The following is a 112427-nucleotide window of genomic DNA, read 5'->3' as shown; positions in this document are numbered from 1 at the left end:
GTGCAAGGGCATCGAATTCGGGCAGGGACCGTTCACCGGCATGGCGACTTTGGTCGCCGAAGAACTCGACGCGGACTGGGCGCAGATGCGTGCCGATCACGCGCCGTCAAATCCGCAGCTCTACAAGAATCTGGCGTTCGGCATGCAGGGCACCGGTGGCTCGACCGCCATCGCCAATTCCTACATCCAGATGCGCCAGGTCGGTGCCGCCGCGCGCCAGATGCTGGTCGCGGCTGCTGCCGATGCGTGGCAAGTGCCGGCAGGCGAAATCACTGTCGATAACGGTGTGATCAAACATGCGTCTGGCCATGAAGGTCGCTTCGGTGAATTCGCCGACAAGGCGATGGCCATGCCGGTGCCTGCCGATCCGAAGCTGAAGGACCCGTCGCAGTTCAGGTTGATCGGCAAGGAAGGCGTCGTGAAACGCCTCGACAGCGCCGACAAGACCAATGGCAAGGCGTTCTACACGCTCGATATCAACGAGCCGGACATGCTCACGGTGGTCGTGGCGCGTTCGCCGAAATTCGGCGGCAAGGTCGCGTCCTTCGATGCGACGGCTGCGAAAGCCGTAGCTGGTGTTGTCGACGTCAAGCAGGTGTCGAATGGGGTCGCTGTCTACGCCAAGGGTTTCTGGCCCGCGAAGATGGGCCGCGAAGCGCTGAAGATCACCTGGGACGACAGCAAGGCGGAGAAGCGTGGCAGTGCGGAACTGCTGCAGCAATTCCGCGGGCTGTCGAAGACGGCCGGCAAACTCGTGAAGGCCGAGGGCAAGTTCGAAGAGTCGATGGCCAAAGGTGGCCGCGTGATCGAGGTTGAATACGTCTTCCCGTATCTGGCCCATGCCGCGATGGAGCCGCTCAACGCCTATCTGAAATGGGACGGCGACACCGCCTATGCGCGCTACGGCTGCCAGTTTCCGACGCCTGACCATATGGCGATCTCCAAGGTGCTCGGGCTGCCGATCGAGAAGGTGAAGATCGACGTTCTTCTGGCCGGCGGCAGCTTCGGCCGCCGCGCCCAGCAGAGCACGCATCAGGCCATCGAGCTCGCCGAAGTCGCGAAAGCGATCGGACCGGGCAAGCCGGTCAAGCTGGTGTGGACGCGCGAGGACGATATGCGCGGTGGCTATTATCGGCCGTATTGCATCCACCGCATGCGCGGTGCGGTGCGCGACGGCAAGATTGAAGCCTGGAGCGACACCATCGTCAGCCAGTCGATCATGAAGGGCTCCTTCTTCGAGTCCATGATGTTCAAGGACGGCCTCGACCCGACGTCCTATGAAGGCTCGAACGAAATCCCGTACGACGTCGAGAACTTCCGCTGCGACATGCATCAGGTTGACGTCGGCGTGCCCGTGTTGTGGTGGCGCTCCGTGGGCCACACCCACACCGGTTATGTCGTCGAAGCCTTTGTCGATGAACTGCTCGAGGCCGCCGGCAAGGATCCGATCGAAGGTCGGCTTGAACTCCTGAGCAAGAAGCCGCGCCACGCAGGGGCTCTCAAGGCCGTCGCCGAACTCGCCGACTGGAAGAACTACAAGGTGCCGGCAGGCCGCGCGCGCGGCGTTGCGGTGGTCGAGAGCTTCAACACCTTCGTCGCGCAGGTCGTCGAACTGTCTATGACCGACGACGGTCCGAAGGTGCACAAGGTATGGTGCGCGGTGGATTGCGGCGTCGCCGTGAACCCCGACATCATCCGCGCACAGATGGAAGGTGGCATCGGCTTCGGCCTCGGTCACATCCTCTATGCGGAACAAACGCTGGATGCCGGCGCGCCGGTGTCCGGCAATTTCGATACCTATCGTTCGCTGCGCATCAACGAGATGCCGGAGATCGAGGTGGTCATCGTGAAATCGACCGAGAAGCCATCAGGCGTCGGCGAACCCGGCGTGCCTCCGCTCGGGCCTGCCGTTGCCAACGCGCTGGCGAAACTCGGAGTGGGAAGACCGCGGCAGTTGCCGATCGTGCCAGGAGCCTCAGCATGAGCTTGTTTAAGAACTCGATGTTGGCGCTGGTCGCCGGCGGCCTCGCGGCGGGTCTCCTCGCATTCGCGGAGCCGAGCTTCCAGGAGGCCGATGCGGCGGTCAGCAATCCGACCAAGCTGCAGTCGGTCTCGGCCTTCGCCAAGATCAAGAACAAGAACGAGCGTGCCGTGGCGCTGTTCACGGAAGCCGGCAAGGTCATCCAGTCGCCGCGCTGCATGAACTGCCATCCGGCCACCGAACGCCCGACCCAGACCGACCGCATGCGGCCGCATATCCCGCTGGTCGTGCGCGGCGAGGGCGGTGTCGGCGCAGCCGGTGGTCTCGCTTGCGCCACCTGCCACCACGAGAACAACTTCGATGCCGCCAACGTCCCGGGCAATCCGAAGTGGGCGCTGGCGCCCATCGAGATGGCCTGGCAGGGCAAGACGCTTGGCCAGATCTGCACCCAGATCAAGGACAAGGAGCGCAATGGCGGCAAGGACATGGCCGCGCTTGTGAAGCACATGGCCGAAGACGAGTTGGTCGGCTGGGGCTGGCATCCCGGTGGCAACCGGACCCCGGCGCCGGGTACCCAGAAGCAGTTCGGTGAACTGATCAAGGCCTGGGCCGATGCGGGAGCGGCCTGCCCGAAGGGGTGATGCAATCAAAAGTGGAGCCGGTTCAGCCGGTTCCACTTTTGCGCTCTGAGCGCCCTAAACGGCTCCCTTGCAGAAAAGATGCCACATCGGCATTTCGCGCTTGGCAACACGAAAAAGACTCGTTAAACAACCGTTTCCGGGCGTGCTGGCTGGTAGCTGGCGCGTCTGTGTTCGCACTCCGACAACCCACATCGCAGGAGACTTTTCCTTTCAGGCTGTCCATACGGATCGCTCGACGGGGATGGGACGCGCGACGCGGATTTGAGGAAGGCGGGCAGGGGTCACCAATAGGCCGCATGATGGCTTATCGATGATCCTGAATCCTGTCCGAGACTGCTGGCGCCTTAGATAAACGCAAGTTTCATCAACGGCTTAATCGTAAAACTTGATGCAGCCAGCATAGACGGGTGAAGACTGGATTTCGCCAATGTCGTTTTGTGCGACATGACGCGTATTTGGTTCGAACCTCGACACCCCGCGCCAACGCTGGTTCGCCAGGACGGTTCGGGAGGGCAGGCTATCATATCGTCTCGCCCGACGTGTCTTTAGACCATGTGTTTTAACGAGCATGGGTCTTGAGGTCAGGTTCAGGTGGGGCGGTGGGTGTAACCCGGCGGTCCTATCTCGATAGAGGCCGCCAACCGGAGAGAGCTTGCTGTGGAAAGAGCGGCTAAAAAGGACGCGGTCGACGCGCTGAACGGGGTCTTCAAGACCACCAGCGTTGCGGTCGTCGCCCATTATTCCGGCCTCACCGTTGCCCAGATGCAGAACCTGCGTTCGCAGATGAAGCTGGCTGGCGCCTCGGTGAAGGTCTCGAAGAACCGTCTCGCCAAAATTGCTCTTGAAGGCACGGATGTTGCTGCCATCGGTTCCCTGTTGAAGGGCCCGACTGTGATCGCCACTTCGGACGATCCGGTAGCTGCACCGAAGGTTGCCGTCGAATTTGCCAAGGCGAACGAGAAGTTCGTCATCCTTGGCGGCTCGATGGGTAAAACCGTCCTGAACGTCGACAGCGTCAAGGCCTTGGCCGCGCTGCCCTCGCTCGACGAACTGCGCGCGAAGATCCTCGGCCTCCTTGTGGCGCCGGCGACCAAGATCGCTCAGCTCTCGACAGCTCCCGCGGCGAAGCTCGCGCGTGTTGTTCAGGCCTATGCCTCAAAGAGCGAAGCGGCCTGACGCCCTTCGCATTCAAACCCTGGTTCGAACCAAATACGCTTAAGGAAATAGACAATGGCTGACCTACAGAAAATCGTTGACGATCTCTCGAGCCTGACCGTGCTCGAAGCTGCCGACCTCGCCAAGATGCTCGAAGAAAAGTGGGGCGTTTCGGCTGCTGCTGCTGTTGCAGTTGCTGGTCCGGCTGCTGGCGGCGGCGGTGCTGCTGCTGCTGAAGAAAAGACCGAGTTCACTGTCGTCCTGGCTTCGGCCGGCGACAAGAAGATCGAAGTCATCAAGGAAGTCCGTGCGATCACGGGTCTTGGCCTCAAGGAAGCCAAGGACCTGGTCGAAGGCGCTCCGAAGCCCGTCAAGGAAGGCGTTGCTAAGGACGAAGCCGAGAAGATCAAGGGTCAGCTCGAGAAGGCTGGCGCGAAGGTCGAACTCAAGTAAGACCCTTTATGGGTTCCATCTGGAGGGCGGCCATTTGGTCGCCCTCTGGGCCGGAACTCGATGGACTACACAGGAATGTGTGGGGATGCGCTGGGAACCACCCTCGAATCTCCATGATTGCCATCCCATATCGGGACGGCAGCACGAAAAACACGGTCTGACAGCGGAAACGGCGACGTTTCCGGTTAAGCCGTTGGGAGATGGGCAATTTTCGGGCTTTTCGGTCCGTAGCTAGACGGTTTGGACGGGCGAGGTGCAGTCGGGCATCGCGCACGTCGTTTTGCGTTCTGCGATTCAAATGCTCGGGAGAGGGATTTTGTTCCTCACATTGGGCGTCGAATTCGGAACGTTCTTGGAAATTCAACCCGGAGGCGATGGCAGTCGCGCTCTGGAAGGTTCGCCCCTTTCGGGCGACGCAATGAGAGGCCACGATGGGTCAGCAGACGTTCACAGGTCGCAAGCGCGTTCGCAAGTTCTTCGGTCATATTAAAGAAGTCGCAGAGATGCCGAACCTCATCGAGGTTCAGAAGGCGTCCTACGACCAGTTCCTGATGGTCGATGAGCCGACCGGCGGTCGCCTCGACGAAGGTCTGCAGGCTGTTTTCCGTTCGGTGTTTCCGATCTCGGATTTCTCGGGCACCTCGATGCTGGAATTCGTGCGCTACGAATTCGAGCCGCCGAAGTATGACGTCGATGAGTGCCGCCAGCGCGGCATGACCTATGCTGCGCCGCTGAAGGTGACGCTGCGCCTGATCGTGTTCGATATTGACGAAGAAACCGGCGCCAAGTCCGTCAAGGACATCAAGGAGCAGGACGTCTACATGGGCGACATCCCGCTCATGACCATGAACGGCACCTTCGTCGTCAACGGCACCGAGCGCGTCATCGTCTCGCAGATGCATCGTTCGCCGGGCGTGTTCTTTGACCACGACAAGGGCAAGACCCATTCGTCGGGCAAGCTGCTGTTCGCTGCCCGCGTGATCCCGTATCGCGGTTCCTGGCTGGACATCGAGTTCGACGCCAAGGACATCGTGTTCGCGCGTATCGACCGTCGCCGCAAGATTCCGGTGACGTCGCTGATGTTCGCGCTGGGTCTGGATGGCGAAGAGATTCTCTCGACGTTCTACAAGAAGATCCAGTTCAAGAAGATCAAGGAAGGCTGGCGCGTTCCGTTCGACGCCACCCGTTTCCGTGGCTACTCCACCGTCAACGACCTGATCGATGCCGACACCGGCAAGGTCGTGCTCGAAGCCGGCAAGAAGCTCACCGTGCGCGCTGCCCGTCAGCTTGCCGAGAAGGGCCTCAAGGCGCTGCGTCTGACCGACGAAGAGTTGGTCGGCAACTATCTCGCCGAGGACCTCGTCAACGTGAAGACCGGTGAAATCTACGCCGAAGCCGGCGAGGAAATCACCGAGAAGTCGCTGAAGGCGCTGAACGAGGAGGGTTACAAGGAACTCCCGCTGCTCGACATCGACCACGTCAATATCGGTGCCTATATCCGCAACACGCTCTCGGCAGACAAGAACCTGACGCGTGAAGACGCGCTGTTCGACATCTACCGCGTGATGCGTCCGGGCGAGCCGCCGACGCTCGAATCCGCGCAGAACATGTTCCAGTCGCTGTTCTTCGACTCGGAGCGTTACGACCTCTCGGCCGTGGGCCGCGTGAAGATGAACATGCGCCTCGAACTCGACGCGCCGGACACTCATCGCACGCTGCGCAAAGAAGACATCCTCGCCGTCATCAAGACGCTGGTGGACCTGCGCGACGGCAAGGGCGAAATCGACGACATCGACCATCTCGGCAACCGCCGTGTGCGTTCGGTCGGCGAGCTGATGGAAAATCAGTATCGCGTCGGCCTGCTGCGCATGGAGCGCGCCATCAAGGAACGTATGTCGTCCGTCGACATCGACACCGTGATGCCGCAGGACCTGATCAACGCGAAGCCCGCGGCTGCCGCGGTGCGCGAGTTCTTCGGTTCGTCGCAGCTGTCGCAGTTCATGGACCAGACCAACCCGCTCTCAGAAATCACCCACAAGCGTCGTCTTTCGGCGCTTGGCCCGGGCGGTCTGACCCGCGAGCGCGCCGGCTTCGAAGTCCGCGACGTGCATCCGACCCACTACGGCCGTATCTGCCCGATTGAGACGCCGGAAGGCCCGAACATCGGTCTGATCAACTCGCTCGCCACCTTCGCGCGCGTCAACAAGTACGGCTTCGTCGAGACCCCTTACCGCAAGGTCAAGGACGGTCGCGTCACCGATGAGGTCGTGTACCTCAGCGCGATGGAAGAGGGCCGCTACTCGGTCGCGCAGGCGAACGTGTCGCTCGACGCCAAGGGCAAGTTCACCGAAGACATGATCATCTGCCGTCACGCCGGCGACGTGTTGCCGCTGCCGGCCGACAAGGTCGACTACATGGACGTGTCGCCGAAGCAGCTCGTTTCGGTCGCTGCGGCGCTGATCCCGTTCCTCGAGAACGACGACGCCAACCGCGCGCTGATGGGCTCGAACATGCAGCGTCAGGCCGTGCCTCTGGTGCGCGCTGAAGCGCCGTTCGTCGGTACCGGCATGGAAGCCGTCGTGGCCCGCGACTCCGGTGCTGCGATCGCTGCCCGCCGTTCGGGTGTCATCGACCAGATCGACGCAACCCGCGTGGTTATCCGCGCGACCGAAGATCTCGATCCGACTAAGTCGGGCGTCGATATCTATCGCCTGATGAAGTACCAGCGTTCGAACCAGTCGACCTGTATCAACCAGCGTCCGCTGGTGAAGGTTGGCGACGTCATTCGCAAGGGCGACATCATTGCCGATGGTCCGTCGACCGATCTCGGTGAACTCGCACTCGGCCGCAACGTGCTCGTCGCGTTCATGCCGTGGAATGGCTACAACTTCGAAGACTCGATCCTCCTCTCGGAGCGGATCGTGAAGGAAGACGTCTTCACCTCGATCCACATCGAGGAATTCGAAGTCATGGCCCGCGACACCAAGCTCGGCCCTGAGGAAATCACCCGCGACATTCCGAACGTGTCGGAAGAAGCGCTGAAGAACCTCGACGAAGCCGGTATCGTCTATATCGGCGCCGAAGTTCGCGCCGGCGATATCCTGGTCGGCAAGATCACGCCGAAGGGCGAAAGCCCGATGACGCCGGAAGAAAAGCTTCTGCGCGCCATCTTCGGTGAAAAGGCGTCGGACGTTCGCGACACCTCGCTCCGCGTGCCTCCGGGCGTGCAGGGCACGATCGTCGAAGTCCGCGTGTTCAACCGGCACGGCGTCGACAAGGACGAACGTGCTCTGGCGATCGAGCGGGAAGAAATCGAACGTCTCGCCAAGGACCGTGACGACGAACAGGCCATCCTGGATCGTAACGTCTACGGCCGTCTGGCTGATCTTCTGGAGAACAAGGTCGGCATCGCCGGTCCGAAGGGCTTCAAGAAGGACGGCAAGATCACGCGCGCCGTGCTCGACGAAAATCCGCGGTCGCAGTGGTGGATGTTCGCCACCGCGAACGACAAGCTGATGACCGAAATCGAAGCGATGCGGAAGCAGTACGACGAGTCGAAGAAGGGCCTTGAACAGCGCTTCCTCGACAAGGTCGAGAAGCTGCAGCGTGGCGACGAATTGCCGCCAGGCGTGATGAAGATGGTCAAGGTCTTCGTCGCGGTGAAGCGCAAGATTCAGCCCGGCGACAAGATGGCCGGACGTCACGGCAACAAGGGCGTGGTGTCGAAGATCGTTCCGATCGAAGACATGCCGTTCCTTGAAGACGGTACGCATGCGGACATCGTGCTGAACCCACTCGGCGTGCCTTCGCGCATGAACGTCGGTCAGATCTTGGAGACGCATCTTGGCTGGGCCTGCGCAGGCATGGGCAAGAAGATCGGTCAGACCATCGACGCCTATTACCAGAAGCAGGATCTGAAGCCGCTGCGCGACACCCTGAAGAAGGTTTACGGCGAAGACGAAGTCATCAAGTCGCTGAACGACACCGAGCTGCTTGAGTTGGCGCGTAACCTGAAGCCCGGCGTGCCGATTGCGACGCCGGTGTTCGACGGTGCGAAGGAAGCCGACATCGAAGAGATGTTGAAGATGGCTGGCTTCGACGCGTCCGGTCAGTCCACCGTCTATGACGGCCGGACCGGCGACCAGTTCGATCGCAAGGTGACTGTGGGCTACATCTACATGCTCAAGCTTCACCATCTCGTGGACGACAAGATCCACGCGCGTTCGATCGGTCCGTACTCGCTCGTCACGCAGCAGCCGCTGGGTGGTAAGGCGCAGTTCGGCGGTCAGCGCTTCGGTGAAATGGAAGTGTGGGCGCTCGAGGCTTACGGCGCGGCGTACACGCTCCAGGAAATGCTGACGGTGAAGTCGGACGACGTCGCGGGCCGTACCAAGGTCTACGAGGCGATCGTGCGCGGCGACGACACGTTCGAGGCCGGTATTCCGGAATCGTTCAACGTGCTGGTCAAGGAAATGCGCTCGCTCGGCCTCAACGTCGACCTGCACAATTCCAAGCTGCCGGGGCCGACCTCCGAAGCTGCCGAGTAAGAACAAGCGTTACGCCCGGCCTGATGGCCGGGCGTCCGCACCCAGCCGGGACGTGGGGCAGGGTGTGTGGCTCTAAAGAATTTCGAATTTGCTGCTGATGGCGATCGGCACGCGAGGAGAAGACGATGAACCAAGAAATTATGAATCTCTTCAATCCGACGACTCCGGCTCAGGTCTTCGACCAGATCCGGATCTCGATTGCGTCCCCGGAGAAGATTCTGTCGTGGTCCTACGGCGAGATCAAGAAGCCGGAAACCATCAATTACCGTACCTTCAAGCCCGAGCGCGACGGCCTGTTCTGCGCCCGCATCTTCGGGCCCATCAAGGATTACGAGTGCTTGTGCGGCAAGTACAAGCGCATGAAGTACAAGGGCATCATCTGCGAGAAGTGCTCGGTCGAAGTGACCCTGTCGCGCGTCAGACGCGAGCGCATGGGTCACATCGAACTAGCCGCTCCGGTTGCGCATATCTGGTTCTTGAAGTCGCTGCCGTCGCGCATCGGCCAGTTGCTGGACATGACGCTCAAGGATCTCGAGCGCATCCTGTATTTTGAATACTACGTCGTTCTCGAGCCGGGTCTCACCGCGCTCAAGGACCGTCAGCTGCTGTCTGAAGAAGAATATCTGAAGGCGCAGGACGAATACGGCCAGGACTCGTTCACCGCGATGATCGGTGCCGAGGCGATCCGTGAACTGTTGAAGGGTCTGGAGCTCGAGAAGCTCGACGAGCAGCTGCGCGTCGAGATGAAGGAGACCGAATCCGACATCAAGCACAAGAAGCTCGCCAAGCGCCTGAAGATCGTCGAGGCCTTCCGCTATTCCGGTAACAAGCCGGAATGGATGATCCTCACGGTGGTGCCGGTGATCCCGCCGGATCTGCGTCCGCTGGTGCCGCTGGATGGCGGCCGCTTCGCGACGTCGGATCTGAACGATCTGTATCGCCGCGTCATCAATCGTAACAACCGCTTGAAGCGTCTGATGGAGCTCCGCGCGCCGGACATCATCATCCGCAACGAAAAGCGCATGCTGCAGGAGGCCGTCGACGCACTGTTCGACAACGGCCGCCGTGGCCGTGTCATCACCGGCGCCAACAAGCGTCCGCTGAAGTCGCTGGCTGACATGCTGAAGGGCAAGCAGGGTCGTTTCCGTCAGAACCTGCTCGGTAAGCGCGTCGACTATTCGGGCCGTTCGGTCATCGTCGTCGGTCCCGAGCTGCGTCTGCATCAGTGCGGCCTGCCGAAGAAGATGGCGCTCGAACTGTTCAAGCCGTTCATCTATTCGCGTCTCGACGCCAAGGGTCTGTCCACCACGGTGAAGCAGGCGAAGAAGCTCGTTGAAAAAGAACGTCCCGAGGTCTGGGACATCCTTGACGAGGTCATTCGCGAGCATCCCGTGCTGCTGAACCGCGCGCCGACGCTGCATCGTCTGGGCATCCAGGCGTTCGAGCCGGTGCTGATCGAAGGCAAGGCGATCCAGCTGCATCCGCTGGTCTGCTCGGCCTTCAACGCCGACTTCGACGGCGACCAGATGGCCGTGCACGTTCCGCTGTCGCTCGAAGCGCAGCTGGAAGCGCGCGTCCTGATGATGTCGACCAACAACATCCTGCATCCGGCGAACGGTCAGCCGATCATCGTGCCGTCGCAGGACATCGTGCTGGGTCTGTACTACCTGTCGACCATGCGTGCGGGTCTCCCGGGCGAAAACAAGCTGTATCGTGAGATGGCGGAGATCGAGCATGCGCTGCATGCGAAGGTCATCCACCTCCACACCAAGATCAAATACAGCTGGTCCGGTCTCGATGCGGACGGCAAGCCGGTCACGCGCATGGTGGAAACCACTGCCGGTCGTGCGATGCTCGGTCAGGTTCTGCCGAAGTCGCCGAAGATGCCTTTCGACGTCATCAACAAGCTGATGACCAAGAAGGAAATCTCGGGCGTCATCGATCAGGTCTACCGTCACTGCGGTCAGAAAGAGACCGTGATCTTCTGCGATCGCATCATGGCGCTCGGCTTCTACAACGCGTTCAAGGCCGGCATCTCGTTCGGCAAGGACGATATGGTCGTGCCGGGTTCGAAGTGGAAGATCGTCGACGCCACCCGTGCGTTCGCGAAGGACTTCGAACAGCAGTATAATGACGGTCTGATCACCCACGGTGAGAAGTACAACAAGGTCGTCGACGCCTGGTCGAAGGCGGGTGAAGAAGTCGCCAAGGAGATGATGAAAGAAATCTCCTCGGTGAAGAGGAATGCGGCGGGTGAAGAAGCCCAGATCAACTCGATCTACATGATGGCGCATTCCGGTGCCCGTGGTTCGCCGGCCCAGATGCGTCAGCTCGGTGGTATGCGCGGCCTGATGGCCAAGCCGTCGGGCGAGATCATCGAAACGCCGATCATCTCGAACTTCAAGGAAGGTCTGTCGGTTCTCGAATACTTCAACTCGACCCACGGCGCTCGTAAGGGCCTCGCGGACACCGCGCTGAAGACCGCGAACTCGGGCTATCTGACCCGCCGTCTCGTCGACGTGGCGCAGGACTGCATCATCACGCAGACCGATTGCGGCACCAATCTCGGCATCAAGATGCGCGCCATCATCGACTCCGGTTCGGTGGTCGCATCGCTGGCGTCGCGTATCCTCGGTCGTTCGGCCTGCGAAGACATTCGCGATCCCGCGACCAACAAGGTGCTGATCAAGCGCAACACGCTGATGGAAGAGAAGGACGTCGATCTGCTCCAGCAGGCCGGCATCCAGGAAGTGAAGATCCGTTCGGCTCTCACTTGCGAACTGGTCAACGGCATCTGCGGCACCTGCTACGGCCGCGATCTGGCCCGCGGCACGCCCGTCAACCACGGTGAGGCCGTCGGCGTCATCGCGGCGCAGTCGATCGGCGAGCCCGGCACGCAGCTGACGATGCGTACGTTCCACATCGGCGGCGCGGCGCAGCTCAACGAGCAGTCGGTGATCGAGTCGAACTTCGACGGCAAGATCACGATCAAGAACGAGAACATCGCCAAGAACGGCGAAGGCCACATGGTTGCAATGGTGCGCAACATGGTCATCGCCATCTCTGACGCCGATGGCACCGAGCGTGCGACGTACCGTATCCAGTACGGTGCTCGCGTTCACGTGGCCAACGGCGACATGATCAAGCGTGGCCAGCGTATCGCGGAATGGGATCCGTATTCCCGTCCGCTGCTGACCGAAGTCGACGGCACGATCGGGTTTGAAGACCTGATCGACGGCCAGTCGATTACGGAAACGCTCGACGAGTCCACCGGTATCGCCAAGCGCGTCGTTACCGACTGGCGTTCGTCGCGTGGTGGTGCGGACTTGCGTCCGGCCATCGTCATCAAGGGCAAGGACGGCAAGGTCCTCAAGCTCGCACGTGGCGGCGACGCCCGTTACATGCTGTCGCCCGACGCCATTCTGTCGGTCGACGTCGATGCCAAGGTGACCTCGGGCGACATTCTTGCCCGTGTCTCGATGGAAAGCGCGAAGACGCGTGACATCACCGGCGGTCTGCCGCGGGTGGCCGAATTGTTCGAGGCGCGCAAGCCGAAGGACGCGGCGATCATCGCGGAAATCGGCGGCACCATCCGCTTTGGACGCGACTACAAGAACAAGCGTCGCATCTCGATCGAGCCGCTCGACAAGAACGAGGAGACCCGCGAGTACCTCATTCCGAAGGGCAAGCAGATCCATCTGCAGGACGGCGACATCGTCGAAAAGGGCGATTACATCGTCGAAGGCAATCCGGCGCCGCACGACATTCTGGCGATCAAGGGCATCGAGGAACTCGCTGCCTATCTGGTCAACGAAATCCAGGAAGTTTACCGGTTGCAGGGCGTGCTCATCAACGACAAGCACATCGAAGTGATTGTCCGTCAGATGCTGCAGAAGGTCGAGATTACCGATCAGGGCGAGACCGACATGATCTCGGGCGAGCAGATCGACAAGATCGAGTTCGACGCGCTGAACCTGAAGGCGAAGGAAGAAGGCAAGAAGATCGCGACCGGAAACCCTGTGCTGCTGGGCATCACCAAGGCCAGCTTGCAGACCCGTTCGTTCTTCTCGGCAGCGTCGTTCCAGGAGACCACGCGCGTGCTCACCGAAGCTGCCGTCAATGGCAAGGTGGACCCGCTCGAAGGCCTCAAGGAAAACGTCATTGTCGGCCGCCTGATCCCGGCCGGTACTGGCGCCTCGATGGCGAAGATCCGCGAAGTCGCAATGAAGCGCGACAAGATGATCCTCGACGAGCGCGAGAAGCAGGCGGCGATCGTGCCGTCGGCTCCGGAGCCCGAGCCGCTGATGCTGCCGTCGGCCGAGTAATCGGGCCGGGCAGACTTAAGAAACGAAAGGGCCGGCGCAAGCTGGCCCTTTCTCGTTTTGATCTGTTCATTCGGTTGGCAACGGAGAGCGGTCAGATGACATGCGATATTCGGCCGGCTCAAGCCGGCGATGCAGCAGGTATCAGCCGCGTCATCATCCGCGCGCTGCGCGAAACCAATGCGAAGGATTACACGCCCGATATCATCGCGCGCGTTGAGCTCAGTTTCAGCTCCGCGGTCGTCGAACGATTGATCGACCAGCGCGAGGTGTTCGTTGCCGAGATGGACAATCGTGTTGTCGGCACGGCGAGCCTGGATGGGCACGCCCTGCGGACCATGTTCGTCTTGCCGGATGTGCAAGGGCGCGGCATCGGCCGTTTGCTGGTGCAGCGGATCGAGAGGGTCGCCCGTGAACGACAGCTTGCGATTCTGACGGTTCCGGCGACGGTCACCGCAGAGGCTTTTTACGCGAGACTGGGCTTCACGGCCGTTCGCGAGGCCTATCACGGTGAGGAGCGGACCATCGTCATGGAGCGTGTCTTGTCGCCGACCAACTGACCTGCCATTGCAGATCACATCAATGCCATGGAAAAGGCCGGCGAAAGCCGGCCTTTTTCGCGTGTGACGTGTATTGCGGCGCACCACATGCTTTTGTTCATCTTTCCTTCAGCTGAAAAATGTTTTCACTTGGAGGGGGTTAGCGCGAGTCGACGGGGTCGACGGGCCAGCCTTGCAGCGTCAGCGGATTCCGCTTTGGCTGGGAATACGTTACATCGACCGTTGCCGGATATTGCCGCCGGCAAACACGACGCGTGAAAGAAACCTATGCTTGATCTTGCAATTGTTGGTGGTGGTCCAGGCGGCCTGATGAGCGCCTGGTATCTCAAGAAGAAGCTCGGCGATCTCTGTCGTGTCACCATCTACGAGGCGTCCGACCGCGTCGGCGGCAAGATTCTCACGCGCAAGTTCGATAGCGCGCCAGCCATGTACGAAGCTGGCGTTGCGGAAATCTACGATTACTCGATGACAGGGCCGGATCCGCTGCGCGAGCTGATCCAGCATTTCGGCCTTCAGACCATTCCGATGGATGCCGAGCAGGTGCAGCTCGACGGCGAGCTGCTCAACGACGTGCCGGGCATGCGCAAGAAATACGGCCCGAAGACCGCAGCCGCCATTGAAGCCTTCCGCAAGAAGTGCGCGAGCATGGTGTCGCCGATCGAATATTACGAAGGCGTCGGTTCGCACGACAACGAACACCCCTGGGCATGGATAAATGCCGAGGAGCTGCTCGACAAGGAAGTCAGCGATCCCATTGCCAAGCGCTTCCTGAAGGTGATGGCGCGCTCCGACATCGCGACCGAGACGCACAACACCAACGGCCTCAATGCGCTGAAGAACTTCGTGATGGATGTCGATGGCTATATCGGCCTCTATTCGATCCAGAACGGCAACGAGCAGCTGATCTCCTGCCTGCAGTCAGAAGTCGATGCCGACATCCGGCTCAATCACCGTGTGCTCAAGGTCGGCAAGACCGAGCAGGGCCGCTATCAGCTCGACATGATGAACGGCAAGGGGCCGGACACCCGCGATTTCGATCTCGTGGTGATGTGCCTGCCGCATTCATGGCTGGCGACCATGCGCTGGGACGGCGAGCAGCTGCGCAAGTCGATGGTCAAGCATGTCTCTTACTTCGACCGCCCGGCGCATTATCTGCGGATCTCGCTGCTGTTCGATACGCCGTTCTGGGGCGAGCAGATTCCCGGCGCCTGGTTCATGTCGGAAGCCTTCGGCGGCTGCTGTGTCTATAACGAGGGCGCGCGCCACGATGTCGGCAAGCACGGCGTGCTGAACTGGCTGGTGCCAGGCTCCGACGCGCTGGCCTTTGCCAATCTCACAGATGATGAGTTGATCGATGCCGCGCTGAAGTCGTTGCCGGCCTCGTTTGGCGATGCGCGTGAGCATCTGCTGGAAGGCAAGATTCATCGCTGGCTGTCGTCGGTCAACGCGATCCCCGGCGGCATGCCGGTGCGCGATGTCATGACCAATCACCGGCCGGAGCCGAAGGATCATCCGGGCCTCGTCGTGGTCGGCGACTATCTGTTCGACTCGACGCTGAACGGTCTGCTCGACTCCTCCGATGCCGCCACCGACATTATCCTCACCGAGATGATGCGCCTGCGCCGTGCGCAGGGTCAGAATGGCACGACGATCTCCGACAAGATCGATCGCGACTATTTCCAGAACTATCGCGGTGTCGGTCCCTACAGCGAGGTCTGGAGCCAGTTTACCGACCCGGCTTATCTGACAAATCTCATCAAGATCGTCTGGGGCCGCGCCAAGGGCTACAAGCTGCTGGTCGCCGGCTCGGCATCAGGCGAACTGGTCGGCGCGCTGCGTGCCAGGGGTATCGACGCCTGGGGTGTCGAGAACAACAAGGCGATCCACGCCAGGACGCCAAAGGCGCTGCAGAAGTTCAACAAGCTCGGCTCGATCACCGATCTGCCGTTCAAGGCCGGGCAGTTCGATTTCGTGTTCGAGACCAGCCTGTGCCATGTCGGCGACAAGCAGGTGGTGACGGCCGTGCAGGAGCTCAACCGCGTCGTGAAGACCGGCCTCGTGTTCGGTTCGGTCACGTCCGACATGGCGCCGGCGGTGATCGATCGCTATGACCTGCTGCGCGGCGTCAAGAAGCTCGGCACCTGGTGGGAGTGGTCGGAACTGTTCTTCGGTAATGGCTTCGACCTGTCGATGCATCGCCGCGACTGCACCGAGGCGGTGTGGGAAGCGACATTGGCCGCCGGCAAGGGACCGGGCCACTGGTATGCCGACGCGGACAGCCTGCGTTACTCGTTCTTCGACAAGGTCGATGCCGAGGACTGATCTTTGGCATCGGCCTTCGGTTGCTTTGCCGAGGACATTCTGATCGCATAGGATCATTGCCGTGGCTGTCCGGGCCGCTTCATTGATTCTTGCGGTCGAAGGACCGTGCAGCAACGGTTCGTTCCATGGCGTCGAAGCCACCTCCAAAGCCTCCATCTGACGATAAGAACGCGGCCGAGCCGGCCACGCCGCTCGATGACAAGTTTGCGCTCCCAGTTGGCGCTGCCGCCGCTTCGGTTCCCAGCACGAAACCGCCGGCTGTCGAGAAGACGGCAAAAGCCAAGCCTGCCGTCGATGATGATGACGAGGATGAAGACGACGAGCTCGATGACGATGATGACGAGGAACTGGTCGTCTTCACCGCGCGCGAGGCCGCCGGCGCATTCGGAACGGTGTATCGTTTCACGAGGCCGTTGCTCGGCAAGTACCGCAAGCTGCTTGGCTTCGTTGGCTTCGGCGTTCTGGTCGAGACGCTGTTCAACGTCATCATGCCGCTCAGCCTCAAATATCTGATCGACGATGCGCTCGGCGAGGAGGATTTCGACGCACTGTTCAAGATCCTGTCGGTGCTGGCCGTCGCCGGCATTGTCACGTCGATCGTTGCGATCTGGTACGAGCGCTGGGACGCCAAACTGGCAGCCTCGATCATCACGGACGTCCGCTCGCGTCTGTTCGATCATGTGCAGGATCTGCCGTCGGCCTATTTCGCCCGCACCAAGCGCGGCGAGATACTGTCCCGCTTCTCGATCGATCTGTCGTCTTTCGAGACGGCCATCAAGAGTTTCGCCAACAGCGCATTGCTGCCGTTCCTCGAACTGATCGCCGGCATCGGGCTGATGCTGTATCTGAACTGGCAGCTGGCCGCCGTCGCGCTATTGATTTTCCCGATCACGCTGATCGGCCCGCGCATTCTGACGCCGAAGGCCGTGCAGGCCAATTACGACCAGAAGCTCAGCGAAGCGTCAGTGCTCGGCATGGTGCAGGAAAACATCGCGGCACAGGCGGTAATCAAGGCCTTCAGCCTGCAGCGGCGTACCATGGGCTGGTTCCGGCTACGTAATAACGAAACGCGCGACAGGATTGCGGCGGCGACCTTCCTGTCGACCATGGTCGAGCGCTCGGTCACCGTCTCCGTATTGCTGTTGCATTTGGTGGTGCTGGCGATCGGCGCCTATCTCGCCACCAAGGGGCAGATCACGGTTGGTACGTTCGTTACGTTTGAAAGCGCGTTCTGGGAGGTGTCCTACAACATCGCCCATGTGATGCACTTTATCCCGGTGTCGATCCAGGCAGCGGCCGCCGTGCGGCACATGGAGGAGATGCTCGACGAGCCGACACGTGGCTCCGACAAGCCGGGCTCACCGGAGCTGCCGCGCATCGTCAACGACATCACGTTCGATCGCGTCTCGTTCAAGTATGAGAACAGCCAGCAGCCGGTGCTGGACAATCTCAGCCTCAAGATCAATGTCGGCAAGACCGTCGCCATTGTCGGCCCATCCGGTTCCGGCAAGAGCACGTTGCTGAACCTGATCCTGCGGCTCTATATGCCGGACGAGGGCAGGGTGACCATTGACGGCGTCGATATCCGAAAGATCACGCGCGAGTCCCTGCGCGGCCACATGGCCGTGGTGTTCCAGGAGAACATGCTGTTCAACATGTCGATCCGCGAGAACATCCGGCTCGGCAAGGAAGGCGCCACCGACGAGGAAGTCGAGCAGGCGGCGCGCAAGGCCGAGATCCATCGCTACATCATGAGCCTGCCGGACAAATACGATACGCAGGTCGGTGAACGCGGCGATACGCTATCGGGCGGCCAACGCCAGCGCATTGCGATCGCGCGGGCCGTCGTCCGCAATCCGTCGGTGCTCCTGCTGGATGAGGCGACATCCGCCCTCGACCAGACAACCGAGGCGGCGCTCAACAAGACGCTGTTCAAACTCGCCAAGGGCCGCACCCTGATTTCGTCGACGCACCGGCTGGCCGCCGTGGTGGATATGGACGAAATCATCGTCATCAATGGCGGCAAGGCGATCGAGCGCGGCTCGCACAAGGAGCTGCTGGCGCTGAACGGTACCTATCGCCAGCTCTGGGACGACCAGCAGCACAGGTCATCTGCCAGCGACGATGATGATGACGAGGATGACGACGACGACGACGACGAGTGAGCGCATCTGAAGATGTGTGAGGCGGTCATCCCGCCGTTCGCAGCAAGCCCGCAGCGAGCTGGCGGAACGCCTCGACAGCTTTCGTAAGGACCGCGTGGGGATCGTCGGCGGCAGCGATCCAGAGGGCGGCATTGAGCGCCGCGCCATTGATCAGACGGGCCGCCGCTTCGGCATCGACAGGCTTGACCGTTCCATCGTCGATCAACCGTTGAATCGTCTGTGTTGTCGTGCGCAGACACGCCGTCTGGTTCGGCCATTGCGAGGGATCGCCGAGTACGGCGGGGCCGTCCAGCAGCATGATGCGCTGGATCTCCGGCTCGAGGGACATTTCGATATAGGCGACGCCTTCGTTGAGAAACCCGTCCCATGCGGTGTCCGCCTGACCGCGGGCAGCGCGCATGCGCGCCAACATTTCCGCGTCGATCTGATCGATGACGGCCTGCAGCAAACCCTTCTTGTCGCCGAAGTTGTGATAGAGCGCGCCGCGCGTCAGGCCGGCTTCGGCGGTCAGATCGTCCATCGACGCGGCCGCATAGCCTTTGGCGGCGAAAGCCGTCCGGGCCGCCCGGATGAGCTTGGCCCGGGTTTCCTCCACCATTTCTGCACGCCGTCTCGCGACCACTGTCATCTCCGGAAAGCAACATACGCGCTGTATGCGTATTGACATACGAGGCGTATGTCGGATTATGCTGACATACGGGGCGTATATAATCTCTGAACAGGACTGACACCATGACCAAACGCGACGCGATTTTCCCGGCCGGCCGGCAGGCGCTTTACGAGATCAACCGGTATTCGGCGGCGATACGCTCGGGCGACCTCCTGTTTGTCTCCGGCCAGGTCGGCAGCCGAGAAGACGGGTCGCCGGAACCGGTTTTCGAACAGCAGGTCCAGCTGGCATGCGATAACCTCGCGGCCGTGCTGAAGGCGGCAGGTTGCACATTCGACGACGTGGTCGACGTGACCACCTTCCACACCGACCCGGCCACGCAGTTCGCGGCGGTCAACGCCGTCCGATTGGCCGTGATTGGCGAGCCGCCGTACCCGAACTGGACCGCGGTCGGGGTCAACTGGCTGGCGGGCTTCGATTTCGAGATCAAGGTTATAGCGCGGCTCCCTGCGTCGACTTGATTGGCAGGTCGTGAGTGTCGGGTGGGGTGGGCTGTGTCCCTCTCCATTCGGACCCCTGGTAATATTTGCTGCTGATCGATGCTGGCCCGGTGTGCCGATTCGGGACGCGATACGACTCGCATCGGATGCGCGTCGGCGGGGCAGGGCGCAAAAAATCCGCAACCCAGGCGATTCTCTTTCATCAAACTGCAACGAATCCGAGTCGCGGATTCTTTCGTGGATGACATGTCGGGCGTCGAAATCGCGTATGTTCTGTCATGATCCACATGCTAGAAGATGCAGTGCGAGAAGCGTTTCTTTCATCGCGCTTTGTTGTTGACTTGGGTATCCCCTGCGGATACAACCCGGCCATTCAACGACAGGCGGTGAGCTTCGCCAGTGTCGGAACGGATCACCCAGTCGGCTTTTCGGAGCTAATCGGGCACCAACCTCGACCAAGAAGCTCAAACGCTGTCGCTATATCAAGGCAATGCCAAAACGACGTTTGTCTCCTGAGAGACTTCTCTCTTGAGATTAAATTCGAATGCATGACCTCGGTGCAGATCTAAAGACGCAAGTCTGGCGGTCATGATCGCGGTCCTCTGTGGCGTTAAGCGCTTTCCGTTCAGCAATGAATGGTTGGCGTGATTTCGTTTTGCGTGAAGCTTTTCACGTGATGCGAACCGTGGGGCAGGTTGCTCCGATGTGATTTTGAGGAAGCCGTTACGGCTTCGAGCGAACTAAAGGGTGAAGGCTGACATGCCGACGATCAACCAGCTGATCGCTACTCCGCGCGCAATTCAGAAGTCGCGCAAGAAGGTTCCTGCGCTGCAGCAGTCGCCGCAGAAGCGCGGCGTTTGCACGCGCGTCTACACGACGACTCCGAAGAAGCCGAACTCGGCGCTTCGTAAGGTTGCCAAGGTGCGTCTGACCAATGGCTTCGAAGTCATCGGTTACATTCCGGGTGAAGGTCATAACCTTCAGGAGCACTCCGTGGTCATGATCCGCGGCGGTCGCGTCAAGGATTTGCCCGGCGTGCGTTACCACATTCTCCGCGGCGTGCTGGATACCCAGGGCGTCAAGAACCGTAAGCAGCGTCGTTCGAAGTACGGCGCGAAGCGTCCGAAGTAAGCCGGGGTCTGATCGATGTCTCGTCGCCATTCTGCTGAAAAGCGTGAAGTTAACCCGGATCCGAAGTTCGGGAACGTCATCGTCACCAAGTTCATGAATTCGATCATGTATGACGGCAAGAAGTCTGCCGCCGAAACCATCGTTTACGGTGCTTTCGAAATGATCGAAGCGAAGACCAAGCAGGGTCCGCTCGGCGTGTTCGAGCAGGCTCTGGAAAATGTGATGCCGACGATCGAAGTTCGTTCGCGTCGCGTCGGCGGCGCTACCTACCAGGTGCCGGTTGAAGTCCGCAGCATTCGGCGCCAGGCGCTGGGTATTCGCTGGCTGATCACCGCTGCACGCGCTCGCAACGAGAAGACCATGACCGAGCGTCTCTCGGCTGAGCTGCTCGATGCGTCGAACAACCGTGGTAACGCCGTGAAGAAGCGAGAAGACGTGCACAAGATGGCGGAAGCCAATCGCGCATTCTCGCATTATCGCTGGTAACGGCGAAACTCCGGAATTTAAGGAACATCCCATGCCTCGCGTACATGCCATTGAGGACTACCGTAACTTCGGTATCATGGCGCATATCGATGCCGGTAAGACGACAACGACCGAGCGCATCCTCTATTACACCGGCAAGAGCCACAAAATCGGCGAAGTGCACGAAGGTGCCGCGACGATGGATTGGATGGAGCAGGAGCAGGAGCGTGGCATCACCATCACGTCCGCCGCTACCACTGCATTCTGGAACGGCCATCGCCTGAACATCATCGACACCCCCGGCCACGTCGACTTCACGATTGAAGTCGAGCGTTCGCTGCGCGTGCTCGACGGCGCCGTGTGCGTTCTCGACTCCAACCAGGGCGTCGAGCCGCAGACCGAAACCGTCTGGCGTCAGGGCGACAAGTACAAGGTTCCGCGGATCGTTTTCGCGAACAAGATGGATAAGACCGGCGCTGACTTCTACAAGTGCCTGCAGGACATCATCGATCGTCTCGGTGCGAAGCCCGTTGCTATCCAGCTGCCGATCGGCGCGGAGAACGACTTCGTCGGCATGGTCGATCTCGTGATCATGAAGGCCTATATCTGGAACAACGAGGCCCTCGGCGCGAAGTACGAAACCGTCGACATTCCGGCTGACCTGGTCGAGAAGGCCAAGGAATATCGCGAGAAGCTGCTCGAAGCCGCCGTCGAACTCGACGATGAGGCGATGACTGCTTACCTCGATGGCACCGAGCCGGACGAGGCAACCCTCAAGCGTCTGATCCGCAAGGCCGTGCTGACTGGCGCGTTCTACCCGGTTCTCTGCGGCTCGGCCTTCAAGAACAAGGGCGTGCAGCCTTTGCTCGACGCGGTTGTCGATTATCTGCCGTCGCCGGTTGACGTTCCTGCCATCAAGGGCACGGACGAAGACGGCAACGAGATCCTCCGCAAGGCGGACGACAAGGAGCCGCTGGCTCTGCTCGCATTCAAGATTATGGACGATCCGTTCGTCGGCACCATCACCTTCTGCCGCATCTATTCGGGTGTTCTGCAGAGCGGCACCGGTGTCGTGAACTCGACCCGTGAGAAGAAAGAACGTATCGGCCGCATGCTGCTGATGCATGCGAACAACCGCGAAGACATCAAGGAAGCCTTTGCCGGCGACATCGTCGCTCTGGCTGGCCTCAAGGAAGCCCGCACCGGTGACACGCTTTGCGATCCGGACAAGCAGGTCATTCTCGAGCGCATGGAATTCCCGGAACCGGTGATCGAAATCGCGATCGAGCCGAAGTCCAAGGCCGACCAGGAAAAGCTGGGGGTCGCTCTGGCGAAGCTCGCCGCGGAAGATCCGTCGTTCCGCGTGTCGACCGACCACGAGTCCGGCCAGACCATTCTGAAGGGCATGGGCGAACTCCATCTCGACATCAAGGTCGACATTCTGCGCCGTACCTACAAGGTCGACGCGAATATCGGCGCACCGCAGGTGGCGTTCCGTGAGAAGATCACGAAGCGCGCTGAAGTCGACTATACCCACAAGAAGCAGACCGGTGGTACCGGCCAGTTCGCCCGCGTCAAGTTCGTGGTCGAGCCGGGCGAGCCGGGTTCGGGCTTCGTGTTTGAATCCAAGGTTGTCGGTGGTTCGGTTCCGAAGGAATACATCCCCGGCGTCGAAAAGGGTCTCAACAGCGTCATGACCTCGGGCGTGGTCGCGGGCTTCCCCGTGGTCGACGTTCATGTCCAGCTGGTTGACGGCGCCTATCACGACGTCGACTCGTCGGCACTGGCCTTCGAAATTGCTTCGCGCGCGGCACTCCGCGACGCGCTGCAGAAGGGCAAGTCCGTTCTGCTCGAGCCGATCATGAAGGTCGAATGCGTGACCCCGGAAGACTACACCGGTTCGGTCATCGGCGACTTGAACTCGCGGCGCGGTCAGATCCAGGGTCAGGACATGCGCGGCAACGCCAACGTCATCAACGCGATGGTGCCGCTCATGAACATGTTCGGTTACGTGAACACGCTGCGCTCGATGAGCCAGGGTCGTGCAACGTTCTCGATGTCATTCGATCACTACGCGGAAGCGCCGGCCAATGTGTCGGCAGAAGTCCAGAAGAAGTTTGCCTGATTGTCGTTAGCGACAGTTGACGACTAAACGGAGAGAGTCATGGCCAAAGCAAAATTTGAACGTAACAAGCCGCACTGCAATATTGGTACGATCGGTCACGTTGACCACGGCAAGACGTCGCTGACGGCGGCGATCACGAAGGTGCTGGCAGAGACGGGCGGTGCCACGTTCACCGCTTACGACCAGATCGACAAGGCGCCCGAGGAAAAGGCCCGCGGCATCACCATTTCGACCGCTCACGTCGAATACGAGACCGCCAACCGCCACTACGCCCACGTCGACTGCCCCGGCCACGCCGACTATGTGAAGAACATGATCACCGGCGCCGCGCAGATGGACGGTGGCATCCTGGTCGTGTCGGCCGCCGACGGCCCGATGCCGCAGACCCGCGAGCACATCCTGCTCGCCCGCCAGGTCGGCGTTCCCGCGCTGGTCGTGTTCCTGAACAAGTGCGACATGGTCGACGATCCGGAGCTGCTCGAGCTCGTGGAAATGGAAGTCCGCGAATTGCTCTCGAAGTACGACTTCCCGGGCGACGACATTCCGATCATCAAGGGTTCGGCGCTGGCCGCTCTCGAAAACTCGGACCAGAAGCTCGGTCACGACGCGATCCTCGAACTGATGAAGAACGTCGACAGCTACATCCCGCAGCCGGAGCGTCCGGTTGACCAGCCGTTCCTGATGCCGGTGGAAGACGTGTTCTCGATCTCGGGCCGCGGTACGGTCGTGACCGGCCGCGTCGAGCGCGGCATCGTCAAGGTCGGCGAGGAAATCGAAATCGTCGGCATCCGCGCCACGCAGAAGACGATCTGCACCGGCGTTGAAATGTTCCGCAAGCTGCTCGATCAGGGCCAGGCCGGCGACAACATCGGCGCGCTGCTGCGCGGCACCAAGCGTGAAGACGTCGAGCGCGGCCAGGTGCTGTGCAAGCCGGGTTCGGTGAAGCCGCACACCAAGTTCAAGGCCGAGGCCTACATCCTGACCAAGGAAGAGGGTGGCCGTCACACGCCGTTCTTCACCAACTACCGTCCGCAGTTCTACTTCCGCACCACCGACGTGACCGGTGTTGTGCATCTGCCGGAAGGCACCGAAATGGTGATGCCGGGCGACAACATCGCCATGGAAGTGCACCTGATCGTGCCGATCGCGATGGAAGAGAAGCTGCGCTTCGCCATCCGTGAAGGCGGCCGCACCGTTGGTGCAGGCGTCGTCGCTAGCATCATCGAGTAAGGACGCGAACAGGAAGTCGTGAGTAGCGGGTCTCGCTACTCGCTACTCGCAACAACCATTCGCTTTCAAAGAAAGACACGGCAATGAACGGCCAGAATATCCGCATTCGTCTCAAGGCGTTCGATCATCGTATCCTCGATGCATCGACCCGTGAGATCGTAAGCACCGCGAAGCGCACGGGTGCACAGGTCCGTGGACCCATCCCGCTGCCGACGCGCATCGAGAAGTTCACGGTCAACCGTTCGCCGCACGTCGACAAGAAGAGCCGCGAGCAGTTCGAGATGCGCACCCATAAGCGTCTTCTCGATATCGTCGATCCGACCCCGCAGACAGTCGATGCTTTGATGAAGCTCGACCTGGCCGCCGGTGTCGACGTCGAGATCAAGCTCTAAGTATTTAGGTCCCGTCCGGTCAAACGGACAGAAAGAACAGGAAGCACGCCGATGCGCTCCGGAGTGATCGCACAAAAGGTCGGGATGACCCGGGTCTTCACAGACGCCGGTGAACATATCCCTGTGACCGTGCTCAAGCTGGGTAACTGCCAGGTGGTTGGCCACCTCACCAGCGAGAAGAACGGTTACGTCGCGCTGCAGCTCGGATCGGGCTCGCGCAAGACCGTGTATTTGCCCAAGGCTGAACGCGGCCAGTTCGCGGTCGCCAAGGTTGAACCCAAGCGGAAGGTCGCGGAATTCCGCGTGTCGGAAGACGCGCTGATCCCGGTCGGCGCCGAGATTCAGGCAGACCACTTCGTGGTTGGCCAGTTCGTCGACGTCACCGGCACCTCGGTCGGTAAGGGCTTCGCCGGTGGTATGAAGCGCTGGAATTTCGGCGGTCTTCGCGCCACGCACGGTGTGTCGGTTTCGCATCGTTCGATCGGTTCGACCGGTGGTCGTCAGGATCCCGGCAAGACCTTCAAGAACAAGAAGATGCCCGGTCACATGGGTGTCGATCGTATCACCACGCTCAACCTGCGCGTCGTGCAGCTTGATGTCGAGCGCGGTCTGATCCTCGTCGAAGGCGCCGTTCCCGGCTCCAAGGGCGGCTGGATTTCGGTTCGCGATGCGGTGAAGAAGGCTCTGCCGAAGGACGCGCCGAAGCCCGGCAAGTTCAAGCTGGCAGGAGAGGGTGCGACCGTTGAAGCACCTGCGGCTGAGCAGGAAGGAGCGTGAGATGAAACTGAACGTCACCACGCTTGAGGGCAAGGACGCCGGCTCGATCGAGCTGTCGGATGCCATCTTCGGTCTCGATCCGCGCGCCGACATCATCCAGCGTTGCGTCAACTGGCAGCTCGCAAAGCGCCAGTCGGGCAACCACAAGGCCAAGGGCCGCGCCGAAATCTGGCGCACCGGCAAGAAGATGTACAAGCAGAAGGGCACCGGCGGTGCTCGTCACGGTTCGGCTCGCGTTCCGCAGTTCCGCGGCGGCGGTCGTGCCTTCGGTCCGGTCGTTCGCTCCCATGCGTTCGATCTGCCGAAGAAGGTCCGTGCACTCGCGCTGAAGCATGCTCTGTCGGCGAAGGCCAAGGACGGCGGCCTGATCGTGATCGAGAACGCCAACCTGGAAGCCGCCAAGACCAAGGCTCTGCTCGGTCACTTCACGGGTCTCGGCCTGACCAACGCGCTGATCATCGATGGCGCCGAGGTTCATGTCGGTTTCGCTCAGGCGGCCCGTAACATTCCGAACATCGACGTGCTGCCGATCCAGGGCATCAACGTCTATGACATTCTGCGTCGTCAGAAGCTGGTTCTGACCAAGGCGGCGCTTGATGCGTTGGAGGCGCGCTTCAAATGAAGAATATCGACCCGCGCCATTACGACGTGATCGTCGCCCCTGTGGTGACGGAAAAGGCCACTGTCGCTTCTGAATTCAACAAGGTTGTTTTCAAGGTCGACGGCAAGGCCACCAAGCCGCAGATCAAGGAAGCCGTCGAAAAGCTGTTCGACGTCAAGGTAAAGAGCGTGAACACGCTGGTTCGCAAGGGCAAGACAAAGATCTTCCGTGGCAACCTCGGTTCACAGTCGAACGTCAAGCGTGCGATCGTGACCCTCGAAGAGGGCCACCGCATCGACGTTACGACCGGACTGTAAGGGCGATCAACGATGGCACTTAAGACATTCAACCCAACGACACCCGGCCAGCGTCAGCTGGTCATGGTGGATCGTTCCGCGCTGTACAAGGGCAAGCCTGTCAAGGCTCTGACCGAAGGCAAGCACTCGGCTGGCGGTCGTAACAACACCGGTCGCATCACGGTGCGCTTCCGTGGCGGTGGCCACAAGAAGTCCTATCGTATCGTCGACTTCAAGCGTTCCAAGGTCGACGTTCCGGCCGTGGTCGAGCGCCTGGAATACGATCCGAACCGCACCGCGTTCATCGCGCTGATCAAGTATACCGATGGCGAGCAGGCTTATATCCTGGCGCCGCAGCGTCTGGCCGTTGGCGATACCGTCATCGCCGGCAGCTATGTCGACGTGAAGCCGGGCAATGTCATGCCGCTCGGCAACATGCCGATCGGCACGATCATCCACAACGTCGAGATGAAGATCGGGAAGGGCGGCCAGATCGCTCGTTCCGCTGGCACCTATGCCCAGCTCGTCGGTCGTGACCATGATTACGTGATCATCCGTCTGAATTCGGGCGAACAGCGCCTGGTTCACGGTCGTTGCACCGCCACCATCGGCGCTGTGTCGAACCCGGATCACATGAACATCTCGATCGGCAAGGCCGGTCGTACCCGCTGGCTCGGCTGGCGTCCGCATAACCGCGGCGTCGTCATGAACCCGATCGACCATCCGCACGGTGGTGGTGAAGGTCGTACCTCGGGTGGTCGTCACCCGGTTACGCCCTGGGGCAAGCCGACCAAGGGCAAGAAGACCCGGTCGAACAAGTCGACCAACAAGTTCATTCTCATCAGCCGCCACAAGCGGAAGAAGTAAGGATCGCCGGACATGGTTCGTTCAGTCTGGAAAGGCCCGTTCGTCGAGGGTTCGCTGCTCAAGAAGGCAGATGCCGCTCGTTCGTCTGGTCGTCATGATGTGATCAAGATCTGGAGCCGTCGCTCGACGATCTTGCCGCAGTTCGTGGGTCTCACCTTCGGCGTTTACAACGGCCAGAAGCATGTACCTGTCGCTGTGAACGAGGAAATGGTTGGTCACAAGTTCGGCGAGTTCTCGCCGACCCGTACCTTCCATGGCCACGCCGGCGACAAGAAAGCCAAGAAGGGCTGAGGACTAAGTCATGAGCAAGCCAAAGCGCGAACGGAGCCTCCCGGATAACGAGGCCAAGGCGATCGCCCGCATGTTGCGCGTGAGCCCGCAGAAGCTGAACCTGGTTGCGCAGATGATCCGCGGCCGCAAGGCTTCGGCTGCACTCGCCGACCTGCAGTTCTCGCGCAAGCGGATCGCGGTCGACGTGAAGAAGTGCCTGGAATCGGCGATCGCTAACGCCGAGAACAACCATGACCTCGACGTTGACGCACTGATCGTCTCCGAGGCGCATGTCGGCAAGGGCATCGTGATGAAGCGTTTCAGTCCGCGCGGCCGTGGCCGTTCGGGCCGTATCTTTAAACCGTTTGCGCAGCTGACGATTGTCGTTCGTCAGGTCGAAGCAGAAGCAGCAGCGTAAGCAGGCGCAGGAGAATAAGATGGGTCAGAAGATCAATCCAATCGGTCTGCGTCTTGGCATCAACCGTACGTGGGATTCACGTTGGTATGCCGGCAAGAACGAATACGGCAAGTTGTTGCACGAAGACGTCAAGATCCGCGAGATCCTGCACAAGGAGCTCAAGCAGGCTGCCGTCGCCAAGATCATCATTGAGCGCCCGCATAAGAAGTGCCGCGTGACCATTCAGTCGGCTCGTCCGGGTGTTGTCATCGGCAAGAAGGGCGCTGACATCGACAAGCTTCGCAAGAAGGTTGCCGACATCACTTCGTCGGACGTGGTGATCAACATCGTCGAAATCCGCAAGCCGGAGCTCGATGCGACCCTGGTCGCCGAGTCGATCGCACAGCAGCTCGAGCGCCGCGTTGCGTTCCGCCGTGCGATGAAGCGGGCAGTGCAGTCGGCCATGCGTCTCGGCGCCGAAGGCATTCGTATCAACTGCTCGGGTCGTCTGGGCGGTGCGGAAATCGCGCGTATGGAATGGTATCGCGAAGGTCGCGTGCCGCTGCACACGCTGCGTGCGGATATCGATTACGGCGTAGCCACCGCGTTCACGACGTTCGGCACCTGCGGCGTCAAGGTCTGGATCTTCAAGGGCGAAATCCTCGAGCACGATCCGATGGCTCAGGACAAGCGCATGGCCGAGGGTGACAATTCCCGGCCGCGTCGCGACGCTGCTTGAGCGTTTAATTAGAAGGTTTGAGGGCGTAAGCCATGATGCAACCAAAGAAGACCAAGTTCCGGAAGGCGCATAAGGGCCGGATCCACGGCGTTGCGACTTCGGGCGCCACGCTGGCTTTCGGTCAGTTCGGCCTGAAGGCGATGGCGCCGGAACGTCTGACCGCGCGTCAGATCGAAGCTGCCCGTCGCGCGCTGACCCGTCACATGAAGCGTGCCGGCCGCGTCTGGATCCGGGTGTTCCCGGATCTTCCGGTTTCGAAGAAGCCCGCTGAAGTCCGAATGGGCTCCGGCAAGGGTACCCCGGAACTGTGGGTTGCGCGCGTCAAGCCAGGCCGAGTGATCTTCGAGATCGACGGTGTCACCACGCAGATTGCCAAGGAAGCGATGACCCTCGCTGCCGCCAAGCTGCCGATCAAGACGCGTTTCGTTACGCGCATTGCGGAGTAGAGCCATGGCCGAAATGAAAACCAGCGATATCCGCGCAATGAGCCCCGATCAGATGGACGACGCCGTCCTCAATCTGAAGAAGGAGCGTTTCAACCTGCGCTTCCAGCGCGCCACCGGGCAGCTGGAAAACACCTCTCGCCTTCGTGAGGCGCGTCGTGATATTGCACGAATCAAGACCATCGCCGCGCAGAAGCGCGACGGTAAGTCGAAGTAAGGGGCCGAACATGCCGAAACGTACTCTGCAGGGCGTGGTCGTCAGCGACAAGCAAGCCAAGACGGTTGTTGTTCGCGTTGACCGTCGCTTTACGCACCCGATCTACAAGAAGACCATTCGCCGTTCGAAAAACTACCATGCCCACGACGAGAACAACGAGTTCAAGCCGGGCGACATGGTGTGGATCGAAGAGAGCAAGCCGATGTCGAAGCTGAAGCACTGGACGGTTGTCCGGGGCGAACAGAAGAAGACTGCCTAAAAACGCGCAATAGCGCATAATCAGAGGACGAGGTGCATCAATGATTCAGATGCAGACCAACCTCGACGTGGCCGATAATTCAGGCGCACGCCGTGTCATGTGCATTAAGGTGATTGGTGGATCCAAGCGCCGTTATGCATCCGTTGGCGACGTAATTGTCGTATCGATCAAGGAAGCCATCCCACGCGGGAAGGTGAAGAAGGGCGACGTCATGAAGGCGGTCGTCGTGCGCGTCCGCAAGGACATTCGCCGCCCGGATGGCTCTGTCATCCGCTTCGATCGCAACGCTGCCGTGCTGATCAACAATCAGTCCGAGCCGATCGGTACCCGTATCTTCGGGCCCGTGCCGCGTGAGCTGCGCGCCAAGAACCACATGAAGATCATCTCGCTTGCGCCGGAGGTGCTGTAATGGCTGCCAAAATTCGCAAGGGTGACAAGGTCATCGTGCTGAACGGTCGCGACAAGGGCCGTACCGGCGAAGTGTTTGAAGTGCGCCCGACCGAGGGCAAGGCGCTGGTTCGCGGCGTCAACCTGGTCAAGCGTCACCAGAAGCAGACCCAGGCACAGGAAGGCGGCATCATCTCGAAAGAGGCGCCGATCCAACTGTCCAACATCGCGATCGTCGGCAAGGACGGCAAGCCGACTCGCGTTGGTTTCAAGATCCAGGCTGATGGCACCAAGGTGCGCATCGCCAAGCGTTCGGGAGCAGAGATCGATGTCTGAGACCGTCTACATTCCGCGCCTGCGCGTCGAATACGACAAGTCCATTCGTGCCAAGCTGACTGAACAGTTCGGCTACGAAAACGTCATGCAGGTTCCGCGCCTCGACAAGATCGTCTTGAACATGGGCGTTGGTGAAGCTGTGAACGACCGCAAGAAGGCCGAAACCGCTGCCAGCGACCTGTCGCTGATCGCCGGTCAGAAGGCCATCGTGACCTATTCGCGCGTTGCTATCGCGACCTTCAAGCTGCGTGAAAACCAGCCGATCGGCGCCAAGGTGACTCTCCGCAAGACGAAGATGTACGAGTTCATCGATCGTCTGGTGAACGTCGCTCTGCCGCGCGTGCGAGATTTCCGTGGCCTGAACGCCAAGAGCTTCGATGGCCGTGGCAACTACTCGCTCGGTCTCAAAGAGCACATCATTTTCCCGGAAATCGATTTCGACAAGGCCGGGGATACGCCGCTGGGCATGGACATCACGGTGTGCACCACTGCGCGCACCGACGACGAGGCCCGCGCTTTGTTGACCGCTTTCAATTTCCCGTTCCGGCAGTGAGTAGCTGAAAAGCTTCTCAAACGCGGTAACCCAGGAGCCAAGCATGGCAAAGAAGAGTTCGATCGAGAAGAACAACCGTCGGAAGAAGATGTCCGCGAACGCTGCGCCGAAGCGCGCGCGTCTCAAGGCCATCATCGCCGACAAGACCAAGCCGATGGAAGAGCGGTTCGCCGCAACGCTGAAGCTCGCCGAGCTTCCGCGCAATTCATCGCCCGTTCGGATCATGAACCGTTGCGAAATCACCGGTCGTCCGCATTCGGTCTATCGTATCAACAAGCTCAGCCGTATCGCGCTGCGTGAACTGGGCTCGAAGGGCCTGGTTCCCGGGCTCGTGAAGTCCAGCTGGTAAGGGGGGCGGAACATGTCGACCCACGATCCAATCAGCGATCTCATCACCCGTATCCGCAATGCGCAGATGCGTACCAAGTCCAAGGTTTCGACCCCGGGCTCCAAGATGCGCGCCAACGTGCTCGAAGTGCTGAAGAACGAAGGCTACATCCGTGGCTTCGCCAGCGTCGAGCATTCGTCGGGCCGTTCGGAACTCGAGATCGAACTCAAGTATTTCGATGGCGAACCGGTCATCCGCGAAATCGAGCGTGTTTCGAAGCCAGGACGTCGCGTTTACGTCTCGGTGAAGAACCTGCCGCGCGTGAAGAACGGCCTCGGTATCTCCGTTTTGTCGACGCCCAAGGGAATTATGGCCGACCACGACGCGCGCGACGCGAATGTGGGCGGTGAAGTTCTCTTCACGGTGTTCTGAGGAAGGATCAGTCATGTCACGAGTTGGCAAGAAGCCAGTGGCGGTGACCGCGGGAGTTACCGCGTCCGTCGAAGGCCAGACCGTCAAGATGAAGGGCCCCAAGGGCGCTCTTCAGTTCGTCGTGCACGACGACGTGGTGGTGAAGATGGAAGAGGGTGCAATCAAGGTTGCTCCTCGCGTCGAAACCAATCGCGCCCGTGCACTGTACGGTACCGCTCGCGCGCAGATCGCGAATCTGCTCGAAGGCGTTACCAAGGGTTTCGAGAAGAAGCTCGAGATCACCGGCGTCGGTTATCGTGCGGCCCTGCAGGGCAAGAACCTGCAGCTGGCGCTCGGTTACAGCCACGATGTCGTCTACGCGATCCCGGAAGGCATCACCATCACGGTGCCGAAGCCGACCGAGATCAACGTCGCCGGCAACGACTCGCAGCGCGTCGGTCAGGTAGCCGCGGAGATCCGCAGCTATCGTCCGCCAGAGCCTTATAAGGGCAAGGGCGTACGTTATTCCGACGAGTTTATCTTCCGCAAGGAAGGCAAGAAGAAGTAACGGAGCCGGTCATGTCGAAACTCAAGATTACGAATGCCCGGCGCAAGCAACGCGTGCGGCTCTCGCTCCGCCGGACTGCCAATGGCCGTCCGCGCCTGTCGATCTTCCGCTCGTCGAAGCACATCTACGCGCAGGTCATCGACGACCTGAAGGGCGAGACGCTCGCTTCCGCGTCGTCGCTGGAGAAGGCGATGCGCGAAACCGGCAAGACCGGTGCGGACGTCGATGCGGCGCAGGCTGTCGGCAAGCTGCTGGCAGAGCGTGCGGTCAAGAATGGCGTCAAGGAAGTGGTGTTCGACCGTGGTCAGTATCTGTACCACGGCCGCGTCAAGGCGCTGGCAGATGCAGCTCGCGAAGGCGGGCTCAGCTTCTAAGCGATTTCACTTTCGTTGATTTGCAAGTTGCAGATTTGAACGGACACAGGGTTAGAAGCGAAAGCTTCGCAAGGATTGGAAAACACCATGGCAGGTGAACGCGAACGCGGCGGACGCGACCGGGGCCCCCGGGAAGAGCGTGATAGTGAGTTCGTCGACAAGCTCGTCCACATCAATCGTGTGGCGAAGGTCGTCAAGGGCGGTAAGCGCTTCGGCTTTGCAGCTCTGGTCGTCATCGGCGATCAGAAGGGCAGGGTCGGGTTCGGTCACGGTAAGGCCCGTGAAGTTCCGGAAGCAATCCGCAAGGCAACCGAGTCGGCCAAGCGCAACCTGACGCGCGTCGCTCTGCGCGAAGGTCGCACGCTGCATCACGACATCGCTGGCCGTCATGGCGCGGGTCGCGTGTATCTGCGTGCCGCTCCGGCTGGTACCGGCATCATCGCCGGCGGTCCGATGCGCGCTGTGTTCGAAACGCTGGGTATCCAGGACGTGGTGGCCAAGTCGATCGGTTCGTCGAATCCCTACAACATGGTTCGCGCCACTTTCGACGCGCTGAAGCATCAGGATTCGCCGCGTTCGGTTGCTGCTCGCCGCAACATCAAGGTGTCCACCCTGCAGTCGCGCCGCGTTGGCGGTGACGCCGAGCTGGTTGCCGAATAACAGGCATGATTCGGAAAAGTGGATCTCCGCTTTTCTGATAAGGATCATGCCCTCTAAAAAGACTTTTTGGAGTTATCACGATGGCCAAGGCCGCAAAGATGATCAAGGTCGAGCAGGTCGCCAGCGCAATTCGCCGGCACCACTCGCAGCGTTCTACGCTGATCGGCCTCAAGCTCAACAAGATCGGTCGCGTCAGCGAATTGCAGGACACTCCTGAAGTTCGCGGCATGATCACCAAAGTGCAGCACCTCGTCCGCGTGGTCGAGGATAAGTAAGTTCACGTCGTCTCACTGCGGCCGCCAGGTTGCCGCAGGGATGACACTGTTGACCTTCGAGGTCCGGATCTGCCGGTAAGCCTCGGGAAGACAGGGCGAAACAGGGAAAAGAAACGATGAAGCTCAGCGATATCGCCGATAACGCCGGCTCCCGTAAGAAGCGTATGCGCGTCGGCCGTGGCATCGGCTCCGGCAAGGGCAAGACCGCGGGCCGCGGCGGTAAGGGCCAGACCGCACGTTCGGGCGTCCGTATCAAGGGCTTCGAAGGCGGCCAGATGCCGTTGCATCGTCGTCTGCCGAAGCGCGGCTTCAACAACATCTTCCGTCTCGATTACGCCGAGATCAACCTGGACCGCCTCCAGGACGCGATCGATGCGAAGACCATCGACATCAAGGCCGTGATCAACGCTGAATCGCTGGTGAAGGCTGGCGTTCTGCGCCGCTCGAAGGCTGGTGTGCGTGTTCTCGGCCGTGGCGAGATCAAGGCCAAGATCAACATCGAAGTGCACGGCGCCACCAAGACGGCGATCGAAGCCATCGAGAAGGCTGGCGGTTCGGTGAAGATCATCGCGCCGAAGAAGGCCGACGGCGAAGCTGCGTAACATCTGCGGCATCGCCTGCGTCTGTGGGCGGCCTTGCGTGATGTGGCAGTAGATTTTATCAATGCCGAGCACCAAATAATGTCCGGCCTCCGCTGCATGCCCCGCTCTTTCGGGGCATGATGGCGAAAGGGGCGCGGGAGAAAGCCAAACATGGTCTCTGCAGCAGAGCAATTAGCAGCAAACCTCAACTTTTCGGCCCTCGGCAAGGCCGATGAACTGAAGAAGCGCATCTGGTTCACACTGGGTGCGCTGCTTGTTTATCGGCTCGGCACCTATATTCCGCTGCCCGGCATCGATCCGGCCGCGTGGGAACAGGTGTTCAAGCAGCAGGCCGGCGGCATCCTCGGCATGTTCAACATGTTCGCGGGCGGCGGCATCAACCGCATGGCGATTTTTGCGCTGAACATCATGCCGTATATTTCGGCATCGATTATCATTCAGCTGCTGACCACCGTGTCGCCCCAGCTCGAAGCTCTCAAGAAAGAGGGCGAGGCGGGCCGCAAGACGCTGAACCAGTACACCCGTTACCTGACTGTCATCCTCGCTGCATTCCAGTCCTATGCCATTGCGGCGGGCCTGCAGGGCGCAGGCAATGTCGTCAGCGAACCTGGCATGTTCTTCCTGATCTCGACCTCGGTCACGCTGACCGGCGGCACGATGTTCCTGATGTGGCTGGGTGAGCAGATCACCTCGCGCGGCATTGGTAACGGCATCTCGCTGATCATTCTGGCCGGCATCGTGGCCGAGCTTCCGTCGGCGATCGCCAATATGCTCGAACTGGGTCGTCAGGGCGCTCTGTCGACCGGTCTGATCCTGGTCGTCATCGTGATGGCCGTGGTCGTGATCGCCTTCATCGTGTTCATGGAGCGCGCCCAGCGCCGCTTGCTGATCCAGTATCCGAAGCGCCAGGTCGGCAACAAGATGTTCGAGGGCCAGTCCTCGCATCTGCCGCTGAAGCTCAACACTTCGGGTGTGATCCCGCCGATCTTCGCGTCATCGCTGCTGTTGCTGCCAGCGACCATCGCGAGCTTCAACGCAGGGAAGGGGCCCGAATGGTTCCAGTGGCTGACCACGCAGCTAAGCCATGGTCGTCCGCTGTTCCTGATCATGTATGTGTCGCTGATCGTGTTCTTCGCGTTCTTCTATACGGCGATCGTGTTCAACCCGACCGAGACTGCCGACAATCTGAAGAAGCATGGTGGCTTCATCCCAGGCATTCGCCCGGGTGAGCGGACCGCGGAATACATCGACTATGTGCTCTCGCGCATCACTGTACTCGGCGCTGCCTATCTCGCCGTGGTCTGCTTGATCCCCGAGATCCTGATTTCCTACGCCTCGGTGCCTTTCTACTTCGGCGGCACGTCGCTGCTGATCGTGGTCAGTGTCACCATGGACACTGTGGCGCAGGTGCAGGGCTATCTGCTGGCGCACCAGTATGAAGGTTTGATCCGCAAGTCGAAGCTGAGGGGCCGGCGCAAATGAGGTTGATTCTTCTCGGGCCGCCGGGGGCGGGCAAGGGAACTCAGGCACATCGTCTTGTCGAGCGTCACAACATCGTTCAGCTGTCCACCGGTGACATGCTGCGTGCTGCCGTGGCCGCCGAGACCGAAGTTGGCCTCAAGGCCAAGGACATCATGGCCGCTGGCGGCCTGGTGCCCGATGATATTGTGATCGGGATCATCTCGGATCGCATCGAGCTGCCGGATGCCGCCAACGGCTTCATCCTCGACGGCTTCCCGCGTACCGTGCCGCAGGCCGAAGCGCTGGATGCACTGCTGAAGTCCAAGGGGCTTCATCTCGATGCTGCCGTTGAGCTCCGCGTCAATGAGAGCGCGCTGTTGCAGCGTGTCGAAGCCCGTGTCGCGCAGATGATGGAGCGCGGCGAGACCGTGCGCATCGACGATACGCCGGAAGTGCTGTCGAAGCGTCTGGCGAGCTACCGCACCTCGACCGAGCCGCTGGTGCATTATTATTCGGAGAAGCGGAAGCTGGTGACCATCGATGGCATGATGACCATCGAAGAGGTGACGGCTGAGATCAACCGCGTGCTGGCAGCGATTCTCGCCGCCGATGAGTCGGCGAAGAAGCCGGCCCGCAAGCCCGCCAAGAAGGCCGCTGCCGCCAAGCGTGGATCTGCTCCGGTCAAGAAGGCAGCCAAATCGGCCAAAAAAGCCGCGAAGGCCGTCAAGAAGGCCAAGAAGGCGCCGGTAAAGGCCGCCAAGAAGGCAAAGACGGCCAAGAAGGCCGTGAAAAAGACTGTCAAGAAAACGGTCAAAAAGGCGGTAAAAGCGGTCAAAAAGGCTGTAAAATCGTCTTCAAAGGCCAAAACCAGCAAGTCCGCCAAAAAGCCTGCCAAGAAGGCCGGTAAAGTGGCCAAGAAAGCCGGCAAAAAGCGCGTCAAACGCTAGAGCAGGTTGACGAAACGAAGTCGAATACTTTAATAAGGCCCTCATCCAGTCGGAAGATTCCAACGATGCCGGGCCCCACTGAAATCCAGGGGACGGGCGTCGTGTTCGCGTTTGTGAATACCCGCCCGACAAATGATGATAATGCCGGTTCGTGATGGACTGGTGACAGGAGAGAAGTTGTGGCCCGTATCGCCGGTGTAAACATCCCGACCAACAAGCGCGTGCTGATCGCGCTGCAGTACATTCATGGCATCGGCCAGAAGAACGCCGCCGATATCATCGAGAAGGTGAAGATCACTCCGGAACGCCGCGTCAATCAGCTCAGCGACGCGGAAGTTCTGCAGATTCGCGAAGTCATCGACCGTGACTATCTGGTCGAGGGCGATCTTCGTCGCGAGACGGGCATGAACATCAAGCGTCTGATGGACCTCGGCTGCTATCGCGGTCTGCGTCATCGTCGCGGTCTGCCGGTTCGTGGTCAGCGTACGCATACCAATGCGCGCACTCGCAAGGGTCCGGCCAAGTCGATCGCCGGCAAGAAGAAGTAAGCTTTCGAATACGAGTTTGCGGAAGCGGATAATCATCCGCTCTGCAATTATTTTTTGGTGTAGCCGCTGGCATTACGGCGGCGTTGAGATCCTCAGAAAGGTTAGAGATGGCAAAGGAAGCCGGACGTATTCGTCGCCGCGAGCGCAAGAACATTGCATCGGGCATCGCGCACGTGAATTCGTCGTTCAACAACACGACCATCACCATCACCGACGCGCAGGGCAACACGATTGCCTGGTCGTCGGCTGGCACGATGGGCTTCAAGGGGTCGCGCAAGTCGACCCCGTATGCAGCGCAGGTTGCTGCTGAAGACGTGTCGAAGAAGGCGCAGGAACACGGCATGCGCACGCTGGAAGTCGAAGTCGGCGGTCCGGGTTCGGGTCGTGAATCGGCTCTCCGCGCGCTGCAGGCCGCGGGCTTCACGGTCACCTCGATCCGCGACGTAACCTCGATCCCGCACAACGGTTGCCGCCCGCGCAAGCGTCGGCGCGTTTGATACTTTTTGATCGCGGGTGGCTCGGCTGCCCGCGATCGCTTTTGCGATGCGACTTACGCGGACTGATCCGCGATCTCCAACGCCAGTGAGTTTGATGGCATGGGTGACACAGTGACGATCCAGAAAAATTGGCAAGAACTTATCCGACCGAACAAGCTGCAGGTAACTCCCGGCAGCGATCCTACCCGTTTTGCGACCCTGGTTGCCGAACCGCTCGAGCGCGGTTTCGGTCAGACCCTCGGTAACGCACTCCGCCGCATCCTGCTGTCCTCGCTGCAGGGCGCTGCCGTGCAGTCGGTGCACATCGACGGCGTGCTGCATGAATTCTCCTCGATTGCCGGCGTGCGTGAAGACGTCACCGACATCGTGCTGAACGTGAAGGACATCTCGATCAAGATGCTGGGCGAAGGCCCGAAGCGCATGGTCGTGAAGAAGCAGGGCCCGGGCGTCGTAACCGCCGGCGACATTCAGACTGTCGGCGATGTGACCGTTCTCAATCCCGACCTGCAGATCTGCACCCTCGACGAGGGCGCCGAAATCCGCATGGAATTCACCGTTGCCGGCGGCAAGGGCTACGTCGCTGCCGAGCATAACCGTCCGGAAGACGCGCCGATCGGCCTGATCCCGATCGACAGCCTGTACTCGCCGGTTCGCAAGGTGTCGTACAAGGTCGAGAACACCCGTGAGGGCCAGATCCTCGATTACGACAAGCTGACGATGACCATCGAGACCAACGGCGCGCTGACGCCGGATGACGCGGTCGCTTATGCCGCGCGCATCCTGCAGGACCAGCTCAACGTATTCGTGAACTTCGAAGAGCCCCGCAAGGAAGTTGCTCAGGAAGTCATTCCGGATCTCGCTTTCAACCCGGCTTTCCTCAAGAAGGTCGACGAACTCGAGCTCTCGGTGCGTTCGGCAAACTGCCTGAAGAACGACAACATCGTTTACATCGGCGACCTCGTTCAGAAGTCGGAAGCAGAAATGCTCCGCACTCCGAACTTCGGCCGCAAGTCGCTGAACGAAATCAAGGAAGTGCTCGCCCAGATGGGTCTGCACCTCGGTATGGAAGTGCCCGGTTGGCCGCCGGAAAATATCGACGAGTTGGCCAAGCGCTTCGAAGATCACTACTGAGCATCACGAGCGGCGTGGCCGGGGTCTAACCCGGCCATGGCGTTATGGGCGAACGCAGGCAGCCCACCTGCAACATGATGTCCGACGAACCGTCGCGGCAAACTGAAATATAAGGAATATTCCAATGCGTCACGGCAAGGTTCATCGCAAGCTCAACCGCACTGCAGAACATCGCAAGGCGATGTTCGCCAACATGTGCGCGTCGCTGATCAAGCACGAGCAGATCATCACCACGCTTCCGAAGGCCAAGGAGCTCCGCCCGATCGTGGAGAAGCTCGTCACCCTCGGCAAGAAGGGCGGCCTCCACATGCGCCGCCAGGCTATCAGTGAGATGAAGGATCAGGATCAGGTTCGCAAGCTGTTCGACGTGCTGGCCAAACGCTACGCTGATCGTCAGGGTGGCTACACCCGCATCATCAAGGCCGGCTTCCGCTACGGCGACAACGCCCCGATGGCTCTGATCGAATTCGTCGATCGCGACGAAGACGCCAAGGGCAAGGATTCGGGTCCGGTGCAGGGCACGTCCGAAGCGGCGTAAGCCACGTCACATCAGATTTTCGGAAAAGCGGCGCCTTGTGCGCCGCTTTTTTGTTGTGCTTTCGTCTTTTGGATGCAGTTGCATCTTTCAATCCGCGTTCCGATATCAGCTCCGTCATTCAAACGGGAGTACGCATATGAAGATCGATCTGACGGGCAAGACAGCACTCGTGACGGGCTCAACCTCGGGCATTGGTCACGCCATTGCCAAGGGCCTGGCCGCCACTGGCGCTCAGGTTGTTGTGAATGGCCGCAGTCAGGGCAAGGTGGACGCGGCAATCGCCGCGATCACCAAGGCCGTGCCCGGGGCCAGGGTGACAGGCGTCGCTGCCGACGTGTCGACAGCGGAGGGCTGCAACGCGCTTGCGTCGGCACTTCCCGAGGTCGATATCCTCATCAACAATGCCGGCATCTTCGAGCCCAAGGGTTTCTTCGATATTCCCGATGAAGACTGGACGCGCTTCTTCGAGGTCAATGTGATGTCGGGCATCCGTCTGTCGCGCGCCTACATGCAGGGCATGCTGAAGCGCAACTGGGGTCGCATCGTTTTCATCTCATCGGAGTCCGGACTGAACATTCCCGGGGAGATGATTCACTACGGGATGACGAAGACAGCGCAGCTCGCGATCTCGCGTGGTCTCGCGGAGCTCACCAAGGGCACGGCGGTGACAGTCAACTCGGTGCTGCCCGGACCGACCATGTCGGAGGGCGTGGAGACCTTCGTCAAAGATCTCGCCAAACAAAACGGGCAATCGGTCGAGGAGGCGGCCTCCAACTTCGTCAAGCAGCACCGCTCGACATCGCTGATCCAGCGCTTCGCCACCGTCGATGAGATCGCGAACATGGTCGTCTATGTCTCGTCGAAGGAGGCATCGGTGACCAACGGTGCAGCGCTGCGTGCAGAGGGCGGGATCGTCCAGACCATCGCATAAGCGTACGCCCCGCAAAGATAAAAAGGCGGCGCCAAAGCGCCGCCTTTTTTCGTTGTGGGACCGCGGGCATACAGCCCCGAACCTGGAGGATTACAGAAAGTTTTGCGCTTAGAAGGCCACCTGGGTGCGCATCGCGAACACGTCGTAGTCAGCACCGATGTTCACGTTGCTGTTGACGGCGAACTTGTCGACGGTGCCGTGGATCCAGTTGAACATGAAGCGCATGTTCTGGTTCACATACCAATTCACGCCGACCGTGGTGTTCTTCAGTTCACCGCCGCGAATGACACCGTCATTCAGGCTGGCGTAGCTGTAGCGCACCGCCAGTTCCCACGCGCCGAGATCGCCGGTCGCGAAGTTGACCGGACGGGCCGGGTTGATGCCGCCGAAGGCACCGGCCGATGTGTTGTACTTGTGCTGTTCGCCGGTAATGACGTAGCTGGCCTGGCCGTAACCGCCGTTGAAGCTCAGGTCTGACAGACCGTTGCTGCGCTGGATGTTGTAGTCGAAGTATTCGCCCGACGCCATGAAGCTGCCGAACTTGACGGCGGCTTCACCGCTCAGCACACGGGCATTGTTCACGAAGTTCATGGTGCCGGTGTTAAGCAATGCGTTGGTGGCCGGATCGACGCGAACTTCGATGCGATCGGACATGCCGAGCGTGTTGTTGGTCACACCACCGGTCTGGGCGAGATACAGCGCGTCGAAGCCGACGAGGACGGTGCCGACTTCGTTGTTGATCGGCAGACCGACGGCGCGGAAGGTGGCACCGAGCGGCTGCGGCTGGCTGTGATTGACGTTGAGACCAGTCGTTGGACCGGTCACGTAAGCGCCGACCCAGTATTGATCGCCGAAGACCTGACCACCGAACGCGGCGCGGTTGTCGCCTGCGGCGAGGCTGGTCGCGAGAACCTGCGAAGCTGCGCGTTCCATGAACATGATGTTGTTCGAGCTGGTCGCTTCGTCCAGCGTATACGGCACGTCGATGTAACCGCCCTGGATCAACAGGCCCTTGACGCCCTTATAGGCGACATAGGCGTTGTTGAGCGTGACATCGCCATCGGTGGTACCGCCGGCATCGACAATCACGCCGTATTCCCAATCCTTGTTGAAGGTGCCGATCAGGCCGAGGCGGGCACGACGGGCATTGATGCCGTCATTCACGCTCTGCGGGCTGGTGCCGGCGGACTTTGGCGAGAACGAATAGGCGGCAGTGTCGAGGTGCAGACGGCCGGTGATGGCGATGCAGTTCAGACCGTCGTCGGTGCAGAAGGTCGGACGGTTGCCGGGCATCGTCAGGTTCGCGTTGATGAAAGGCACAGCCTTCTTGTGCATGGCCGCGTTGGCATTCGCGAAGTTCTGCTTGACCGATTCCGTCTGCTTCTGGGTGGTGTTGGCCTGCTTCTGAACGTTATCGAGCTTCTTTTCCAGCGCGCGGAGCTGCGCTTTCAATACGGCGATCTCATCATTCGATGACTGCGCATGCGCCGGGCCTGCGGCCAGCACGCCGATCACGCCGAGCGTGCCCAGGATTTTGTGTGTCGTGAAAGACATGGAGTACCCCTGTAGAAGACAAAATCCGACACGCCCCGCGAATTGCTCCGCAGGTGATGGACGCGTATGGATCTGTGTTTGTGATCTTGCGAAAGAGAACGTCCGGAGGCTCTCGCCAGGGGGCGTTCTCATTTTACAAGCGAGCTACCGTTGAGCTCGCGGGCAAACTAGGCAAGCTTTGCGACAGTTCTGTAAAACCCGCATCGCATTGTAGTGAACGATACCGCGGTGTCGTTTTTCGATCACAAGCGATTTAGATAATTAGCTATCTTAATTAGCTATTATACGAGAAGAACGCATCCATGGATGCGCTCTGTTATCGTAGGTGTCTCCAGGCGGGAATTTCGTGGGTCGCAGTTCCGTGATCACCAGCCTTCGAGCACGATCTTGCCGTGCGACTTGCCGGATTCGAGCAGCGCATGCGCGCGCTTAAGATTCGCGGCGTTGATGGTGCCGAAGGTCTTGTCGAGCGTCGTGCGCAGCACGCCCTTGTCGATGAGGTCCGCGACGTCGTTGAGGAGGTAATGCTGCGCGATCATGTCGGGCGTCTGGAATGACGATCGCGTGAACATCGATTCCCAGTGCACCGAGACGGCCTTGCCTTTGAACGCGGACATGTTGAACTCAACGGGATCGTCGATCAGCCCCAACTTGCCCTGCGGGGCGATCAGATCGGCAAGCGCCTTGTAGTGCTGTTCCGTCCCCGTGAGGCTGGCGACGAGTGAGACCGGCGGCAGTTTCAATGCGTCGATCTGCTCCTTCAGCGGCTTGCTGTGATCGATCACCGCATGTGCGCCGAGATCCTGGCACCACTTGATCGTCTCGGGTCGCGATGCCGTTGCCACAACGGTGAGGCCGGTGAGGCGGCGTGCGAGCTGGATCAGGATCGAGCCGACACCGCCGGCACCGCCCATGATGAGCAGCGTGCGTGGATCATGGCTCTTGCCAGGCGCGACGCCGAGTCGATCAAACAGCAATTCCCACGCCGTGATCGCGGTGAGCGGCAGCGCCGCAGACTGTGCGAAGGAGAGCGAGGAGGGCTTGCGGCCGACAATGCGCTCATCGACCAGATGGAACTCTGCATTGGTGCCCTGGCGCTGGATCGAGCCGGCATAGAACACCTCGTCGCCCGGCTTGAACATCGTCACATCGGGGCCGACAGCATCGACGACGCCGGCGGCGTCATAGCCGAGGATCTTGGTTTCGCCGGCGGTTGGCGCCGCGCGCTTGCGCACCTTGAAATCCACGGGATTGGCCGAGATCGCCTTCACCGCCACGCGGATGTCACGGCCGGTCGGTTCGGGCTTCGGAGCTTCGAAATCGACCAGCGCGTCAACTGCGTCGATCGGAAGGGATTTGGTGTAGCCGACTGCCTTCATTTGGTGCGCTCCATAGCTCATGGGGAATGTCCCAAAAGAGGTGTCCCGAGGGGACAACAATTGCAAGTACTGTCATTTCGGGGATATAGTCACCGAATGGATACTATTGGATATTTGCAATGAAACGGCGTGATTTCGGCAACGGGCCGGGCTGCCCGGTCGAGGTGACGCTCGATCTGATCGACGGCAAATGGAAGGGCGTGATCCTGTACCATCTGCAGCAGGGGCGGCTGCGTTTCGGCGAACTGCGCAAGCTGATGCCGCGGATCACCCAGCGCATGCTGACCAAACAGCTGCGCGCGCTCGAAGAGGATGGGCTGATCGTTCGGACGGTCTATGCCGAGGTCCCGCCGCGGGTCGAATATGCGCTGTCGGAAACCGGGCTCGGATTGCGCCCGGTCATCGACGCCCTCAAGGCGTGGGGGGATGCGCACAAGATGCGCCAGAAGTCGGCCGCGGTCGCAGCGCCCCAGCCGCGCAAAAAAGCGCCGGTGGAGAAGGATGTGCCGGCGGACGCAAGCTAGTTCCCGCCCTTCTATTGCCCCGCTCAGCAGCCTATATTCGCCGCGATTTCCTCAAAGAGGCCCCGATGATCCCATTTTTTCGCAACGCTACGACCGCTTCCGCTCTGTGCGCCATTGTCCTGTCGTCCGCACTCGCGCCGGCTGTTGCACAAGATCGCCGGGTCCCGGCATCGCCGACGGAAATGAAGCTGTCCTACGCGCCGATCGTGCAGCGGGTGCAGCCGGCTGTGGTGAACGTTTATGCAGCCAAGACGGTGCAGAACCGCAATCCGCTGCTGGACGATCCGGTGTTCCGCCGCTTCTTCGGCGGCCAGGGCATGCAGCCGGAGCAGATGCAGCGCTCGCTTGGTTCGGGCGTGATGGTCGATGCGTCGGGTCTGGTCGTTACCAATAATCACGTCATCGAGGGCGCCGATCAGGTCAAGATTTCGCTCTCCGACAAGCGCGAGTTCGAGGCAGAGATCGTGCTCAAGGACAGCCGCACCGATCTGGCGGTGCTGCGCATCAAGGACAGCAAGGAGAAATTCCCGACGCTGGATTTCTCCAACTCCGACGATCTGTTAGTTGGTGATGTCGTTCTCGCCATCGGCAACCCGTTCGGCGTTGGCCAGACCGTGACCCACGGTATCGTGTCGGCGCTCGCGCGCACGCAGGTTGGTATCACCGACTATCAGTTCTTCATCCAGACCGACGCTGCGATCAATCCCGGCAATTCCGGCGGGGCGCTGGTCGACATGACCGGCAAGCTGGTCGGCGTGAACACCGCGATCTTCTCGCGCTCCGGCGGCTCGCAGGGCATCGGCTTTGCGATCCCGGCGAATATGGTGCGCGTCGTCGTTGCCTCCGCCAAATCAGGCGGCAAGGCCGTGAAGCGCCCATGGCTCGGCGCGCGGCTGCAGAACATCACGCCTGAGATCGCCGAAACGCTCGGCCTCAAGACGCCGTCCGGCGCGCTGGTCGTCAATGTCACGGCGAACAGTCCGGCGGCGAAAGCAGGCCTCAAGGTTTCTGACCTGGTAACCGCCATCGACGGCCAGGCCATCGAGGATCCGAATGCGTTCGAATATCGCTTCGCGACGCGGCCACTCGGCGGTACTGCGCAGCTCGATGCACAACGCAGTGGCAAGCAGGTGAAGCTGACCGTTGCGCTCGAGGCTGCGCCCGACACGGGCCGCGACGAGATCACGCTGACGGCGCGTTCGCCATTCCAGGGCGCCAAGGTCGCCAATATCTCCCCGGCCGTTGCCGACGAGTTGCGGCTGGATTCCAGCACCGAAGGCGTTGTCATTACAGAGCTGACCGATACGGCCACAGCGGCTGGCGTCGGTTTCCAGAAGGGCGATCTCATCATCGCGGTCAACGGCACCAAGATCGGCAAGACCAGCGATCTCGACAAGGTGACGCGCGAGGGTGCCCGGCTGTGGCGCATCGTGGTGGTGCGCGGCGGTCAGCAGATCAACGTTACACTCGGCGGATGAGCCCGAAACAACCCACGCCTTCTGCAAACCTGTTTGCCGCAGCCGGGCTGGAGCAGGACGCGCCGCGTCCGCTCCCGGAGCGGTTGCGGCCGCGCGTGCTGTCCGATGTGGTCGGGCAGGATCACATCCTCGGGCCCGATGGTGCGCTGACGCGCATGCTGGAAACCCGCACGCTGGGTTCGCTGGTGTTCTGGGGACCGCCGGGCACCGGCAAGACCACCGTCGCGCGCCTGCTGGCCGATGCCACTGAGTTGCAGTTCGAGCAGATTTCAGCGGTGTTCTCCGGTGTTGCCGATCTGAAGAAAGTGTTCGAAGCCGCGCGCGCCCGCCGCGAGATGGGCAAGGGCACGCTCTTGTTCGTCGACGAGGTGCATCGCTTCAACAAGGCGCAGCAGGATTCTTTCTTGCCGGTGATGGAAGACGGCACCGTGGTGCTGGTCGGCGCCACCACCGAGAATCCATCATTCGAACTCAACGCCGCTTTGCTGTCGCGCGCGCGCGTGCTGGTGTTCCAGTCGCTGGATGCGGCCGCCATCGAGAAACTGTTCGCGCATGCGGAGAAGGTCGAAGGCCGTGCATTGCCGCTCGATGCCGAGGCGCGCGCCGTGCTGGTGCGCATGGCCGATGGCGATGGCCGCGCCGCGCTGACTTTGGTGGAAGAAGTCTGGCGCGCTGCGCGGACCAATGAAGTGTTCAACGCCGCGCAGTTGCAGGACATTCTGCAGCGTCGCGCGCCGATCTACGACAAGTCGGCCGATGGCCATTACAACCTGATCTCGGCATTGCATAAATCGGTGCGCGGCAGCGATCCCGACGCGGCGCTGTATTATCTGTGCCGGATGTTAGACGCCGGCGAGGACCCGCTGTTTCTGGCGCGCCGCGTGGTGCGGATGGCCGTCGAGGACATCGGTCTTGCCGATCCGCAGGCGCTCGTGATCTGCAACGCCGCCAAGGACGCCTATGATTTTCTCGGCCATCCCGAAGGCGAACTCGCCATCGCCCAGGCGGTGATCTACATCGCCACCGCGCCGAAATCGAATGCCGCCTATATGGCCTACAAGGCCGCGATGCGGACCGCGAAAGAGGGCGGCTCGCTGCTGCCGCCGAAGCACATCCTGAACTCGCCGACCAAGCTGATGAAGTCCGAAGGCTATGGCGACGGGTACCAATACGACCACGACACGCCCGAAGCTTTCTCCGGGCAAGACTATTTCCCGGAAGCCTTGGGGCGGCAGACCTTCTATGATCCGCCGGAGCGCGGGTTCGAACGCGAGATTCGCAAGCGGCTAGATTACTGGACCAGACTGAGGAACGAGAGACAATCATGAGCCGTCGCGACAAGAAGCCTCTCGCCAAGCGTGGTCCCGGTGGTGAGCGCAGCAAGGCGCCGCGTGGCAAGGGTGCCGCCCCGAAGGGCGCTGTATCCAAGGCCGCCGCGTCGAAGGGCGAGCGGCCGTCGTTCGGCAAGGCCGGCCGCGTGAGCAGCGATCGCCCGATGAGCGCGCGTCCGCCGCGTGCGCGTGCCGGTGAACGCTCAGAGTGGGCCGAGCGGCCGGAACGTGCCGAGCGATCCGAACGCCCTCAGCGTGCCGAGCGAAGCGAGCGCTTCGATGCGCCGCAGCGGCCCGAGCGACCCGGCAGCAAGCGTCCACCAAGCGCGCGTCCTTCCGGTTCGCGTCCGGGCGGCAAGCCCGCGCCGCGCTATGGCAACGCGCCGCTGCGTGAGCCGCGGATGCCCGCGCCTTATCTCGATGAAGAACCAGCGAAGCCGGAAGTCGCGCCAGCGCCGCTGCCTACCGCCGTGCAGAACGTCATCGTCACGCCTGACGAGAACGGCATGCGCGTCGATCGCTTTCTCGAAGCGCATTTCCCCGGCCTGTCCTTCTCCCATATCCAGCGCATCGTCCGCAAAGGCGAGCTGCGCGTGAACGGCAAGCGTGCTGACAGCAAGGATCGGTTGGAAGAGGGACAGACCGTCCGCATTCCGCCGCTGAAGCTCGATGCGCCGAAGGTTGTCGGTGAACTCTCGGAGGCTGCCAACAAAACTCTGCAGGCGCTCAAGGAGATGACGATCTACGAGGACGCCGACGTCATGGTGCTGAACAAGCCGGCTGGTCTTGCGGTGCAGGGCGGCTCGGGCATGACGCGTCACGTCGACATGATGCTGGAGGTGATGCGTGACGCCAAGGGACAGAAGCCGCGCCTGGTGCACCGTCTCGACCGGGAAACGTCGGGCTGCCTGCTGATTGCCAAGACGCGTTTTGCGGCGACCAAGCTCACCGGTGCGTTCCGCGAACGTTCAGCACGAAAGATCTATTGGGCGCTGGTTGCCGGCGTGCCGAAGCCGAAGCAGGGCCGCATCTCGACCTACCTGGCGAAGGAAGAAAACGAAGAAGACACCATCATGCGCGTCGCCAAACACGGCGACGAAGGTGCGAGCCACGCGGTGACCTATTACGCGGTGGTCGAAACCTCGGCGCAGAAACTCGCATGGGTGTCGCTCAAGCCGGTGACGGGGCGTACGCATCAGTTGCGCGCGCATATGGCGCATATCGGCCACGCCATCGTTGGCGACCCGAAATATTTCAACATCGAGAACTGGCAGTTGCCGGGCGGAATCCAGAAGCGTTTGCATCTGCTGGCGCGCCGCATCGTCATCCCGCATCCGCGTGGCGGCGTGATCGACGCCACGGCGCCGTTGCCGCCGCATATGCTGCAGTCGTGGAATCTGCTCGGTCTCGAACACGACCGGTTCGATCCGATCGAGAACGCACCGGAAGAGTAGGGCGTTGTCGGACTCCGACAACATCACAGGCGCGACGTCGGCAACCGCCGATGTGCCCGATTTCGACGCTGCGTTTCGCGCGCGTCTGCATGATCTGTTTGTGTGGCGCCGCGATATCAGGCGCTTCAAGTCCGATCCACTGCCTGCGGGCTTTCTCGATCGCCTGCTCGATACCGCGTGCCTCGCGCCTTCGGTGGGCCTGAGCCAGCCATGGCGCTTTGTCATCGTCGACGATGCGTCACGTCGTCAGGCGGTGCTGGAGAATTTCAGCGCCTGCAATGCCGAGGCGTTGAGCGCCTATACCGGCGAACTCGCGCAGAGCTATGCGGCGCTGAAGCTCGCCGGTCTGCGCGAAGCGCCATGCCACCTCGCGGTATTTGCAGACCACGCGACGGATGTCGGCCACGGCCTTGGCCGCCGCACCATGCCGGAGATGGCGGACTATTCGGTGGTGACGGCGATCGCAACCATGTGGCTCGCCGCGCGCGCTGAAGGCATCGGCATGGGCTGGGTCTCGATCCTCGATCCTGCTGCAATTGCCGCGACACTCGATATACCCCGTGACTGGCGGTTGATCGGCTATTTCTGCATCGGTTATCCGGAGATCGACGACGATCGGCCGGAACTCGAGCGCGCCGGATGGGAACGCCGTCATTCGGCAGCGGATCACATTGTCCGGCGCTGACACTTGATGTGATGCGGGATCGTGACAACATGAGACCAATGAGACATCGCTCCATCCCATTCGCTCTGTTGGTCGCCGTTGCGGCGGCGCTCTCTGCTGCGCCTGCGGTCGCGCAGGTTATCGGAGTGCCCGGCAACCCGGCTTTGATCACGCCACTGCCTCCCGCGCCGCCACCGCCGCGGATAGAAGTACCTGTCGTGCCGCAACTCGGCGATCTGCCGCGACAACAGAATGTCCCGCAGGCGCGGAGGTCCTTCAGCGATCGTATCACCGACTGTTTGCAGGATGGCGCCGCTGCGGGTCTCGGCCCGAATGATCGTGCGACCTATTCGCGAGCCTGCGCCAATCGCTGATACGAGCGATTTGGTCTCGCGTGGCGCCCGTCTGTCGCGTAAATTGACGGCTGGCGAACAGGAATTGAGACCATCGATGCGTGAATTGTTTGACGAAGTGTACGGCCAGTCGCAGCTCGATCCGCAAGAGGCGGTGCGAAGGTCGACGCGTGGTCCACAGCGCAAGCGTTTCTACAAGACCGTCGGGTTGAGCGAAACACCGGACGGCTATGCCATCATGCTTGACGACAAGACCGTGCGCACGCCATCGCGCCATCCGCTGGTCATTCCCAAGCGCGCCATTGCCGAGGTCATGGTCACGGAATGGGATGCGCAGCAGGATGTCATCGATCCCACGAGCATGCCGGTGACGCGGCTGGCCAACAGCGTGATCGATGCGATCCGCGATGAGGCGCAGACCCAGGCGGTGGCTGACGATATCGCAAAATACTTCGGCACCGATCTGCTGTTCTATCGCGCGGGCTATCCCGAGGCGCTTATCGCGCGCGAAGCTGCGGTATGGGACCCTGTCTTGTTCTGGGCTGCCGATGATCTCGGCGCGCATTTCATCCTGGCTGAGGGCATCGTGCATGTCAGCCAGCCCGAACAGGCCATCGCATCTGCCCGCGCTGCGCTGCCGAGCGATCCATGGGCGGTTGCCGCGCTGCATCTGGTGACGACGATCACCGGCTCGGCGCTGCTCGCGCTGGCGCTGCTCCATGGCCATCTGAATGCCGATCAGGTCTGGACCGCCGCCTTTGTCGACGAGGACTGGAATATCGAGAAGTGGGGCCTCGATGAGGAAGTCGCTGCGCGGCGCGCGGCGCGGCAGGTGGATTTCAAGGCTGCCGTGCTGGTGCTGAAGGCGGTCACGCCGTCAGCGGGTTAATCGGAAGTTAACGACCGTTAACTAGCGTAGCTGCACCATTGTCCGGTGCCGCTCACCATGCCGACTCCCGTCAACTCGATCTTACCGGTTGTCTCCGCGCAGGGCGTGGCGAGCGAAGTCGCGTTTCAGCCCGGCAGCGTGATTGCCGGCCGCGTGCTCTCGGTCTCGCCAGACAATCAGGTCCGTATCGCCATCGGGCACAGCACGATCGACGTGCAATCGCAGGTGCCGTTGCAGGCCGGGCAGGTGCTGCAATTCGCAGTGTCGAAGACCGACAACGGCAATGTCCAGCTTGCCATCGTCACACCGCAGAATACAGGTGCGGGGCAGGCGGGCGGTACGTCCTCCGGCGACGTGACCCTCGCGCCAGACCTGCCGATCAATCTCGCCAATGCCATCGCGACCTCCAAGATCCAGCTGACATCGCTGGAAGCACAGGCGGTCTCCACCGCCACGCAAAGCGCCGTGACGCAGCAGGCGAGCCTGGCGACGCTATTTGCCAATCTCGGTGTCGCCACTTCGTTGAAGGGGCTGCCGCAGCAGTTGCAGCAGGCTGTCGCGCAGGTACTGGCGCAACGCCCGCCGCTCGACAGCCAGCTCACCGGCGAGGAAGTCAAATCGGCATTCCAGAATTCCGGCCTGTTTCTGGAATCATCGCTCGCCAAGGGATCGCTGCCGCAAGGCGGGCTGCCCGACATGAAAGCAGCATTGATCGTGCTGCGTCAGGCGTTGGCGACGACGCTCGCCACCGCGAGTCCGACCCAGAGCACAACGCCAGCGACGGCGAATGCAGCGACACCGGAGCAGCCAGCATCGGCATTGGCAAACGCGCTCCCCAATGCAGCGGCGCAGATCACGACACAGCAGGCGCAGGCCGCTGCAGCGACAGTGGTCATGCTGCCCAAGACGGGTATCAAGAACGATCCGCTGCAGCAGGCTGGACTTCTCGCCGCAGACGAGCCCGTGCTCGATGTCTTGGCTCAGACCGCACCGGCCGTGGCAAAAGCCCCCGAAGCGGCGGCACGCTTGGCGACCAATGGCGCAGCGCTCAACCTGCTTCGGGAAGCGCTGCAAACGGCTCCGAAGGGCATGGGAAGCGCAGCATCGCTGGTGTTCGACGACAGCATGATGATGGATCTGCTGCCCGCTACGAAGGCGCCCACGGGCCAGACGAGTGCCGACACCAGGATCGCGCGCAACACCCTTCCGCCGCCGCCGTTGCGCGGCGGATTGCCGACGGCACAGCCGATGGCTTTGCCGACACTCCCGGCAAATGCGCCGCTGGGCACCACCGTCCATCATCTGCTCGCGGATACCGATGCGGCGCTGGCGCGCCAGACCCTCCTGCAGGTGGCATCCTTGCCGGATCGTGCGGATGGTCTTGCAGTGCCGCGGCTCGATCAGGCATCGCCGCGCTGGAGTTTCGAAATTCCGTTCGCGGTGCCGGCCGGCACGGCCATGGCACAGTTCGAGATTTCGCGTGATGGCGGCAATGGCAGCGAGGCTGAAGCGGCCAAGCAGGTCTGGCGTGCGCGCTTTTCGCTCGATGTCGAACCGGCCGGCCCGGTCCATGCGCTGGTCTCGCTGACTGGCGACAAGACGTCGGTGCGGATGTGGGCCGAGCGGCCGGCAACGGCGCTGCAATTGCAGGCCGGTGCGGCGCAGCTCAATCAGGCGCTGATCCGCGCCAATCTGCAGCCCGGCGACATCGTGGTCCGCGAGGGTGCACCGATGCAGCCCGCGCCGGCATCGGCGGGGCATTTTCTGGATCGCGCGCTATGATCGTGCAGCCCAAAAGATCGCTCGCCGTCGCGCTGCATTACGACAAGACCGGCGCGCCTGTTGTCACCGCGAAAGGCAAGGGCGCGATCGGTGAGAAGATCATCGAGGTCGCCAAGGCCCACGATATTCCCATCGAGGAAAATGAGGTACTCGCCGGCGCACTCTCGAATGTCGAAATCGGTGATGAGATTCCAGCCGAGCTCTACAAGGCTGTCGCGGAAGTGCTGGTCTTCGTGCTGCGGCTGTCGGGCCGCGCGCACTAGCCGCGCTATCCGGCGACGATAGTCTTCAACGCGTTGGTGACTGTTCTGCGTCGACCCTTCAAGGCTGGTGATCTCGCATCCGCGAGCTATCAACCCTCAGTCCGCCCAGTATGAATGTAGATTTGTTGCAGCGCGTTTCCTATCGCGCACAAGCTCATGCTTGCCAAGTTCCAGCTTTGTGCAACTATGAAACCCGGGAGAGGCTAGTGCTCGCCTGACACTGTTGGAATGGGGAATCACGTGAGTGAGACGCTGCATCCGAACGCTCCGCATCATCTGCCTGGCTTCATTACCGCTCCCGGTGAGACTGATACGCTCATGGTTGTGGTCGGAATCGTTCTGATCGGCTCCATCATGATGGTCGGCAATCTGTATCTGCGCCTGCACAGCATGCCGGAGCGGATGGCGCACAAGTCGCAGAAGCTGCAGTTTGAAATCGTGGCCGTGTTGGGTTTGATCGCGTTGTTCACCCACAACCATCTGTTCTGGATAATCGGGCTGTTGCTGGCGATGATCGATCTGCCGGATTTCAGCACGCCGCTGCGCAGTATCGCAGGATCGGTGCGAAAGATTGCCGACGGCGATGCTACCAGCGAAACCACCGAGCTGTCCGGTGAACCACCACCGCTCCCTGTCACGGCAGAAACATCGAGCCGTCCCGGCGAAGCCGGAGGGCACGGTCATGCTTGAGCTTCTCCTCTGCTCGCTGCTGACGGTTTTTCCGGATTATCTCTATCGTCGCTATGGACAAGGCAAGCGCCTCGGGCGGGAGATCACGTTCTATTCGGTGTGGTTCGAACTCAGATGGGGAATCACGGCCTGCGTCATGCTGACTGTCGCTCTGATCACCGTCATCTTCTATTTTCATCCATCGACGACAAGTGCGACCTTGTTCTATCGGACCGTGCCGATCCTGCCCGAGATCAATGGCCGGGTGGCGGAGGTGCACGTCCAGTTCAGTGCCCCGGTCAGGAAAGGTGACGTGATCTTCCGGCTCGATAACGCCAAGCAGGAAGCGTCGATGGAGACCGCGCGGCGCAAGATTGCCGAGGTCGATGCGGCCATGCTGGCGGCGCAGGCCGATATTCTGAAGGCCGAAGGACAAGCGCAGGAGGCCAAGGGTTCCTATCAGCAGACCTCGGACGAACTCGATACCAAGCGTGAGCTGCAGAAGCGCAATCCCGGCATGGTGCCGCAACGTGATATCGAGAAACTCGAGGTGCTGCTGAACGGCCGCCAGGGGGCGCTTGATGCAGCCATGGCCGCGCGACAATCCGCGATGACGCGTATCTCCGCGCTGCTGCCGGCGGAGAAGGCCAGCGCGCAGGCGGCACTCGCGGAGGCGCAAGTCGATCTCGACAAGACGTTCATTCGCGCAGGCGTGGACGGGCGCGTCGAGCAGTTCACGCTTCGCGTTGGCGATGTCGTCAATCCCGTCATGCGATCGGCGGGCATTCTCATTCCGGAGAATGCGGGCCGCGTGCTCTCTGCAGGATTTGGGCAAATCGAAGCGCAGGTGATGAAGGTGGGCATGGTTGCCGAGGCGACCTGTATTTCGAAGCCGTGGACCGTCATCCCGATGGTGGTGACCGGCGTCCAGAACTATATCGCGGCTGGCCAGTTTCGCGGCGGCGAGCAGTTGGTGGAAGCGCAGCAAGTCCGCGCGCCGGGCACCATCCTCACATTCCTGGAGCCAATCTATCAGGGCGGTCTCGACGGCGTGACGCCCGGCAGTAGCTGTATCGTCAATGCCTATACCAGCAATCATGACGCCATCGCCGCGAAGGGGATCGGTTCTTTCAAGTGGCTGGCGCTTCATGCCGTCGATGCCGTTGGGGTCGTCCACGCGATGTTGCTGCGGATCCAGGCGTTGTTGCTTCCTGTCAAGACGCTGGTGATGAGCGGTCACTGAGCTCCGCGCGGTCTGCGGGGCGAGGCGATCGTTCTGGGACGCTCCGGAACTGGCGCTCTCATGCCCGTTGAACTAGCCTTCGTGAACAAGAAAAAAGCTCACGGAGGAAATCATGAAGTCCCCATCGCTCTGGATGTCGTCCATCGGACTGTCGTCGCTCGCGCTTGCAGCGGCCAGCGGCTGGTTTGCCGCCACCATGTTTGCCCAGCCTGCCACCAGCAAGGAGCCGCGTTTTCCGCAACTCACCATGGATCAGCTCGACGCCAGGCAGAAGCCGCTCGGCGAGCAGGTGATGAAGGTCTCAAGCGTGGGGCTCGCCGGTCCCTATAATCCGATGATGCGCAGCCCGGTGCTCGGGCAAAAGCTGTTCGATCTGTTTGCGTATCTGCGCTGGGACACGTCCGTTCCCGTCAAGCTCAACGAATTCGCGATCATCATCATCGGCCGGCAATGGCGCTCGCAGGTCGAATGGTTCGCGCATGCGCCGCTGGCGCAGAAGGCCGGGCTGTCGCCCGACATCATCGCCGATCTCAAGGCCAACAAGCGGCCCGCGAACATGGCCGAGGATGAGGCGACGGTCTACGACTTCGTCACCGAGCTCACGACCACGCACAAGGTCTCCGACGAGACTTTCACCCGCGCCAAGAAGATCTTCAACGATCAGCAGATCGTCGATCTCACGGCCGTGGCCGGCAATTATGTGATGGTGGCGATGTTACTGGCGATGGCCGAGGAGAGCACACCGCCCGGCAAGGAGGCGCCGTTCAAGCCCGGCGAGCCGTGAGGCCGCGCGTCAGGCAGCCTTGATCGGGTTGCCGGTGGTCGGGTTTTCCGCCGTGGCCGGTGCGGTCGCATCCCTGCCGATGCGGCCGAGATGCGTGAAGCGGAAACCGGCATCGTATTTGAGGCCGTAGCCAAGCGCGCGGTCGAAGCCGATATGGGCGAACCAGACCAGTGCGATCGAACCGGCGATTGGCTCGGCGGTCGCGATACCGGCCAGCGCGAGCAGCAGCGGCGCGATGGTCGCGTGCACCAGATTATAGACCCCCGCGCCGATCCGCGGGCCCGCCAGATAGGCCAGCATGCTGAGGTCCGGGACGAAGAAAAATAGGGCGTAGATCTGCCAGGGCCCACCCGAGATCCAGTAGAACAGCGTCATTCCGACAAACAGCGCCACGCCTTCCCAGCGCAGCAGGTCACGCACGCCACCCGTGGCTGCGCCACTGTTTTCATTGATCACGATATTGGTCATCCGGCGCTCTCCCTTGTCTGACCCGATATAGGCAGGATCGCCGCCGGCGCCATGCGATTTTGGGGGATTCAACCCTTCCTGATGGGCGTTTCCACCGCCGAAAACCCCATGCTAGAACCTCGCCCAAACCCTGCGGTCGCCGCGGGCGATAACACGTGACATTGACGGGCTGGAGCACATGAAAGACATCCTGGACACCCTCGAAGCGCGGCGTGCAGGCGCCAAACTGGGCGGTGGCGAGACGCGCATCGAGTCGCAGCACAGCAAGGGCAAGCTGACCGCCCGCGAGCGCATCGAGCTTTTGCTCGACAAGGGGTCCTTCGAGGAATTCGACATGTTCGTCGAACACCGCTCCGTGGAATTTGGCATGGAAAAGTCCAAGATTCCGGGTGACGGCGTCGTCACCGGCTGGGGCACCGTCAACGGTCGCAAGACCTTCGTCTTCGCCAAGGATTTCACCGTGTTCGGCGGTTCGCTGTCCGAGACCCACGCGCTCAAGATCACCAAGCTGCAGGATATGGCGATGAAGGCGCGGGCGCCGATCATCGGGCTTTATGACGCCGGTGGTGCGCGCATCCAGGAAGGTGTCGCGGCCCTCGCGGGTTACTCCTACGTATTCCGCCGCAACGTCCAGGCGTCCGGCGTGATCCCGCAGATCTCCGTCATCATGGGCCCCTGCGCCGGCGGCGACGTCTATTCGCCGGCCATGACCGACTTCATCTTCATGGTGAAGAACACCAGCTATATGTTCGTCACCGGCCCCGACGTGGTGAAGACCGTGACCAACGAGGTTGTCACCGCCGAAGAACTCGGCGGCGCCAGCGTGCATGCGACGAAATCCTCGATTGCCGACGGCGCCTTCGAGAACGACGTCGAGACGCTGTTGCAGATGCGCCGGCTGATCGACTTCCTGCCGGCCAACAACACCGAAGGCGTGCCGGAATGGCCGAGCTTCGACGACATCGAGCGTACCGACCTGTCGCTGGACACGCTGATCCCCGACAATCCGAACAAGCCCTATGACATGAAGGAGCTGATCCTCAAGGTCGTGGACGAGGGCGATTTCTTCGAGATCGCCGAGACCTTTGCCAAGAACATCGTCACCGGCTTTGGCCGCATCGCCGGTAAGACTGTGGGCTTCGTCGCCAACCAGCCGATGGTGCTGGCCGGCGTGCTCGACAGCGACGCCTCGCGCAAGGCTGCGCGCTTCGTACGCTTCTGTGATGCGTTCAACATTCCGATCGTCACCTTCGTGGACGTGCCGGGTTTCCTGCCGGGCACCGCGCAGGAATATGGTGGCCTCATCAAGCACGGCGCCAAGCTGCTGTTCGCCTACAGCCAGTGCACCGTTCCCCTGGTGACCGTGATCACCCGCAAGGCCTATGGCGGCGCGTTCGACGTGATGGCCTCGAAGGAAATCGGCGCCGACATGAACTATGCTTGGCCGACGGCGCAGATCGCCGTCATGGGCGCCAAGGGCGCGGTGGAGATCATCTTCCGCCAGGACATCGGCGATGCCGACAAGATCGCCGCGCGCACCAAGGAATATGAAGATCGCTTCCTGTCACCCTTCGTCGCCGCCGAGCGCGGCTATATCGACGACGTGATCATGCCGCACTCCACCCGCAAGCGCATCGCCCGCGCGCTGGCGATGCTGAAGGACAAGCATCTGGAAGTGCCGATGAAGAAGCACGACAACATGCCGTTGTGAGGGGCGATGCGCCGAACAGCGAGCGAGTCCAAGAAGATTTCTTCGCCGGACGTTGAATCCGGAAATTCTCGCGTTTTCACCGTTGAAGAGCGTGCAGAAACTACGAAAGAGGTCGCCGCGCAGGAACAGCGCAACGAGGCGCTTCTTCAAGAAGTTGTATTCATTCTGAAATCAAAATTGGATGGCTCCGGTATTAAGATTCATGACATCGAGCATCGGATCAAAAAAGTCGATTCGATCATTGATAAGTGCGAGCGAAAAGGAATTCAGGACCACAATTTGCTTGTCGACATAGTCGGCGCGAGAGTTGTTTGCCTTTTCCGGTCCGACATGTCCCGAGTCGCGGAAGTGTTGAGTTCGAATTTCGATGTCGAGAACGTCGATGATAAGCTTTTGGATCAGGGGCCGCTTGGTTATCAGTCTACTCACTACATTTGCATGCTACCTGGTCGGTACAAGGGGCCGCGATATGAGAAAACTGGTGGCGTAAAATTTGAGATACAGGTTCGAACTTTGTGCATGCATGCTTGGGCAGCTGTTTCACATCACTTGGACTACAAGGGTGATTGGGATGTGCCCGAAGAGCTTAAGAGAGCGCTAAGTGCTTTGGGTGGGCTGTTCTATGTCGCAGACAATGAGTTTGAGCAGTTCTATTCTGCCCGGCTGCAATCGAAACTAGAAGCAGAACAAACGAATGTTGTAATCGAGCAAAAGGAATTGAATCTCGATACGATTATTCCATATCTAAAGCAGCACTTCGCGGATAGAAAGCAACCTACACCGAGTGGTGCATCGAAATTAGTCAAGCAGCTAAAGGGATATGGATACAAGTCCATCCAGGATTTGGAACACATGCTCAATAGAGGCGAAGAAGCATTTGCTGCATATGAGAGATCGAATCCACCTGCATCTGGCAGATTTTACGCGGAGGGTGCGGTGAGGGTAACCGATCGTATCGTAAATCGAAGGCCAGATGGCATCCTAAGCCAGATCAATGAAGTGTTTCATCTAGTGAAGCCCAATTAACTATCGGTATAGTTCGCTACCTGTATAGAATGGCCGCACGGGAGCGCCTCACGATCACAACGGCTTGAAGCTTTATTCAACCTCATTAATCGCCCGTCTCAGAAACTGTTCCTTATGTTTATGGTCGTGCGTAAGCCAAGCCTAACTCTCTACAACGTTGGGAGATGCGTCATGAAATGCCGGTTCTGGGTTAGTTGCTTCGCCTTAGTTGCGACCCTAATCGGGACTGCCGCAATTGCCGACGAAACCGTCACCGTCGGCGGCTCACGCGCCGTGCTCATCAAACCCGCATCGCCGCGCGCGAGCGTGATCCTGATGCCGGGCGGCAGCGGCGCTATCAGTCCGGGCGAGCACGGTGAGATCAACGGGCTGAAGGGCAATCAGCTCGTGCGCACCCGCAGCGCCTATGCCGCGCGTGGGCTTGCGGTGCTGGTGATGGATGCCGGCACCGATCTCTCCAGCGCAGTGCAATACATGGCCGCGATCAAGCGTCCGGTGACGGTGGTGGCCACCAGCCGTGGGACGCAACGTGCCGCCGAAGGCATTGCGCGTGGTGCGCGACCGGATGCGCTGGTGCTGACCTCGGGCTTTCTCAGTGCGGAATCGGGTAGTGGCAGCAATGTGATGTCGATTATCGGCTCGCCCTCGGCATTGCCGCGCACGCTGGTCATCCATCATCGCAATGACGGCTGCAAGTTTACCGCGCCGGCCGGCGTCGATCCCTTCGTCAAATGGTCGGCCGGGCGCGCCCGCGTGGCGTGGCTGAGCGGCGGACGCAACGACGGAGATCCCTGTGAGGCGCGGGGATATCATGGTTTCAACGGCCTCGATGGTCAGGTCGTCGGACTGGCCGCGGGCTTTCGATAACGGCGAGATGCCGAATGTGCGAGTTCCCACGCACATTCAGTTTCCATTCATGCCGCGGGTCCGATCCTGATGCCCTCACGGATATCAGGAGGGATCGCGATGGAACGCCGTCATTTTCTGAAGATCGCCTTCGGCTTTGCCGCGGGCGTCGGCTTGGCCGCTCAGGCCATCACGCAGGCTCAGGCCGCGCCGCTGCTGCCGGCCAATCCGCTCGATAACCACAAACCGGACACAGAACCTCAAGCCGCGGTGGCGTCGCAGGACGACGTCGATCGTCTCCAGCCTGAGCAAGTCCAGTGGCGTCGCCGCGGCTGGCGTCGGCGTCGTTTCTGGGGGTATCGCCGCCGGCATTGGGGCTGGCGTCGCCGTTATCGGGTCCGTCGTCGGTACTGGCGCCGCCGGTACTGGTAGGGCAAGCCCGTTTGTGCTGACGCTCAGTCTCTCCAGGGCGTCAGCGGTTTGGTCTGGCCGGGTTCAATGCCGCTCAGGTGGCGACGCACGTTGTCATAGCTGCGATCGCCGGGGGCAAAGGTCTGCGAGCCGTCAGCCGGCTTGCCGTCCACCGTGCGGGTGAAATGCAGCACCAGGCTGTCATCGGCATTCATGGTGGCGCTGCCGTAATAGGGCATCGACAGCCGCGCGTCCTCCGCCATGGCCGCGCCAGCCATGAGTAGAATGGGGAAAGTGAGAAACAGACGGGTCATGACACCTCCTGCTGTGAGATTGTAATGGAGGCTCAGGAAGATGGCGGGGATTTGTCCGCCGCCGGTCACCGCATGCACGGATTTGTGTTACAGGTCGCCGTCATCCGCTACCAACGAGTCCCATGCCCCATACCGAAGCCCTGCTGTTTCCGCTCGCCATGATCGCGCTCGTCGCCGAGGCGATGACGGCTGCGCTCGCGGCCGGGCGGCGCAAGATGGACTGGCTCGGCGTCGCCATGCTCGGTTGCATCACGGCACTCGGCGGTGGTTCGGTGCGCGACATGCTGCTCGGGCATTATCCGTTGTGGTGGGTGAAGAGCCCTTATCTGCTGCTGCTGACCGGCGGTGCGGCGCTGCTGACCATCGGGCTTGCGCGCGTGGTGCATCGCTTCCACGCGCTGTTTCTGGTGCTCGATGCCATCGGCCTCGTGGTCTTCACCATCATGGGCTGCAACATCGCGCTCGCCATGGATCAGCCGCTGCTGATCGTGGTCGTGGCCGGAATGATCACCGGCTGCGTCGGCGGCGTGCTCCGCGACGTGCTGTGCAACGACGTGCCGCTGCTGTTTCGCGCCGAACTCTATGCGAGCGTCTCGATCGTCACGGGGCTTCTCTATATCGGCGGCATCAAATACGGATTCAGTCCCGATCTGGTGACGCTGGTTGCAGCTGCAACCGGACTGGTGTTCCGCCTGCTGGCAATCCGGCTGAAGCTGGAGATGCCGAAATTCATCTATGACAGCGACGCCAAATAGCGCTCTGCGTCAGCGCAGCCCCATGCAGCTGGCATAGAACGTCGTCGTGGCCGGCCAATCGGAAAAGACACCGCGCACGCCGACATCCTTCGCCAGCACGTCCAGCACCGTCAGCGTGTCGCCGTCGCGGTCGATGGCGGGTTTGACCGAGCGATGGAAGAAGCCCCCGCCGTTTGCGAGCGGCCCGTCGCGCTCCAGCGACCAGGTGATCAGATCGAGCCCGGCGTCGCGCGCCGCTTTGGCATATGGGGAGGGGACGATCTGACCGCTGCCATCGAGCGTCAGCAGCATGTAGATCGGAGGCGCGAGGATTTTCACGCCGGTGGCTTTCAGCTCCGGCATCGACGGTTTCCACGTTTCCGCGCGCATGTGATCGAAACCCGGTGTTTCATAGCGGCCGTCGAGATAGACCGCCTGCGCGCCGAATTCCGGCGCGGTGCGGATCCAGAACTTGATGTCGTTGAGATCGAAGCTCTGGGCAAATACGTCGCCAGGCGGAATGCCGGCGGCACGATATTCGTCGAGCATCTGGGTCGCGTATTTCTCCTGGCTGTAATCGCGGTCGAATGGCATCGGCACTTCCGGCGCCTTCAGCTCGGGCGTGAATTTGGCGCCGAGGCTCTTGATCAGCGCGATGCTCTCCGCATGGGTCATCAACGTGCCCGAGCTCGCATAAAGGTCGGTGCGCCAGCGCGGCGTGCCGTTCTGATATTCCGCAACGGTGGTCGCGGTCGTGTTGGCGGCATCCATCTTCGCCGTGAGCGTCCTGAACTCCGCCAGCGTGATGTCGCTGGTACAGCATTTCGCCGATGCCTTCTTGCCGGTCGCGGGATCGGCGGGGCTGAAGGGTTGTGTGCACTTCGCTGCAAGCGACGGCACCGACAGGATGTTCGTTGTCGTATGCAGGTCGCATTGCGAATGCCGGCAGACCAACTGGCGGTCCTTCGTAAATGTCACGTCGCATTCGATCACGCCGGCGCCCATGCGCGCCGCAGCGAGATAGGACTCGCGGCTGTGCTCGGGGAATTGCAGCGGCGCGCCGCGATGGGCGATGGAAAAATCGCTCTTGCGAAACGCCCCGGTACAGGTGCTCAGCTTTGCCTTCAGCGGGCCGTCTTTCATCTTGTCGACGAGATAGAATGGTCGCGGGCCGAGCTGCGGCTCGGGCAGTGCGATGGTGTCGGCGCGGCCGGTCGTCAGCGATGAGAGGCCGAGCAGCCCGGCCAGTATGAGACGACGCAAGGTGCGCGACATGACGATCTCCAGAATAGCGATGCGCCATTCTGTCATCTTCGTGTGACGGCTGTAACCGGCGCGTGGGCAACAAAAAACCCCGCCATAGGCGGGGTCTTCGTCGTCAGGATTGTGCAGCGATCACCAGCGGCGGATGCAGCGGCCGTAGGGATTGCGGAAAAAGCCGGGGGGGCAGTAACCCGGGCCGCGCGGCGGCGGGCCGCGGAACATCGGGCGGCAACCGCCATAGGGACCACGGGCATAGCCGGGGCCGCAGCCTTGAGCGACCTGGATCACGCCTGCCGTCTCGACTGCGCTGAGCGGTGCCAGGGGCATTGCATTGGCGGCACCAAGGCCTCCGACGCTGACGGCGAACAGAGCCGCAGCAAAGATCGTCTTCATTTGTGTTCTCCCTCGATGGTGCCGCGATGCGGCGCAGAGAATAATGATGGCATCGCATCACCCGCTGCAGGACTCTTACGGGCAAGAAAATTGCTGGGGATCAACGCTGCACAGCACGATTAAGCCGATTCGATCTGAATACAGCATGAATGTTTCGGGATATCCGCGTAGCAGGGCGCGGCGGTTGCTACTTCGCCGCGAGAAATCCCAGCATCAATTCGTTGAATTTGGCCGGTGCATCGAGAAACACGATATGGCCCGCGTCCGGAAGCACCTCGGCCTTCGCGTTCGGCATCTTCGCCGCCAGCGCCTTGGCCAGATCGGCGTTCTGGCCCATCTTTGGCCGCAACGCTTCCGGCGCATTCGGCTTGCCCGGTGCGTTGTGATCGTCGGCGCCCATGATGAACAGGGTCGGCAGGGCGATCAGCGGAATTTCGTGGACCACGGGCTCGCGATAAATGAGCTGCGCCGAACTGACGAAGGCGCGCAGCCAGCGCGGATATTCCGGCGATCCCTTGATGTTGAAACGCGCGTCGATGAAGGGCGTTACCTGGTCGGGCTGCATCTTCAGCGAATAGTTCACCTCAAGCTGCTTTCGGTAACCTTCCGCCGTCAGCTTGTCTTCGTTCTCCAGGATCTTCTCGGTTGGTGTCGGTGGCACATAGAACCGATAGTCCTCAAGCCCGATCGGCGCCGCGAGCAGTAGGTGATCGATACGATCGGGATAAGCGCGGGCAATGCGCACGCTCAACATGCCGCCCAGGGAATGCGCGACGATGTCGAATTTCGCGATCCCGAGGTGATCCATCAGCGCAACAGTGTTGCGGGCAAGGTTGTCGAAATGCAGATCGCCTGATGGCTTCGATGATTTGCCGAAGCCGATCTGGTCGGGGACCACGACGCGGTAACCTGCCTCGTTCAACGTACCGATCACCGGCGCCCAGTAGCTCGATGGAAAATTGCGGCCGTGCAGCAGTATGACGGTTCGACCATTGGGCTTGGTCGATGGCACGTCCATATAGGCCATGCGCAGCTGTTCGCCGTCATTGACCAGCGGCAGCATATTGACGGGGTAGGGATAGGGGAAACCTTCGAGGCCGATGCCGTAGGGCTCGCGTGCCGCAGGAGGCTCAGCCGCTTGCGATGAGGTGAACGGCAGGGTTGCAATCAGCGCAGTGAGCAGCAGGCGGTTCATCGGGGGCTCCGGGAGAAGGAAGGTCCGGCGCGGTTTCGGGCTGCATTGCGGCGAAGGTAAGCCGGCGTCTTCACGTTTTCCGGATGGCGTCGCCGGTGGTGCCGAACAATGCCTCGAAACGCTTCTCACCGCTACGGGTGAAATGCACTACGCGGCTGCCGGGCGAGGGGTCTCTGGCCGCCCATTTCATGGCAGTGAATGAGGTCATGATGGCGGCGCCGAGTGTGCCGGCCAGATGATGGCGCCGCTCGCTCCAGTCGAGGCAGGCCTTGCAGACCGGCCGGCGCGGATGAGTCAGCGTCGCCGGATCGATCCTCAATTCTTCAGCAACGAACCGGCTGCCCTGGGTCGTGAGTTCGATGACCCGCTCGGTCTGCCGGATCAGCTTCTGTGCCCGCATACTGTCGAGCATCTGCACGCCGAGATCGCCGGCGAGATGGTCGTAGCAAATCCGCGCGCGGCGCAATGCGGGTTCTTTCGGCCCGGTGCGAACGCGGAGATGGCCCGCGCGGGCTGCCAGGCCGGCCAGACCTTCCAGCACACCGGCGACATCGGGGCCGGTGAGGCGATAATAGCGATGGCGCCCCTGTTTTTCCGGCTCGATCAAGCCGCCGGCTTCGAGCTTGGAGAGGTGTGAACTCGCGGTCGGTGCCGTAATGCCGGCTTCCTGGGCGAGCTCGCTCGCGGTCAGCGCACGGCCTGTCATCAGCGCCGTGAGCATATTGGCGCGCGCAGGATCGCCAACAAGTGCGGCGACCATGGCGATGTCCGGACCTGCTTTCATACTTCGACGCTAATCGAAGTATCACAGTCGATCAAGCGGCTATATCCAGGCATCTGCAGAGGGAGCCGTCATGACGATCACTGTCTTCATTCGCTATCAGATCGATCCGTTCAAACGCACATTGTTCGAGGCCTATGCCAAGCGCTGGCTGACGATTATTCCCAAATGCGGTGGCGATCTGCAGGGCTATTGGATGCCCCATGAAGGAACGAACAACGTCGCATTCGGCCTGATCTCGTTCCCAAGTCTCGCGGCCTATGAAGCCTATCGCGCCAGACTGCGGAGCGATGAGGAAGGCGTTGCGAATTTCGCGTCGGCCGAAGAGCACCAGTTCATCCTCGCGGAGGAACGCACGTTCCTGCGTCAGGTGACCGTATAGTCCATGCGCAACAAGGCTGCGGGCATCGATGCCCGCAGCCTTATCTGCCCGGTCGCGCCGTTACTTCGGCGCGCCGCCCTTCGTGCTGTCAATCTCGGCGCCGGTCGGAGCCGATTGCGGAGCCTGCGGCCGTGCCGGTGCCGCACCGGTGGTGACGCCGGGCTGGTTGTTGGTGGGCGTCACGTCACGTACGCCGGGAGCCACTGGCGGCTTCGAATAGGAATCCGCGACGTTGTTGGTTGGCGCCGGCGCCTTTGGCGTGCTGTCCTGCGTCGCCGGGGCGGATTGGGATGCGGTCTTCGTCGCGTCGCCCGGATTCATCGATGTATTGTTCAGGCCGTAGAATACGGCGCCGAGCAAGACAACAATGCCAAGTGCATAAATAGCCATGCGGCTGCCGCTCGCTGGCCCTTCCGCGAGTTCAGGATCGGCCTGCAGCTCATTGTCGAGCCGCGCAGGATTGCGGATGTCATCAGCGGGATTTGGACGATACGGATCATTGGGATTGGGAATGTTCGCCATGTCGTGTCCTCCTGTGCGGCAAGACAATCGTCAGATGAGGTGCATGTTCCAGAGATTGTGCCATTCCAGAGCCTCATCCTATGTGGCAATGCAGCGTGATCGGGGCTGCTCATCAGATGTTAAGGCCTGGCTGCGACGCTGAGGCGATTATTGATTCGCAGAAGCGCGTGGCAGCCCGAATGTTCGATACGATTATCCTCCTGACGGGTCCTGCTGAGCACTCGGTCTTTACAACCCTGCTCCGTGGTCACAATCCGGCCCTCACGGTGCTTCCTGTTTTCACTGCTGAAGATCTGGCGGCGATCGAGCCCGACTGGCTGCGCCGAGCGCGGATGATTTCGTTCACCACTGGCGTCATAGTCCCCGGTGCGGTGCTCGATCAGCTTGGCTTTGGCGCCTACAATTTCCATCCCGGTCCGCCGCAATATCCCGGCTGGGCCCCGGCACATTTTGCGCTCTACGATCATGCGACCGACTTCGGCTGCACTGTCCATCGCATGATTGCACGTGTCGATGCCGGACCGATCGTGGATGTCGAGGCGTTCCCAATTCCGGCGGACATCAGTGTCGCGGGTCTGGAAGAGATTGCCTATACGAAGCTGGTCCAGACTTTCTGGCGGATGGCACGCGTCCTGGCCACACAGCCGGTGCCGCTCATCGAGCGGGCGCTGCGCTGGGGCAGCACGCGTCACACGCGTAAGGCCTATGAGCAGATCTGCGATATCCCGGTAAGCATCGAGAAAGACGAATTGCAGCATCGGGTCAAAGTCTTCGGCACCGACCATTTCGGCATCGTACCGACGATCGGTCTGCACGGCTTCCAGTTTCGGGTCGTCGTGCCCGACACTGAAAGCGCTATTGCGGACGAAGCTGTCGAAGCCTAGCGGTTAGCCGCGAAGCTCTGGTGCTGCGCGGGCGGGGTCGCTGACGTGTGCGTCTTGGACACCTTGCCGTTGAATTCATAGAGCAGGAAACTCAGCACCACGAGTAGTCCCACGCCGATGATGGCCTTGGTCGGCTTGTGATCATGCTCTTCGCCGCAATCCGGATGATAAGAACCGTCATTCGTCGACGCCATATCGCTGCCGACGAGTTCAGGCTGCGACGTCCAGGTATTCAGCTTCTGATCCATTTCCGTCCTCCATGCCTGATGTTGTCAGGGTGACCGGACAGCAATGGCCCGTAAAGGCCGATGTTCCGTTTCGGGGGCGCTATTAGCGGGATGCTGCCTTGCTGAGAGGCTACGTTTCGAAATATTTCTGAAAAAGCTTTGGAACCCATCGCTCCCCGACACGTTTCAACATCTCACCGGTATAGGTGACACGTTAGGGGCAGTTTCGGAATGAGTGGCGATAACGGCCGGTTTGCAACCGGCGTACCGGGTCTCGATGCGATCCTGGGCGGGGGCGTTTTCGACGGCGGCATCTACATCATTCAGGGCGCCCCGGGCGCCGGAAAAACGATTCTGGGTAACCAGATCTGTTTCGCGCAGGCCGCGCAGGGGCGGAACGCGCTTTACATCACGCTGCTTGCCGAAAGCCACGCCCGCATGATCGGACACATGCGGCGGATGACCTTCTTCGATGAAGCAGCGATTCCCGACCGCATGTCCTATGTCGGCGCCTTCAAGACGCTCGAAGACGACGGGCTGCGCGGACTGCTGGACGTGGTCCGCCGCGAGGTTCGCACGCGCAAGGCCAGCATCCTCGTGCTCGATGGTCTCATCACCGTGCACGAAAAGGCGCGCTCCGAGCTTGAGCTGAAGAAGTTCATCCACGAATTGCAGACCCAGGCCGCCTTCAGCAACTGCACCATGTTCCTTCTGACCAGCGCCTTCGACGCCGATGCGCATCCGCCTGAGCATACGATGGTGGACGGTCTCATCGAGCTGCAGTCGGCACTACATGGCCGCCGCGCCGAGCGGTCACTTCAGGTCCACAAGCTGCGTGGCACTTGGTTCATGGGCGGCAAGCACTCCTATCGCATCACCGAGAATGGACACGCCATCTATCCGCGTATCGAGGCGCTGCTGGAGACGCCCAGCGTCTGGGACAGCGCCGACGGTCCGATGGTGTCGGTCGGCATCGGCGGCGTCGATAAGATGCTCGGCGGCGGCGTCGATACGCATTCGGTGACCGTGGTGCTCGGACCTTCCGGGTCGGGCAAAACCACGGCCGGTCTTCAGTTCCTGACCGGCGGTCCCGCCAATGAACCGGCGATGCTGTTCGGGTTTCACGAGAATCCGATGGCGCTGCGGATCAAGGCCGACAGCCTCAAGCTGCCGCTGAAATCGCGGGCCGACAAGGTCACGCTGATGTGGCGCCCGCAGACAGAAGCGGTGCTCGACGAGGTCGCAACCGAGCTGCTCTCGACCATCAGGCAGAACGGCGTGCGCCGTCTGGTGATCGATGGCATCGAAGGCTTCTCGAAGCTCACCGACGAAAAGGAGCGCGTCGGCTCTTTTTTGTCGGCGCTGTGCAACGAGTTGCGCGCACTCGGTGTTACCACGCTGGCGACGGCTGAAACCGATCACGCTGGCATGACACCCGGGCAGCCGCTCAAGGGTGTCAACCAGACGGGTCTCTCCGCGGTTGCCGAGAACATCATCGCGCTGCATCTCGCAGCCTTGCGCTCGGAAAACCATCGTCTGATGACCATTCTGAAATCGCGTGACCGCCGGACCGATATGCGCATGCGCCGCTTTGAAATTCTCGAGGGCGGCATCGTTCTTGATGCCGATTTCCAGAGCGCGGAGCGCATCCTCAGGGACATTTCAAGTCAGGGACCTGCACCAACTCCATCGACGGATCTTAAGTTGACTGGAGAATAGCGGTGCGAACTGTCCTGATTGTCGAGGACGAATGGGCGATCGCCGACTGGCTCGAAGTCCTGTTGAGCGAATATGCCTTCAATGTCCTCGTAGCCGGCAACGGCCGTGAGGCGCTCGACATTCTGCATCGGGACACGCCCGATCTCGTGCTAACCGATTTCATGATGCCGTTCCTCGACGGCGCCGGCCTGATCGCAGCGATGGGGCAGGACGAGCGGCTGAGCGGAATTCCGGTGGTCGTCATGACCTCGTTGCTGGAGCATGTCGTGCGCGACCGGGCAGGGCGTTTTCGCGCCTATCTGCGCAAGCCGTTTCGTGAGGCCGATCTCATGAAGATCATCGGCGAGGTCTTCCCGGACGGGGCCTGAGCCTCCCTGTAACGCTCGTGTTGCATCGCACTGTCGTCTGAGCCGTTATGTCCTTGCGCCAAAGGCCCTTGCGGCGACACAACGTGACACGCCTACCGGCCGCATTCATCACGAAATTGCGTTCTTTGGACGCGGGGCTCCATTGCCCAGAATTGTGGTGCGCCCCGTTCAAAATCCAACATAGACTGTTTCTAAGGGAGTCGAACGACCCCAGATAATAGGCGCGAGCAGGCCGGATAACGCAGTCCGGGGCGATAGCCCCGGGAGACAGCCCAAGGCCGCAGTGACGAGGGTGGGAATGGGAATTAATCAAGGCGCGATCAGTCTCGATCAGAAATATACCCAGGGCTCCGGCCATATTTTCCTGACCGGAATTCAGGCGCTGGTGCGGCTGCCTATGGCACAGGTCCGCAGGGACCGCGCGGCGGGTCTGAACACCGCGGCTTTCGTCACCGGCTATCGCGGTTCGCCGCTGGGCGGCTATGACCAGCAGTTGATGGCGGCGCGAAAACATCTCGACCAGTATGGTGTGAAATTCCAGCCCGGCGTCAACGAGGACCTTGCGGCCACTGCAATCTGGGGCACCCAGCAACTCAACCTTTCGCCCGGCGCCGAATATGATGGCGTGGTCGGCATCTGGTATGGCAAGGGCCCCGGCGTCGATCGCTGCGGCGACGTCTTCCGTCACGGCAATGCTGCCGGCTCCGCGAAATTCGGCGGTGTCCTCTGTCTCGCCGGTGACGACCACGGCGCCAAGTCGTCGACCGTGCCGCATCAGTCGGACCATGCTTTCATCTCGGCGCTGATGCCCTATCTCTACCCGTCGTCGATCCACGAGATGATCGAGATGGGTCTGCTCGGCATTGCGATGTCGCGCTATTCAGGCTGCTGGGTCGGCATGAAGGTGATCACCGAGACCGTGGAGACCACGGCGGAGATCAACCTCAACGACGAAATGACGCCGTTCAATATTCCCACCGATTTCGAACTGCCGCCGGACGGCTTGAACCTGCGCTGGCCGGACGATCGCTATGTGCAGGATCGCCGCCTGCAGGACTACAAGGGCTTCGCCGCCATCGCCTTTGCCCGCGCCAACAACATCAACCGTGTCACCATGGACTCGCCGAATGCGCGCTTCGGCATCATGGCCTCCGGCAAGAGCTATGAGGACGTGCGCCAGGCATTGCGTGAGCTCGGTATTACCGAAGAGGTCGCCGCCAAGATTGGTCTGCGGCTGTACAAGATCGGCATGCCGTGGCCGCTGGAGCCGGAAGGTGTACGCAAGTTCGCGGTGGGTCTCGAAGAGATCTTCATCGTCGAGGAGCGCCGCGAGATCGTCGAAAACCAGGTCAAGCAGGAGCTGTTCAACTGGCGCGACGATGTGCGGCCACGCATCGTCGGCAAGATGGATTCCCACGATCATCGCTTCCTGCCATTCGCCGAAGAGCTGAGCGTCGCCAAGGTCGCGACCTCGCTGGTGGATCGCCTGCTGGCGATGGAGATCGACCCCGAGATCGCCGCACTGCTGCGTGCCAAGGCCGACTGGTTTCACGGCCGTGAAGCCTCGCAGGTCCAGAATGTGGTGCCGATCACGCGCACGCCGTATTTCTGTTCGGGCTGTCCGCACAATACTTCCACCAAGGTCCCGGAGGGCTCGCGCGCGCTGGCCGGCATCGGCTGCCATTTCATGACGCTGTGGATGGATCGCTCCACCGAGACCTTCACCCATATGGGCGGTGAGGGCGTGCCATGGACCGGCATTGCGCCGTTCACCAAGGAGAAGCATATCTTCGCCAATCTCGGTGACGGCACCTACTTCCATTCCGGCTCGCTGGCGATCCGTCAGTCGATCGCTTCCAAGGCCAATATCACCTACAAGATCCTCTACAACGATGCCGTGGCGATGACCGGTGGTCAGCACCATGACGGTGACCTGTCGCCGCAGAAGATCACGTTCCAGCTCCACAGCGAGGGCATCCGCGAGATCTATCTCGTGTCGGAGAATCCCGATGCCTATCCCGCCAATACCATTGCGCCGGGCGTGAAGCTGGCGCATCGCGACGAACTCGACAAGGTCATGAAGGCCTGCCGCGAAGTGCCGGGCTGCTCGGCCATCGTGTTCGTGCAGACCTGTGCCGCCGAGAAGCGTCGCCGTCGCAAGAAGGGCATTCTGGAGGACCCGCAGCGCCGCGTGCTCATCAACCCGGCAGTCTGCGAAGGCTGCGGCGATTGTTCGGTGCAGTCGAACTGCATTTCGGTGGAGCCGCTGGAGACCGCATTGGGTCGCAAGCGCACCATCAATCAGTCGTCCTGCAACAAGGATTATTCGTGCCTCAAGGGCTTTTGCCCGTCTTTTGTCACCGTCGATGGCGGCAAGCTGAAGCGCAAGGCGCCCGTTGAACTCGGGACCATCGGTATATTGCCGGAGCCGGCCACGCGGCCGACGCTCGACAAGCCCTATAATGTCGCCGTCGGCGGCGTCGGTGGCACCGGCGTGCTGACCATCGGCGCGCTGCTCGGCATGGCCGCGCATATCGAAGGCAAGGCCAGCATGATCCTGGACATGTCGGGGCTTGCGCAGAAGGGCGGCGCGGTGCTCAGCCATGTGCGTCTCGCCAATGACACCGGCGACGTCACCTGTTCGCGCATCGTCACTGGCACGGCCGATGTCCTGATTGCGGCTGATGAAGTAGTGGCCATCGCCAAGGACACCATCTCGCTCTGCGAGAGCTCGCGCACCTACGGCATCGTCAACACTCATCTCATTCCGATTGCGGATTTCGTGCGCAACCGCGACTTCAATTTCCAGTCCCGCAAGGTCAACAACGTGCTGGAAATGTCGCTGCGCAAGGAATCGACATTCCTCGATTTCACCAAGGCGGCCGAAGCGCTGCTTGGCGATTCCATCGCCACCAACATGATGATGATGGGCTTTGCCTATCAGCAGGGGCTGCTGCCGCTGCAGGCGGCATCGATAGAGCAGGCCATCGAACTCAATGGCGTCTCGATCAAGATGAACATGCTGGCGTTCCAGCTCGGTCGCCTTGCCGCCGCCGATCCGGCGCGGCTCGCGGACATGCTCAAGGGCGCCGATGAGACCATCGCGCCAAAGACCCTGGACGAGATGAGCCTCGACGAGATCGTCGCTCATCGCAGCGGATTGCTGACGGACTATCAGAACAGCAAGCTCGCCGAGCGCTATCAGGCGATGGTCGATCTGGTGCGCGAGGCTGCCATGCGCGGCGGCTATGACGATGAACTGCCGCGCGCGGTGGCGATCAACTATGCCAAGCTGCTTGCCTACAAGGACGAATACGAGGTCGCGCGGCTCTATACCGACGGCAGGTTCGAGAAGCAGCTGCGTGATCAGTTCGAGGGTGACGTCAAGATCAACTTCAATCTCGCTCCGCCGATGCTGCCCGGCACCGATGCGTCGGGCCGCCCGAAGAAGCGCGCCTTCGGCGCCTGGATGCTGCCGCTGTTTCGCATTCTGGCGAAGCTGCGCACCTTGCGCGGCACGCCATTTGACGTGTTCGGCTACAGCGCCGACCGCAGGCTGGAGCGCGACCTGATCGCCGGCTACGAGAAGGACGTCGCCACGGTGTTGAACCTGCTGTCGCCGCTCACGGTGGATACGGCCGTGCAGCTCCTCTCGTTGCCTGACAGCATTCGTGGCTACGGCCCGGTGAAGGAAGCCTCGGTCGTGGCGGCGAAGGTGCGTTACGCCGAACTCGCCAAGGACCTCGCCAATCCACCGCTTGTGCCGCGGCAGATCGCGGCGGAGTAGGGCTCTTGCTTTTCCCTCCCCACTGCGCGGCTTCGCCGCTTGAGGGAGGGATATCGCGACCGCCTGCGCGTCTCAGCGTCTTCAACTGTCAAACAGCCACTGCTCTTCAGACATGCGTCATCGCCCCCATTATTTGCGGCGCGGGGGCGCCGTCGTCTCTTGCATTCCCTGCCCCCTGTGAGAGGGCGTGCGGAACGCCGGGTGCCCGATGCACCCTTGGGCCTGATGCGAATGCGGTCTTCCGCAATTGAGAGTGCACCAGGACTTTCGGAGGCGTCAGGCAAGTGCCCGACGTTCCGCCTGCGGTGTTTTTTCGGTTGCTTGCACTTTGCCTCAGCGAACGATCCGATCACCGAATTAAAGTCCCAAGGCGATGGGAAGGGAGCCTCAAGCGAATAGGCCGGACACGTTTTGACTTTGGTCGTCCGTCACACTGTCCAGGGGTCTTTCCATCCGAAGGTCGGCCGTCTCCTTGCCAGTGGCAGTGCTGGCGCAGATCCGTCCTGCCCGAAGACAGACGTCACCCATGAACCGCGTAACGCCGCATCTCCGGCGTCCACCGCATCCTGCCCCGCGAACGTGACGATCGCGATCGCCCCTCTCGGTGGGGCAGGACGGAGGGGAATATAAACCTGACAGAAATACTGTCAACAGAATATAGGAAAAAATGTTTAGGCACTGTCTTGCCGCCGCCACTCGTCATTCCGGGGCGTGAGGAGGCGCCGAAGGCGGCGTATAGCGAACCCGGAAGCCCGACATGTTCAGCACAAAACACTCCGGGATTCCCAGCCACTCCAAGTGGAGTGGCTGAGGTTCGCATTTCAGCGGTGTTGCCGCTTTCATGCGCCCCGGAATGACGAGGTGGACTACACCCCGATATTGTCGATCAGCCGCGTCTTGCCGATCCTCGCGGCCACCAGCAGTCGCACCGGGCCGTCCTTCATCGAACTGACCGGCGCCAGTGACTCCGCGTGGCGCGCCTCGAAGTAGTCGAGTGCGAAGCCTGCCGCGGTGATCATCGCGGCGCCACCGGCCATGGCGGCTTCAAGGTCATCGCCCGCCTTCAGGCGCTTCGCGGTTTCCTTCATCGCCTTGTAAAGCACCGGCGCCGTGGCGCGGTCTTCCGGCGAGAGATAGACGTTGCGCGACGACATCGCGAGACCGTCGCGCTCGCGCACCGTGGTGGCGCCGGTCACCTTGACGCCGAGATCGAGATCCCGCGCCATGCGCGTCACGACCTTGAGCTGCTGGTAGTCCTTCTCGCCGAAGAACGCCATGTCCGGCCGCACCTGCGTGAACAGCTTGCCGACGACTGTCGCGACGCCGCCGAAGAAATGCGGGCGGAAGCGGTCTTCGAGGTCGGCGGTGGCCGGGCCTCCGGTCGTGATCTTGGTTGCGAAGCCTTCCGGATACATGATCTTGGCGTCGGGATTCCAGATCAGGTCGACGCCGGCTTCGGTGAGTTTGGCGACGTCGCTTTTCCAGGTGCGCGGATAGGAGCCGAAGTCCTCGGTCGGGGCGAACTGCGTTGGATTGACGAAAATCGACACTACGACCTTGTTGGTACGGCGCTGGGCGAGGCGCACCAGCGAGACGTGACCGTCATGCAGCGCGCCCATGGTCGGCACCAGGCCGATGGTCGCCTTGCGTGCCCGCAGGCCGTCGAGCGCCTTGCGGAGGGCGGGCAGGGTGCGGGCGACGATCGGGGTGCGGGGCATTGCGGCTCGTTCTTGTTGTTGGCGGCGGCGGGTGGGGGCGTGCGCGCCCTGCTTATCAAAGCTCGCGGGATCACCCAAGCCTCACGATACCGGGCTGGCGGGTGTCCTGATGCCGCAACCGGCCGCCGGGATTCATGATTAAGCGCGGCTGATCGCCCGCACAGCAGGATGCCCCTGTATTTAGCTTGACCCTTGCCACGCCTCGCGATTTGAAGATGATCGAAGGATCGCGCGATGTTGATGCAAACCACCCAGGGCCAGTCCGGCACGGCGCATGTGATCGTGCTCGGCAATGAGAAGGGCGGGTCGGGCAAATCGACCACTGCGCTTCATATTGCCGTGGCGCTGCTGAAGGCCGGTCAGCGCGTCGCCACCATCGATCTCGATAGTCGCCAGCAGAGCTTCACGCGCTATATCGCCAACCGCGCGGTCTGGGCGCAGAGCGCCGGACTTGCGCTGGAAGTACCGACCCATAGCTGCGTCAAGCTCGGCGAGACGATGCAGATCGCCGACAACGAAGCCTTCGAACTCGATCAGTTCATGACCGCGGTGAGCGCGGTGGAACGTACCCACCATTTCATCGTCATCGACACGCCTGGCAGCGATACGTATCTGATGCGTCTGGCGCATTCGATGGCCGATACGCTGGTGACGCCGATCAATGACAGCTTTCTCGACTTCGACGTGCTCGGCGCCGTCGATGCTACAAGCTACAAGGTGACCGGCGAGAGTCACTATTCGAAGATGGCGCGCGAAGCCCGGCGCAAGCGCCGTCAGCACGATGGCTCCGCCACCGACTGGATCGTGGTGCGCAACCGGCTCTCGATGCTCGGCTCGCACAACAAGATGCTGGTTGCCGGCGTCCTCGATCAACTTTCGCTGCAGCTCGGTTTCCGCGCCATCGACGGTCTCGCCGAGCGCGTGATGTATCGTGAGTTCTTCCCGCGTGGCCTGACGGCGCTCGACGATCTCAACGAAGCTACGCTCGGGCGACGCCCGAGCATGGGCCATGTCACGGCGCGCGAGGAAGTCATCGAACTGCTGCGCAAGTTGAAGCTGCCGCTCGATGAGCGTGGCCGTCGCCGCGCCGCCAATCGCGCCGAGTGGTTTGCGCAGGTCGACAAGCCGCTGGATGTTCACGACATCCTTGGCAACTGAGTCGCATCCGCTGTGCAAAGCCAGCGCTGCCCGTTCGGCAGGCTATGAACGATCCCGCACTCAACTTCACGCTGATACCACAGGTATCATTTTCTTTTACCGGGGAACGAGTCACCCGTTCGACAGTTGATTTGTCGTTGAAAACAGGGCGTTTTTGAAATTCCGATCCCTTGCGAAACTGGTTCAAAATCGCTCAATTCGACCGTGGCTTTCTTTAGCAACTGCACAAGAAACGGGTGCGGCGCACAATAACATGGCTCGGAATTCACAATATTTAGCCTTTCTGTCACCGGGCTGTGACATATATGCTGTTGAAGCAGCCACTTGAGGGTCATCCGACCCCATAAGTGCTGTAGCCGGCTGAGACTTCTCTCTAGCTGGCCGATCAGGGACGAACATGAAACGCGGACTTCTCATTCTGCTTTCGGTTTGCGTGCTGACCACCGCCGCGTATTTCACCGCGTCGAAGTGGGCCATTCGGCATGAGACGCTGACGTTCTTCGACGCGTCGCGTAATCGTCCTGTGCAGGTCGACATCGCCGTTCGCCGCGACAAGGAAATGCAGGCCAATGCCGGCATGATCACTCTGCCGGTCGCGGTCCTCAATCACGGTAACACCGTCAAGTTCACCGAATACTCGTTCCTCGCGAACGTGTTTGCGGCGCGCGGCTATATGGCCGTCAGCATCCAGCACGATCTCGATACCGACGCTCCGCTCGTGACCAAGGTCGGCGAGCTCTATGTCGGCCGTCTGCCGGTCTATGAGCGCGGCGTTCAGAACATCAAATACGCGGTGAGGGAGCTGAAGAAGATTCAGCCGAATTCCGACTACGATCATCTGACGCTGGTTGGCCATTCCAACGGCGGCGACATCTCGATGTTCTACGCCAAGGAATTCCCTGATGACGTCAAGAAGGTCGTGACGCTGGATAACCTGCGCGTGCCGTTCATGACGGATGGCAAGTTCAAGATCCTGTCGTTCCGTTCGCACGATACGGTGTTCAAGCCGGATCCTGGCGTCGTGCCGGATGATGACGTCTGCGAGAAGGCCGGTATCACCGTCGTCAACACCGGCGCGCAGCATACCGACATGAGCGACCGCGGTCCGGAAACGCTGAAGACCAGGATTCAGGGACTGCTCGACAAGTTCCTCGACGACGACAGCAAGCTGTCGCCGGTCACCGGCAAGCCGAAGATCATCGAGCAGCCTGCGCAGCAGAGCAATGCGGCTGACCCGAACAAGATCGCGCAATATACGCCGAGCGTGAACTGAGTTCTGCGCTGCGCGGTTGACCGCGCGGCCTATGCTCGCCACATGAAGCTTGCAGCAAGCGCGAGTTCAAATGGCCAGCGATCCCACGATCCCCAAATCGAAAACCGATGCGCTGGCGCAGCCGTCGGCATCGGCCGACATCGCAGCATTTGTAGCAAAAGCGAAAGCAATGGCACCGCATGCAGCGGGCGGGCGCGGGCGGCTGGTGTTCGCACTCGATGCCACCATGAGCCGGCAGCCGACCTGGGATATGGCCTGCACGCTGCAGGCCGACATGTTTCGCGAGGCCGCATCGATCGGCAGTCTCGATATCCGTCTTGTCTATTTCCGTGGTCTCAGCGAGTGCCGCGCGACCGGCTGGATTTCGGACACCGCACAATTGGCGCGGCTGATGGGCAAGATCGCTTGCCAGGGCGGTCAGACCCAGATCGGCAAGGTGCTGTCGGAGACGCGGCGCGAGGCGGTGGCCTCAGGCGTGCGTGCATTGGTATTCGTGGGCGACGCCATGGAGGAGTCCGTCGATGAGCTCTGTGCGCGGGCCGGCGAACTCGGCCTGCTGAAAGTGCCCGTCTTCATGTTCCAGGAAGGGCAAGACCCCGCAGCCGAACAGGCGTTTCGCGAGATTGCCCGGCTGACCGGTGGCGCATGGTGCCGGTTCGATCCGGGAGCTGCTGCGCAGCTCCGCGAATTGCTGCGCGCGGTAGCCGCCTATGCCGCTGGCGGACGTGAGGCGCTGACGCGGCTAGCGTCGTCGGCGCCGGGTGCGGCAAAGCTGCTCGGCCAGATGCGATAAACGGTCTGCAAAACCGTTTCGCGGATCGCGGCAACCGACTATCTATCCCTCATGCCTACTTTGATCGCCGGCGCGCTCGCCGTCTTTGTGCTCTACATGCTGCTGCAGATGCTCCGCTCGGCCAACCCGGCGCTGCTGGCGCGTGGCATCAAGCTGGCTGGCGGTGTGCTGGCGCTGGCTGTGGCGGCCTTCACCGGGATCAAGGGCGAACTGGCCGTGGCGATCCCGCTCGGAATCTTCGGCGCGGGTCTGCTGGGCTGGGCGCCGTTCGGCACGGCGGGTTTCGGCAATATCGGCGGCATGTTCGGGGGCGGAACTAAATCGTCGGGCCAGACTTCGCAGGTCCGCTCGGCGTTTCTCGACATGACCCTCGATCATGACAGTGGCCAGCTCAGCGGAAAGATCGTCGCCGGCCTCTATGCCGGGCAATCGCTCGACGCATTCGACCTGCCGCAACTGGCGGCGATGATGGCCGGCTTCGACGCGGAGAGCGTGGCCTTACTTGAAAGTTATCTTGACCGCCGGTTTCCCGCATGGCGTCAGAACGCGCAGGGCGATACGGCAGGGCGGCACGACCGCGCGGCGTCTGGCAGTAAAATGACGGAAGAGGAGGCTTATCAGATCCTTGGCGTGAAGCCGGGTGCGACCCGCGACGAGATCAGCCGCGCGCACCGATCCCTCATGAAGAAACTGCATCCCGACCAGGGGGGCTCGACGTACCTGGCGGCCCGTGTCAACGAGGCCAAGGACACTCTGCTTCGCACGCATCGCAGCTAACTCCAGCACGCTTTTACGCTACAACTGCGAGCAGCTTCCGTTTCTCTGAGAACGCCCCATCGCCCACCGTTGCCCGGCGTGGTCGATCAATCCCCGTCTGTATTTTGTAGCGGCTAAGTCTTGACGAGAAGTTGTCGCCACGGGGATTTATGGTGACCAAAAGCAAAATGGCCGGGACAATGTCCCGGCCATCTGCGTATCCGACGGTGTCCGTCGATCAGTTCTTGCGATCAGTTCTTGATGGTGATGCAGGAGATCTCGGAACGCTTCAGCGTCTTGCAGACGGCTTCGGCTTTTTCGCGGTCGAGGCCAGCGAAGCGGGCGCGGTAGAGTTTCCTGTCGCCCTTGCCGACGACGGCTTCAGTGAACGGGTCGGCCTTGCCCAAGAGGCCGCGGGCCTGTTCGCGCGCGGCGTCGAGGCGGGTGCGTGCCTCGCTCTCGCTCTCCAGTGCACCGACCTGGATGATCCAGCCGGTGTGGATCGCGGCGGGTTTGATGGCGCCGCCCTGTTGTACCGTCTGCGGAGCGGGAGCCTGAGGGGCTGGCACGTTACGCGGGGCAGGGTCGGCATAGGCCATCTGGGTGCTGCCCTGAGCGCTTCCTTGGGCCGGCAAGACGCCGAGAAGTCCATTGCCGGTCCCGAAGCCTGCCGGCTGGCGCGGCATCTCCGAGCGGGCATAGAGCGAATTGGTGGTCTCGGGCGAGCGGGCGGTGGGTTCAGAGCGCGCCGTGATGGCATTGGTGGCGGCCGGAGGGGCGGGTTGCTCGCCGCCGGCGGAGGCCAGCTTGTACTGACCGGACTTGACCTGGACGGTGCGGACCCGAACCGGCTTCATCGGCTCTGACGAGCCCGGAATGGTCGAGATGGGCTCGGATTGGATGACACCTGAATTCAGCGGGCCAGGCTCGGGCTTGCGGGCCTGCGGCATCGGCGCTGCCGGGGGCAGCGCTGCGGTGGCGGCGGCGAAGACGGACGGGCGCGCCGCTGGCGCGGCGGGACGAGCCGGGGGCTCGGAGACGGGTTCAGCGACGACCGGCGTTGCAGCAGCCACCTGAATGGCGCCGTTGACCTGTTTGGTTTCGATCGGACGCGCCTGGGCCTCGGCTTCGGCGACCTCGGTCGCGGCTTCGGACGGATTGCGCTCGGTGATCGCGGCCACGGTGCGGCGGGTGGCACCCTTGTCCAGGTTCTCGGCAAGCAGGTTGCGCATGGCCGCGTCACGAGCGCCGCCGCTGCGGCCGCCAAGCACGACGCCGACCAGATGGCGGTTGCCGCGCTTCATCGACGAGACGAGGTTGAAGCCGGAGGCGCGGGTGTAACCGGTCTTGATGCCGTCGACGCCTTCGACTGACCCGATCAGGCGGTTGTGGTTGCGGATGTTGCGGCCGCGATAATTGAAGGAGGCGGTGGCAAAGTAGCGGTAGTAACGCGGGAAGCGATCCTGGATAGCGCGGCCGAGCACCGACTGGTCGCGCGCGGTGGTCACCTGCGCATCATCAGGGAGGCCGGAGGCATTGCGATACACCGTGCGGCTCATGCCGAGCGCGCGGGCCTTCTTGGTCATCAGCTTGGCGAAATCGTCTTCGTCGCCGGCAATGGCTTCGGCGATGACAACGGCGGCGTCGTTGGCGGAGCGGGTCACCAGGGCCTTGATCGCGTCCTCGACGCGCAGTGTCTGACCAGGGCGCAGGCCCAGTTTGGTCGGAGCCTGCACGGAGGCGTGCTGCGAGACGTCCATTTCGCTGTCCAGCGTGAGCTTGCCGGCTTCCAGCTTCTCGAACAGCATGTACAGCGTCATGATCTTGGTCAGCGACGCCGGATGGCGCGAACCGTCGGGATTGTTGGACGAGAGAACCGCACCGGAATTGCCATCGACGATGATCGAGGAGAACGCGGGATTGTAGCTTGAGACGCGCGCGACGTGGCTTCGCGATTTATGTCGCCGGCGGGCATCCGCACTGTCAGTCGTAAAGATGACTGCGATGCTGAGAGTTGCCAGCCCAAGAGCGCACACCCGCAAGGTGCGCGACGAAGCAAACGTTGTGCGAAGCATGGACTTCCCCGTCAGATCAGTCTCATTCCCCGGATCGTGAGGCTAAATTATGCCCAACAACCGGGGATGTGTCTCAGTTTTAAGCGTCAGCCTGAGCGGTTCTCTCGGCGGGATGGCAGAAGCATACGCGGCCATTCTGGCTAAGAGTATGTACTCATGCAGTTTTTGGGCTTTTTGGCCCCAACGCACCAATGCAAGAAATCAGGGTAGGTCCGGCGAGTTTCCAAAAGGTTAAGCAACCCTTGCCAGTTACCCGTGCATTTATTGCCAATGGTAAAAATTGTGCATCGCACAGGATTCTTGACGTCATTGTGCACCGCACGATAGATGGGCAGGTCAGATCAGACCGGGGTCCACCCGGCCGCGGCTGACCCGTCCAATCCGGGAAAGGATTTGCAGTGATCAAGGTCGAAGACATCCAGCAGTACGGCAAGGAGCAGTTCGAGAGTGCAGTCGCATCGGCGGCCACGCTTCAGAACGGTGCACAGGCTATCGCTGTCGCGGTTGGCGACTACACCAAGAAGTCGTTCGAGGACGGCAACGCCTTCGTGACCAAGCTGTCCGGCGTGCAGTCGCTCGACAAGGTGCTCGAAGTGCAGACCGAATACGCCAAGTCGGCCTATGAATCCTTCGTCACTGAATCGCACAAGATCAGCGAACTCTATGTCGATCTCGCCAAGCAGGCCTACAAGCCGTTCGAAGGCTTCGTCGCCAAAATGACCCCGGCGCGCTGACGCGACACGGTTTTCAAATCAAAACGCCCGGCCTGATGGCCGGGCGTTTTTGTTTGAAGGTGTCGCCGCCGCTTTACTTTGACACGCGCAATGCGTTGAGCGAGTTGCCGATTGCCTTGAAGGCGTCGGCGATGCCGGCGTTGGTGCTTGTAGGAAAGAAATTGCCGGGATCGGCGCAGGATTTCAAAACTGCGGACTCCGGATCGCCGCCCGTGTTGACCTGGATCGTATAGATCACGGTGTCCTGCTTGTTGGTCACCGGGTTCAGCTTTTTGATATTGGCACACAGTAACTTCTGTCGATCGTCAACCAGTGTCGACCAATTGGCGCCGTCACCGTACCATCGGTCCTTGGTATTCATGCCGTCCGACAAGATGATAAGTGCATCTGTGTATTTGTAGTTCGAATCCTTGGCCGGTGCCGGGAATGGATCGCTACCGATCTGTAAGGTGCGCCAAGCCCAGGCCATGCCGATCGGCTGGTTGGTGCCGCCATTCGCCGACAGGGCATCGATCTTGTCTGTCAGCGTCTTAACGTTGGCAGCACCATAAGCCGATGTCATCCCAAGAATGGCTGAGGGGCATGCATTGTACTGGTAGGCCGGATAACGTGCTGTGCCCGACGGGGCTTCGTTGGTGGTGTCGTAAGGCTGATCGCGGTCAGTGACGCAGCCATTCCAGGCGTTCTTGTTGGAGCTCGCGTTCCAGGTTTGGCCAGCCGCTTGGCACTCGGCTTTGGTGTCGTAGTACGGATAGCTGCAGGATCCATATTCGTCCCATTTGAGCCAGGTCGCGTTCTTGTTCGACGCACCGACATTGACCATCTGCGCAAACGGAATGATCGAGATATAGGTGTCCTCGGTCATGCGCGAGTTGGCGCTCAGCGTCTTGATGAGACCCGTTGCTGCGTCCTGCATCGCCTTCAATTTGCCGGTCCCCATACCCATCGACCCGGTGACGTCGAGCGCCATGGCGACGCGCATGCGCGTCGAGCCCCAGGTCGTGGTCGAGCCGCTGCCGATCCCTAGTTGCGGGAGGCCGACCATCTTCATGAAATCGGTTGCGACGGCACCGGAGCCGTTGACCGTGACCGTGGAGCCGTCCTTGGTGTTGGTCGTGTAGCTCGCCGTCACCGTGATCTGGCCGGCATTCGTGTTGGTGTACAGCGCGTTGAAATAGGCCTTCGCCTTGTTGGTGACATCGGTCGCCGACATCGTCGGATTGGCGGACAGGTCCTTCGAAACCATCAAGGCTGCAGAGTCGAGCGCCGCTTGCATCGCCGAGCGGGCAGCGTTGGCCCGGGAGTAGTCGACAGCGGCACCCACGAAGCCGAGCAGGGGCACCAGAGCGACAGCGAAGGTCATCGCGATATTGCCGCCGTCGTGGCGTGCAAATCGGGATGCGATGCTCTTCGTCTGGCTCAAAATCGATTGAATAAACATCGTGACCGCCAATGGTGGGTTTCTGGCGGTCATTTCGGGGGCGGCGGCTGAACAGGTGGTAAAGGCGTCCTCAGAAAATCGGTAAAAGGCCAACTATTGGCCTGCCGCTGCGTCAGCGCCCGGTATTATCGTGAACGACGGTTAAATGGCTCGTTTGCTTATCCGGTCAAATCGGGCACGATCGGTTAACCCTGACCGGACCGAGGGGCCATCAGGCGGGGGCGTGGCGAGCCATTCCAGGTGCTTGCAGTGTGCTTGCGAGAACGGCCACAGGAACCCATATTGGCTCCATCGGTCCTGTAACGGACAGCGTCGCACCCATGCGGCGACCCGGGGCGCCTCTGTGCCCGAGGCGTCCGGCAGCACGTCGTGGCTGGGGACGCTGTCAATTCGGGGCTGGCCAATATCGGCTAGGGACTTTTATACAGGCGCTATGTTCCAGAAACCTTCGAAATTCATGCCTGACGGCATCCTGATGCCTGTGGCCGGCGCCCTCGACGATCGCCGCCGGCGGCCGCGTGGCATGGCAGAGGACGACAACCGGTCCAATGCGCCCGGTGGGCCGGCCACCTCGGTCATCACCAAGGTCAAACCCAAGACCAAGCGTCCCAACCTGTATCGCGTGCTGATCCTCAACGACGATTACACACCGATGGAATTCGTCGTCCATGTGCTGGAAAAGTTCTTCCAGAAGGACGCCGAGGCGGCGACGCAGATCATGCTCCACGTTCATCATCACGGGATCGGGGAATGCGGCGTTTTCACCTATGAGATCGCCGAAACCAAAGTGACGCAGGTGATGGATTTTGCGCGCAAGCACCAGCACCCTTTGCAATGCGTGATGGAAAAGAAGTAGCCTCGCGTGAATTCCCGGAAACTGGGAACGGGTCTTGCATTGAACTGATGTGAGTCGAACGCGGTCGTTCGGCTGCGTCAACAGCGCATGTGACAATGCGCTGGAATGAACAGACGTGCTCTGCGGAGACGTCACAACAACCAGCGGGAACCAGCCTTTCACCACGATCAGACATCACTATATGCGAGAAAGGTTCTTGTTGCCTGACCCGGCAACGACGATCATGATGGTGGGGGCCAACGAGGATGCGGAATGCCAACTTTTTCTCAAAGCCTTGAACAATCGCTGCATCGGGCGCTCTCGATTGCGAACGAGCGACACCACCAATATGCGACGCTGGAACATCTCCTGCTGTCGCTGGTGGATGACAGCGACGCAGCGGCAGTGATGCGGGCGTGCAGCGTCGATCTCGACAAGCTGCGCGGCAGCCTGGTCAATTATCTCGAAACCGAATTCGAAAACCTGGTGACGGATGGCGCAGATGACGCCAAGCCGACCGCAGGTTTCCAGCGCGTGATCCAGCGCGCCGTCATTCACGTGCAGTCGTCGGGTCGCGAAGAAGTGACCGGCGCCAATGTGTTGATCGCGATCTTCGCCGAGCGCGAAAGCCATGCCGCGTATTTCCTGCAGGAGCAGGACATGACGCGCTATGACGCAGTGAATTACATCAGCCACGGCATTGCCAAGCGGCCGGGCGTTTCCGAGGCGCGGCCGGTGCGCGGCGTTGACGAAGAGACCGAGACCAAAAACGGCGACGACGCCAAGAAGAAGGGTGAGGCGCTCGATACCTATTGCGTCAATCTCAACAAGAAAGCGCGTGACGGCAAGATCGATCCGGTGATCGGGCGTACGGCCGAGATCAACCGTGCGATCCAGGTCCTGTGCCGCCGTCAGAAGAACAATCCGCTGTTCGTCGGCGAAGCCGGCGTCGGCAAGACGGCGATCGCCGAAGGTCTGGCCAAGCGCATCGTGGACAGCGACGTGCCGGAAGTGCTGTCGGCCGCCACTGTGTTCTCGCTGGACATGGGCACGCTGCTGGCCGGCACGCGTTATCGCGGTGACTTCGAGGAACGCCTGAAGCAGGTGCTCAAGGAGCTCGAAGCGCATCCGAATGCGATCCTGTTCATCGACGAAATCCACACTGTGATCGGCGCCGGCGCCACTTCGGGCGGCGCGATGGATGCCTCGAATCTGCTCAAGCCCGCGCTGGCTTCGGGAGCGATCCGTTGCATGGGCTCGACCACCTACAAGGAATATCGCCAGCACTTCGAGAAGGACCGCGCATTGGTGCGCCGGTTCCAGAAGATCGACGTCAACGAACCGACCGTTGAAGATGCGATCTCGATCCTGAAGGGCCTCAAGCCGTATTTCGAGGATTACCACAAGCTCAAATACACCAATGAGGCCATCGAGGCCGCGGTGCAGCTCTCGTCGCGCTACATCCACGACCGCAAGCTGCCGGACAAGGCGATCGACGTGATCGATGAGTCGGGTGCGGCGCAGATGCTGGTGGCCGAGAGCAAGCGCAAGAAGACAATCGGCATCAAGGAAATCGAGACCACGATCGCGACCATGGCGCGGATCCCGCCCAAGAGCGTGTCGAAGGACGATGCCGAGGTGCTGCGACATCTTGAGTCGACTTTGAAGCGCGTGGTGTTCGGACAGGACAAGGCGATCGAGGCCTTGGCGGCATCGATCAAGCTAGCGCGTGCCGGCCTGCGCGAGCCGGAGAAGCCGATTGGCTCGTATCTGTTCTCGGGCCCCACCGGCGTCGGCAAGACCGAAGTGGCGAAGCAGCTGGCATCGTCGCTGGGTGTCGAGCTTATTCGGTTCGACATGTCCGAATATATGGAGCGGCACACCGTGTCGCGCCTGATCGGCGCGCCTCCCGGCTATGTCGGCTTCGATCAGGGCGGTTTGCTCACCGATGGCGTGGACCAGCATCCGCATTGCGTGGTGCTGCTCGACGAAATCGAGAAGGCGCATCCGGATCTGTACAACGTGCTGCTGCAGGTGATGGATCACGGCCGGCTGACCGACCACAACGGCAAGCAGGTCTCGTTCCGCAACGTGATCCTGATCATGACGACCAATGCCGGCGCGGCCGACATGGCACGCGCGGCCTTCGGCTTCACCCGCGGTAAGCGGGAAGGCGAGGATCAGGAGGCGATCAACCGGCAGTTCGCGCCGGAATTCCGCAACCGCCTCGATGCGGTGGTGTCCTTCGCACATCTGAATTCGGATGTGATCGGCATGGTGGTGGAGAAGTTCGTGCTGCAGCTGGAAGCCCAGCTAGCAGATCGCGACGTGACCATCGAACTGTCCGATCCCGCCAAGGCCTGGCTGATCCAGCACGGCTATGACGAGCAGATGGGTGCGCGCCCGATGGGCCGCGTGATTCAGGAGCACATCAAGAAGCCGCTGGCCGACGAACTGCTGTTCGGCAAGCTCAAGAATGGCGGTCATGTCCGCGTCATCCTGAAGAAGGACGAGGCGGTGCTCGGTGTCGAGCAGGAAAGCATCGGCTTCGAATTCGTCGATGGTCCCGTGACGCCGAAGCCGGAGAAGCTGCCGGCCAAGCGCGGCGCGGCGAAGAAGCCGAAGTCGGGTAAGGGCTCGGGTTCGGCCAAGGGACCGCTGGAGAAGGCGTAAGCCATCGGGCGATTGAACAAATGAAAACGGCCGGTGAGAGATCACCGGCCGTTTTTGTTTTGGGGGATACGCTCTCTGTCCTCATGGTGAGGAGGCGCCTCTTCGGCGCCGTCTCGAACCATGAATGCATATGCACCCATCCTTCGAGACGCGCGCAAGCGCGCTCCTCAGGATGAGGGCTGAGTTTGCGGTTTTGTTATTTGGCCAAACGCCTTACTGCCCCAGCAGTTTCTGAATCTGCTTTTGCAATTCGCGCTTTTTCTTCTCGCTCTTGCGCAGGCGCTCTTCGATGTCGGAGCTTTCCTTGCTCTCCACCGGCGGATCGGTGAAGGCGACGCCGACGATGTTGTCGCGCCACCAGACGATCCTGGCGAGGAACGAACGGCCCTTTCGCGCGATGTTGAGCGTCAGCTCATCCTTTGGCAGTCGCGCGCCGCTTCCAAATTCGATGCGGGCGCCGTCTTCGGAAATGTCGCGCACGACACATTCCTTGGCCTTCTGGTCCTTGGACGCGACGGCACCGTAGATCACCTTGTCCCTGACGTTCTTGCGCCGCTCGTCCATGTCCTGATGCCCCCTGAGGTTACAGGCGGGGACTGTACGCAGTTCCATCCGGCGGGGAAGGCTCTCGCGCGGATTGAGCGGATTTAACGTAAACCAAAGTTAAGGGCGATCGCCGAAAGACGGGGTGATCGGCCTCAGGACGGGCTCAGGCCGCCGTCTCGCGCAATCCCCGGGCAATGTCCTTCTGCTTGTCGAATTCGGCCCGGCGGCGCGCCAGTTCCTCGGCGCTGAGCAGGGCAACATTGTTGTAGTCGCGCTTCCAGACCGCGTCCTTGGCCCAGCGCTGCGGCGATTGCAGGGTGGTCTGCGGACCCACGGCGGATTCCAGCAGGCGCAGCGCCAATTCCAGGGTTTGCGCCTGGGAGGCCTTATCATGCGGCTTGCCGGCGGAGTTGCCGAGCGGGAAGTCGCTGAACAGGAAACGGGGCACGGCAGCGTGTTCGACAATGTCCTTGGCGCAGCCCGATACCACAGTGGAGATGCCGTTGGCCTCCAGCTCGCGGGCGACGAGGCTGATGGTCTGGTGGCAGACCGGGCAGTTCGGCACCAGCACCGCAACATCGACACCATCGGCCTTGGCGCGCTTGACGATCTCCGGCGCGTCGGTCTCAAGGGTCACGCGGTGGCTGCGATTGGTCGGCGCGCCATAGAAGCGCGGCGCGACACTGCCGATGCGGCCCGACGCCGCGAGTGCGCGTAGCGCGGGCAGGGGAAACCAGGTGCCGCTGTCGTCCGCCGTCGTGTGCACGCGATCATAGGCGATGTGCGAGATGCGCAGGTCATGATCGACCGACGTATCGCCGTCATAGACCTGATAGAACTTGGCGCCGCCGTTATAGAGCGCGCCCGGACCCTGATCGCCCTTGGCGGGATCGAAGGGCGCTGCGGTGGTGACGATGGCGACGCGCGACTGCGCCAGTGGTTTCTTGAGCGGCTGGAACGGCGCGTCGATGTGGTGGGACCAGCGATAGGGAACGTCATAGCCGATCGCCTGATAATAGGCGCGGGTGCGGGCCATATACTGGATTGGAACATCGTCGTCGCTGGCAAAGCCGGATGTGTCGTCGCGCGCGTCGGCCATTGTTTGCACTCCCGCTTTTGCCGTCTTTCATTCATAGCTAGCTGCTGGGGTCCCGCTGTCAAGGCGCGGGGAATCCGCGCGGGATAAGGCATGGCGTTCGGAAGCATCATCGGCCGGATAATTTGCCTCGCGGCGCTGTTGCTTGCGCCGGTCGCGGGCGTGCGCGCCGAGGAGCTCCCGATCAGCGAACTGGCGAAGCCCGGCGCGGACCGGATGCTGCCAATGGCGACTCCGGAAAAGCCCAATCTGGCGCGGGACAGTGGTGCCCGCGAGTCGATGTGTCTGATGATCGAGTCTGCAGCGCGAGCCAACGACCTGCCGCTGGAATTCTTCGCCCGTGTGATCTGGCAGGAAAGCCGGTTTCAGCCCGATGCCGTGGGTCCCGTGACGCGCAATGGCCAGCGCGCACAGGGCATCGCGCAATTCATGCCGGGCACGGCCAATGAGCGGCGTCTGCTCGATCCGTTCGATCCGGTGCAGGCGCTGCCGAAATCGGCGGAGTTTCTCAGCGAGCTGCGCAACCAGTTCGGTAATCTCGGCCTCGCGGCTGCGGCCTATAATGCAGGACCGCGCCGCGTGCAGGACTGGCTCGACGGCAAGGGATACATGCCCGGCGAGACCCGCAACTACGTCTCCGCGATCACCGGGGCGACGGTCGAGGACTGGCAGGCTGCGGGCCGTAACGGCAAGACGCCGCCGCGTGCCGCGACGTCGAGCTGCCGTGAATTGATGGCACTCCTGCAGCGCGCGCCCAATCCCTTCGTCACGCAACTGGAAGCGCGCGTGAAGCTTGGCGAAGCACGGCCATGGGGCGTGCAACTGGCGGCAGGCTTCAATCGTGACCGTGCTCTGATGTCCTACGCGCGTGTGATGCTGCGCTTGCGCACGGTGGTCGGCGAACGCGATCCCAACCTGCTGAGTTCGCTGTTCCGAAGCCGCGGCACGCGAACCTTCTACCAGGTGAGGATCGGGACCGACACGCGTGACGAGGCCAACGATCTCTGCGGCAAGATCCGCCGGGCCGGGCAAGGCTGTCTGGTGCTGCGCAACGGCAGAGCGTGACTGCTGGCACCCCATGCATTGGCGCCTCTTGACGCCGGCGGCTTTCGGCAGCCTATGACACGTCGGATCAACCAAGAAGAAACAAACCCACGTGTCGCTTCCTGCGCTGGATTCACCGAGATGGCAGGGCAGTGCGGCGGCCTTCCTTTACGGCATGCGGTCGATCACCACGACCATCCTGACGCTGGTCTTGTTCGCGACCTATATCGGCATCGGCGCGCTGGCTCATGACACGCATTTCAGCCTGTTCTGGGCGCTGGCCAGCACATTGTTCGTCTGGGCCGGCCCCGCACAGATTATTCTTCTCGTCGCGCTCGGCTCCGGCGCCACGGTCATTCAGGCGGCACTCGCCGTCACCGTAAGTGCGATCCGTCTGTTTCCAATGGTGGTGTCGGTGCTGCCGATGCTGCGCATGCCGGAGACCAAAAAGCGGCAACTGATCTTGCCGTCGCATTTCATCGCAGTGACGCTGTGGGTGGAATGCTTCCGGTTAATGCCGCTGGTCCCACGCGAGCGACGCATCGCCTTCGTCAACGGTCTCGGCCTCGGACTCGTCTTGTCGTCCCTGACCGCGACGTTCATCGGCTATCATCTCGCAGCCAATCTGCCGCCGCTGTTCGGCGCGGCGATCCTGTTGCTGACGCCGCTGGCATTTCTGCTATCGACGGCGCGCAACTGCAAACAGCTCGCCGATGTCGTGTCGCTCGTGCTCGGTCTCGCGCTGTTTCCTGTCGTGTCGCTCTTCAACACCGGCGTCGATATTCTGATATCGGGCGTCTCCGCCGGGACGATTGCCTATGGCGTGCATCGATGGAGGCGGCGATGAGCGACTTCATCGGCGACTGGCATGCGCTCGTCGTATTGCTGCTGGCGGGTTTCCTGCCCAATGAAGTCTGGCGCATGCTTGGCCTGTGGCTCGGCGGTGGTGTCGATGAAGAGTCCGAGATATTGGTCTGGGTGAGGGCGGTGGCCACCGCGATCCTCGCCGGCGTCATCGCGCAAATTCTGGTCGTGCCGCCCGGCGCACTCGCGAGTATTCCGCCGCCGCTGCGCTATGGTGCGGTCGCTGTCGGCCTCGTCGTCTTCGTCGCTTTCTGGCGCTCGATCTTTCTCGGCGTCGCATGCGGCGAGCTGGTGATGGTCACCGGCAAATACATCCTCGGTTGATAGACGACAGCGTCAGGCTGTATCGGCCTTGTATGACTGCGTGAACGCGATAGTCTCCGCTCAACTTAAAAATAGGGGTTGGGAGACGATATGAGATTGCGCGCAAGTTCTGCCTTGATAACCAGCATCGTCATCGCCGCGATGGGTTTTGCCGCGCCGCTCGCCCGTGCGGCGGAATATCCGACGCGCACGATCAAGCTCGTGGTGCCTTATGCAGCCGGCGGGCCGACCGACGTGCTCGCGCGTCTGGTGGCGGATTATCTCGGCCGCGACCTCAAGCAAACGACGATCGTCGAGAACAAGCCGGGCGCGCAGGGCGCCATCGCCGCCGAAATGGTGACGCGTGCAGAGCCCGATGGCTACACGCTGTTTGTTACGGCTGCATCCATCATGGTGCTCAATCCGCTGCTCTACAAAAAGCTGTCCTACGATCCGCAGAAGGATCTGCGGATGCTGACGGTGGTCACCGATCTGCCTGTGGTGATGGAAGTGCATCCGTCCGTGCCGGCCAAGACGGTGAAGGAATTCGTGGCCTACGCGAAGGCCAATCCCGGCAAGCTGAATTTCGGATCGGCCGGCACCGGCGGCACGATTCATCTGGCGGGCGAGATGTTCAAGCAGATTGCCGGCGTCGACATGACCCATGTGCCCTACAAGGGCGCGGGACCGGCGCTGACCGATCTCCTCTCCGGCAATATCCAGGTGATGTTCGATACGCTCTCCACCGCGCTGCCGCCGGTGAAGGCCGGGTTGTTGCGCCCGCTCGGCGTCAGTTCGAAAGAACGCAGTCCCGATCTACCTGATGTGCCCACCGTTATCGAGAGCGGCTATCCCGATTATCAGGTCGGCGTCTGGTTCGGTCTGGCGGGATCGTCGAAATTGCCGGACGATGTCGTGAAGACGGTCATGGCCAGCATGGACCGCGCCCTGAACGACAATACGTTCCGCGCATCGCTGGAGAAGATCGGCTTCCCCGTACTGCGGCCGAAGACGGTCAGGGAGATCAACGAATTCGTTGACGAAGACCGGGCCCGGTGGTCGAAGGTGATCAAGGCGCAGAACATCTCGCTGGATTGATCGACAGGATACAAGAACGGTGACCAATGGTTCGTGAAAGTGAAATCCGCGCCGGTGAACGCGCCGTCGATGCACCGAAGCCGAACCATGCGGGCCTCGTCTATATCGGGCGCATCCGCACGCCCTGGACGTCGCGGCTGGAAACGCCGCGGCAGGGCCGCCATGACGGCCCGGTGTGCCGGCTCGAGATCTTCGAGCCATGGGTGCCGGGGCTGAAAGACCTCGACCTCTACAAGCATCTCGAAGTGATTTACTGGCTGCATCTGTCGCGCCGCGACCTGGTGCTGCAGAGCCCCAAGAACGACGGCAATGCGCGCGGCATCTTCTCGCTGCGCACGCCGGTGCGGCCCAATCCGCTCGGCACGTCCATGGTCAAGCTGGTGGGGATCGAGGGATCGACCGTGCTGGTCCGCGGGCTCGATTGCCTCGACGAGACGCCGCTGCTCGATGTGAAGCCGGACCGCTGCGAATTCACGCCGCTGGCGCCTCTGCAGCCGGGGGATTTCCAGACGGAGTAGTTTCCCTCGCCCCGCTTGCGGGGAGAGGGTGGATCGAACGCACGGAGTGCGTTCGAGACGGGTGAGGGGGAGCCAGTGAGTGAAACACTGGCTCCCCCTCACCCGAAGCCTTCGCTATCGCTCAGGTTTCGACCTCTCCCCGCAAGCGGGGCGAGGTAAGACAGGCGACGATCTACCCAATCGCCGCCAGCGCCGCGATCAGCTTCGTCGCGTTGTCTTCCAGCACCTTCGGGTCTTCCTTGCGCGATGCCGGCGGCAGCAGGCCGACATTGTCGTGGCGCGGCATCACATGCATGTGCAGGTGAAACACCACCTGGCCGCCGGCCGCTTCCGAATATTGCGCGACGGTCATGCCGTCGGCCTTGAAGGCCTGTTTGCAGGCAGCGGCGATCTTGTGGGCGGCGCGGATCACATGGGCGTAGTCGTCCGGAGTGATGTCGAAGATGTTGCGCGCGGGCGCCTTGGGGATCACCAGCGTATGGCCGGGGGAGCGCGGCATGATGTCCAGGAACGCCAGCACGTGGTCATTCTCATAGACCTTGTAGCAGGGGAATTCGCCGCGCAGGATCTTGGCGAAGATGTTGTTGGGGTCATACGCGGTCATGGAATCCTCCGGAAAATTTCGGCGCAAATTTTGGCGACTGTCGCTGCCAGAGGGGAGCCGGTCAAGACGGCTTAATCCTGCTCGTCGCCCTTCCTGAACGGGCCGGCTTCGGTCAATTCGCGGACGGCCTCCGCGACATATTCGCGCTCGCGCTGAAGATATTCGCCGACGGCCTGACGCAGTCCGCGATCGGCGATGTAATGTGCCGAATAGGTGGTCTGCGGCAGATAGCCCCGTGCGATCTTGTGTTCGCCTTGCGCGCCGGCCTCGACGGTCTTCAATCCGCGGCGGATCGCGAAGTCGATGGCCTGATAGTAGCAGACCTCGAAATGCAGGAACGGATGATGCTCGACGGCGCCCCAGTGGCGGCCGAACAGCGTATCCGAGCCTATGAAATTGATCGCGCCGGCGATCCATTTGCCGTCGCGTCTGGCCATGATCAGCGCGACATCGTTGCTCATGCTCTCGGCGATCAGCGCATAGAACTCGCGTGTCAGATATGGCCGGCCCCATTTGCGCGAGCCGGTCTCCATATAGAAGGCGAAGAACGCGTCCCAGGCATCCTCGGTGATCTCGCTGCCGGTGAGGGGATGGATGGTGATGCCATTGGCCAGCGCATCGCGGCGCTCGCGCTTGATCGCCTTGCGATGGCGCGAATTCAGCGTTGCCAGGAAATCGTCGAAGGTGGCGTAGCCATCATTGCGGAAATGAAACTGCTGGTCGGTGCGCTGCAGGAAGCCGCGCGCGGCGAGAAATTGCCATTCGCTCTCGCGCGCGAAAGTGACATGGGCAGACGACGCATCGGTAGCCTCGCAGAGACCGACGAGGCCGCCGGCCAGCGCCGCGCCGACGCGTTCCACATCGACGCCGTCGCGGATCAGTAGGCGCGGGCCGGTGGCGGGCGTGAACGGAACCGAGGCCTGCAGCTTCGGATAGTATTGCCCGCCGGCGCGCTCATAGGCGTCGGCCCAGCCGCGGTCGAACACGTATTCGCCCTGCGAGTGCGACTTCAGATAGCAGGGCACGACGCCGAGGATGCGGCCCTCGCTCTTGGCGATCAGATGCCGCGGACCCCAGCCGGTGCGCGCACAGGCCGAATTCGATTTCTCGACCGCCGTGAAAAAGGCGTGGGACACGAACGGGTTGTAAGTGGGCTTCGAGGCGCAACCATTGGCCGCCGGCGCCAGCGTATCGAGGCTCTCAATGCCACCAAGCTCGGCATGACCGGTGGCACAGGCGTCCCAATCCGTGGCCGGGATCTGGCTGATGGACGCCACTGCTTCGAGCGTAATTTCCGATGACGTCATCAATCACTTGAACCGGTCATATGCGATCAACCGTCGCGGTGACCGCTCCTAAGATTGTGCATCGCGCCGGACACTTCAAGTCCCACTCCGTCATGCCCGGGCTTGTCCCGGGCACCCACGTCTTGGTCACACGCGCCGTAAGCAAGAGAGGCGTGGATGGCCGGGACAAGCCCGGCCATGACGGCGTTCTTTTCAGTTTACGGCACGAAGCCCTCGAAGGTCATCTGGTCGGCATAGCGGGCGGTGACGGCACGCTGTTCCGGTGTGCGCACGGTCCAGGTCAGCAGCGCGCAGCCGAACAGGTTGCGGGCGATCCAGGGCGCCGGGGCCGGCAGTTCCTTGACCCAATAGGAGACGAAATGCGGCCGGGTGCGGAAGGCATGGCGGAGATGGCGCATGCCGTTGCGCTGGGCCTGCGTCAGCGTCAACCACTCGCCGTCGTCATAGGTGCGCTGGGCGGTGATGCCGCGCGGGATCTCGGGGGCGATCTCGCGCATCGCGAGAACCTGATCGGGATCGAACGACATCCAGGCGACGGGCCCGCGATAGGTTTTGAGAATCTCGGCGACGCGGGCGACCAGTTTGCGGTTGCCGTCGAAATGGCTCTTGATCTCGATCACGAGCCCGACACGGCCATCGATCAGAGCGAGCAGATCGCCGAGCGACATCATGCGCTCGGGCGTGTCCTTGAAGGTTATTTGCTTGAGCTCGGCGGAGGTCTTCGCGAGCAGGGGGCCGGAGCCCTCGGTCAGGCGTCCCAACTCATCGTCATGATGCACCATCGCCTCGCCGTCGGCGGTGAGCTGCACATCGGTCTCGATGCTGAAATTGCCTGATATGGCGGCGCGCATGGCGCCGGGCATGTTCTCGATAATGCCGCGGGCAGGGTCGTGCAGGCCACGATGCGCGACCGGCCGGGCGATGAGCCAGTCAGGTGCGCGCATCGGGATTGTCCTTGAATGCGTCCTGGATCAGATGACTTCAAACACCGCGTCGACCTCGACCGCGCAATCGGCGGGCAGCGAGGCGACGCCGACAGCGGCGCGGGAGTGCCGGCCCTTGTCGCCGAAGGCGGCGACCATCAGGTCGGATGCGCCATTGATGATCTTCGGCGCGTCGATGAAATCCGGCGTCGAATTGACGAAGCCGCCGAGACGGACGACGCGGGCCACCTTGTCGAGATCGCCGAGCGCAGCCTTGACCTGCGCGAGGATGTTGATCGCGCAGCCGCGCGCGGCATTGACGCCCTGTTCGAGGGTGACGCCGGCGCCGAGCTTGCCCTTGGCGATCAGCTGGCCGTCGGCGCCCATGCAGATCTGACCGGAGACGAACAGCAGATTGCCCGTGCGGACGAAGCCGACATAGTTCGCTACCGGGCTCACCGGCTCGTGAAGTTTGACCCCCAGATCCGCAAGTTTCTGCTCGACCGTTCCTGCCATCGTGATTCCCCAAACAATTGATGATGTGCCTAAACAAAAGTCCCCAAAGGGTTCAGGCACTGTCTGTTTCACCCATACCGCCCCGCCGCGCAAGTGACGATCCGGCGACATCGAATCTGCCCTGCAACAGTGCGGCTTTGGCAAGGTTTGCTGCGGAATATGGCATTTCCGCAGTGCGAATCCGGCGTGGCCGTAGTTGCGACGCAATAGGACGCTCTCTATTGTTGTAGTTCCAGAATCCAGGGAAAACCCATGCGCCGCATACCCCCCGTTTCGCGATTCCAGGCTGCCTCGCTGGCACTGACCATGGCAGCCTTCGTGGCGCCGGTGTCGGCATTCGCGGCACCGCCCGCTGCGGGCACGCCGTTCGTCGCGCATCAGGCGCTGTATGAGCTGAAGCTGCTGAAGTCGCGCGGCAATGCCAGCGTCAACAGCGCCAGCGGTCGCATTCTCTATAATTTTACCGGCAGTGCCTGCGAGGGCTACACGTCGGATTTCCGTCAGGTCTCGGAGCTCAATAGCGGCGAAGACAAGACGACGCTGAGCGATCTGCGCTCCACCAGCTGGGAAGCCGGTGATGGCAAGAGCTATCGGTTCAAGATCGACACCCGCATGAATGACGGTGATGCCAGCGCCGTCGACGGCATGGCGGAGCGCGAGGGCGATCACGTCACCGTCAAGCTCAAGCAGCCGGTGGCGAAGACCTTCACGCTGGAGGGCTCCACGGTGTTTCCGACCGAGCAGATCCACCGCATCATTGCCGCCGCACGTGAAGGCAAGTCGGTGCTGGAACTGAATGTCTATGACGGGTCGGATACGGGCGAGAAAGTCTACAGCACGCTCACGATCATCGGGCAGGCGATTCCCGGCGACCGCAAGATCAGTGAACCCGATCCCTCGACGGGCGATGACGGGATGAAGAAGCTAACGCGCTGGCCGGTCACCGTCAGCTATTACGACAAGTCAGCCAAATCCTCCGATGGCGGCGAGCAGACACCGGTCTATGCGATGTCGTTCGAACTGTACGAGAACGGCGTCTCGCGGTCCCTGGTACTAGACTACAACGACTTCGTCATCGGCGGCGCGATGAGCAAGTTCAATGTGAAGGACAGCAAGCCTTGTAAGTGAGGGATGCCCCTCGCCCCGCCGGACGAAGCTTTGCTTTGCAAGGCGGGGAGAGGGTGGCGCGGACGAAGTCCGCGACGGGTGAGGGGGACTCTCCGAGAGCTGAGCAGGTGGAGCGTCCCCCTCACCCGACTTCCACGCGCTTCGCGCGTTTCAGTCGACCTCTCCCCGCAAGCGGGGAGAGGTGAAGTTCGTCACTCTGCCCGCGACAGCCGCATGCTGTCCAGCAAACGTAGGCCACCGCCGCTTTCGCTCTTCAGCAGCTTCTTCACCGCGCTCGATGCCGCGATCTCGTAGTGGTCGGCATAGGCTTCGTGGTTCTTCTCGATATCGTCGAGACGATACAGATAGTTCACCATCAGACTGGCGGACTCGCGCAGGCCCTTGGCTGACGTGTCGCCGAGCCAGTCGATGCGCTCCAGCCGTGCGCCGTTGCCGAGATGGAAACGGGCGACGGAATCGATCGGGCCGCCGCGCGGGCTCTTGGCCTTCAGGAAGTAATGCGCAGCGAGCTGTTCCATCACCGGCTTGAGCTGCGCCGTCAGCGCGGTGTCGTTGACCCATAGCGGATCGGCGAGCATGTCGACCAGCGCCTGATCCTCATTGGACAGGTTGAGGTCATCGGCCTTCTTGAGCCACTTCATGAAACCCGGCACCGGCGACAGCGTCACGAACGTATCGAGCTTCGGCAATTCGCGGCGCAGTTCCTCGACCACCTGCTTGATCAGGAAATTGCCGAAGGAAATGCCGCCGAGGCCGCGCTGGCAGTTGGAGATCGAATAGAACACGGCGGTGCGCGCGCGCTCAATCGGCACCGGCTGACGATCGACCGCGAGCAGCGGGGCGATGGCGCCCGGAATGGTTTCGGTGAGCGCAACCTCGACGAAGATCAGCGGTTCATCGACAAGGGCAGGGTGGAAGAACGCGTAGCAGCGGCGATCCACGGGATCGATGCGGCGGCGCAGATCGTCCCAGTCGTGGATCTCATGCACCGCTTCATATTTGATGACTTTTTCGAGTACATTGGCGGGCGTGGACCAGTCGATCTTGCGCAGCACCAGAAATCCCCTGTTGAACCAGGATGCCAAGAGATGAACGACGTCGCGATCGACGGCGTTGAGGTCTTTGTTACCATTCTTCAGATCGAGCAGATCTTCACGCATCTTCACGAGTTCGCTGGTCGCGTTCGGCGCGCGGTTCAGCCGGCGAAACAGTTCCTGCCGCTGCGGCTCGGATGCGAAATGCAACTCGCCGGAGACGTCACCGGTCGGCTTGGCACGCCATGCCGCGATGGCCTTCTCAAGCTTGTCACGATCGGGACCGTAATTCTGTGCGAGGTTCTCGAAGAAGGTGAGGCGGCCGGCCTCGTCGAGACTCTTGTAGCGATCAAGCACGCCGCGCGCGAGGACCGTGCCGGACGCTTCGCCGCGTCCTGACAACAGCTCCGTACAGAGTTCGATCAGATCCGATGCGTTCTGTTTGGGATCGACAGATGCCGGACCGAGCCGCAGCAGAGTGCGTCCGCGTTCCGAGATGGATGCGAGGAGATCGGAGAAGAAGGAGTCATTGCTCATGGTGAATCAATTCCCGGGCTGGCAGTCCAACCAGTCTGCTTCAATATAGCCCATTGCGAGGCATATTGCGCGATCATTTGAAGCATGAAACAATTGTGAGTGGGGAGCGCTTCGGCAAGAGAATTGCATTCGTTTCTGACTGCGGCCGGATCGCTGAAAACAGAGGAATTCAGGATGAAGCGGATCGCATCGAAGCGTGGCGTTGTGGCGGCTCTGGCACTCGGAGCGTTGCTGAGCAGTGGCTCGGCATTTGCCCAACAAACCATCAAGGTTGGCTGGACCATCCCGGCCGAGGAATCCAAATACTGGATGATGAAGCGTCCGCAGGAATTCGCGGATCTCGGCAAGAAATACAATATCGAGTGGGTGCAGTTTCAGGGCACCGCGCCGATGACGCAGGCACTCGCGGCCGGCGCGCTGGATTGCGCGACGCAATCGGTGCTGGCACTGGCGCAGGGCGTGCAGAGCGGCAACCTCAAGGCTTCGATCGTAGCGCAGCACGTGTTCGAAAAGCCGGGCAGCTTCTCGGTCTATTGGGCGGTAAAGGACGACTCGCCGATCAAGACCATCGCCGACCTCAAGGGGAAGACGATGTCGATCAACACGCTCGGCTCCGGCATCTATGGCCCGATGGCGATCCTCTTGAAGCAGGCCGGTCTCGATCCCGCCAAGGACGTCAAGCTGGTTGAAGTCGGCTTCGCGCTCTCGGAAGAAGCGCTGCGTTCGGGCCGCGTCGATTCCGCCGTGATGAACCAGCCTTTCGCCGCGCGCATGGAAGCCAAGGGCGGCACCCGCAAGCTGTTCTCGCTGTCGCAGCAGCAGGACGGCATCGTGCACATTCTCGAAGCCTGCCGTGCGGACTTCATTGAGAAGAATCCGGAACTGGCCAAAATGTATGTGCGCGATCTGACGCTCGGCATGCAGAAGGCGCTGGCCAACCGCGACGAAACGCTGAAGGTCGTCAACGAGGTGATGAAGGCGCCGATCCCGGTGCTGGAAACCTATCTGCTGAAGGACAACGATTTCGCCAGGGATCCGGGCGCCGCGCCGAATTTCGACGCGATCCAGAAGATGCTCGACACCTATGTCGAATCCGGAATGTTGCCGAAGAAGCTCGACGTCTCCGAGCTGAAGGGCAAGGTCGTCGCGCCGATCAAGTAACGGCGTCGCTCGCTTACAAACAATGACACTCTCTCCGTCATGCCCGGCCTTGTGCCGGGCATCCACGTCTTGACCACAAGGAAGGCGTGGATGGCCGGGACACCTAGCGAAGCCGCGCTTCGCGCTTTGCCCGGCCATGACGTGGAGAGAGCAGCGCTTGATCGCGATCGTTATTGTGAAGTTGTATCGTCCGACATGCCGCTGTCGATCAGGAGATCCAGCGTGTATTTGATCGTCGCGCGTTCGTCGTCGCTGAAGCGCTTCAACAGTTCTGCCTCGTGGTCGAGTGCAGCCTTCTGCACCGGCTTGACGCGGGCGCGGCCCTTGGCGGTCAGATACAACGTCACGCGGCGGCGATCGTTCGAGGTGCTCTTGCGCTTGAGCAGATCGTCGCGCTCCATGCGGTCGAGCACTTTCGTCAGGCCGGGTTGCTTCATCAAGGCCATTGCGGCGAGCTCGCCAACCGAGAGCCCTTCGACATCGGCAAGGCAGGCCAGCACGCGCCATTCCGGCACCGTGAGGTCCCATTCCTTCAGCCGCGCATGAAACGAGCTGGAGACGTTGAAGCTGGCGCGCGCCAGCAGATAGGACAGGTAGCTGCGCGCAAAACTGTTGCTGGCCAGGGCCGGCGCACGTGGCTGTGCCTTGTCGATGCGGCGGAGTTGTCCGGAGTGGAAGACGAGGGGATCGTGATTGCGCTCGACGAAGTGCACGACTTCACCGACCAGGATCGTGTGGTCGCCGCCGGGATAGCGCGCCCAGGTCTTGCATTCGAAGATGGGTGCGAGGCCCTCGATCAGCGGTGCGCCGCTGATGCCCGGCGCATGGGCGATATCAGCAAACTTGTCGGAGCCGCGACGGCCGAAACGCATCGCGAGCTCGCCATGATCGGCACCGAGAAAATGAATGGCGAAAGCGTCGGCTTCGACGAAGGGATCGTGGCTCGGTGAAGATTTCGCGACGCTCCACAGCACCAGCGGCGGATCGAGCGACACCGACGAGAACGAATTGGCGGTCATGCCGACAGGATGATCGCCTGTCGTTGCGGTGACCACGGTGACGCCAGTCGGGAACTGACCCAGTGCCTGACGGAAGGTCGCGGGGTTGACCGCCTGCGTCTTGTCCAGGAGCTTGTCGTCCGCGACCTTGTCCTGCGCCGTCTTGTCAAACGCCATGGAATTCGCCGCTCCGCGACACCCGCGACTGCCCAAAATACAGCGCCGGATTGTCCTTCAAGATTAAAAATATTCCTTTTCATATAACATGACCACGCCTATCATCCAACCATAATCGCTTTAAAACACGGAGAAACGGCATGCTGGCGGATCGCATCGAGGCGAAATGGATCGACGCATTCTGCGAGATCTTCGAACGCTGTGCGGTCAAGCCCGGTGACACTGCCGCCATCCTCTCTGAGACGCAATCGCGCGCGCTGAATGTGCACATTGCCGAATTGGCATTGCTCCGCATGGGCGCGCGGCCGTTCCACGTCGTGGTGCCGACGCCGCGCAACAAGCAGGTCGTTCCGATCCGCTCCACCGGCGCGTCCGAAGCGATTCAGCAACTCGGGCCAGTGGTGTCAGCGCTGCAGCAGGCCGGCTTCGTCGTCGACTGCACCATCGAAGGCCTTATGCATGCGAAGGAAACACCGGAGATCCTGAAGGCTGGCGCGCGCATTCTCGTGATTTCCAACGAACATCCGGAAGCGCTCGAGCGCATGGTGCCGGACTCGGCGCTCGAGAAGCGCGTGCGCGCGGCGGCCAAGATGCTGCGCGGCACGAAGCACATGAAGGTGACCTCGAAGGCGGGCACTGATCTGGACGTCAACATGGAAGGCGCGGCCACCGTCGGCGTCTGGGGCTGGACCGACAAGCCGGGCACGCTGGCGCATTGGCCGGGCGGCATCGTGGTTTCGTTCCCGAAGAGCAAGACCATCAACGGCACGGTGGTGATGGATGCGGGCGATATCAACCTGACCTTCAAGCGCTATCTGACGTCGCCGGTGAAGATGCTGTTCAAGGATGACTATCTCACCGAACTCACGGGCGAGGGCGCCGACGCCGAAATGATGAAGCGCTATCTCGCGGCGTGGGGCGACCGCGAGGCCTATGCCGTGTCGCATGTGGGCTGGGGCATGAATCCCAATGCGCGCTATGAGGCGCTGCAGATGTATGACCAGCGCGACACCAACGGCACGGAGATCCGCGCGGTGGCCGGCAACTTCCTGTTCTCCACTGGCGCCAATGAATTCGCCGGGCGCTACACCGCCGGACATTTCGATCTGCCGATCTTCAAGACGACGATCACGCTCGACGGTGTCGATGTGATCAAAGACGGCGTGGTGCAGGACGTGTTCGGCTGAGTCCGAACACGTCGCTCCAGGCTCCGGCTATCTGGCCAGGGGAACGATCCCTTCTGCCGGGATCAAGCCGGCCTGAGGCAGCCGATAGCCCTTAACGATGGCATAGATCGCGGGGATCACAATCAACGTCAGCAGCGTTGACGAGATCATGCCGCCGATCATCGGCACCGCGATGCGCTGCATGATCTCCGAGCCTGTGCCGGTGCTCCACATGATCGGCAGCAGGCCCGCCATGATGGCGACCACCGTCATCATCTTGGGACGGACGCGTTCGACCGCTCCTTCCATGATGGCATCGTACAGGTCGTTGCGCGTCAACGGCCGTCCTTCAATATCCCGTCGCGCCTGGATAGCGGTCAATGCCTGATTCAAATAGATCAGCATCACCACGCCGGTCTCGGCGGCAACGCCGGCCAGCGCAATGAAGCCGACGACGACTGCAACCGACAGGTTGAAACCGAGCCACCACATCAGCCAAAGGCCGCCGACCAGCGCGAACGGCAGCGACAGCATGACAACCATCGTTTCGGTGATCGACCGGAAGTTCAGGTACAGCAGCAGGAAGATGATCAACAGCGTCACCGGCACGACGATCTTCAGGCGCGCCGTCGCGCGTTCGAGATATTCGTACTGGCCGCTCCACATCACGTAGTAGCCGGGCGGGAATTGAATGCTCGCCTGGACCGCGCGCTGCGCGTCGGCCACGTAGCCGCCGAGGTCGCGGTCGCGGATGTCGACATAGATGTATGTGGCCAACTGTCCGTTTTCCGTCCGGATCGACGTCGGCCCTCTCGCCAGCGCAATCCTGGCCACTTCGCCGAGCGGGACCGCGCCACCTCCGGGCATCGGCACCAGCACGTCACTGGCGATGGCCTGCGGGCTGTCTCTGAGGTCGCGGGGGTACCGCATGTTGACGGTGAAGCGTTGCCGGCCTTCCACGGTCGTCGTTACCGTCTGGCCGCCGAGCGCGGTTCCGATCACGTCCTGGACGTCCTGGATCATGATGCCGTAGCGCGCCAATGCCTCGCGATCCGGCGTCACATCGAGGTAGTAGCCGCCAATGCCGCGCTCGGCATAGGCCGACGATGTACCCGGTACCGCCTTGAGCACCTGCTCGATCTGCTTGGCAAGCCGGTCGATCTCGACGAGGTCGGTGCCGATCACCTTCACGCCGATGGGCGTGCGGATGCCGGTCGACAACATGTCGATGCGGGCCTTGATCGGCATGGTCCATGCATTCGACACGCCCGGAAACTGCAGCGCCTTGTCCATCTCGGCGATCAGCCCATCGACTGTGAGACCGGATCGCCACTCTTCCTTCGGTTTGAGGTTGATGATTGTCTCGAACATTTCGGAGGGCGCCGGATCGGTCGCCGTGGCAGCGCGCCCCGCCTTGCCATAGACCGAAGCCACCTCCGGAAACGACCGAATGATCCTGTCCTGTGTCTGCAGCAGTTCTCCGGCCTTGGTGACGGAGATGCCCGGCAGCGTCGTCGGCATATACATGAGCGTGCCCTCGTTGAGACTGGGCATGAACTCGGTCCCGAGCTGACGGGCCGGCCAGACACTCGCCGCGAGAACGGCGACTGCGAGCAGGACGACCAGCGTCTTCGCGCGCATCACGCCCTTGATCACGGGCCGATAGATCCAGATCAGGAAGCGGTTGATCGGGTTCTTGTGTTCCGGAACGATCCGGCCGCGAACGAAGATGATCATCAGGGCTGGGACCAGCGTCACTGACAGGATGGCCGCGGCCGCCATCGCAAACGTCTTGGTGAACGCCAGAGGGCTGAACAGACGTCCTTCCTGGGATTCCAGCGTGAAGATCGGCATGAACGACACGGTGATGATCAACAGGCTGAAGAACAGTGCCGGGCCGACTTCGGAGGCTGCCTCGATCAGGACCTCGACGCGCGACTTGCCGGGATCCGCGCGTTCGAGATGCTTGTGGGCGTTCTCGATCATGACGATGGCGGCATCGACCATGGCGCCGATGGCGATTGCGATGCCGCCGAGACTCATGATGTTGGAGCCAAGACCGAGCAGTTTCATGGCGCCGAACGCCATCAGCACGCCGACCGGCAGCATCAGGATCGCGACCAGGGCACTGCGGACATGCAGCAAGAACAAGATGCAGACGAGTGCGACGACAACGCTTTCCTCCAGCAATGTGTGCTTGAGCGTGGCGATGGCGGCGTTGATCAGGTTGGAGCGATCGTAGACCGGGACGATCTCGACGGAATTCGGCAGACTGCTGGCGATCTCCTTGAAGCGCTTCTTGACGTTCTCGATCACGTCGAGCGCATTGACGCCGAAGCGTTGCAACACGATGCCGCTGGCGACTTCGCCTTCACCGTTGAGTTCGGTGATGCCGCGCCGCTCGTCGGGGCCAAGTTCGACGCGCGCGACGTCGCGCAGCAGGACCGGCGTGCCGTTGTTCGTCTTGAGCACGACATTGCCGAGGTCGTTGATCGACTTCAGGTAGCCCTTGCCGCGGATGACATATTCGAATTCGGACAGCTCCACCGTGCGACCGCCGACATCGGCGTTGCTGGCACGGATAGCGTCGCGCATCTTCTGCATGGTGATGCCGAGGTCGCGCATCCGAAGCGGATCGAGCACGACGTTATATTGCTTGACGAAGCCACCGACACTGGCGACTTCGGCGACGCCTTCGGCCTTGGCGAGCGCAAACTTCAGATTCCAGTCCTGGATCGCCCGTGTGTCGGCAAGGTTCAATTCCCTGGACATGATCGCGTACTGGTAGACCCAGCCGACGCCGGTGGCGTCGGGGCCCATCGTCGGCGTGACGCCGGCGGGCAGGCGGGACGTGGCTCCGTTCAGGAATTCGAGAACGCGCGACCGGGCCCAATAGATGTCGGTCCCGTCTTCGAAGATGACATAGACGAACGACACGCCGAAGAACGAGAACCCGCGCACCACTTTCGACTTCGGCACCGTGAGCATTGCCGTCGTCAACGGATAGGTGACCTGATCCTCGATTACCTGCGGCGCCTGGCCGGGGTACTCGGTATAGACGATGACCTGCGTGTCGGAGAGATCCGGGATGGCGTCGAGCGGCAGATGCGCCAGCGCGTAGATGCCAACGGCTGCGGCGAACCCCGTGCCGAACAACACCAGCAGCAGATTGCGCGCCGACCATGCGATGATGCGGGCGATCACTGTGGGCTCCTCGCGTCGGAAAAGCCCTTCAGCGCGGCCTTCAGATTGCTTTCTGCATCGATCAGGAAATTGGCCGAAATGACGACCGGTTCGCCGTCTGCGACTCCCTCGCGGATTTCGACGTAGCCGCCGCCGCGACGGCCGAGTCCAACGCCGCGCGGTTCGAAGCGGCCCTGTCCTTTGTCAACGAACACCGATTGCCGGGTGCCGGTGTCGATCACAGCGCTCTCCGGGACGGACACCACCGGATCCGCACTTCCGGTTTCGATCGAAGCGTCGATATACATGTCCGGTAGCAGAGCGAGATCGGCATTCATGAGTTCGATACGGACGCGTGTCGTCCGGGTCTCGCGATTGACCTGCGGGTAGATCACGTTGACCTTGCCTGCAAACTGCCTGCCGGAAAGGCTGCGCGTCCGGACGTTCACCGGCTGTCCGACGGCGATGGCGCCAAGATCGCGCTCCGCGACATCGACCATCGCCCAGACGAGCGACGTGTCGGCGATACGAAAGAGGATGTCGCCGGGTTGCGCCCGCATCCCTTCGATGGCGTTGCGCTCAAGAACGATGCCGTCCCGCGGTGCGGCCCACGCGATGGAGATCGGGACGATGCGGCTCTTCTCGATCTCGGCAATCACCGTGTCCGGAACGTCGAGATTCATGATCCGTTGACGCGACCCGCGCCCATACAGTCCATCGCCGCCCGTCGTCTTCGACGTGATGGTGGCGACGTATTCCGCCGCAGCGGACGAGATCGCGGGGCTGTAGATATCCATCAAGGGCTGCCCGCTGCGGACTTTCGTGCCAGTAGTGACGTCGGCAACCTTCTGCACCCAGCTTTCCGCGCGCATCGAGATCACGGAGATGCGCCGCTCGTCGAGCTGGATCGTGCCGGGTGCGCGGATCTGCGTCCGGATCACGCGCCTGGTGGCTGGCTCGGACTTCACGCCCGTGCGCTGTATCTTGCCCGGAGAGAGCTTGACTGATCCATCGTCGGAATCGTCGCCGTCGAACACCGGGATGTAATCCATCCCCATGGAGTCCTTCTTCGGCGTTGGCGACGTGTCAGGAAGTCCCATCGGATTGCGGTAATACTTGATCTTGCGCTCCATACCCACCGAGTTCGGACCCGGCATCGGCTCGGCTACGATATCCTCGAAGTTGATGTCAGCGTTCGCCGGAATGGCGCGGTAGTTGCGGCCATCCGGCGTTTTCTTCGGCGTTGACGAGTATGCGGGCTTCCCGTCCGGATCCTGATAGTAGATCGGCGCGCCGGATTCCTGCGCATCGGCGGGGGTGACTACGGCGAGGGCGTGCGTCAACGGTCGCTGCGTGACGATGAATCCGCCTCCGGCCGCCGCGATGAACGCGGCGGTCGTGCCAGCTAAAACGACGCGGCTCATTTCTGCGCCGTGATGACGAGCTTGTTCTCGACGGAGCCGGTTTCTCCCTGCACCTTGGCACCCAGAGAAAATTGCCAGCGACCGGCCATTCCGAAAGTGGCCTTGAACTTGTAGGTGCCGGGCTCCGCCCCCGGTACTGGCGTGACCTTGGTGGCCATCTCCTGCATGCCGTCAGGAGCCATGTCGAGACGGGTGGCGAAGATGACGGCGTCCGGGACGGGCTTGCCGGTCTTGGTGTTCATCAGGCGGACGGTGATGATCTTGTCGGGGCCGGCCTGAACGGACTGATCGACGAGCTCGAACGTGTAGTCCTTGATGTCAGCCAGTGCAGCCGTGCTTGCGCCGCCCAAAGCGACAGCGATCAACGCAGCCCGGAAGGCGCGCGGGGAGTTAGACGTCTTCATGGTTTGGTATCCTCGATTGAATCTGATGTGCTGCGAACGGCATGCGTCATCCGCGCGCCAGGGACACGCGGCAGCGACGGCGCTCAGCGCCGCTCAGATCGAAATGCGAGGAGGGTGGTCTGGAGGCGGGCGGTTGACGCCATCGGTAAGCGCGTCATTCAGCACCGAGTGGTACGTTCGGACGGCGTGGCGAACCGTCATGGGTGACGCCACAGAGGGCCCCGCCTGGGCGGTCTTCAACACGCAAATCGCGAGAAGTGGACAGTCCTGGCAATCCTTACTCTTCTGTTCGGATGGGCAGCAGGGCATGTCTCCAGACATCGCCGACATGTCGGTCATCGTGGCCGACGGCCCGTTGGCAGCCGCCGGAGTCACCACCGGCGCCACCGAGAGGCCGATGGTCACAAAGATCGCTAGAAAGAGTTTCAGGAGTCGACGAAGATCCATATTAGACCATCTCACGGCCACCACAGCGTGGGAAGCCCGGACACATCACAAGTTCGCAATCCCTATGGGGATTATGTCCTTGGCTTCTCCGGCCCGTCATAGGCGATGCCGCGGATCACAGCGGCACTGCCGAACTTCTTCCTGAGATCGTCCATTGCCCGTTCGGCATGCGATGAACGGCGGTCGAGCATGTTGTCGTCGCCGGCCTCAGCGCCGGGCTTCAGGGCACTGACGCCGGTGCCGATCAGGCGGAAGGCCGTGCCGTCGATTTCCTTTGCCAGCATCTCGCGGCTGATATCGAAGATGCGCGCCGCCATCTGCGTCGGCGACTGGATCGACTGCGAGCGGGTGCGCTGGCGGAAATCTGCGGTCTTCAGTTTCAGCGTGACCGTGGTACCGGACAATTCGCTGCTCTTGAGACGCGATGAAACCTTCTCCGACAGTCGCCACAGGATCTTTTCCAGGGTGGCGTAGTCGCGGATGTCCTCATTGAACGTCGTCTCGTTCGAAATCGTTTTGGCGCCGCGATCGGCGACGACGAGGCGATCGTCGATGCCGCGTGCGAGGCGCCACAGCCTGCGGCCTTCGCCGCCGAACTGTTTCATCAGGTCGGTCTCATCGGCGCGCTGCAGATCGCTGATCTTGCGAAAGCCGCGCTGCGAGAGTTTCTCCGCGGTCGCCGGGCCGACGCCGTAGATGAAGCTGACGGGCCTGTCGGCGAGCATGGCCACAGCATCTTCCTGATCGAGCGTGGCGAAGCCGCGTGGCTTGTCGAGATCGCTCGCGATCTTGGCGAGAAACTTGTTCACCGACAGACCGACCGAGACCGTGATGCCGACGGTGCGTTCGATATCGGCGGCGAATTTCGCCAGTACCTTGGCCGGGATCATGCCGTGGACGCGCTGCGTGCCTGAGAGATCGAGAAAGGCTTCGTCGATCGACAGTGGTTCGACCAGTGGCGTCAGCGCCTGCATGGCATGGCGGACCTCGCGGCCGACGCGGACATATTTCGCCATGTCCGGCCGTACCACGACGGCGTCGGGGCAGAGATCGAGCGCCTTGAACATGGGCATAGCCGAGCGCACGCCATAGGTGCGCGCGATGTAGCAGGCGGCGGACACCACGCCGCGCTTGCCGCCGCCGATGATGACAGGCCGATCGACGATGTCGGGATTGTCGCGCTTCTCGACGGTGGCGTAGAACGCATCGCAGTCGATATGCGCCAGCGTCAGCGACGGCAGCGCGTGGTGCCGCACCAGGCGCGGCGACCCGCATGACGTGCAGCGCTTGACGCGTGCATCCAGATCGACAAGGCAATCCCGGCAGAAGCAGCGCGGTCCGCTCAGCTCTGCCGGAGAGGGGCTCACGTAAAGTCCTGCCCGCGGGGATCGAGCGCCTGCCGCGCGGCGGCGATGGTGGTGGGGTCCAGTTGCGATGACGCCGAAAACGCCTTCACGGTCTCGTCGTCGCGCAGCACGAAATCGAGCACGCTGACGAGGAACTGTGGATCCTTTGCAGCCGAGCGGAGGGTCTCCGGACCGATTCCGCTCTCGGACAGGAACAGGCCCAGCCGCTCGGGGTCGCCGGCAACGAAGGAAAGCGCCTGAATCGCAACGATTTCAGCGACTTCGCTGGGGTGGCGCTGGGGCTTTTTCATCACGCGTGTTTGCCTTTCCGTAACTTATCGTCTCTATTTTAAATCATCATGCCCGAGTCACCGGGGCGATTCCAGTTGGTGGGATGCGCGCGGTACATGGGCACTTCGGCGCGGTGGCCGAAGTGAATTTGGAAGTTCGCTTCGAACATCACATTGGCCGGTGACGCAGGGCAATCATGCTCCGCGAAACAAGAACGCTCGGGTTCTGGATTGGAGGGCGGGATGGCAAAAACCGTCCTGATCGTGGAGGACAACGAGCTCAACATGAAGCTCTTCCGTGACCTGCTGGAAGCCCATGGCTATCAGACTGTCGGCACGAGCAATGGTTATGAAGCGCTCGATCTTGTCCGCTCGCTCCGCCCCGATCTCATCCTCATGGATATTCAGCTACCGCAGGTCTCCGGTCTCGAAGTAACCGGATGGATCAAGAAGGATCCTGCGATCAGCATGATCCCCGTCGTCGCCGTCACAGCCTTCGCCATGAAGGGCGACGAAGAACGTATCCGCGAAGGCGGCTGCGAAGCCTATTTGTCAAAGCCCATTTCGGTCGGAAAATTTATCGAAACCGTGCGTCGGTTCATCGGTTAGGGAGTTCCCTATGTCAGCGCGTATTCTTGTCGTCGATGACATCCCCGCCAACGTGAAGCTTCTGGAAGCCCGTCTCTCGGCGGAATACTTCGACGTCATCACCGCGTCCAACGGCACACAGGCGCTGGAAATCTGCGCGCGTTCCGAATGCGACCTGATCCTGCTCGACGTCATGATGCCCGACATGGACGGCTTCGAAGTCTGTCGTCGCCTGAAAGCCAATCCGAAGACGCATTTCATTCCGGTGGTGATGGTCACCGCGCTGGATTCGCCGTCGGATCGCGTGCGCGGCCTCGAAGCCGGCGCCGATGACTTCCTCACCAAGCCCGTCGCCGATGCCGTGCTGGTGGCCCGCGTACGCTCGCTGACACGTCTGAAGATGATGACCGACGAACTGCGCATGCGCGCCATCACCTCGCTGGAAATCGGCGTGCAGGCGCCCGAGCGCAGCGCCGTGTCTGATCTGGGGGTGGGCGGACGCATCCTGCTGGTCGACGATCGTCCGTCATCCTATGAGCGGCTGGCGCCGGTGCTGTCGGCCGAACACACCGTCGACGTCGAACCCAATCCGACCGAGGCGCTGTTTCATGCCGCCGAGGGCAATTACGATCTGCTCATTGTCTCGCTGAGCCTCGAGAATTACGACGGATTGCGGCTGTGCAGCCAGGCGCGGTCGCTGGAGCGCACACGGCAGCTTCCGATTCTCGCGATTGCCGATGCCGACAACAATCCGCGGCTGCTGCGCGGTCTCGAGATCGGCGTCAACGACTATCTGATGCGTCCGGTCGACAAGAACGAGCTGCTGGCCCGCGCGCGCACGCAGGTCCGCCGTCGCCGTTATACCGATCATCTGCGCGACAACGTTCAGCACTCCATCGAAGCCGCGATCACAGACGGTCTGACCGGACTGCATAACCGCCGTTACATGGAAAGCCATCTGGAAACGCTGGCAGAGCAGGCGGCCACCCGCGGCAAGCCGCTGGCGCTGATGATGCTCGACATCGACTTCTTCAAGTCGATCAATGACAATCATGGCCATGATTGCGGTGACGACGTGCTGCGCGAATTCGCCGTGCGCATTCGCAAGTCGATCCGTGGCATCGATCTGGCCTGTCGCTACGGCGGCGAGGAATTCGTCATCGTCATGCCGGAAACCGACATGCATGTGGCCAGTATGGTGGCCGAGCGTCTGCGTCGTTCGATCGCCGGCGAACCGTTCTCCATCGACAAGGGCAACAAGCGCATCGAGGTCACGATCTCGATCGGGTTGTCGACGCTGGAGAAGAAGGGCGAGCCCGTCGCCAACGTGCTCAAGCGCGCCGACGTGGCGCTGTACCGCGCCAAGCACGACGGCCGCAACCGCGTGGTTGCGGCGGCCGCTTAAGCCACGATCAAAGACGCGTTCGCGCCGACGGTTGCGACCATCGTGACGGCGGCGAGATGGGGCGTGATCCCGTATCGAAGGTCTGCGTGACCTGCCGGGCCGCGCAGTAAGCCGGGCGCGTCATGCGTGCGCGCAGATAGGCGTCGGCTTCTTTCGTCGGCAATTCCTTATCGATCACAAGTTTGTCGAGCGCGCAGGCGAGGGCATCCGCGCCAGGCTTGGTGCCTGTAGCATCGTAGGTCCAACCGGAGAGGAACACAGCTCTGGTATCGAAGCGCGAGCTGAAGGCGAGGCACTGTTTCCAGCGGCCATCGGTCTCGACGCGCGTTTCGACGGCATGGACAGGGCCGTAGCGCGTTTCCAGATCGAAGTGCGTGGAGAGCGTCTGGAAGCGCATGTTGCGCAAAAGCTTTGTTTCGCGCGGTTCGAAAGTCGGCCGCGTCTGGAGGCCGCCTGGGGGTGGGAATGCGATCGCCACGGTGAGATCGATCCCGCGATGATCCAGTGCCCCGTATTGCATGACCTCAACACGGCCAAGCAGTCCGCTGGTGATGATGTCGGAGCTGACGGGTAACCGTGTGAAGCTGCCGTCAGTGATCCTGAAAGCTGGCTTGTCCTGGACCACCTGGACGCGATTGCCCCAGAGCCAGATCACCCCGAAGGCGATGAACCCGAACACAATCATTCCGAAAAAATAGAATGCGTAGCGGACGAAAACGCCCGCCAGAGACACCGCAGACGTGAACTGGCCAGCCGTCGTGTCTGAATCGCGGAAAGACAAGAGGTGCTCCCGATGCAAATCAATTGCGTCGAATGATACCGATTTGTCGCACGAAATGACGTGAATACCGTTTCAATCGCAGGCTCCATGCCCGCCATAGTTGTGGCAGGGTAAACGCAGTGCTGCGCAGATCGCTAACATTGAAACGATTGGGCTGAGCTTCTCACTTAACCTCGCCCCACGCTTTGCGGGGAGAGGCTCAAAAGAAAACGGGACCCGAAGGGCCCCGTTCAAAATCCGTCAGCAGCTGTGTTCAGCGCTTACTTGATCTTGGCTTCCTTGAATTCAACGTGCTTGCGCGCGACCGGGTCGTACTTCTTCTTGACCATCTTGTCGGTCATGGTGCGCGAATTCTTCTTGGCGGTGTAGTAGAAGCCGGTGTCCGCGGTGGAAACGAGCTTGACCTTGATGGTGACCGCTTTGGCCATGGCAGAACCTCTGAATGTCGGGAATCGGGTGACAGCCAGAGAACTGGCCGTGTTGGGGCGCAACCTAGCCCCGAACGCCCCAAAGTCAAGGTTTTCCGGGGCGGTAAATCCGGGGATTTGCTGGTCTTAGCCCGGAAAGAAGCGGTTTTCGGGCCGTGGCAGCCCCAAATTCTCGCGGAGCGTCCGGCCTTCATACTCCGTGCGGAAGATCCCGCGCTTTTGCAGTTCCGGGATTACCCGGTCGACAAAGTCATTCAAGCCCTCCGGCAGGTAGGGGAACATGATGTTGAAACCGTCGGACGCCTCGGTTTCCAGCCATTCCTGCATCTCGTCGGCAATGGTCTGGGGCGTGCCGACGAAGGCCGAGCCGCCATAGCCGCCGAGGCGCTGGGCGAGCTGGCGCACGGTCAGGTTCTCGCTCCGGGCGAGGGCGATGACGCGTTCCCGGCCGCTCTTGGAGGCGTTGGTCTCCGGGATGTCGGGCAGCGGGCCATCGGGGTCGAAAATGGATGCATCGGTGCCGAGATTGATCGAGAGCGAGGCGATGGCGTTGGCGTAATGCACCTTGCTGTCGAGCAGCGCGCGTTTCTCCCTGGCTTCCTCGACGCTGTCGCCGACCACCACGAAGGCGCCGGGCAGGATCTTGAGGTGATCGCGGTGTCGGCCGAGCGCGGCCATGCGGCCCTTGATATCGGCATAGAGCTTTCGGGCATCGCCGATCGGACCACCGCCGGTGAACACGGCTTCTGCGGTTTCGGCGGCAAGCTGCTTGCCGTCTTCGGATGCGCCGGCCTGCACGATCACTGGCCAGCCCTGGACGGGCCGGGCGATATTCAGCGGGCCGCGGACCGAGAGATGTGGGCCCTTGTGATCGAGCACATGCATCTTGTCGGGGTCCATGAAGATGCCGCTCTCGACGTCGCGGATGAAGGCGTCATCAGCGAAGGAATCCCACAGGCCGGTGACGACGTCGTAGAACTCGCGCGCGCGCTTGTAGCGCTCGGCATGCTCCATGTGATCGTCCAGGCCAAAGTTCAGCGCGGCATCGGGATTCGATGTGGTGACGATATTCCAGCCGGCGCGTCCGCCCGAGATGTGATCGAGCGACGCAAAGCGGCGGGCGACGTGATAGGGCGCGTCAAAGGTGGTGGAGCCGGTGGCGACGAGGCCGATATTGTCGGTGACGGCGGCCAGCGCCGACAGCAGCGTGAAGGGCTCGAACGATGTCACCGTGTGGCTGCGCTTCAGCGCCTCGACCGGCATGTTCAGCACTGCGAGATGATCGGCCATGAAGAAGGCGTCGAACTTGCCGGCCTCGAGCTTGCGGATCATCTGTTTGAGGAAGGGAAAGTTGAAGTTGGCATCAGGCTGAGCGCCGGGATAGCGCCATGCGCCGGTATGGATGCTGATCGGGCGCATGAAGGCCCCGAGCTTCAACTGACGCTTCGCCATCTGGAATTCCCCGTGATGCTGGTCGGGAACAGATAGGGACGCCGACGCGCGCAGGTAGATGCTGCTCACGAGAAGATTATTGCGATTTGTGGATTATCTGCAGAACCTCATCCTGAGGAGCGGCGTCTTCGCCGCGTCTCGAAGGATGGAGGCCGGCGCTCATGGTTCGAGACGGCGCTGAAGTAGCGCCTCCTCACCATGAGGACGGAGCTCGCACCCGCTTCGGATTCAGCGTCGGGTCCATCGCAAATTGCGTTTCCAGGTAGTCGATCATGGCGCGGGTCTTCTGCGGCACGAAGCGGCGCGAGGGATAGACCGCGCTGATCGGCACCGGTTTCGGTTCGAAGGCTTCGAGCAACACAATGAGACGACCGGTCTCGATCTCATCCCTGAAATGCCAGATCGGCACAAACCCGATACCGAGGCCGGACATCACGGCTTCGCGAATGCCTTCCGAACTCTGGGTTCGCACCGGCCCCGTGGCTTCGATAGCGATCGGGCCGTCCGGACTTTCGAAGCGCCAGGTCACGCCGCCGGTGAAGCGCGTATAGGGGATGCAATCATGCCCGATGAGATCGTTCGGATGCGTAGGCAGCGTCTTGCCGCGCAGATAGGACGGCGACGCCACGAGGATGCGGCGTGTCACGCCGATCTTCCTGGCGATCAGGTTCGGGTCGGTCACGACGCCGGAGCGGATCGCGAGATCGATGCCGTCCTCGACCAGATCGCTGAAGCCGTCACTCATCACGAGGTCGACACTGACATCGGGGTAGCGCGCCAGAAAGCCCTTGAG

The 112427-nt window shown here is 61.5% G+C and carries 112 protein-coding genes (2 of these 112 cut by a window edge); 81 read left to right on the top strand and 31 right to left on the bottom strand.

Going from position 1 to position 112427, the window contains the following annotated elements; all coding sequences use genetic code 11:
* The 9 genes from SFY93_RS22155 to SFY93_RS22115 form a co-directional block, all read left to right on the top strand.
* On the top strand, positions 1 to 1984 hold the 3' portion of the coding sequence (locus SFY93_RS22155; RefSeq protein WP_120286932.1) for a xanthine dehydrogenase family protein molybdopterin-binding subunit. 182 nt of this gene lie to the left of the window's left edge; the window shows 1984 of its 2166 coding nt (coding positions 183-2166); the start codon falls outside the window, past its left edge; it ends in the stop codon at positions 1982 to 1984.
* Positions 1981 to 2622, top strand: coding sequence for an Isoquinoline 1-oxidoreductase subunit (locus tag SFY93_RS22150; protein WP_068731517.1), 642 nt, complete (start codon positions 1981 to 1983; stop codon positions 2620 to 2622). The genes SFY93_RS22155 and SFY93_RS22150 overlap by 4 nt, the downstream gene beginning before the upstream one ends.
* A 657-nt stretch (positions 2623 to 3279) precedes the next feature.
* Positions 3280 to 3798, top strand: a complete 519-nt coding sequence (gene rplJ, locus SFY93_RS22145) for a 50S ribosomal protein L10 (protein ID WP_089268275.1) — start codon at positions 3280 to 3282, stop codon at positions 3796 to 3798.
* A 54-nt stretch (positions 3799 to 3852) separates the two neighbouring features.
* Positions 3853 to 4230, top strand: coding sequence for a 50S ribosomal protein L7/L12 (gene rplL, locus SFY93_RS22140; RefSeq protein WP_089268274.1), 378 nt, complete (start codon positions 3853 to 3855; stop codon positions 4228 to 4230).
* 431 nt (positions 4231 to 4661) lie between these two features.
* The gene (gene rpoB / locus SFY93_RS22135) at positions 4662 to 8777 is read left to right on the top strand and encodes a DNA-directed RNA polymerase subunit beta (protein WP_120286934.1); all 4116 of its coding nucleotides are present in this window, start codon (positions 4662 to 4664) and stop codon (positions 8775 to 8777) included.
* A gap of 125 nt (positions 8778 to 8902) precedes the next feature.
* Positions 8903 to 13102 carry a DNA-directed RNA polymerase subunit beta' gene (gene rpoC, locus SFY93_RS22130; RefSeq protein ID WP_089268272.1) on the top strand — a complete coding sequence of 1400 codons (4200 nt, stop codon included), beginning with the start codon at positions 8903 to 8905 and terminating at the stop codon, positions 13100 to 13102.
* A gap of 95 nt (positions 13103 to 13197) precedes the next feature.
* Positions 13198 to 13659: a GNAT family N-acetyltransferase gene (locus SFY93_RS22125; RefSeq protein WP_320444603.1), complete on the top strand. Its 462-nt coding sequence runs from the start codon at positions 13198 to 13200 to the stop codon at positions 13657 to 13659.
* A gap of 267 nt (positions 13660 to 13926) precedes the next feature.
* A complete protein-coding gene (locus SFY93_RS22120) occupies positions 13927 to 15981 on the top strand; it encodes an FAD-dependent oxidoreductase (RefSeq protein WP_320444602.1) in 2055 nt (684 codons plus the stop codon).
* 125 nt (positions 15982 to 16106) lie between these two features.
* Positions 16107 to 18146, top strand: a complete 2040-nt coding sequence (locus SFY93_RS22115; protein WP_320444601.1) for an ABC transporter ATP-binding protein — start codon at positions 16107 to 16109, stop codon at positions 18144 to 18146.
* A gap of 25 nt (positions 18147 to 18171) precedes the next feature.
* Here SFY93_RS22115 and SFY93_RS22110 read toward each other — a convergent pair whose 3' ends face one another.
* Positions 18172 to 18774, bottom strand: a complete 603-nt coding sequence (locus SFY93_RS22110; protein ID WP_320444600.1) for a TetR/AcrR family transcriptional regulator — start codon at positions 18772 to 18774, stop codon at positions 18172 to 18174.
* A 104-nt stretch (positions 18775 to 18878) separates the two neighbouring features.
* On the opposite strand from SFY93_RS22110, the gene SFY93_RS22105 reads away from it, so the two are divergent.
* The 33 genes from SFY93_RS22105 to SFY93_RS21945 all read left to right on the top strand — a co-directional run bounded on the left by SFY93_RS22105 (position 18879) and on the right by SFY93_RS21945 (position 40012).
* Entirely contained in the window at positions 18879 to 19277 is a 399-nt protein-coding gene (locus SFY93_RS22105; RefSeq protein WP_320444599.1) for a RidA family protein, read from the top strand.
* Positions 19278 to 20015: 738 nt separating this feature from the next.
* Positions 20016 to 20387 carry a 30S ribosomal protein S12 gene (gene rpsL, locus SFY93_RS22100; RefSeq protein WP_068731626.1) on the top strand — a complete coding sequence of 124 codons (372 nt, stop codon included), beginning with the start codon at positions 20016 to 20018 and terminating at the stop codon, positions 20385 to 20387.
* A 15-nt stretch (positions 20388 to 20402) separates the two neighbouring features.
* Entirely contained in the window at positions 20403 to 20873 is a 471-nt protein-coding gene (gene rpsG / locus SFY93_RS22095; RefSeq protein WP_068731502.1) for a 30S ribosomal protein S7, read from the top strand.
* 31 nt (positions 20874 to 20904) lie between these two features.
* The gene (fusA, locus tag SFY93_RS22090; RefSeq protein WP_089268268.1) at positions 20905 to 22977 is read left to right on the top strand and encodes an elongation factor G; all 2073 of its coding nucleotides are present in this window, start codon (positions 20905 to 20907) and stop codon (positions 22975 to 22977) included.
* Between the two features lie 39 nt (positions 22978 to 23016).
* Entirely contained in the window at positions 23017 to 24207 is a 1191-nt protein-coding gene (gene tuf, locus SFY93_RS22085) for an elongation factor Tu (protein WP_184517871.1), read from the top strand.
* A gap of 83 nt (positions 24208 to 24290) precedes the next feature.
* The gene (gene rpsJ / locus SFY93_RS22080; RefSeq protein ID WP_013166261.1) at positions 24291 to 24599 is read left to right on the top strand and encodes a 30S ribosomal protein S10; all 309 of its coding nucleotides are present in this window, start codon (positions 24291 to 24293) and stop codon (positions 24597 to 24599) included.
* Between the two features lie 51 nt (positions 24600 to 24650).
* The gene (rplC, locus tag SFY93_RS22075; RefSeq protein WP_068731496.1) at positions 24651 to 25376 is read left to right on the top strand and encodes a 50S ribosomal protein L3; all 726 of its coding nucleotides are present in this window, start codon (positions 24651 to 24653) and stop codon (positions 25374 to 25376) included.
* Between the two features lies 1 nt (position 25377).
* A complete protein-coding gene (rplD, locus tag SFY93_RS22070; RefSeq protein ID WP_089268169.1) occupies positions 25378 to 25998 on the top strand; it encodes a 50S ribosomal protein L4 in 621 nt (206 codons plus the stop codon).
* Positions 25995 to 26294 carry a 50S ribosomal protein L23 gene (locus tag SFY93_RS22065; RefSeq protein WP_068731492.1) on the top strand — a complete coding sequence of 100 codons (300 nt, stop codon included), beginning with the start codon at positions 25995 to 25997 and terminating at the stop codon, positions 26292 to 26294. Before rplD ends, SFY93_RS22065 begins: the two co-directional genes overlap by 4 nt.
* A 12-nt stretch (positions 26295 to 26306) precedes the next feature.
* Positions 26307 to 27140 carry a 50S ribosomal protein L2 gene (gene rplB, locus SFY93_RS22060; RefSeq protein WP_068731490.1) on the top strand — a complete coding sequence of 278 codons (834 nt, stop codon included), beginning with the start codon at positions 26307 to 26309 and terminating at the stop codon, positions 27138 to 27140.
* A gap of 12 nt (positions 27141 to 27152) precedes the next feature.
* On the top strand, positions 27153 to 27431 hold the full coding sequence (rpsS, locus tag SFY93_RS22055) for a 30S ribosomal protein S19 (RefSeq protein ID WP_089268170.1): 279 nt from the start codon (positions 27153 to 27155) through the stop codon (positions 27429 to 27431).
* A gap of 10 nt (positions 27432 to 27441) precedes the next feature.
* The gene (gene rplV / locus SFY93_RS22050; protein WP_068731486.1) at positions 27442 to 27828 is read left to right on the top strand and encodes a 50S ribosomal protein L22; all 387 of its coding nucleotides are present in this window, start codon (positions 27442 to 27444) and stop codon (positions 27826 to 27828) included.
* A 19-nt stretch (positions 27829 to 27847) separates the two neighbouring features.
* Complete coding sequence (gene rpsC, locus SFY93_RS22045) at positions 27848 to 28546, top strand: 30S ribosomal protein S3 (RefSeq protein ID WP_068731624.1); 699 nt, start codon at positions 27848 to 27850, stop codon at positions 28544 to 28546.
* Between the two features lie 32 nt (positions 28547 to 28578).
* On the top strand, positions 28579 to 28992 hold the full coding sequence (gene rplP, locus SFY93_RS22040; protein ID WP_089268171.1) for a 50S ribosomal protein L16: 414 nt from the start codon (positions 28579 to 28581) through the stop codon (positions 28990 to 28992).
* 4 nt (positions 28993 to 28996) lie between these two features.
* Entirely contained in the window at positions 28997 to 29206 is a 210-nt protein-coding gene (rpmC, locus tag SFY93_RS22035; protein ID WP_089268172.1) for a 50S ribosomal protein L29, read from the top strand.
* 10 nt (positions 29207 to 29216) lie between these two features.
* A complete protein-coding gene (rpsQ, locus tag SFY93_RS22030) occupies positions 29217 to 29465 on the top strand; it encodes a 30S ribosomal protein S17 (protein WP_089268173.1) in 249 nt (82 codons plus the stop codon).
* Between the two features lie 40 nt (positions 29466 to 29505).
* Positions 29506 to 29874, top strand: a complete 369-nt coding sequence (gene rplN, locus SFY93_RS22025) for a 50S ribosomal protein L14 (protein ID WP_068731479.1) — start codon at positions 29506 to 29508, stop codon at positions 29872 to 29874.
* Positions 29874 to 30188 (top strand): 50S ribosomal protein L24, encoded by a 315-nt coding sequence (gene rplX / locus SFY93_RS22020; protein WP_068731477.1) that lies wholly within the window; start codon positions 29874 to 29876, stop codon positions 30186 to 30188. The genes rplN and rplX overlap by 1 nt, the downstream gene beginning before the upstream one ends.
* Positions 30181 to 30741 (top strand): 50S ribosomal protein L5, encoded by a 561-nt coding sequence (gene rplE / locus SFY93_RS22015; protein ID WP_120291946.1) that lies wholly within the window; start codon positions 30181 to 30183, stop codon positions 30739 to 30741. Before rplX ends, rplE begins: the two co-directional genes overlap by 8 nt.
* A 43-nt stretch (positions 30742 to 30784) precedes the next feature.
* Complete coding sequence (rpsN, locus tag SFY93_RS22010; RefSeq protein ID WP_089268175.1) at positions 30785 to 31090, top strand: 30S ribosomal protein S14; 306 nt, start codon at positions 30785 to 30787, stop codon at positions 31088 to 31090.
* Positions 31091 to 31102: 12 nt separating this feature from the next.
* Positions 31103 to 31501: a 30S ribosomal protein S8 gene (gene rpsH / locus SFY93_RS22005; RefSeq protein ID WP_089268176.1), complete on the top strand. Its 399-nt coding sequence runs from the start codon at positions 31103 to 31105 to the stop codon at positions 31499 to 31501.
* 13 nt (positions 31502 to 31514) lie between these two features.
* Positions 31515 to 32048 carry a 50S ribosomal protein L6 gene (gene rplF, locus SFY93_RS22000; RefSeq protein ID WP_089268177.1) on the top strand — a complete coding sequence of 178 codons (534 nt, stop codon included), beginning with the start codon at positions 31515 to 31517 and terminating at the stop codon, positions 32046 to 32048.
* An 11-nt stretch (positions 32049 to 32059) separates the two neighbouring features.
* Complete coding sequence (rplR, locus tag SFY93_RS21995; RefSeq protein ID WP_068731467.1) at positions 32060 to 32422, top strand: 50S ribosomal protein L18; 363 nt, start codon at positions 32060 to 32062, stop codon at positions 32420 to 32422.
* A gap of 87 nt (positions 32423 to 32509) precedes the next feature.
* The gene (gene rpsE, locus SFY93_RS21990) at positions 32510 to 33082 is read left to right on the top strand and encodes a 30S ribosomal protein S5 (protein ID WP_068731465.1); all 573 of its coding nucleotides are present in this window, start codon (positions 32510 to 32512) and stop codon (positions 33080 to 33082) included.
* A gap of 80 nt (positions 33083 to 33162) precedes the next feature.
* Complete coding sequence (gene rpmD / locus SFY93_RS21985) at positions 33163 to 33357, top strand: 50S ribosomal protein L30 (RefSeq protein ID WP_068731463.1); 195 nt, start codon at positions 33163 to 33165, stop codon at positions 33355 to 33357.
* A gap of 116 nt (positions 33358 to 33473) precedes the next feature.
* Complete coding sequence (gene rplO, locus SFY93_RS21980) at positions 33474 to 33959, top strand: 50S ribosomal protein L15 (protein ID WP_068731461.1); 486 nt, start codon at positions 33474 to 33476, stop codon at positions 33957 to 33959.
* Between the two features lie 150 nt (positions 33960 to 34109).
* Entirely contained in the window at positions 34110 to 35441 is a 1332-nt protein-coding gene (secY, locus tag SFY93_RS21975) for a preprotein translocase subunit SecY (protein ID WP_089268179.1), read from the top strand.
* Positions 35438 to 36367: an adenylate kinase gene (locus SFY93_RS21970; protein ID WP_320444598.1), complete on the top strand. Its 930-nt coding sequence runs from the start codon at positions 35438 to 35440 to the stop codon at positions 36365 to 36367. Before secY ends, SFY93_RS21970 begins: the two co-directional genes overlap by 4 nt.
* A gap of 179 nt (positions 36368 to 36546) precedes the next feature.
* On the top strand, positions 36547 to 36915 hold the full coding sequence (gene rpsM / locus SFY93_RS21965; protein WP_068731455.1) for a 30S ribosomal protein S13: 369 nt from the start codon (positions 36547 to 36549) through the stop codon (positions 36913 to 36915).
* Between the two features lie 107 nt (positions 36916 to 37022).
* Positions 37023 to 37412 (top strand): 30S ribosomal protein S11, encoded by a 390-nt coding sequence (gene rpsK, locus SFY93_RS21960; protein ID WP_068731453.1) that lies wholly within the window; start codon positions 37023 to 37025, stop codon positions 37410 to 37412.
* Positions 37413 to 37511: 99 nt separating this feature from the next.
* Complete coding sequence (locus tag SFY93_RS21955; RefSeq protein WP_089268181.1) at positions 37512 to 38543, top strand: DNA-directed RNA polymerase subunit alpha; 1032 nt, start codon at positions 37512 to 37514, stop codon at positions 38541 to 38543.
* Between the two features lie 124 nt (positions 38544 to 38667).
* On the top strand, positions 38668 to 39081 hold the full coding sequence (gene rplQ, locus SFY93_RS21950; RefSeq protein ID WP_320444597.1) for a 50S ribosomal protein L17: 414 nt from the start codon (positions 38668 to 38670) through the stop codon (positions 39079 to 39081).
* Positions 39082 to 39217: 136 nt separating this feature from the next.
* Positions 39218 to 40012: an SDR family NAD(P)-dependent oxidoreductase gene (locus SFY93_RS21945; RefSeq protein WP_320444596.1), complete on the top strand. Its 795-nt coding sequence runs from the start codon at positions 39218 to 39220 to the stop codon at positions 40010 to 40012.
* A gap of 108 nt (positions 40013 to 40120) precedes the next feature.
* On the opposite strand, the gene SFY93_RS21940 is transcribed toward SFY93_RS21945, so the two are convergent.
* Positions 40121 to 41566 carry an OprO/OprP family phosphate-selective porin gene (locus SFY93_RS21940; protein ID WP_320444595.1) on the bottom strand — a complete coding sequence of 482 codons (1446 nt, stop codon included), beginning with the start codon at positions 41564 to 41566 and terminating at the stop codon, positions 40121 to 40123.
* A gap of 365 nt (positions 41567 to 41931) precedes the next feature.
* The gene (locus SFY93_RS21935) at positions 41932 to 42945 is read right to left on the bottom strand and encodes a zinc-binding alcohol dehydrogenase family protein (RefSeq protein ID WP_320444594.1); all 1014 of its coding nucleotides are present in this window, start codon (positions 42943 to 42945) and stop codon (positions 41932 to 41934) included.
* A gap of 119 nt (positions 42946 to 43064) precedes the next feature.
* Here SFY93_RS21935 and SFY93_RS21930 point away from each other — a divergent pair, with 119 nt between their 5' ends.
* The 12 genes from SFY93_RS21930 (at position 43065) to SFY93_RS21875 (ending at position 54379) form a co-directional block, all read left to right on the top strand.
* Positions 43065 to 43469, top strand: coding sequence for a winged helix-turn-helix transcriptional regulator (locus SFY93_RS21930; RefSeq protein ID WP_320444593.1), 405 nt, complete (start codon positions 43065 to 43067; stop codon positions 43467 to 43469).
* Positions 43470 to 43534: 65 nt separating this feature from the next.
* Entirely contained in the window at positions 43535 to 44947 is a 1413-nt protein-coding gene (locus tag SFY93_RS21925) for a DegQ family serine endoprotease (protein WP_320444592.1), read from the top strand.
* On the top strand, positions 44944 to 46275 hold the full coding sequence (locus SFY93_RS21920; RefSeq protein ID WP_116661818.1) for a replication-associated recombination protein A: 1332 nt from the start codon (positions 44944 to 44946) through the stop codon (positions 46273 to 46275). The genes SFY93_RS21925 and SFY93_RS21920 overlap by 4 nt, the downstream gene beginning before the upstream one ends.
* Complete coding sequence (locus tag SFY93_RS21915) at positions 46272 to 47732, top strand: RluA family pseudouridine synthase (RefSeq protein WP_320444591.1); 1461 nt, start codon at positions 46272 to 46274, stop codon at positions 47730 to 47732. Before SFY93_RS21920 ends, SFY93_RS21915 begins: the two co-directional genes overlap by 4 nt.
* A gap of 52 nt (positions 47733 to 47784) precedes the next feature.
* Positions 47785 to 48417 carry a 5,6-dimethylbenzimidazole synthase gene (bluB, locus tag SFY93_RS21910; protein WP_244528466.1) on the top strand — a complete coding sequence of 211 codons (633 nt, stop codon included), beginning with the start codon at positions 47785 to 47787 and terminating at the stop codon, positions 48415 to 48417.
* Between the two features lie 29 nt (positions 48418 to 48446).
* Positions 48447 to 48770 (top strand): hypothetical protein, encoded by a 324-nt coding sequence (locus SFY93_RS21905; protein WP_093761535.1) that lies wholly within the window; start codon positions 48447 to 48449, stop codon positions 48768 to 48770.
* A 76-nt stretch (positions 48771 to 48846) separates the two neighbouring features.
* Positions 48847 to 49638: an ATP12 family chaperone protein gene (locus SFY93_RS21900; protein WP_320444590.1), complete on the top strand. Its 792-nt coding sequence runs from the start codon at positions 48847 to 48849 to the stop codon at positions 49636 to 49638.
* Positions 49639 to 49695: 57 nt separating this feature from the next.
* Positions 49696 to 51420, top strand: a complete 1725-nt coding sequence (locus tag SFY93_RS21895; RefSeq protein WP_320444589.1) for a flagellar hook-length control protein FliK — start codon at positions 49696 to 49698, stop codon at positions 51418 to 51420.
* Complete coding sequence (locus SFY93_RS21890) at positions 51417 to 51683, top strand: EscU/YscU/HrcU family type III secretion system export apparatus switch protein (RefSeq protein ID WP_093761235.1); 267 nt, start codon at positions 51417 to 51419, stop codon at positions 51681 to 51683. Before SFY93_RS21895 ends, SFY93_RS21890 begins: the two co-directional genes overlap by 4 nt.
* A 240-nt stretch (positions 51684 to 51923) precedes the next feature.
* Positions 51924 to 52373: a hypothetical protein gene (locus SFY93_RS21885; protein ID WP_320444588.1), complete on the top strand. Its 450-nt coding sequence runs from the start codon at positions 51924 to 51926 to the stop codon at positions 52371 to 52373.
* The gene (locus SFY93_RS21880) at positions 52366 to 53595 is read left to right on the top strand and encodes an HlyD family secretion protein (protein WP_320444587.1); all 1230 of its coding nucleotides are present in this window, start codon (positions 52366 to 52368) and stop codon (positions 53593 to 53595) included. The genes SFY93_RS21885 and SFY93_RS21880 overlap by 8 nt, the downstream gene beginning before the upstream one ends.
* 112 nt (positions 53596 to 53707) lie before the next feature.
* Positions 53708 to 54379 (top strand): carboxymuconolactone decarboxylase family protein, encoded by a 672-nt coding sequence (locus tag SFY93_RS21875; protein ID WP_320444586.1) that lies wholly within the window; start codon positions 53708 to 53710, stop codon positions 54377 to 54379.
* 9 nt (positions 54380 to 54388) lie between these two features.
* Here the strand turns inward: SFY93_RS21875 and SFY93_RS21870 are convergent, their stop codons facing one another.
* Positions 54389 to 54847 (bottom strand): DUF4260 domain-containing protein, encoded by a 459-nt coding sequence (locus SFY93_RS21870; RefSeq protein WP_320444585.1) that lies wholly within the window; start codon positions 54845 to 54847, stop codon positions 54389 to 54391.
* Between the two features lie 178 nt (positions 54848 to 55025).
* On the opposite strand from SFY93_RS21870, the gene SFY93_RS21865 reads away from it, so the two are divergent.
* The 4 genes from SFY93_RS21865 to SFY93_RS21850 all read left to right on the top strand — a co-directional run bounded on the left by SFY93_RS21865 (position 55026) and on the right by SFY93_RS21850 (position 58862).
* Positions 55026 to 56558: an acyl-CoA carboxylase subunit beta gene (locus SFY93_RS21865; protein ID WP_309945196.1), complete on the top strand. Its 1533-nt coding sequence runs from the start codon at positions 55026 to 55028 to the stop codon at positions 56556 to 56558.
* A gap of 6 nt (positions 56559 to 56564) precedes the next feature.
* The gene (locus tag SFY93_RS21860; RefSeq protein WP_320444584.1) at positions 56565 to 57584 is read left to right on the top strand and encodes a GTP pyrophosphokinase; all 1020 of its coding nucleotides are present in this window, start codon (positions 56565 to 56567) and stop codon (positions 57582 to 57584) included.
* 171 nt (positions 57585 to 57755) lie between these two features.
* A complete protein-coding gene (locus tag SFY93_RS21855) occupies positions 57756 to 58451 on the top strand; it encodes an alpha/beta hydrolase (RefSeq protein WP_320444583.1) in 696 nt (231 codons plus the stop codon).
* A 99-nt stretch (positions 58452 to 58550) separates the two neighbouring features.
* Positions 58551 to 58862 (top strand): hypothetical protein, encoded by a 312-nt coding sequence (locus SFY93_RS21850; RefSeq protein WP_175368434.1) that lies wholly within the window; start codon positions 58551 to 58553, stop codon positions 58860 to 58862.
* A gap of 23 nt (positions 58863 to 58885) precedes the next feature.
* Here SFY93_RS21850 and SFY93_RS21845 read toward each other — a convergent pair whose 3' ends face one another.
* The gene (locus tag SFY93_RS21845) at positions 58886 to 59155 is read right to left on the bottom strand and encodes a hypothetical protein (protein ID WP_139285956.1); all 270 of its coding nucleotides are present in this window, start codon (positions 59153 to 59155) and stop codon (positions 58886 to 58888) included.
* Positions 59156 to 59277: 122 nt separating this feature from the next.
* On the opposite strand from SFY93_RS21845, the gene SFY93_RS21840 reads away from it, so the two are divergent.
* Entirely contained in the window at positions 59278 to 59910 is a 633-nt protein-coding gene (locus tag SFY93_RS21840; protein WP_184517825.1) for a trimeric intracellular cation channel family protein, read from the top strand.
* A gap of 9 nt (positions 59911 to 59919) precedes the next feature.
* Here the strand turns inward: SFY93_RS21840 and SFY93_RS21835 are convergent, their stop codons facing one another.
* The 4 genes from SFY93_RS21835 to SFY93_RS21820 all read right to left on the bottom strand — a co-directional run bounded on the left by SFY93_RS21835 (position 59920) and on the right by SFY93_RS21820 (position 63524).
* Positions 59920 to 61164 (bottom strand): glycerophosphodiester phosphodiesterase family protein, encoded by a 1245-nt coding sequence (locus tag SFY93_RS21835; RefSeq protein ID WP_320444582.1) that lies wholly within the window; start codon positions 61162 to 61164, stop codon positions 59920 to 59922.
* A 120-nt stretch (positions 61165 to 61284) separates the two neighbouring features.
* The gene (locus SFY93_RS21830) at positions 61285 to 61545 is read right to left on the bottom strand and encodes a GCG_CRPN prefix-to-repeats domain-containing protein (RefSeq protein ID WP_320444581.1); all 261 of its coding nucleotides are present in this window, start codon (positions 61543 to 61545) and stop codon (positions 61285 to 61287) included.
* Between the two features lie 187 nt (positions 61546 to 61732).
* Entirely contained in the window at positions 61733 to 62740 is a 1008-nt protein-coding gene (locus tag SFY93_RS21825) for an alpha/beta fold hydrolase (protein ID WP_320444580.1), read from the bottom strand.
* 70 nt (positions 62741 to 62810) lie between these two features.
* Positions 62811 to 63524: an ArsR/SmtB family transcription factor gene (locus tag SFY93_RS21820; RefSeq protein WP_320444579.1), complete on the bottom strand. Its 714-nt coding sequence runs from the start codon at positions 63522 to 63524 to the stop codon at positions 62811 to 62813.
* Between the two features lie 70 nt (positions 63525 to 63594).
* Between SFY93_RS21820 and SFY93_RS21815 the strand changes: the two genes are divergently transcribed.
* Positions 63595 to 63903 carry an NIPSNAP family protein gene (locus SFY93_RS21815; protein WP_309945212.1) on the top strand — a complete coding sequence of 103 codons (309 nt, stop codon included), beginning with the start codon at positions 63595 to 63597 and terminating at the stop codon, positions 63901 to 63903.
* 60 nt (positions 63904 to 63963) lie between these two features.
* Here the strand turns inward: SFY93_RS21815 and SFY93_RS21810 are convergent, their stop codons facing one another.
* Positions 63964 to 64425 carry a hypothetical protein gene (locus tag SFY93_RS21810; RefSeq protein WP_320444578.1) on the bottom strand — a complete coding sequence of 154 codons (462 nt, stop codon included), beginning with the start codon at positions 64423 to 64425 and terminating at the stop codon, positions 63964 to 63966.
* Between the two features lie 95 nt (positions 64426 to 64520).
* Between SFY93_RS21810 and SFY93_RS21805 the strand changes: the two genes are divergently transcribed.
* Complete coding sequence (locus SFY93_RS21805) at positions 64521 to 65309, top strand: formyltransferase family protein (RefSeq protein WP_320444577.1); 789 nt, start codon at positions 64521 to 64523, stop codon at positions 65307 to 65309.
* On the opposite strand, the gene SFY93_RS21800 is transcribed toward SFY93_RS21805, so the two are convergent.
* Positions 65306 to 65557 (bottom strand): hypothetical protein, encoded by a 252-nt coding sequence (locus SFY93_RS21800; protein WP_320444576.1) that lies wholly within the window; start codon positions 65555 to 65557, stop codon positions 65306 to 65308. The two genes, SFY93_RS21805 and SFY93_RS21800, sit on opposite strands and share 4 nt — an antisense overlap.
* Before the next feature lie 210 nt (positions 65558 to 65767).
* Between SFY93_RS21800 and SFY93_RS21795 the strand changes: the two genes are divergently transcribed.
* The 3 genes from SFY93_RS21795 to SFY93_RS21785 all read left to right on the top strand — a co-directional run bounded on the left by SFY93_RS21795 (position 65768) and on the right by SFY93_RS21785 (position 71410).
* Entirely contained in the window at positions 65768 to 67255 is a 1488-nt protein-coding gene (locus SFY93_RS21795) for an RAD55 family ATPase (RefSeq protein WP_320444575.1), read from the top strand.
* Positions 67256 to 67257: 2 nt separating this feature from the next.
* A complete protein-coding gene (locus tag SFY93_RS21790; RefSeq protein WP_320444574.1) occupies positions 67258 to 67623 on the top strand; it encodes a response regulator in 366 nt (121 codons plus the stop codon).
* Positions 67624 to 67921: 298 nt separating this feature from the next.
* Positions 67922 to 71410 (top strand): indolepyruvate ferredoxin oxidoreductase family protein, encoded by a 3489-nt coding sequence (locus SFY93_RS21785; protein ID WP_320444573.1) that lies wholly within the window; start codon positions 67922 to 67924, stop codon positions 71408 to 71410.
* Positions 71411 to 72276: 866 nt separating this feature from the next.
* Here SFY93_RS21785 and panC read toward each other — a convergent pair.
* The gene (gene panC / locus SFY93_RS21780) at positions 72277 to 73128 is read right to left on the bottom strand and encodes a pantoate--beta-alanine ligase (RefSeq protein ID WP_320444572.1); all 852 of its coding nucleotides are present in this window, start codon (positions 73126 to 73128) and stop codon (positions 72277 to 72279) included.
* A gap of 234 nt (positions 73129 to 73362) precedes the next feature.
* Here panC and SFY93_RS21775 point away from each other — a divergent pair, with 234 nt between their 5' ends.
* The 4 genes from SFY93_RS21775 (at position 73363) to SFY93_RS21760 (ending at position 77129) form a co-directional block, all read left to right on the top strand.
* Complete coding sequence (locus SFY93_RS21775) at positions 73363 to 74286, top strand: division plane positioning ATPase MipZ (RefSeq protein WP_320444571.1); 924 nt, start codon at positions 73363 to 73365, stop codon at positions 74284 to 74286.
* A gap of 397 nt (positions 74287 to 74683) precedes the next feature.
* Positions 74684 to 75559 carry an alpha/beta fold hydrolase gene (locus SFY93_RS21770; RefSeq protein WP_320444570.1) on the top strand — a complete coding sequence of 292 codons (876 nt, stop codon included), beginning with the start codon at positions 74684 to 74686 and terminating at the stop codon, positions 75557 to 75559.
* 70 nt (positions 75560 to 75629) lie between these two features.
* Entirely contained in the window at positions 75630 to 76352 is a 723-nt protein-coding gene (locus SFY93_RS21765) for a vWA domain-containing protein (protein ID WP_320444569.1), read from the top strand.
* A gap of 51 nt (positions 76353 to 76403) precedes the next feature.
* Entirely contained in the window at positions 76404 to 77129 is a 726-nt protein-coding gene (locus SFY93_RS21760) for a DnaJ domain-containing protein (RefSeq protein WP_320444568.1), read from the top strand.
* A 230-nt stretch (positions 77130 to 77359) separates the two neighbouring features.
* On the opposite strand, the gene SFY93_RS21755 is transcribed toward SFY93_RS21760, so the two are convergent.
* The gene (locus SFY93_RS21755) at positions 77360 to 79183 is read right to left on the bottom strand and encodes a serine hydrolase (protein ID WP_320444567.1); all 1824 of its coding nucleotides are present in this window, start codon (positions 79181 to 79183) and stop codon (positions 77360 to 77362) included.
* 398 nt (positions 79184 to 79581) lie between these two features.
* Here SFY93_RS21755 and SFY93_RS21750 point away from each other — a divergent pair, with 398 nt between their 5' ends.
* A complete protein-coding gene (locus tag SFY93_RS21750; protein ID WP_184517791.1) occupies positions 79582 to 79917 on the top strand; it encodes a phasin family protein in 336 nt (111 codons plus the stop codon).
* Positions 79918 to 79990: 73 nt separating this feature from the next.
* Here the strand turns inward: SFY93_RS21750 and SFY93_RS21745 are convergent, their stop codons facing one another.
* Positions 79991 to 81358: a TadE/TadG family type IV pilus assembly protein gene (locus SFY93_RS21745; RefSeq protein WP_320444566.1), complete on the bottom strand. Its 1368-nt coding sequence runs from the start codon at positions 81356 to 81358 to the stop codon at positions 79991 to 79993.
* 523 nt (positions 81359 to 81881) lie between these two features.
* On the opposite strand from SFY93_RS21745, the gene clpS reads away from it, so the two are divergent.
* Both clpS and clpA read left to right on the top strand, forming a co-directional pair.
* Positions 81882 to 82214, top strand: a complete 333-nt coding sequence (gene clpS, locus SFY93_RS21740) for an ATP-dependent Clp protease adapter ClpS (RefSeq protein WP_068734422.1) — start codon at positions 81882 to 81884, stop codon at positions 82212 to 82214.
* A 252-nt stretch (positions 82215 to 82466) separates the two neighbouring features.
* The gene (gene clpA / locus SFY93_RS21735) at positions 82467 to 84866 is read left to right on the top strand and encodes an ATP-dependent Clp protease ATP-binding subunit ClpA (protein ID WP_089263729.1); all 2400 of its coding nucleotides are present in this window, start codon (positions 82467 to 82469) and stop codon (positions 84864 to 84866) included.
* 213 nt (positions 84867 to 85079) lie between these two features.
* Here the strand turns inward: clpA and SFY93_RS21730 are convergent, their stop codons facing one another.
* Both SFY93_RS21730 and SFY93_RS21725 read right to left on the bottom strand, forming a co-directional pair.
* Positions 85080 to 85430, bottom strand: coding sequence for a PilZ domain-containing protein (locus SFY93_RS21730; protein WP_068734400.1), 351 nt, complete (start codon positions 85428 to 85430; stop codon positions 85080 to 85082).
* Positions 85431 to 85575: 145 nt separating this feature from the next.
* Entirely contained in the window at positions 85576 to 86511 is a 936-nt protein-coding gene (locus tag SFY93_RS21725; protein ID WP_320444565.1) for a glycine/sarcosine/betaine reductase selenoprotein B family protein, read from the bottom strand.
* 90 nt (positions 86512 to 86601) lie between these two features.
* Between SFY93_RS21725 and SFY93_RS21720 the strand changes: the two genes are divergently transcribed.
* From SFY93_RS21720 to tsaA, 5 genes are all read left to right on the top strand, one after another.
* On the top strand, positions 86602 to 87573 hold the full coding sequence (locus SFY93_RS21720) for a transglycosylase SLT domain-containing protein (protein ID WP_414716944.1): 972 nt from the start codon (positions 86602 to 86604) through the stop codon (positions 87571 to 87573).
* A 91-nt stretch (positions 87574 to 87664) separates the two neighbouring features.
* A complete protein-coding gene (locus SFY93_RS21715; protein WP_320444564.1) occupies positions 87665 to 88399 on the top strand; it encodes an AzlC family ABC transporter permease in 735 nt (244 codons plus the stop codon).
* On the top strand, positions 88396 to 88740 hold the full coding sequence (locus tag SFY93_RS21710; protein ID WP_320444563.1) for a branched-chain amino acid transport AzlD family protein: 345 nt from the start codon (positions 88396 to 88398) through the stop codon (positions 88738 to 88740). Before SFY93_RS21715 ends, SFY93_RS21710 begins: the two co-directional genes overlap by 4 nt.
* Positions 88741 to 88830: 90 nt before the next feature.
* On the top strand, positions 88831 to 89817 hold the full coding sequence (locus SFY93_RS21705; RefSeq protein WP_320444562.1) for a Bug family tripartite tricarboxylate transporter substrate binding protein: 987 nt from the start codon (positions 88831 to 88833) through the stop codon (positions 89815 to 89817).
* Positions 89818 to 89843: 26 nt separating this feature from the next.
* Positions 89844 to 90335 carry a tRNA (N6-threonylcarbamoyladenosine(37)-N6)-methyltransferase TrmO gene (gene tsaA, locus SFY93_RS21700; RefSeq protein WP_320444561.1) on the top strand — a complete coding sequence of 164 codons (492 nt, stop codon included), beginning with the start codon at positions 89844 to 89846 and terminating at the stop codon, positions 90333 to 90335.
* 172 nt (positions 90336 to 90507) lie between these two features.
* On the opposite strand, the gene SFY93_RS21695 is transcribed toward tsaA, so the two are convergent.
* From SFY93_RS21695 to SFY93_RS21680, 4 genes are all read right to left on the bottom strand, one after another.
* Positions 90508 to 90939 carry an HIT family protein gene (locus tag SFY93_RS21695; protein WP_320444560.1) on the bottom strand — a complete coding sequence of 144 codons (432 nt, stop codon included), beginning with the start codon at positions 90937 to 90939 and terminating at the stop codon, positions 90508 to 90510.
* 71 nt (positions 90940 to 91010) lie between these two features.
* The gene (locus SFY93_RS21690; RefSeq protein WP_320444559.1) at positions 91011 to 92246 is read right to left on the bottom strand and encodes a GNAT family N-acetyltransferase; all 1236 of its coding nucleotides are present in this window, start codon (positions 92244 to 92246) and stop codon (positions 91011 to 91013) included.
* A gap of 197 nt (positions 92247 to 92443) precedes the next feature.
* Complete coding sequence (locus tag SFY93_RS21685; protein ID WP_320444558.1) at positions 92444 to 93190, bottom strand: glycerophosphodiester phosphodiesterase; 747 nt, start codon at positions 93188 to 93190, stop codon at positions 92444 to 92446.
* A 27-nt stretch (positions 93191 to 93217) separates the two neighbouring features.
* Positions 93218 to 93685: a RidA family protein gene (locus SFY93_RS21680; protein ID WP_092144382.1), complete on the bottom strand. Its 468-nt coding sequence runs from the start codon at positions 93683 to 93685 to the stop codon at positions 93218 to 93220.
* A 252-nt stretch (positions 93686 to 93937) separates the two neighbouring features.
* Here SFY93_RS21680 and SFY93_RS21675 point away from each other — a divergent pair, with 252 nt between their 5' ends.
* Positions 93938 to 94813: a cell envelope integrity EipB family protein gene (locus tag SFY93_RS21675; RefSeq protein WP_414716943.1), complete on the top strand. Its 876-nt coding sequence runs from the start codon at positions 93938 to 93940 to the stop codon at positions 94811 to 94813.
* 191 nt (positions 94814 to 95004) lie between these two features.
* On the opposite strand, the gene SFY93_RS21670 is transcribed toward SFY93_RS21675, so the two are convergent.
* Positions 95005 to 96384 (bottom strand): malonyl-CoA decarboxylase, encoded by a 1380-nt coding sequence (locus SFY93_RS21670; RefSeq protein WP_320444557.1) that lies wholly within the window; start codon positions 96382 to 96384, stop codon positions 95005 to 95007.
* A gap of 174 nt (positions 96385 to 96558) precedes the next feature.
* On the opposite strand from SFY93_RS21670, the gene SFY93_RS21665 reads away from it, so the two are divergent.
* Complete coding sequence (locus SFY93_RS21665; RefSeq protein WP_120292027.1) at positions 96559 to 97545, top strand: ABC transporter substrate-binding protein; 987 nt, start codon at positions 96559 to 96561, stop codon at positions 97543 to 97545.
* A 170-nt stretch (positions 97546 to 97715) separates the two neighbouring features.
* On the opposite strand, the gene SFY93_RS21660 is transcribed toward SFY93_RS21665, so the two are convergent.
* A complete protein-coding gene (locus SFY93_RS21660; protein WP_320444556.1) occupies positions 97716 to 98720 on the bottom strand; it encodes a flavin reductase in 1005 nt (334 codons plus the stop codon).
* A gap of 140 nt (positions 98721 to 98860) precedes the next feature.
* On the opposite strand from SFY93_RS21660, the gene SFY93_RS21655 reads away from it, so the two are divergent.
* Positions 98861 to 99907: a 2,5-dihydroxypyridine 5,6-dioxygenase NicX family protein gene (locus SFY93_RS21655; protein ID WP_184517767.1), complete on the top strand. Its 1047-nt coding sequence runs from the start codon at positions 98861 to 98863 to the stop codon at positions 99905 to 99907.
* 27 nt (positions 99908 to 99934) lie between these two features.
* On the opposite strand, the gene SFY93_RS21650 is transcribed toward SFY93_RS21655, so the two are convergent.
* From SFY93_RS21650 to SFY93_RS21630, 5 genes are all read right to left on the bottom strand, one after another.
* On the bottom strand, positions 99935 to 103090 hold the full coding sequence (locus SFY93_RS21650) for an efflux RND transporter permease subunit (protein ID WP_320444555.1): 3156 nt from the start codon (positions 103088 to 103090) through the stop codon (positions 99935 to 99937).
* Positions 103087 to 104493 (bottom strand): efflux RND transporter periplasmic adaptor subunit, encoded by a 1407-nt coding sequence (locus SFY93_RS21645; RefSeq protein ID WP_320444554.1) that lies wholly within the window; start codon positions 104491 to 104493, stop codon positions 103087 to 103089. The genes SFY93_RS21650 and SFY93_RS21645 overlap by 4 nt, the downstream gene beginning before the upstream one ends.
* Positions 104490 to 104897: a FixH family protein gene (locus SFY93_RS21640; RefSeq protein WP_320444553.1), complete on the bottom strand. Its 408-nt coding sequence runs from the start codon at positions 104895 to 104897 to the stop codon at positions 104490 to 104492. Before SFY93_RS21640 ends, SFY93_RS21645 begins: the two co-directional genes overlap by 4 nt.
* A gap of 518 nt (positions 104898 to 105415) precedes the next feature.
* Positions 105416 to 106711 (bottom strand): DNA polymerase IV, encoded by a 1296-nt coding sequence (locus SFY93_RS21635; protein ID WP_320444552.1) that lies wholly within the window; start codon positions 106709 to 106711, stop codon positions 105416 to 105418.
* Positions 106708 to 107001 carry a DUF3572 domain-containing protein gene (locus SFY93_RS21630; RefSeq protein WP_092144364.1) on the bottom strand — a complete coding sequence of 98 codons (294 nt, stop codon included), beginning with the start codon at positions 106999 to 107001 and terminating at the stop codon, positions 106708 to 106710. The genes SFY93_RS21635 and SFY93_RS21630 overlap by 4 nt, the downstream gene beginning before the upstream one ends.
* Before the next feature lie 222 nt (positions 107002 to 107223).
* On the opposite strand from SFY93_RS21630, the gene SFY93_RS21625 reads away from it, so the two are divergent.
* Both SFY93_RS21625 and SFY93_RS21620 read left to right on the top strand, forming a co-directional pair.
* Positions 107224 to 107589 carry a response regulator gene (locus tag SFY93_RS21625; RefSeq protein WP_068732379.1) on the top strand — a complete coding sequence of 122 codons (366 nt, stop codon included), beginning with the start codon at positions 107224 to 107226 and terminating at the stop codon, positions 107587 to 107589.
* A gap of 10 nt (positions 107590 to 107599) precedes the next feature.
* Positions 107600 to 108973 (top strand): PleD family two-component system response regulator, encoded by a 1374-nt coding sequence (locus tag SFY93_RS21620; RefSeq protein ID WP_320444551.1) that lies wholly within the window; start codon positions 107600 to 107602, stop codon positions 108971 to 108973.
* A gap of 7 nt (positions 108974 to 108980) precedes the next feature.
* Here the strand turns inward: SFY93_RS21620 and SFY93_RS21615 are convergent, their stop codons facing one another.
* The 4 genes from SFY93_RS21615 to SFY93_RS21600 form a co-directional block, all read right to left on the bottom strand.
* A complete protein-coding gene (locus SFY93_RS21615; RefSeq protein WP_320444550.1) occupies positions 108981 to 109754 on the bottom strand; it encodes a hypothetical protein in 774 nt (257 codons plus the stop codon).
* 260 nt (positions 109755 to 110014) lie between these two features.
* Positions 110015 to 110182: a 50S ribosomal protein L33 gene (gene rpmG, locus SFY93_RS21610; protein ID WP_068732385.1), complete on the bottom strand. Its 168-nt coding sequence runs from the start codon at positions 110180 to 110182 to the stop codon at positions 110015 to 110017.
* A 126-nt stretch (positions 110183 to 110308) separates the two neighbouring features.
* Positions 110309 to 111634, bottom strand: a complete 1326-nt coding sequence (locus tag SFY93_RS21605) for an LLM class flavin-dependent oxidoreductase (protein WP_320444549.1) — start codon at positions 111632 to 111634, stop codon at positions 110309 to 110311.
* 193 nt (positions 111635 to 111827) lie between these two features.
* Positions 111828 to 112427 carry the 3' portion of a LysR family transcriptional regulator gene (locus SFY93_RS21600; protein ID WP_320444548.1) on the bottom strand. The gene runs 333 nt beyond the window's last position, so only the last 600 of its 933 coding nucleotides appear in the window; the start codon falls outside the window, past its right edge — the gene reads right to left on this strand; its stop codon occupies positions 111828 to 111830.

Source organism: Tardiphaga sp. 42S5 (genome assembly GCF_034044155.1).
In the GTDB taxonomy this organism is placed as follows: Bacteria; Pseudomonadota; Alphaproteobacteria; order Rhizobiales; family Xanthobacteraceae; genus Tardiphaga; species Tardiphaga robiniae.
Note: the sequence above shows the minus strand (reverse complement) of the source record. Positions and strands in the feature narration are given on the sequence as shown.

What these genes read in the sequence shown, in the direction of transcription:
- SFY93_RS22150 (WP_068731517.1), top strand. Translation starts at nt 1,981, where the DNA reads ATGAGCTTGTTTAAGAACTCGATGTTGGCGCTGGTCGCCGGCGGCCTC.
- rplL (WP_089268274.1), top strand. Translation starts at nt 3,853, where the DNA reads ATGGCTGACCTACAGAAAATCGTTGACGATCTCTCGAGCCTGACCGTG.
- rpoB (WP_120286934.1), top strand. Translation starts at nt 4,662, where the DNA reads ATGGGTCAGCAGACGTTCACAGGTCGCAAGCGCGTTCGCAAGTTCTTC.
- rpoC (WP_089268272.1), top strand. Translation starts at nt 8,903, where the DNA reads ATGAACCAAGAAATTATGAATCTCTTCAATCCGACGACTCCGGCTCAG.
- SFY93_RS22125 (WP_320444603.1), top strand. Translation starts at nt 13,198, where the DNA reads ATGACATGCGATATTCGGCCGGCTCAAGCCGGCGATGCAGCAGGTATC.
- SFY93_RS22120 (WP_320444602.1), top strand. Translation starts at nt 13,927, where the DNA reads ATGCTTGATCTTGCAATTGTTGGTGGTGGTCCAGGCGGCCTGATGAGC.
- SFY93_RS22115 (WP_320444601.1), top strand. Translation starts at nt 16,107, where the DNA reads ATGGCGTCGAAGCCACCTCCAAAGCCTCCATCTGACGATAAGAACGCG.
- SFY93_RS22110 (WP_320444600.1), bottom strand. Translation starts at nt 18,774, where the DNA reads ATGACAGTGGTCGCGAGACGGCGTGCAGAAATGGTGGAGGAAACCCGG.
- SFY93_RS22105 (WP_320444599.1), top strand. Translation starts at nt 18,879, where the DNA reads ATGACCAAACGCGACGCGATTTTCCCGGCCGGCCGGCAGGCGCTTTAC.
- rpsL (WP_068731626.1), top strand. Translation starts at nt 20,016, where the DNA reads ATGCCGACGATCAACCAGCTGATCGCTACTCCGCGCGCAATTCAGAAG.
- rpsG (WP_068731502.1), top strand. Translation starts at nt 20,403, where the DNA reads ATGTCTCGTCGCCATTCTGCTGAAAAGCGTGAAGTTAACCCGGATCCG.
- fusA (WP_089268268.1), top strand. Translation starts at nt 20,905, where the DNA reads ATGCCTCGCGTACATGCCATTGAGGACTACCGTAACTTCGGTATCATG.
- tuf (WP_184517871.1), top strand. Translation starts at nt 23,017, where the DNA reads ATGGCCAAAGCAAAATTTGAACGTAACAAGCCGCACTGCAATATTGGT.
- rpsJ (WP_013166261.1), top strand. Translation starts at nt 24,291, where the DNA reads ATGAACGGCCAGAATATCCGCATTCGTCTCAAGGCGTTCGATCATCGT.
- rplC (WP_068731496.1), top strand. Translation starts at nt 24,651, where the DNA reads ATGCGCTCCGGAGTGATCGCACAAAAGGTCGGGATGACCCGGGTCTTC.
- rplD (WP_089268169.1), top strand. Translation starts at nt 25,378, where the DNA reads ATGAAACTGAACGTCACCACGCTTGAGGGCAAGGACGCCGGCTCGATC.
- SFY93_RS22065 (WP_068731492.1), top strand. Translation starts at nt 25,995, where the DNA reads ATGAAGAATATCGACCCGCGCCATTACGACGTGATCGTCGCCCCTGTG.
- rplB (WP_068731490.1), top strand. Translation starts at nt 26,307, where the DNA reads ATGGCACTTAAGACATTCAACCCAACGACACCCGGCCAGCGTCAGCTG.
- rpsS (WP_089268170.1), top strand. Translation starts at nt 27,153, where the DNA reads ATGGTTCGTTCAGTCTGGAAAGGCCCGTTCGTCGAGGGTTCGCTGCTC.
- rplV (WP_068731486.1), top strand. Translation starts at nt 27,442, where the DNA reads ATGAGCAAGCCAAAGCGCGAACGGAGCCTCCCGGATAACGAGGCCAAG.
- rpsC (WP_068731624.1), top strand. Translation starts at nt 27,848, where the DNA reads ATGGGTCAGAAGATCAATCCAATCGGTCTGCGTCTTGGCATCAACCGT.
- rplP (WP_089268171.1), top strand. Translation starts at nt 28,579, where the DNA reads ATGATGCAACCAAAGAAGACCAAGTTCCGGAAGGCGCATAAGGGCCGG.
- rpmC (WP_089268172.1), top strand. Translation starts at nt 28,997, where the DNA reads ATGGCCGAAATGAAAACCAGCGATATCCGCGCAATGAGCCCCGATCAG.
- rpsQ (WP_089268173.1), top strand. Translation starts at nt 29,217, where the DNA reads ATGCCGAAACGTACTCTGCAGGGCGTGGTCGTCAGCGACAAGCAAGCC.
- rplN (WP_068731479.1), top strand. Translation starts at nt 29,506, where the DNA reads ATGATTCAGATGCAGACCAACCTCGACGTGGCCGATAATTCAGGCGCA.
- rplX (WP_068731477.1), top strand. Translation starts at nt 29,874, where the DNA reads ATGGCTGCCAAAATTCGCAAGGGTGACAAGGTCATCGTGCTGAACGGT.
- rplE (WP_120291946.1), top strand. Translation starts at nt 30,181, where the DNA reads ATGTCTGAGACCGTCTACATTCCGCGCCTGCGCGTCGAATACGACAAG.
- rpsN (WP_089268175.1), top strand. Translation starts at nt 30,785, where the DNA reads ATGGCAAAGAAGAGTTCGATCGAGAAGAACAACCGTCGGAAGAAGATG.
- rpsH (WP_089268176.1), top strand. Translation starts at nt 31,103, where the DNA reads ATGTCGACCCACGATCCAATCAGCGATCTCATCACCCGTATCCGCAAT.
- rplF (WP_089268177.1), top strand. Translation starts at nt 31,515, where the DNA reads ATGTCACGAGTTGGCAAGAAGCCAGTGGCGGTGACCGCGGGAGTTACC.
- rplR (WP_068731467.1), top strand. Translation starts at nt 32,060, where the DNA reads ATGTCGAAACTCAAGATTACGAATGCCCGGCGCAAGCAACGCGTGCGG.
- rpsE (WP_068731465.1), top strand. Translation starts at nt 32,510, where the DNA reads ATGGCAGGTGAACGCGAACGCGGCGGACGCGACCGGGGCCCCCGGGAA.
- rpmD (WP_068731463.1), top strand. Translation starts at nt 33,163, where the DNA reads ATGGCCAAGGCCGCAAAGATGATCAAGGTCGAGCAGGTCGCCAGCGCA.
- rplO (WP_068731461.1), top strand. Translation starts at nt 33,474, where the DNA reads ATGAAGCTCAGCGATATCGCCGATAACGCCGGCTCCCGTAAGAAGCGT.
- secY (WP_089268179.1), top strand. Translation starts at nt 34,110, where the DNA reads ATGGTCTCTGCAGCAGAGCAATTAGCAGCAAACCTCAACTTTTCGGCC.
- SFY93_RS21970 (WP_320444598.1), top strand. Translation starts at nt 35,438, where the DNA reads ATGAGGTTGATTCTTCTCGGGCCGCCGGGGGCGGGCAAGGGAACTCAG.
- rpsK (WP_068731453.1), top strand. Translation starts at nt 37,023, where the DNA reads ATGGCAAAGGAAGCCGGACGTATTCGTCGCCGCGAGCGCAAGAACATT.
- SFY93_RS21955 (WP_089268181.1), top strand. Translation starts at nt 37,512, where the DNA reads ATGGGTGACACAGTGACGATCCAGAAAAATTGGCAAGAACTTATCCGA.
- rplQ (WP_320444597.1), top strand. Translation starts at nt 38,668, where the DNA reads ATGCGTCACGGCAAGGTTCATCGCAAGCTCAACCGCACTGCAGAACAT.
- SFY93_RS21945 (WP_320444596.1), top strand. Translation starts at nt 39,218, where the DNA reads ATGAAGATCGATCTGACGGGCAAGACAGCACTCGTGACGGGCTCAACC.
- SFY93_RS21940 (WP_320444595.1), bottom strand. Translation starts at nt 41,566, where the DNA reads ATGTCTTTCACGACACACAAAATCCTGGGCACGCTCGGCGTGATCGGC.
- SFY93_RS21935 (WP_320444594.1), bottom strand. Translation starts at nt 42,945, where the DNA reads ATGAAGGCAGTCGGCTACACCAAATCCCTTCCGATCGACGCAGTTGAC.
- SFY93_RS21930 (WP_320444593.1), top strand. Translation starts at nt 43,065, where the DNA reads ATGAAACGGCGTGATTTCGGCAACGGGCCGGGCTGCCCGGTCGAGGTG.
- SFY93_RS21925 (WP_320444592.1), top strand. Translation starts at nt 43,535, where the DNA reads ATGATCCCATTTTTTCGCAACGCTACGACCGCTTCCGCTCTGTGCGCC.
- SFY93_RS21920 (WP_116661818.1), top strand. Translation starts at nt 44,944, where the DNA reads ATGAGCCCGAAACAACCCACGCCTTCTGCAAACCTGTTTGCCGCAGCC.
- SFY93_RS21915 (WP_320444591.1), top strand. Translation starts at nt 46,272, where the DNA reads ATGAGCCGTCGCGACAAGAAGCCTCTCGCCAAGCGTGGTCCCGGTGGT.
- SFY93_RS21905 (WP_093761535.1), top strand. Translation starts at nt 48,447, where the DNA reads ATGAGACCAATGAGACATCGCTCCATCCCATTCGCTCTGTTGGTCGCC.
- SFY93_RS21900 (WP_320444590.1), top strand. Translation starts at nt 48,847, where the DNA reads ATGCGTGAATTGTTTGACGAAGTGTACGGCCAGTCGCAGCTCGATCCG.
- SFY93_RS21895 (WP_320444589.1), top strand. Translation starts at nt 49,696, where the DNA reads ATGCCGACTCCCGTCAACTCGATCTTACCGGTTGTCTCCGCGCAGGGC.
- SFY93_RS21890 (WP_093761235.1), top strand. Translation starts at nt 51,417, where the DNA reads ATGATCGTGCAGCCCAAAAGATCGCTCGCCGTCGCGCTGCATTACGAC.
- SFY93_RS21880 (WP_320444587.1), top strand. Translation starts at nt 52,366, where the DNA reads ATGCTTGAGCTTCTCCTCTGCTCGCTGCTGACGGTTTTTCCGGATTAT.
- SFY93_RS21875 (WP_320444586.1), top strand. Translation starts at nt 53,708, where the DNA reads ATGAAGTCCCCATCGCTCTGGATGTCGTCCATCGGACTGTCGTCGCTC.
- SFY93_RS21870 (WP_320444585.1), bottom strand. Translation starts at nt 54,847, where the DNA reads ATGACCAATATCGTGATCAATGAAAACAGTGGCGCAGCCACGGGTGGC.
- SFY93_RS21865 (WP_309945196.1), top strand. Translation starts at nt 55,026, where the DNA reads ATGAAAGACATCCTGGACACCCTCGAAGCGCGGCGTGCAGGCGCCAAA.
- SFY93_RS21860 (WP_320444584.1), top strand. Translation starts at nt 56,565, where the DNA reads ATGCGCCGAACAGCGAGCGAGTCCAAGAAGATTTCTTCGCCGGACGTT.
- SFY93_RS21855 (WP_320444583.1), top strand. Translation starts at nt 57,756, where the DNA reads ATGAAATGCCGGTTCTGGGTTAGTTGCTTCGCCTTAGTTGCGACCCTA.
- SFY93_RS21850 (WP_175368434.1), top strand. Translation starts at nt 58,551, where the DNA reads ATGGAACGCCGTCATTTTCTGAAGATCGCCTTCGGCTTTGCCGCGGGC.
- SFY93_RS21845 (WP_139285956.1), bottom strand. Translation starts at nt 59,155, where the DNA reads ATGACCCGTCTGTTTCTCACTTTCCCCATTCTACTCATGGCTGGCGCG.
- SFY93_RS21840 (WP_184517825.1), top strand. Translation starts at nt 59,278, where the DNA reads ATGCCCCATACCGAAGCCCTGCTGTTTCCGCTCGCCATGATCGCGCTC.
- SFY93_RS21835 (WP_320444582.1), bottom strand. Translation starts at nt 61,164, where the DNA reads ATGTCGCGCACCTTGCGTCGTCTCATACTGGCCGGGCTGCTCGGCCTC.
- SFY93_RS21830 (WP_320444581.1), bottom strand. Translation starts at nt 61,545, where the DNA reads ATGAAGACGATCTTTGCTGCGGCTCTGTTCGCCGTCAGCGTCGGAGGC.
- SFY93_RS21825 (WP_320444580.1), bottom strand. Translation starts at nt 62,740, where the DNA reads ATGAACCGCCTGCTGCTCACTGCGCTGATTGCAACCCTGCCGTTCACC.
- SFY93_RS21820 (WP_320444579.1), bottom strand. Translation starts at nt 63,524, where the DNA reads ATGAAAGCAGGTCCGGACATCGCCATGGTCGCCGCACTTGTTGGCGAT.
- SFY93_RS21815 (WP_309945212.1), top strand. Translation starts at nt 63,595, where the DNA reads ATGACGATCACTGTCTTCATTCGCTATCAGATCGATCCGTTCAAACGC.
- SFY93_RS21810 (WP_320444578.1), bottom strand. Translation starts at nt 64,425, where the DNA reads ATGGCGAACATTCCCAATCCCAATGATCCGTATCGTCCAAATCCCGCT.
- SFY93_RS21800 (WP_320444576.1), bottom strand. Translation starts at nt 65,557, where the DNA reads ATGGATCAGAAGCTGAATACCTGGACGTCGCAGCCTGAACTCGTCGGC.
- SFY93_RS21795 (WP_320444575.1), top strand. Translation starts at nt 65,768, where the DNA reads ATGAGTGGCGATAACGGCCGGTTTGCAACCGGCGTACCGGGTCTCGAT.
- SFY93_RS21785 (WP_320444573.1), top strand. Translation starts at nt 67,922, where the DNA reads ATGGGAATTAATCAAGGCGCGATCAGTCTCGATCAGAAATATACCCAG.
- panC (WP_320444572.1), bottom strand. Translation starts at nt 73,128, where the DNA reads ATGCCCCGCACCCCGATCGTCGCCCGCACCCTGCCCGCCCTCCGCAAG.
- SFY93_RS21775 (WP_320444571.1), top strand. Translation starts at nt 73,363, where the DNA reads ATGTTGATGCAAACCACCCAGGGCCAGTCCGGCACGGCGCATGTGATC.
- SFY93_RS21770 (WP_320444570.1), top strand. Translation starts at nt 74,684, where the DNA reads ATGAAACGCGGACTTCTCATTCTGCTTTCGGTTTGCGTGCTGACCACC.
- SFY93_RS21765 (WP_320444569.1), top strand. Translation starts at nt 75,630, where the DNA reads ATGGCCAGCGATCCCACGATCCCCAAATCGAAAACCGATGCGCTGGCG.
- SFY93_RS21760 (WP_320444568.1), top strand. Translation starts at nt 76,404, where the DNA reads ATGCCTACTTTGATCGCCGGCGCGCTCGCCGTCTTTGTGCTCTACATG.
- SFY93_RS21755 (WP_320444567.1), bottom strand. Translation starts at nt 79,183, where the DNA reads ATGCTTCGCACAACGTTTGCTTCGTCGCGCACCTTGCGGGTGTGCGCT.
- SFY93_RS21745 (WP_320444566.1), bottom strand. Translation starts at nt 81,358, where the DNA reads ATGTTTATTCAATCGATTTTGAGCCAGACGAAGAGCATCGCATCCCGA.
- clpS (WP_068734422.1), top strand. Translation starts at nt 81,882, where the DNA reads ATGGCAGAGGACGACAACCGGTCCAATGCGCCCGGTGGGCCGGCCACC.
- clpA (WP_089263729.1), top strand. Translation starts at nt 82,467, where the DNA reads ATGCCAACTTTTTCTCAAAGCCTTGAACAATCGCTGCATCGGGCGCTC.
- SFY93_RS21730 (WP_068734400.1), bottom strand. Translation starts at nt 85,430, where the DNA reads ATGGACGAGCGGCGCAAGAACGTCAGGGACAAGGTGATCTACGGTGCC.
- SFY93_RS21725 (WP_320444565.1), bottom strand. Translation starts at nt 86,511, where the DNA reads ATGGCCGACGCGCGCGACGACACATCCGGCTTTGCCAGCGACGACGAT.
- SFY93_RS21720 (WP_414716944.1), top strand. Translation starts at nt 86,602, where the DNA reads ATGGCGTTCGGAAGCATCATCGGCCGGATAATTTGCCTCGCGGCGCTG.
- SFY93_RS21710 (WP_320444563.1), top strand. Translation starts at nt 88,396, where the DNA reads ATGAGCGACTTCATCGGCGACTGGCATGCGCTCGTCGTATTGCTGCTG.
- SFY93_RS21705 (WP_320444562.1), top strand. Translation starts at nt 88,831, where the DNA reads ATGAGATTGCGCGCAAGTTCTGCCTTGATAACCAGCATCGTCATCGCC.
- tsaA (WP_320444561.1), top strand. Translation starts at nt 89,844, where the DNA reads ATGGTTCGTGAAAGTGAAATCCGCGCCGGTGAACGCGCCGTCGATGCA.
- SFY93_RS21695 (WP_320444560.1), bottom strand. Translation starts at nt 90,939, where the DNA reads ATGACCGCGTATGACCCCAACAACATCTTCGCCAAGATCCTGCGCGGC.
- SFY93_RS21690 (WP_320444559.1), bottom strand. Translation starts at nt 92,246, where the DNA reads ATGACGTCATCGGAAATTACGCTCGAAGCAGTGGCGTCCATCAGCCAG.
- SFY93_RS21685 (WP_320444558.1), bottom strand. Translation starts at nt 93,190, where the DNA reads ATGCGCGCACCTGACTGGCTCATCGCCCGGCCGGTCGCGCATCGTGGC.
- SFY93_RS21680 (WP_092144382.1), bottom strand. Translation starts at nt 93,685, where the DNA reads ATGGCAGGAACGGTCGAGCAGAAACTTGCGGATCTGGGGGTCAAACTT.
- SFY93_RS21675 (WP_414716943.1), top strand. Translation starts at nt 93,938, where the DNA reads ATGCGCCGCATACCCCCCGTTTCGCGATTCCAGGCTGCCTCGCTGGCA.
- SFY93_RS21670 (WP_320444557.1), bottom strand. Translation starts at nt 96,384, where the DNA reads ATGAGCAATGACTCCTTCTTCTCCGATCTCCTCGCATCCATCTCGGAA.
- SFY93_RS21665 (WP_120292027.1), top strand. Translation starts at nt 96,559, where the DNA reads ATGAAGCGGATCGCATCGAAGCGTGGCGTTGTGGCGGCTCTGGCACTC.
- SFY93_RS21660 (WP_320444556.1), bottom strand. Translation starts at nt 98,720, where the DNA reads ATGGCGTTTGACAAGACGGCGCAGGACAAGGTCGCGGACGACAAGCTC.
- SFY93_RS21655 (WP_184517767.1), top strand. Translation starts at nt 98,861, where the DNA reads ATGCTGGCGGATCGCATCGAGGCGAAATGGATCGACGCATTCTGCGAG.
- SFY93_RS21645 (WP_320444554.1), bottom strand. Translation starts at nt 104,493, where the DNA reads ATGAGCCGCGTCGTTTTAGCTGGCACGACCGCCGCGTTCATCGCGGCG.
- SFY93_RS21640 (WP_320444553.1), bottom strand. Translation starts at nt 104,897, where the DNA reads ATGAAGACGTCTAACTCCCCGCGCGCCTTCCGGGCTGCGTTGATCGCT.
- SFY93_RS21630 (WP_092144364.1), bottom strand. Translation starts at nt 107,001, where the DNA reads ATGAAAAAGCCCCAGCGCCACCCCAGCGAAGTCGCTGAAATCGTTGCG.
- SFY93_RS21625 (WP_068732379.1), top strand. Translation starts at nt 107,224, where the DNA reads ATGGCAAAAACCGTCCTGATCGTGGAGGACAACGAGCTCAACATGAAG.
- SFY93_RS21620 (WP_320444551.1), top strand. Translation starts at nt 107,600, where the DNA reads ATGTCAGCGCGTATTCTTGTCGTCGATGACATCCCCGCCAACGTGAAG.
- rpmG (WP_068732385.1), bottom strand. Translation starts at nt 110,182, where the DNA reads ATGGCCAAAGCGGTCACCATCAAGGTCAAGCTCGTTTCCACCGCGGAC.
- SFY93_RS21605 (WP_320444549.1), bottom strand. Translation starts at nt 111,634, where the DNA reads ATGGCGAAGCGTCAGTTGAAGCTCGGGGCCTTCATGCGCCCGATCAGC.